The sequence below is a fragment of the Rhodopseudomonas palustris genome, from assembly GCF_003226555.1.
Taxonomy (GTDB): Bacteria; Pseudomonadota; Alphaproteobacteria; order Rhizobiales; family Xanthobacteraceae; genus Rhodopseudomonas; species Rhodopseudomonas palustris_I.
Window position 1 is genome coordinate 945,011 of sequence record NZ_QKQS01000023.1, and the last position, 113,911, is coordinate 1,058,921.

General features: G+C 65.5%; 99 protein-coding genes, 2 tRNA genes and 1 riboswitch (2 of these 102 cut by a window edge). Of the genes, 34 read left to right on the forward strand and 67 right to left on the reverse strand.

Annotated features, from left to right (window positions below; all coding sequences use genetic code 11):
- A protein-coding gene (locus tag DNX69_RS16920; protein ID WP_110787104.1) for a putative bifunctional diguanylate cyclase/phosphodiesterase crosses the window boundary here: on the forward strand, nt 1–1,994 show its 3' portion. 244 nt of this gene lie to the left of the window's left edge; 1,994 of the gene's 2,238 nt are visible here — the last part of the coding sequence; its start codon lies off the left edge, out of view; the stop codon is at nt 1,992–1,994.
- Between the two features lie 15 nt (nt 1,995–2,009).
- On the opposite strand, the gene DNX69_RS16925 is transcribed toward DNX69_RS16920, so the two are convergent.
- The 8 genes from DNX69_RS16925 to DNX69_RS16960 all read right to left on the reverse strand — a co-directional run bounded on the left by DNX69_RS16925 (nt 2,010) and on the right by DNX69_RS16960 (nt 10,219).
- Nucleotides 2,010–3,767: an alkaline phosphatase gene (locus DNX69_RS16925; RefSeq protein WP_110787105.1), complete on the reverse strand. Its 1,758-nt coding sequence runs from the start codon at nt 3,765–3,767 to the stop codon at nt 2,010–2,012.
- Between the two features lie 202 nt (nt 3,768–3,969).
- Nucleotides 3,970–5,307: an argininosuccinate synthase gene (gene argG / locus DNX69_RS16930; RefSeq protein ID WP_110787106.1), complete on the reverse strand. Its 1,338-nt coding sequence runs from the start codon at nt 5,305–5,307 to the stop codon at nt 3,970–3,972.
- A 96-nt stretch (nt 5,308–5,403) separates the two neighbouring features.
- Nucleotides 5,404–6,183, reverse strand: coding sequence for a phosphatase PAP2 family protein (locus tag DNX69_RS16935; RefSeq protein ID WP_110787107.1), 780 nt, complete (start codon nt 6,181–6,183; stop codon nt 5,404–5,406).
- Nucleotides 6,180–6,680 carry a hypothetical protein gene (locus DNX69_RS16940; RefSeq protein ID WP_110787108.1) on the reverse strand — a complete coding sequence of 167 codons (501 nt, stop codon included), beginning with the start codon at nt 6,678–6,680 and terminating at the stop codon, nt 6,180–6,182. Before DNX69_RS16940 ends, DNX69_RS16935 begins: the two co-directional genes overlap by 4 nt.
- The gene (locus DNX69_RS16945) at nt 6,680–7,273 is read right to left on the reverse strand and encodes an HD domain-containing protein (protein ID WP_110787109.1); all 594 of its coding nucleotides are present in this window, start codon (nt 7,271–7,273) and stop codon (nt 6,680–6,682) included. The genes DNX69_RS16940 and DNX69_RS16945 overlap by 1 nt, the downstream gene beginning before the upstream one ends.
- Nucleotides 7,274–7,277: 4 nt before the next feature.
- The gene (gene rlmN, locus DNX69_RS16950; RefSeq protein ID WP_110787110.1) at nt 7,278–8,477 is read right to left on the reverse strand and encodes a 23S rRNA (adenine(2503)-C(2))-methyltransferase RlmN; all 1,200 of its coding nucleotides are present in this window, start codon (nt 8,475–8,477) and stop codon (nt 7,278–7,280) included.
- A gap of 183 nt (nt 8,478–8,660) precedes the next feature.
- A complete protein-coding gene (locus DNX69_RS16955; RefSeq protein ID WP_110787111.1) occupies nt 8,661–9,230 on the reverse strand; it encodes an invasion associated locus B family protein in 570 nt (189 codons plus the stop codon).
- Between the two features lie 152 nt (nt 9,231–9,382).
- Nucleotides 9,383–10,219 carry an SDR family oxidoreductase gene (locus tag DNX69_RS16960; RefSeq protein ID WP_110787112.1) on the reverse strand — a complete coding sequence of 279 codons (837 nt, stop codon included), beginning with the start codon at nt 10,217–10,219 and terminating at the stop codon, nt 9,383–9,385.
- Between the two features lie 230 nt (nt 10,220–10,449).
- On the opposite strand from DNX69_RS16960, the gene DNX69_RS16965 reads away from it, so the two are divergent.
- Entirely contained in the window at nt 10,450–11,424 is a 975-nt protein-coding gene (locus tag DNX69_RS16965; RefSeq protein ID WP_110787113.1) for an NADPH:quinone oxidoreductase family protein, read from the forward strand.
- A 46-nt stretch (nt 11,425–11,470) separates the two neighbouring features.
- Here the strand turns inward: DNX69_RS16965 and DNX69_RS16970 are convergent, their stop codons facing one another.
- Nucleotides 11,471–13,606, reverse strand: a complete 2,136-nt coding sequence (locus DNX69_RS16970; RefSeq protein ID WP_110787114.1) for a phytoene desaturase family protein — start codon at nt 13,604–13,606, stop codon at nt 11,471–11,473.
- A 140-nt stretch (nt 13,607–13,746) separates the two neighbouring features.
- On the opposite strand from DNX69_RS16970, the gene DNX69_RS16975 reads away from it, so the two are divergent.
- The gene (locus DNX69_RS16975; protein WP_110787115.1) at nt 13,747–14,364 is read left to right on the forward strand and encodes a TetR/AcrR family transcriptional regulator; all 618 of its coding nucleotides are present in this window, start codon (nt 13,747–13,749) and stop codon (nt 14,362–14,364) included.
- A gap of 15 nt (nt 14,365–14,379) precedes the next feature.
- Here the strand turns inward: DNX69_RS16975 and DNX69_RS16980 are convergent, their stop codons facing one another.
- Complete coding sequence (locus DNX69_RS16980; protein WP_110787116.1) at nt 14,380–14,754, reverse strand: YkvA family protein; 375 nt, start codon at nt 14,752–14,754, stop codon at nt 14,380–14,382.
- Nucleotides 14,755–14,836: 82 nt separating this feature from the next.
- On the reverse strand, nt 14,837–15,163 hold the full coding sequence (locus tag DNX69_RS16985; RefSeq protein ID WP_283809352.1) for a 4a-hydroxytetrahydrobiopterin dehydratase: 327 nt from the start codon (nt 15,161–15,163) through the stop codon (nt 14,837–14,839).
- A 169-nt stretch (nt 15,164–15,332) separates the two neighbouring features.
- Between DNX69_RS16985 and DNX69_RS16990 the strand changes: the two genes are divergently transcribed.
- Nucleotides 15,333–16,709, forward strand: a complete 1,377-nt coding sequence (locus tag DNX69_RS16990) for a TAXI family TRAP transporter solute-binding subunit (protein ID WP_234826993.1) — start codon at nt 15,333–15,335, stop codon at nt 16,707–16,709.
- A gap of 3 nt (nt 16,710–16,712) precedes the next feature.
- Here the strand turns inward: DNX69_RS16990 and DNX69_RS16995 are convergent, their stop codons facing one another.
- Nucleotides 16,713–18,158: a PepSY domain-containing protein gene (locus DNX69_RS16995; protein ID WP_110787119.1), complete on the reverse strand. Its 1,446-nt coding sequence runs from the start codon at nt 18,156–18,158 to the stop codon at nt 16,713–16,715.
- Nucleotides 18,159–18,162: 4 nt separating this feature from the next.
- Nucleotides 18,163–20,442 carry a TonB-dependent receptor gene (locus DNX69_RS17000; protein ID WP_110787120.1) on the reverse strand — a complete coding sequence of 760 codons (2,280 nt, stop codon included), beginning with the start codon at nt 20,440–20,442 and terminating at the stop codon, nt 18,163–18,165.
- A gap of 108 nt (nt 20,443–20,550) precedes the next feature.
- Nucleotides 20,551–20,746: riboswitch (cobalamin riboswitch) on the reverse strand.
- A 404-nt stretch (nt 20,747–21,150) separates the two neighbouring features.
- Between DNX69_RS17000 and typA the strand changes: the two genes are divergently transcribed.
- From typA to DNX69_RS17025, 5 genes are all read left to right on the forward strand, one after another.
- Nucleotides 21,151–22,974, forward strand: coding sequence for a translational GTPase TypA (typA, locus tag DNX69_RS17005; protein ID WP_110787121.1), 1,824 nt, complete (start codon nt 21,151–21,153; stop codon nt 22,972–22,974).
- Nucleotides 22,975–23,084: 110 nt separating this feature from the next.
- The gene (locus tag DNX69_RS17010; protein WP_110787122.1) at nt 23,085–24,353 is read left to right on the forward strand and encodes a flavin monoamine oxidase family protein; all 1,269 of its coding nucleotides are present in this window, start codon (nt 23,085–23,087) and stop codon (nt 24,351–24,353) included.
- 174 nt (nt 24,354–24,527) lie between these two features.
- The gene (locus DNX69_RS17015) at nt 24,528–25,037 is read left to right on the forward strand and encodes a GNAT family N-acetyltransferase (protein ID WP_110787669.1); all 510 of its coding nucleotides are present in this window, start codon (nt 24,528–24,530) and stop codon (nt 25,035–25,037) included.
- Between the two features lie 78 nt (nt 25,038–25,115).
- Nucleotides 25,116–25,664: an inorganic diphosphatase gene (ppa, locus tag DNX69_RS17020; protein ID WP_110787123.1), complete on the forward strand. Its 549-nt coding sequence runs from the start codon at nt 25,116–25,118 to the stop codon at nt 25,662–25,664.
- Nucleotides 25,665–25,693: 29 nt separating this feature from the next.
- The gene (locus DNX69_RS17025) at nt 25,694–27,181 is read left to right on the forward strand and encodes a M20 family peptidase (protein ID WP_283809353.1); all 1,488 of its coding nucleotides are present in this window, start codon (nt 25,694–25,696) and stop codon (nt 27,179–27,181) included.
- A gap of 174 nt (nt 27,182–27,355) precedes the next feature.
- Here DNX69_RS17025 and folD read toward each other — a convergent pair whose 3' ends face one another.
- The 3 genes from folD to DNX69_RS17040 form a co-directional block, all read right to left on the reverse strand.
- On the reverse strand, nt 27,356–28,243 hold the full coding sequence (folD, locus tag DNX69_RS17030; protein WP_110787124.1) for a bifunctional methylenetetrahydrofolate dehydrogenase/methenyltetrahydrofolate cyclohydrolase FolD: 888 nt from the start codon (nt 28,241–28,243) through the stop codon (nt 27,356–27,358).
- A 106-nt stretch (nt 28,244–28,349) separates the two neighbouring features.
- On the reverse strand, nt 28,350–28,676 hold the full coding sequence (locus DNX69_RS17035) for a DUF167 domain-containing protein (protein ID WP_110787125.1): 327 nt from the start codon (nt 28,674–28,676) through the stop codon (nt 28,350–28,352).
- 27 nt (nt 28,677–28,703) lie between these two features.
- On the reverse strand, nt 28,704–28,994 hold the full coding sequence (locus DNX69_RS17040; protein ID WP_110787126.1) for a YggT family protein: 291 nt from the start codon (nt 28,992–28,994) through the stop codon (nt 28,704–28,706).
- A 201-nt stretch (nt 28,995–29,195) separates the two neighbouring features.
- On the opposite strand from DNX69_RS17040, the gene DNX69_RS17045 reads away from it, so the two are divergent.
- Nucleotides 29,196–29,271: transfer RNA gene (locus DNX69_RS17045), tRNA-Ala, on the forward strand.
- Nucleotides 29,272–29,466: 195 nt separating this feature from the next.
- Here DNX69_RS17045 and DNX69_RS17050 read toward each other — a convergent pair.
- From DNX69_RS17050 to DNX69_RS17080, 7 genes are all read right to left on the reverse strand, one after another.
- Entirely contained in the window at nt 29,467–30,279 is an 813-nt protein-coding gene (locus DNX69_RS17050) for an enoyl-CoA hydratase (protein ID WP_110787127.1), read from the reverse strand.
- An 82-nt stretch (nt 30,280–30,361) separates the two neighbouring features.
- Nucleotides 30,362–30,862, reverse strand: a complete 501-nt coding sequence (locus tag DNX69_RS17055) for a nuclear transport factor 2 family protein (protein WP_110787128.1) — start codon at nt 30,860–30,862, stop codon at nt 30,362–30,364.
- Nucleotides 30,863–30,967: 105 nt separating this feature from the next.
- Nucleotides 30,968–31,765, reverse strand: a complete 798-nt coding sequence (locus tag DNX69_RS17060; RefSeq protein WP_110787129.1) for a glutamine amidotransferase — start codon at nt 31,763–31,765, stop codon at nt 30,968–30,970.
- A gap of 120 nt (nt 31,766–31,885) precedes the next feature.
- A complete protein-coding gene (locus tag DNX69_RS17065) occupies nt 31,886–32,665 on the reverse strand; it encodes an SDR family NAD(P)-dependent oxidoreductase (protein ID WP_110787130.1) in 780 nt (259 codons plus the stop codon).
- Between the two features lie 172 nt (nt 32,666–32,837).
- Complete coding sequence (locus DNX69_RS17070) at nt 32,838–33,368, reverse strand: TerB family tellurite resistance protein (RefSeq protein WP_110787131.1); 531 nt, start codon at nt 33,366–33,368, stop codon at nt 32,838–32,840.
- Nucleotides 33,369–33,502: 134 nt separating this feature from the next.
- Nucleotides 33,503–34,888 (reverse strand): cytochrome P450, encoded by a 1,386-nt coding sequence (locus DNX69_RS17075; protein WP_110787132.1) that lies wholly within the window; start codon nt 34,886–34,888, stop codon nt 33,503–33,505.
- A gap of 120 nt (nt 34,889–35,008) precedes the next feature.
- Nucleotides 35,009–36,010, reverse strand: coding sequence for a 2-hydroxyacid dehydrogenase (locus DNX69_RS17080; protein WP_110787133.1), 1,002 nt, complete (start codon nt 36,008–36,010; stop codon nt 35,009–35,011).
- A gap of 235 nt (nt 36,011–36,245) precedes the next feature.
- Between DNX69_RS17080 and DNX69_RS17085 the strand changes: the two genes are divergently transcribed.
- On the forward strand, nt 36,246–36,770 hold the full coding sequence (locus DNX69_RS17085) for an SH3 domain-containing protein (RefSeq protein WP_110787134.1): 525 nt from the start codon (nt 36,246–36,248) through the stop codon (nt 36,768–36,770).
- Nucleotides 36,771–36,884: 114 nt separating this feature from the next.
- Here DNX69_RS17085 and irrA read toward each other — a convergent pair whose 3' ends face one another.
- A complete protein-coding gene (irrA, locus tag DNX69_RS17090) occupies nt 36,885–37,349 on the reverse strand; it encodes an iron response transcriptional regulator IrrA (RefSeq protein ID WP_425327314.1) in 465 nt (154 codons plus the stop codon).
- Between the two features lie 283 nt (nt 37,350–37,632).
- On the opposite strand from irrA, the gene fabA reads away from it, so the two are divergent.
- From fabA to fabI, 3 genes are all read left to right on the forward strand, one after another.
- Complete coding sequence (fabA, locus tag DNX69_RS17095; protein ID WP_110787136.1) at nt 37,633–38,160, forward strand: bifunctional 3-hydroxydecanoyl-ACP dehydratase/trans-2-decenoyl-ACP isomerase; 528 nt, start codon at nt 37,633–37,635, stop codon at nt 38,158–38,160.
- 68 nt (nt 38,161–38,228) lie between these two features.
- The gene (gene fabB / locus DNX69_RS17100; RefSeq protein WP_110787137.1) at nt 38,229–39,455 is read left to right on the forward strand and encodes a beta-ketoacyl-ACP synthase I; all 1,227 of its coding nucleotides are present in this window, start codon (nt 38,229–38,231) and stop codon (nt 39,453–39,455) included.
- A 174-nt stretch (nt 39,456–39,629) separates the two neighbouring features.
- Nucleotides 39,630–40,430: an enoyl-ACP reductase FabI gene (gene fabI, locus DNX69_RS17105; RefSeq protein ID WP_110787138.1), complete on the forward strand. Its 801-nt coding sequence runs from the start codon at nt 39,630–39,632 to the stop codon at nt 40,428–40,430.
- A 203-nt stretch (nt 40,431–40,633) separates the two neighbouring features.
- On the opposite strand, the gene katG is transcribed toward fabI, so the two are convergent.
- Complete coding sequence (katG, locus tag DNX69_RS17110) at nt 40,634–42,832, reverse strand: catalase/peroxidase HPI (protein ID WP_110787139.1); 2,199 nt, start codon at nt 42,830–42,832, stop codon at nt 40,634–40,636.
- Between the two features lie 269 nt (nt 42,833–43,101).
- Between katG and DNX69_RS17115 the strand changes: the two genes are divergently transcribed.
- Nucleotides 43,102–44,043, forward strand: coding sequence for a LysR substrate-binding domain-containing protein (locus DNX69_RS17115; protein ID WP_110787140.1), 942 nt, complete (start codon nt 43,102–43,104; stop codon nt 44,041–44,043).
- 13 nt (nt 44,044–44,056) lie between these two features.
- Here the strand turns inward: DNX69_RS17115 and DNX69_RS17120 are convergent, their stop codons facing one another.
- The 9 genes from DNX69_RS17120 to rimP all read right to left on the reverse strand — a co-directional run bounded on the left by DNX69_RS17120 (nt 44,057) and on the right by rimP (nt 56,517).
- A complete protein-coding gene (locus DNX69_RS17120) occupies nt 44,057–45,739 on the reverse strand; it encodes a methyl-accepting chemotaxis protein (protein WP_110787141.1) in 1,683 nt (560 codons plus the stop codon).
- 434 nt (nt 45,740–46,173) lie between these two features.
- Nucleotides 46,174–48,330: a polyribonucleotide nucleotidyltransferase gene (gene pnp, locus DNX69_RS17125; protein ID WP_110787142.1), complete on the reverse strand. Its 2,157-nt coding sequence runs from the start codon at nt 48,328–48,330 to the stop codon at nt 46,174–46,176.
- 370 nt (nt 48,331–48,700) lie between these two features.
- Nucleotides 48,701–48,970, reverse strand: coding sequence for a 30S ribosomal protein S15 (gene rpsO, locus DNX69_RS17130; protein WP_110787143.1), 270 nt, complete (start codon nt 48,968–48,970; stop codon nt 48,701–48,703).
- 2 nt (nt 48,971–48,972) lie between these two features.
- A complete protein-coding gene (gene truB / locus DNX69_RS17135) occupies nt 48,973–50,067 on the reverse strand; it encodes a tRNA pseudouridine(55) synthase TruB (RefSeq protein ID WP_110787144.1) in 1,095 nt (364 codons plus the stop codon).
- Nucleotides 50,067–50,480: a 30S ribosome-binding factor RbfA gene (gene rbfA, locus DNX69_RS17140; protein WP_110787145.1), complete on the reverse strand. Its 414-nt coding sequence runs from the start codon at nt 50,478–50,480 to the stop codon at nt 50,067–50,069. The genes truB and rbfA overlap by 1 nt, the downstream gene beginning before the upstream one ends.
- 173 nt (nt 50,481–50,653) lie before the next feature.
- Nucleotides 50,654–53,290 (reverse strand): translation initiation factor IF-2, encoded by a 2,637-nt coding sequence (infB, locus tag DNX69_RS17145; protein ID WP_110787146.1) that lies wholly within the window; start codon nt 53,288–53,290, stop codon nt 50,654–50,656.
- Nucleotides 53,283–54,062: an RNA-binding protein gene (locus DNX69_RS17150; protein WP_110787147.1), complete on the reverse strand. Its 780-nt coding sequence runs from the start codon at nt 54,060–54,062 to the stop codon at nt 53,283–53,285. Before DNX69_RS17150 ends, infB begins: the two co-directional genes overlap by 8 nt.
- Nucleotides 54,063–54,121: 59 nt before the next feature.
- Nucleotides 54,122–55,735 carry a transcription termination factor NusA gene (nusA, locus tag DNX69_RS17155; RefSeq protein ID WP_110787148.1) on the reverse strand — a complete coding sequence of 538 codons (1,614 nt, stop codon included), beginning with the start codon at nt 55,733–55,735 and terminating at the stop codon, nt 54,122–54,124.
- Between the two features lie 2 nt (nt 55,736–55,737).
- Nucleotides 55,738–56,517 (reverse strand): ribosome maturation factor RimP, encoded by a 780-nt coding sequence (rimP, locus tag DNX69_RS17160; protein ID WP_110787149.1) that lies wholly within the window; start codon nt 56,515–56,517, stop codon nt 55,738–55,740.
- A 327-nt stretch (nt 56,518–56,844) separates the two neighbouring features.
- Between rimP and DNX69_RS17165 the strand changes: the two genes are divergently transcribed.
- On the forward strand, nt 56,845–57,930 hold the full coding sequence (locus DNX69_RS17165) for a DUF2336 domain-containing protein (protein ID WP_110787150.1): 1,086 nt from the start codon (nt 56,845–56,847) through the stop codon (nt 57,928–57,930).
- Nucleotides 57,931–58,051: 121 nt separating this feature from the next.
- On the forward strand, nt 58,052–58,897 hold the full coding sequence (locus DNX69_RS17170; RefSeq protein ID WP_110787151.1) for a phytanoyl-CoA dioxygenase family protein: 846 nt from the start codon (nt 58,052–58,054) through the stop codon (nt 58,895–58,897).
- A gap of 12 nt (nt 58,898–58,909) precedes the next feature.
- On the opposite strand, the gene DNX69_RS17175 is transcribed toward DNX69_RS17170, so the two are convergent.
- The 15 genes from DNX69_RS17175 to murJ all read right to left on the reverse strand — a co-directional run bounded on the left by DNX69_RS17175 (nt 58,910) and on the right by murJ (nt 72,936).
- Nucleotides 58,910–59,590 carry a tRNA (guanine(46)-N(7))-methyltransferase TrmB gene (locus DNX69_RS17175; RefSeq protein ID WP_234826994.1) on the reverse strand — a complete coding sequence of 227 codons (681 nt, stop codon included), beginning with the start codon at nt 59,588–59,590 and terminating at the stop codon, nt 58,910–58,912.
- Between the two features lie 191 nt (nt 59,591–59,781).
- Nucleotides 59,782–60,201, reverse strand: a complete 420-nt coding sequence (locus DNX69_RS17180) for a helix-turn-helix domain-containing protein (protein WP_110787152.1) — start codon at nt 60,199–60,201, stop codon at nt 59,782–59,784.
- Between the two features lie 200 nt (nt 60,202–60,401).
- On the reverse strand, nt 60,402–62,012 hold the full coding sequence (gene lnt, locus DNX69_RS17185; RefSeq protein WP_110787153.1) for an apolipoprotein N-acyltransferase: 1,611 nt from the start codon (nt 62,010–62,012) through the stop codon (nt 60,402–60,404).
- Nucleotides 62,009–63,130, reverse strand: a complete 1,122-nt coding sequence (locus DNX69_RS17190) for a hemolysin family protein (protein ID WP_110787154.1) — start codon at nt 63,128–63,130, stop codon at nt 62,009–62,011. Before DNX69_RS17190 ends, lnt begins: the two co-directional genes overlap by 4 nt.
- Before the next feature lies 1 nt (nt 63,131).
- The gene (gene ybeY, locus DNX69_RS17195) at nt 63,132–63,635 is read right to left on the reverse strand and encodes an rRNA maturation RNase YbeY (protein ID WP_165825276.1); all 504 of its coding nucleotides are present in this window, start codon (nt 63,633–63,635) and stop codon (nt 63,132–63,134) included.
- 68 nt (nt 63,636–63,703) lie between these two features.
- Nucleotides 63,704–64,762 carry a PhoH family protein gene (locus DNX69_RS17200; protein WP_110787156.1) on the reverse strand — a complete coding sequence of 353 codons (1,059 nt, stop codon included), beginning with the start codon at nt 64,760–64,762 and terminating at the stop codon, nt 63,704–63,706.
- Nucleotides 64,763–64,768: 6 nt separating this feature from the next.
- Nucleotides 64,769–66,160, reverse strand: coding sequence for a tRNA (N6-isopentenyl adenosine(37)-C2)-methylthiotransferase MiaB (miaB, locus tag DNX69_RS17205; RefSeq protein ID WP_110787157.1), 1,392 nt, complete (start codon nt 66,158–66,160; stop codon nt 64,769–64,771).
- Between the two features lie 121 nt (nt 66,161–66,281).
- Nucleotides 66,282–66,941: an HAD family hydrolase gene (locus DNX69_RS17210; protein ID WP_110787672.1), complete on the reverse strand. Its 660-nt coding sequence runs from the start codon at nt 66,939–66,941 to the stop codon at nt 66,282–66,284.
- An 87-nt stretch (nt 66,942–67,028) separates the two neighbouring features.
- A complete protein-coding gene (locus DNX69_RS17215) occupies nt 67,029–67,460 on the reverse strand; it encodes a Fur family transcriptional regulator (RefSeq protein WP_110787158.1) in 432 nt (143 codons plus the stop codon).
- A gap of 62 nt (nt 67,461–67,522) precedes the next feature.
- Nucleotides 67,523–68,008, reverse strand: coding sequence for a ribosomal protein S18-alanine N-acetyltransferase (gene rimI / locus DNX69_RS17220; protein WP_110787159.1), 486 nt, complete (start codon nt 68,006–68,008; stop codon nt 67,523–67,525).
- A gap of 22 nt (nt 68,009–68,030) precedes the next feature.
- On the reverse strand, nt 68,031–68,726 hold the full coding sequence (gene tsaB / locus DNX69_RS17225) for a tRNA (adenosine(37)-N6)-threonylcarbamoyltransferase complex dimerization subunit type 1 TsaB (RefSeq protein ID WP_110787160.1): 696 nt from the start codon (nt 68,724–68,726) through the stop codon (nt 68,031–68,033).
- A 135-nt stretch (nt 68,727–68,861) separates the two neighbouring features.
- On the reverse strand, nt 68,862–69,428 hold the full coding sequence (locus DNX69_RS17230; RefSeq protein WP_110787161.1) for a NifU family protein: 567 nt from the start codon (nt 69,426–69,428) through the stop codon (nt 68,862–68,864).
- A 146-nt stretch (nt 69,429–69,574) separates the two neighbouring features.
- Complete coding sequence (locus DNX69_RS17235; protein WP_110787162.1) at nt 69,575–70,069, reverse strand: universal stress protein; 495 nt, start codon at nt 70,067–70,069, stop codon at nt 69,575–69,577.
- Nucleotides 70,070–70,278: 209 nt separating this feature from the next.
- Nucleotides 70,279–71,328, reverse strand: a complete 1,050-nt coding sequence (gene trpS / locus DNX69_RS17240) for a tryptophan--tRNA ligase (RefSeq protein WP_110787163.1) — start codon at nt 71,326–71,328, stop codon at nt 70,279–70,281.
- Nucleotides 71,329–71,379: 51 nt separating this feature from the next.
- Nucleotides 71,380–72,936: a murein biosynthesis integral membrane protein MurJ gene (gene murJ / locus DNX69_RS17245; RefSeq protein WP_110787164.1), complete on the reverse strand. Its 1,557-nt coding sequence runs from the start codon at nt 72,934–72,936 to the stop codon at nt 71,380–71,382.
- Between the two features lie 230 nt (nt 72,937–73,166).
- Here murJ and DNX69_RS17250 point away from each other — a divergent pair, with 230 nt between their 5' ends.
- A complete protein-coding gene (locus DNX69_RS17250; RefSeq protein ID WP_110787165.1) occupies nt 73,167–74,168 on the forward strand; it encodes an adenosine kinase in 1,002 nt (333 codons plus the stop codon).
- A 161-nt stretch (nt 74,169–74,329) separates the two neighbouring features.
- Here DNX69_RS17250 and DNX69_RS17255 read toward each other — a convergent pair whose 3' ends face one another.
- Nucleotides 74,330–76,024, reverse strand: a complete 1,695-nt coding sequence (locus tag DNX69_RS17255; protein ID WP_110787166.1) for an AMP-binding protein — start codon at nt 76,022–76,024, stop codon at nt 74,330–74,332.
- A 133-nt stretch (nt 76,025–76,157) separates the two neighbouring features.
- Complete coding sequence (locus DNX69_RS17260; RefSeq protein ID WP_110787673.1) at nt 76,158–77,345, reverse strand: serine hydrolase domain-containing protein; 1,188 nt, start codon at nt 77,343–77,345, stop codon at nt 76,158–76,160.
- Between the two features lie 245 nt (nt 77,346–77,590).
- Between DNX69_RS17260 and DNX69_RS17265 the strand changes: the two genes are divergently transcribed.
- The gene (locus DNX69_RS17265; RefSeq protein WP_110787167.1) at nt 77,591–77,920 is read left to right on the forward strand and encodes a hypothetical protein; all 330 of its coding nucleotides are present in this window, start codon (nt 77,591–77,593) and stop codon (nt 77,918–77,920) included.
- A gap of 163 nt (nt 77,921–78,083) precedes the next feature.
- A complete protein-coding gene (locus DNX69_RS17270; protein ID WP_110787168.1) occupies nt 78,084–79,577 on the forward strand; it encodes an NAD-dependent succinate-semialdehyde dehydrogenase in 1,494 nt (497 codons plus the stop codon).
- Between the two features lie 62 nt (nt 79,578–79,639).
- Here DNX69_RS17270 and DNX69_RS17275 read toward each other — a convergent pair whose 3' ends face one another.
- From DNX69_RS17275 to DNX69_RS17295, 5 genes are read right to left on the reverse strand one after another with little or no spacing between them, the layout of a single operon-like run.
- Nucleotides 79,640–80,323: a protease inhibitor Inh/omp19 family protein gene (locus tag DNX69_RS17275; protein WP_110787169.1), complete on the reverse strand. Its 684-nt coding sequence runs from the start codon at nt 80,321–80,323 to the stop codon at nt 79,640–79,642.
- Nucleotides 80,324–80,325: 2 nt separating this feature from the next.
- Complete coding sequence (locus DNX69_RS17280; RefSeq protein WP_110787170.1) at nt 80,326–81,312, reverse strand: 2-hydroxyacid dehydrogenase; 987 nt, start codon at nt 81,310–81,312, stop codon at nt 80,326–80,328.
- Nucleotides 81,312–82,136 (reverse strand): ABC transporter permease, encoded by an 825-nt coding sequence (locus tag DNX69_RS17285; protein ID WP_110787171.1) that lies wholly within the window; start codon nt 82,134–82,136, stop codon nt 81,312–81,314. Before DNX69_RS17285 ends, DNX69_RS17280 begins: the two co-directional genes overlap by 1 nt.
- Nucleotides 82,133–82,963: an ABC transporter ATP-binding protein gene (locus DNX69_RS17290; RefSeq protein ID WP_110787172.1), complete on the reverse strand. Its 831-nt coding sequence runs from the start codon at nt 82,961–82,963 to the stop codon at nt 82,133–82,135. Before DNX69_RS17290 ends, DNX69_RS17285 begins: the two co-directional genes overlap by 4 nt.
- Before the next feature lie 8 nt (nt 82,964–82,971).
- Nucleotides 82,972–84,117 (reverse strand): ABC transporter substrate-binding protein, encoded by a 1,146-nt coding sequence (locus tag DNX69_RS17295; RefSeq protein ID WP_110787173.1) that lies wholly within the window; start codon nt 84,115–84,117, stop codon nt 82,972–82,974.
- A 129-nt stretch (nt 84,118–84,246) separates the two neighbouring features.
- Between DNX69_RS17295 and DNX69_RS17300 the strand changes: the two genes are divergently transcribed.
- Both DNX69_RS17300 and DNX69_RS17305 read left to right on the forward strand, forming a co-directional pair.
- Nucleotides 84,247–85,059, forward strand: a complete 813-nt coding sequence (locus tag DNX69_RS17300; RefSeq protein WP_110787674.1) for a creatininase family protein — start codon at nt 84,247–84,249, stop codon at nt 85,057–85,059.
- Nucleotides 85,060–85,317: 258 nt separating this feature from the next.
- On the forward strand, nt 85,318–87,375 hold the full coding sequence (locus DNX69_RS17305) for a carbohydrate porin (RefSeq protein WP_110787174.1): 2,058 nt from the start codon (nt 85,318–85,320) through the stop codon (nt 87,373–87,375).
- Nucleotides 87,376–87,394: 19 nt separating this feature from the next.
- Here the strand turns inward: DNX69_RS17305 and DNX69_RS17310 are convergent, their stop codons facing one another.
- A complete protein-coding gene (locus DNX69_RS17310) occupies nt 87,395–89,026 on the reverse strand; it encodes an FMN-binding glutamate synthase family protein (protein WP_110787175.1) in 1,632 nt (543 codons plus the stop codon).
- 288 nt (nt 89,027–89,314) lie between these two features.
- Between DNX69_RS17310 and DNX69_RS17315 the strand changes: the two genes are divergently transcribed.
- Both DNX69_RS17315 and DNX69_RS17320 read left to right on the forward strand, forming a co-directional pair.
- Nucleotides 89,315–90,265 carry an ATP-grasp domain-containing protein gene (locus tag DNX69_RS17315; RefSeq protein ID WP_110787176.1) on the forward strand — a complete coding sequence of 317 codons (951 nt, stop codon included), beginning with the start codon at nt 89,315–89,317 and terminating at the stop codon, nt 90,263–90,265.
- A gap of 90 nt (nt 90,266–90,355) precedes the next feature.
- On the forward strand, nt 90,356–91,357 hold the full coding sequence (locus tag DNX69_RS17320; protein ID WP_110787177.1) for an NADP-dependent oxidoreductase: 1,002 nt from the start codon (nt 90,356–90,358) through the stop codon (nt 91,355–91,357).
- 69 nt (nt 91,358–91,426) lie between these two features.
- Here DNX69_RS17320 and DNX69_RS17325 read toward each other — a convergent pair.
- Nucleotides 91,427–91,503 (reverse strand) — tRNA-Arg (locus tag DNX69_RS17325).
- Nucleotides 91,504–91,719: 216 nt separating this feature from the next.
- On the opposite strand from DNX69_RS17325, the gene DNX69_RS17330 reads away from it, so the two are divergent.
- From DNX69_RS17330 to DNX69_RS17340, 3 genes are all read left to right on the forward strand, one after another.
- Nucleotides 91,720–93,051, forward strand: coding sequence for a TadE/TadG family type IV pilus assembly protein (locus DNX69_RS17330; protein WP_110787178.1), 1,332 nt, complete (start codon nt 91,720–91,722; stop codon nt 93,049–93,051).
- A 147-nt stretch (nt 93,052–93,198) separates the two neighbouring features.
- Nucleotides 93,199–93,759 (forward strand): YidB family protein, encoded by a 561-nt coding sequence (locus DNX69_RS17335; RefSeq protein ID WP_110787179.1) that lies wholly within the window; start codon nt 93,199–93,201, stop codon nt 93,757–93,759.
- A 72-nt stretch (nt 93,760–93,831) separates the two neighbouring features.
- Entirely contained in the window at nt 93,832–94,116 is a 285-nt protein-coding gene (locus tag DNX69_RS17340) for a GlsB/YeaQ/YmgE family stress response membrane protein (RefSeq protein ID WP_110787675.1), read from the forward strand.
- Nucleotides 94,117–94,179: 63 nt separating this feature from the next.
- On the opposite strand, the gene DNX69_RS17345 is transcribed toward DNX69_RS17340, so the two are convergent.
- On the reverse strand, nt 94,180–94,962 hold the full coding sequence (locus DNX69_RS17345; protein WP_110787676.1) for an SDR family NAD(P)-dependent oxidoreductase: 783 nt from the start codon (nt 94,960–94,962) through the stop codon (nt 94,180–94,182).
- 262 nt (nt 94,963–95,224) lie between these two features.
- Between DNX69_RS17345 and DNX69_RS17350 the strand changes: the two genes are divergently transcribed.
- Genes DNX69_RS17350 through DNX69_RS17360 form a run of 3 tightly spaced genes read left to right on the forward strand, consistent with a single transcriptional unit; the run spans nt 95,225 to nt 98,314 of the window.
- A complete protein-coding gene (locus tag DNX69_RS17350; RefSeq protein ID WP_110787677.1) occupies nt 95,225–96,289 on the forward strand; it encodes an acyl-CoA dehydrogenase family protein in 1,065 nt (354 codons plus the stop codon).
- A 24-nt stretch (nt 96,290–96,313) separates the two neighbouring features.
- Nucleotides 96,314–97,474, forward strand: coding sequence for an acyl-CoA dehydrogenase family protein (locus tag DNX69_RS17355; protein WP_110787180.1), 1,161 nt, complete (start codon nt 96,314–96,316; stop codon nt 97,472–97,474).
- A gap of 33 nt (nt 97,475–97,507) precedes the next feature.
- On the forward strand, nt 97,508–98,314 hold the full coding sequence (locus DNX69_RS17360; RefSeq protein WP_110787181.1) for an enoyl-CoA hydratase/isomerase family protein: 807 nt from the start codon (nt 97,508–97,510) through the stop codon (nt 98,312–98,314).
- Nucleotides 98,315–98,465: 151 nt separating this feature from the next.
- Here DNX69_RS17360 and DNX69_RS17365 read toward each other — a convergent pair whose 3' ends face one another.
- The 3 genes from DNX69_RS17365 to DNX69_RS17375 form a co-directional block, all read right to left on the reverse strand.
- Nucleotides 98,466–99,230, reverse strand: a complete 765-nt coding sequence (locus DNX69_RS17365) for a hypothetical protein (RefSeq protein WP_110787182.1) — start codon at nt 99,228–99,230, stop codon at nt 98,466–98,468.
- Between the two features lie 2 nt (nt 99,231–99,232).
- Nucleotides 99,233–100,021, reverse strand: coding sequence for an enoyl-CoA hydratase (locus DNX69_RS17370; protein ID WP_110787183.1), 789 nt, complete (start codon nt 100,019–100,021; stop codon nt 99,233–99,235).
- 166 nt (nt 100,022–100,187) lie between these two features.
- The gene (locus DNX69_RS17375) at nt 100,188–101,393 is read right to left on the reverse strand and encodes an ABC transporter substrate-binding protein (RefSeq protein WP_165825277.1); all 1,206 of its coding nucleotides are present in this window, start codon (nt 101,391–101,393) and stop codon (nt 100,188–100,190) included.
- Nucleotides 101,394–101,763: 370 nt separating this feature from the next.
- Between DNX69_RS17375 and DNX69_RS17380 the strand changes: the two genes are divergently transcribed.
- Together DNX69_RS17380 and DNX69_RS17385 are read left to right on the forward strand one after the other, a co-directional pair.
- Entirely contained in the window at nt 101,764–102,564 is an 801-nt protein-coding gene (locus tag DNX69_RS17380; RefSeq protein WP_234826995.1) for a thermonuclease family protein, read from the forward strand.
- A gap of 23 nt (nt 102,565–102,587) precedes the next feature.
- On the forward strand, nt 102,588–104,093 hold the full coding sequence (locus tag DNX69_RS17385) for a M48 family metalloprotease (RefSeq protein ID WP_110787185.1): 1,506 nt from the start codon (nt 102,588–102,590) through the stop codon (nt 104,091–104,093).
- 77 nt (nt 104,094–104,170) lie between these two features.
- On the opposite strand, the gene DNX69_RS17390 is transcribed toward DNX69_RS17385, so the two are convergent.
- The 5 genes from DNX69_RS17390 to DNX69_RS17415 form a co-directional block, all read right to left on the reverse strand.
- Nucleotides 104,171–105,265, reverse strand: coding sequence for a CarD family transcriptional regulator (locus tag DNX69_RS17390; protein ID WP_234826996.1), 1,095 nt, complete (start codon nt 105,263–105,265; stop codon nt 104,171–104,173).
- Between the two features lie 255 nt (nt 105,266–105,520).
- Entirely contained in the window at nt 105,521–105,859 is a 339-nt protein-coding gene (gene fdxA, locus DNX69_RS17400; protein ID WP_110787188.1) for a ferredoxin FdxA, read from the reverse strand.
- 74 nt (nt 105,860–105,933) lie between these two features.
- On the reverse strand, nt 105,934–106,203 hold the full coding sequence (locus DNX69_RS17405) for an RNA-binding S4 domain-containing protein (RefSeq protein ID WP_110787189.1): 270 nt from the start codon (nt 106,201–106,203) through the stop codon (nt 105,934–105,936).
- 30 nt (nt 106,204–106,233) lie between these two features.
- Entirely contained in the window at nt 106,234–109,539 is a 3,306-nt protein-coding gene (locus DNX69_RS17410; protein ID WP_110787190.1) for a helicase-related protein, read from the reverse strand.
- Nucleotides 109,540–109,843: 304 nt separating this feature from the next.
- Nucleotides 109,844–110,713 carry a DUF3108 domain-containing protein gene (locus tag DNX69_RS17415; RefSeq protein ID WP_110787191.1) on the reverse strand — a complete coding sequence of 290 codons (870 nt, stop codon included), beginning with the start codon at nt 110,711–110,713 and terminating at the stop codon, nt 109,844–109,846.
- Between the two features lie 300 nt (nt 110,714–111,013).
- Between DNX69_RS17415 and rpmB the strand changes: the two genes are divergently transcribed.
- Together rpmB and DNX69_RS17425 are read left to right on the forward strand one after the other, a co-directional pair.
- A complete protein-coding gene (gene rpmB / locus DNX69_RS17420; RefSeq protein WP_110787192.1) occupies nt 111,014–111,319 on the forward strand; it encodes a 50S ribosomal protein L28 in 306 nt (101 codons plus the stop codon).
- Between the two features lie 318 nt (nt 111,320–111,637).
- On the forward strand, nt 111,638–113,911 hold the 5' portion of the coding sequence (locus DNX69_RS17425) for a PAS domain S-box protein (RefSeq protein WP_110787679.1). Its footprint extends 951 nt past the window's final position; the window shows 2,274 of its 3,225 coding nt (coding positions 1–2,274); its start codon is at nt 111,638–111,640; the stop codon falls past the right edge of the window.

Genomic DNA, 113,911 nt, shown 5'->3' on the forward strand with positions numbered 1-113,911 from the left:
ATGCCGAGGGACGCTACATCCTGTGGAACAAGCGCTACGCCGAGATCTACAAGGCCAGCGCCGATCAGTTCGAGCCCGGGGCGCGAATTCAGGACACGATGCGGATCGGCATCGCGCGCGGCGACTATCCAGAGGCGATCGGCCACGAAGAGGAATGGATCGCCGAACGGCTGCAGCGGATGTTCAATCCGGGCCCGAGCCACGAGCAAGTGCTCGCCGACGGTCGCTGCATTCAGATCGAGGAACGCACCACCTCCGACGGCGGCATCATCGGCCTGCGTGTCGATATTACCGAACTGAAGCAGCGCGAGGCTTCGTTCCGGCTGATGTTCGACAGCAATCCGGTGCCGATGATCGTCTGCGCAGTGAACGACGAGCACATCCTCGCCGTTAACGACGCCGCAGTCGAACACTATGGCTACTCACCGGCCGAATTCGCCTCGCTCACGATCCGCCGGTTGCAGGCGTTCGACACCGAACTGCCGTGGGCCGGTGACCAGACCCACGAAGAGCGCACCGCGCGGACCTGGAAACACGTCAAAGCCGACGGGTCGTTGATCGATCTGGCGATCTACTCGCGTCAGCTCACCTATAATGGCGAGCCCGCGGTGCTGCTGGCGCTGATGGACATCACCGAGCGCAAGCGCGCCGAGATGCGGCTCACCTTCATGGCGCATCACGACGGGCTGACCGGGCTGCCGAACCGCAATTCGCTGCGCAAGCGGCTCGACGAACTGCTGATCCAGACCCGCCGCACCGGCGAGAAGATCGCGGTACTGTTCGTCGGCATCGATAATTTCAAGGCGGTCAACGACACCCTCGGCCACGCTATCGGCGACAAGCTGCTGCGCGGCGTCGCCCGCCGGCTGCGCTCGACGCTGCGCGAGGAAGATCCACTGGCGCGGCTCAACTCCGACGAATTCGCCGTGGTCCAGACCGGCATCAAACGGCCGGAGGACATCGTGCTGCTCGCCAAGCGGCTGCTGCACGCGATCGCCGAACCGTATCTGCTGCAGGGCCATCCGGTGGTGGTCGGCGCCAGCATCGGCATCGCGGTCGCGCCGGGCGACGGCGACGATTCCGAAAAGCTGCTGATGAACGCCGACATGGCGCTGTCGCGCGCCAAGAAGGACACCCGCGGCACCTTCAGTTTCTTCGAAGTCGGGATGGACGCGCGCGCCCAGGCACGCCGCAAGATCGAAACCGATCTGCGCGAAGCGTTGCAGCGCGAGGTGCTGCGCCCGTATTATCAGCCGCTGGTGCGGCTCGCCGACGGCCGCATCACCGGCACCGAGGCGCTGGTGCGCTGGCCGCATCCGGAACGCGGCATGATCTCGCCGGCCGAGTTCATTCCGGTTGCCGAGGACACCGGCCTGATCAATGCCATCGGCGCGCAGATCCTGCGCTCGGCCTGCATGGACGCCGCGAGGTGGCCCGACGACGTCCGCATCGCCGTCAATTTGTCGCCGCTGCAGTTCCGCGTCGGCAATCTGCTCTCGGTGGTGATGGATGCGCTGAAGCAGTCCGGGCTGCCGGCGCGCCGGCTGGAGCTTGAGATCACTGAGACGCTGCTGCTTGAAAAGAGCAGCCAGGTGCTGGCGACGCTGCATGCGCTGCGCGCGCTCGGGGTGCGGATCTCGATGGACGATTTCGGCACCGGCTATTCGTCGCTCAGTTACTTGCGCAGCTTCCCGTTCGACAAGATCAAGATCGATCAGTCGTTCGTGCGCGGGCTGTGCGACAACCGCGAATCCCAGGCGATCGTGCGCTCGATCATCAGTCTCGGCAACGGCCTCGGCGTCACCATCACGGCCGAGGGCGTCGAGAGCGAGGCGGAGCTGAGCTGGCTGCGCGCCGAAGGCTGCCAGGAGGCACAGGGCTTCCTGTTCAGTCAGGCCCGTCCGAACGCCGAAATCACTGGGCTTTTGGAGCTGCAGCAGAGCGGCGCGTCGGCCGGCGCGCAGTTCGCGATGGGGTCGGCGCGGGTAGCGTAAGCCCCGCGCCGCTGGCTACTTGGACGGGGCACCGAGCCCGAGCGCGTCGGCCATCACCCGGAACACGTCGGTGTTTTCCATCGAACCGTGGACGCGGTCGCTGCCCGGACCGGCGGCGGTCAGGATCACGTCCTCGCCGGAGTGCACGCTGGCGTTCATCATCGCCGGCAGGTTGCCGATACGCAGCACCGCGCCGGGCACGCCTTTGTACTTGTCGTTGGCCTTGAAGGTACCGGGCTTGTCGCCGGCCTCGGTCGGCTGGTTCGGGCCGTCGAGCTTCGGCCGCAGCGTCTCGTAGTGATCCGGCAGGCTGGCCGAGAAGATCGCCAGCCGCCGGCTGACATCGACGCGTTCCGGATAGCCGTCCGCATCGGGCGCCGGATAGTTCGGGAAGCCGGCGCGGTCGTAGACGCCGATCCGCTCGCGCAGCGGTACGTCGTCGCCCTCGGCCAGATCGTCGCGCACCGTGCCGACCAGGGCGTTGGGATGGTTGTGATCGGCCACCACCAGGATCAGCGTATCGTCGCCGCGCGCACGGGCCCAGTCGCGGGTCTGGCGCACCGCGTTGTCGAGCATGATGGTGTCGTAGACGGCGCGTTCCATGTCGAGCGCATGGGCGTATTTGTCGATCAGCCCAGACTCGACCATCAGGAAGAAGCCGGCGTCGCTCTTCGACAAGATATCGAGCGCAACCGCGACCTGCCGGGTAAGATCGGGTTGATCCGGATTCTTGGCGACGCCTCCGCCCTTCAGGAAGCGGCGGTCGAGCACGCCGTCCATATTGCCGGGCGCGAACAGGCCGAGCAGTTTTCGTGGGTTCTCCTTGCCTGCTGCGTCCAGCTCGGTCGCGGTGGTCGCGACCGCGTAGCCGGCCTCGCGGAACTTCGCCAAATAGTCGACATCGTCTTTGCGCCTGCCGCCAGCGCTCTTCGGCAAGAAGTAAGCGGCCCCGCCACCCATCAGCACGTCCGGCTGCGCCGCATAGAACTGCGTGACAATGGCGTCGTAAGCGGCACGGCGGCGGGTATGGGCGATCACGGCGGCCGGTGTGGCGTCTTCGACCTCAGTGTTGGTGACGATTCCGACCGACAGCCCGAGCTTGCGCTTGGCGAGCGAGGCCAGCGTTTCGACCTTGGGGTCGTCGAGCGGATCCGGAGTTCGGTCGGCATAGACCCCCATCGCGTTGACCGCGGCCTTGTGGCCGGTGGCGTAGGCGCTGGCGGCATTGGCGGAATCGGTGATGATCGAGTCGCTGCCGGCGGTCGATACCAGCGCCATCTGCGGCATGTCGTCGATCGCCAGCTTGCCGAGCGCCCGGCCTTGCTGGATGCCCTTCGACAGCAGCCGCGCCGCCACCCGATGCGCCGGCGACAGCCCGTCGCCGATGAACAGGATCACGTTCTTGGCCCGCCGCGGCCCGGTGTCGTACACGGTCCAGCTCACGCTGCGGCGCGCGGTGCCGTCGCCGGCCTCGATGGTGTAGCGGCCGGGCTTATTCAGCGTCACGTCGCGCAGCAGCAGCGCCGACCGCGGCTGACCGGCCTCGCGCGCGATCAGCTCCGGGGCCTTGCCGAACACGCTCGCGGCGTCGGCGCCATTGATGGTGAGGCTCGCTGTGTCGGCCGCGACTTCGCCCGCGAATTCGACCTTGAGATCGAACTTGGTGCCGGCCAGAATTTCGGCGCGGTCGATCGGATAAATGGTCTGAGCCGAAGCGGCCGAAATAACGACCAGCGACGCAAAGGCCGTCGCCACAACATGCCTGATCATCATCACGGTCCTGATTGATGCACAGGACCGTATGAGCGGCAAATGACGGTTGGATGACGGTCTCCGCAGCGCCGTCATTCCGGGGCGCGCGCAGCGCGAACCCGGAATCCCGAACTGTTCTGCGTCCGACCGCCGGGTGCCCTGAACCGCGGGATTCCGGGTTCGCTCACTTCCGTGAGCGCCCCGGAATGACCGTAACGAGCCCTCACCCCTTGTCGTTTTCCAGCTGCGGGATCGGGGTGCCTTCGCCGGACGACAGCAGGCCGGTCTTGGTGTAGAGGCCGAGCTTGGCGCGGGTGTCGGTGATGTCGAGGTTGCGCATGGTGAGCTGGCCGATGCGGTCGGCCGGCGTGAACGGCGCGTCCTCGACCTTTTCCATGCTCAGCCGCTCCGGCGCATAGGTCAGGTTCGGGCTCACCGTGTTCATGATCGAGTAGTCGTTGCCGCGGCGCAGCTCCAGCGTCACTTCGCCGGTGACGGCGCGGGCGACCCAGCGCTGCGCGGTCTCGCGCAGCATCAGGGCCTGCGAGTCGAACCAGCGGCCCTGATAGAGCAGCCGGCCGAGCTTCATGCCGTTGATGCGGTACTGCTCGATGGTGTCTTCGTTATGGATGCCGGTGACCAGCCGCTCATAGGCGATGTGCAGCAGCGCCATGCCGGGCGCCTCGTAGATGCCGCGGCTCTTGGCCTCGATGATGCGGTTTTCGATCTGGTCGCTCATGCCGAGGCCATGACGGCCGCCGATGGCGTTGGCTTCGTCAAACAGCGCGACCGGATCGGTGAAGGTCTGGCCATTGAGCGCGACCGGCTGGCCTTCCTCGAACCGCACCGTGACGGTCTCGGCCTTGACCGCGCAATCGTCGCGCCAGAACGGCACGCCCATGATCGGGTTGACGATCTTGATGCCCGAGTCGAGATGTTCGAGATCCTTGGCCTCGTGGGTGGCGCCCAGGAGATTGCTGTCGGTCGAATACGCCTTCTCGGCGCTCATCTTGTAGGCGAAGCCGTGGGCGGTCATGAACGCCGACATCTCAGCGCGGCCGCCGAGCTCGTCGATGAACTGCTGGTCGAGCCAGGGCTTGTAGATCCGCAAATTCGGATTGGTCAGCAGGCCGTAGCGGTAGAACCGCTCGATGTCGTTGCCCTTGTAGGTCGAGCCGTCGCCCCAGATGTTGACGCCGTCTTCCTTCATCGCCGACACCAGCATGGTTCCGGTGACGGCGCGGCCGAGTGGGGTGGTGTTGAAATACGCGATGCCGCCGGTCGAGACGTGGAAGGCGCCGGCCTGGATCGCCGCGATGCCTTCATGCACCAGCTGGGTGCGGCAATCGACCAGCCGGGCCTTCTCGGCGCCGAACTCCATCGCCTTGCGCGGGATCGCGTCGTAATCGGCCTCGTCGGGCTGGCCGAGATTGGCCGTATAGGCGAACACCTTGGCGCCCTTCTGCTTCATCCACAGCAGCGCCGCGCTGGTATCGAGACCCCCTGAGAAAGCGATGCCGACGTTTTCGCCCTTGGGCAGGCTTTTCAAGATCGTAGTCATGGAAATCCCAATCGGTTGAAGCGGTTCGGCTGGGCGAATAGCAAACTTCGCGCGCCCGGGCACGCGTTTAATCGCGGGTCGAAGCTCGATTGCCGGTCAGGTGGTGGCCGGTGCCGGGCCGACATCGCGGCCGCGCCATTTCGAGCGCCAGCGATACCCCGGCCAGAACGCCCGGGTCAGCGCGGCGTCGATTGCGGCGTCCGAAGTCCGGCTCCAGGCCCAGCGGTAGATCAGTGCGTAGAGTAGCCAGATCACCAGGAAGGTGACGAGGCCGGCAATCGCGACGTCGGTGAAGAAATGTCCGCCGAATGCCATTCTGAGGCCGCTGGTGACGGTGCCGAACACGAAGGCCGCCGCATAGGCGTAAGGCCGCACCGAAGGCGGGGTCAGCGCCGCCGGCGCGAAGGTCCAGTAGGCGGTGGCGCCCTCGCCGGAGAAAAACGAGCAGTTCTTCGGGCAGGCGCCGGAATTGTCCCACCACGCCTTGAACTGCCAAGGGCCGTTGAATTCGGCCACCGCGGCCGGCCGCGGCCGGCCCCAATGGCTCTTGAAGGTCATGTTGGTGAGGACGCCCGCCGACAGCGTGATGCTGATCAGCAGAAACGCCACCGTGCGGCCCGGCATCACCAGCGGCCGGTCGGGGCGGATCATCTTGTAGACCAGCGCAAAGATCGACGGCGCCGCGATCGCCCAGGCGATCCACATCGCCAGATCGCGGACGAATTCGAGGTCAGCCACCGTGCGCAGCGGGAAGGTCTTGGCGGCCGCGTCGTAGAACAGGCCCGCGAGCCAGAGATCGAGCCCCGGAAATACGCCGAATATCAGCCCGATGCCGGCGAACAGCGCCAGCGCGATGAGAAGTCCGTTACGGTTCATGGCGCGCGATTTACCGGAGGCGGTGCGGGTTGGGAAGGCGGCAAGGGCGCGCGCGGACGCGGCGGATCGCGCCAGGCGCCGGCGTTGCGGCCTGCGACCAGCCAATACACCATGCCGCCGACGATGCCGGCTCCGGTCATGATTTCGAGGTGGCGGCGAATGATGCCGTCGAACTGCAGTGTCGCGGGGTCGAACGGCACCAGGCCGAGATAGCAGGCGACCCCGACCAGAGCGCCGCCGATCGCATAGGCCAGCGCGCTGCGGATCGAAAACGCCTCGGTGATCAGCACCACCACCAGCGCCGGCAATAGCGCGAAGCCGGACACGAAGATGAAGCCGAAGCCCATCATGATGTTGAGCGCGTCGGGGTCGACCGGTCCATCCGCGATCTGGCTGAGCTCCGGAAACAGCAACATCCCCACCACCACCGAGCCGGCGGCGATCGAGGCGAACAGAAAGCCGATCGCGATCACGAACAGGCGGCCAAGCAGCGCCATCAGCGGGGTGCTCCGGAAGCCTGCTGCGCCGCCATCCGCGCGCGGGTGTCGTTGTCGAGTTCGGCGCGGATCGCGCTCACCAGCGGATGAACCGCGGTGTGCTTGGTGCCGTAATCGAGATTGAACGCGTAGTCGAACTCGGCCGGGTTAAGACCCTGCGTGTGCTGCAGGATGGTCTCGAGTTTATCGAGCCCCTTGGCGAGCCGCCCTTCCGGCGAGGCTCCGGTCTCGTAATCGTGCCACAAACCCAGAATCTCGGCGCGGCGCTTATCGTCGAGCGACTGCGTCAGAGTCTCGATATCGGCGCGCTCCCGTGCTGCTCTGTCGTCGCCCTCCACCTGGGCCACCGCGGGCACGTCGCCGTGCAGCGCTTCGCCGAGGTCGTGGACGATGCAGATCTTCAACAGGCGCGCGACATCGATGTTGCCGAGCCCGTCGGCGAGCAGCATCGCCATCAGGCACAGGCGCCAGGTGTGTTCGGCTGTGCTCTCGGGGCGGCCGGTGGACGTGTAGCCGCTGCGGATCACGCTCTTGAGTCGCTCGGCTTCCCGCAGGAAGGCGAGCACGCCCTTGATCTCGTCGGCGGGCAGCATTGGATCAATCTGTCATCGCCATCGCGCGCAGCGCATTGCGTTCGCGCACCGACAGCTTTTCGGTTTCGGATTTGAGCTGGCCGCAGGCGGCCAGAATGTCGCGGCCGCGCGGGGTGCGCACCGGCGACGAGTAGCCGGCATTGAAGATGTACTCGGAGAACTTCTCGATCTGGTCCCAGTCCGAGCACTCGTATTTCGAGCCCGGCCAGGGGTTGAACGGGATCAGATTGATCTTGGCCGGAATCCCCTTGAGCAGCTGCACCAGACGGCGCGCATCGTCGAGCGAATCGTTGACGCCCTTCAGCATTACGTATTCGAAAGTGATGCGGCGCGCATTCGACGCGCCCGGATAGTCGCGGCAGGCCTGCAGCAATTCTTTCAGCGGATATTTGCGATTCAGCGGCACCAGTTCGTCGCGCAATTCGTCGCGCACCGCGTGCAGCGAGATCGCCAGCATCACGCCGATCTCGTCGCCGGTGCGCTTGATGTTCGGCACCACACCGGAGGTCGACAGCGTCACCCGCCGCCGCGAGATGCCGATGCCCTCGTTGTCGGAGACGATCAGGAGCGCGTCGCGGACGGCGTCGAAATTGTACAGCGGCTCGCCCATCCCCATCATCACGATGTTGGTGATCAGGCGGTTGCCGTTCGGCGTCTCGCGGTCGATCCAGTCACCCAGCCGGTCGCGCGCCACCATCACTTGGCCGACGATCTCACCGGCGGTGAGGTTGCGCACCAGGCGCTGGGTGCCGGTATGGCAGAATGAACAATTGAGGGTGCAGCCGACCTGGCTGGAGACGCACAGCGTGCCGCGATCGGTTTCCGGAATGTAGACGCACTCGACCTCGTGCGCCTTCTGTCCGTCGTCCCCGCTCGGCAGCCGCAGCAACCATTTGCGGGTGCCGTCGGCGGAAATCTGCTCGGCCACCACTTCGGGCCGGTCGACCGTGAAATGCTCCGCCAGGATCGCCCGCATCTCCTTGGAGACGTTGGTCATTTCAGAAAAGTCGCGGGCGCCGCGGACATAGATCCAGTGCCACAGCTGCTGCGCCCGCATCTTGCGCTGGGGCGGCGCCACGCCGACGTCGCCGAGCCGGTCGCACAATTGTGCCCGCGACAGGCCGATCAGCGACGGCTTGGCCGGCGGCACATAGGTTTCCAGCGGGGTCTTCTCGACCAAAGCCGAGGCGGCAGAAGGCGTCATCGCATCACGTCAGGTTGGCGGCCGGCTTTTCAACGCCGGGCATGCAGGGCGGGCGAAAGTCGCCGGTCGCCGTGCATATAGGAAGCCGCCACCCGGTTGTCGCCGGTTGGCGGGTTGTCTCTGCCGGAATGCTTTACCGAACGGGGCGGCCGTCCTCAATAGCGGCGGCCCGTGGGGCGGCCCTCAGCCGCCGCAGGCCTGCGCCACCTTGTCGAGCGCCTGCGACAGGCCCTTCAGCGAAAAGACGTCGGTGCTGGCGGTTCCCCTGGAGGACACGCCTTTCACGGTGATCTCGGCACCCTTACGCATCGCTTCGACCAAGCGATCCTCCTCGGCGGCATTCTTGATCCAGATGCCGTCACCCTGAGTGTACATCGCGAACGAAGCACCGCCGACGTCGATCGTCGATTCCGAGCCCGGCTTGAGCGGATAGCCGACCATCACCGACACCTCATTGACGACTTTTTCGGCCGGTCGGGTCGAGATGAACGCGTAAGCGGGATCACGCGGCCGGTTCGGCGGCGTGGTCTTGGACGACGACGGCTTGGCGAGCGCGAAGCACACCTTCTTGCCGCCCGGCGAGGCGGTGTAGGCGCCCCAGCTGCCGAACTGGCCGATCAGCGTCGGCTCGGCGCCGCCGGACGTGGACGCCGCAGCCGATTTGCTCCGCGCATCGCGCGCATACGCCGCGTCGCCCGCAGCAACCATCAATGAACCCGCCAGTGCGGTAATCAGCATTCGCCTCAAGATCATGGGCAAGTCTGGTCCCTCATCATTGTGACTGCAACATGGCTCGCGAGGCTCGCCTGTTCACGCTGCCCGGAATAGCCGGGATGGCCGATTCTGTGAAGGCGCCAAAGCGCTGATCATCATCCTCCAAAAGACCGTATGTATATGGCGTACAATCAAGATTTGGCGCGCGTCGCGCGATGAGCGTTCCATTGCTGATCGCTCCACTGCAGCAGATCTTCGGCGCCGGACGAACGCAGATGCGCACCGCCGTCCTGCACCACCATCTCACCATTGATGTAGCCGGCCTGATCCGAAATCAGGAAGCTCGCGAGATTGGCCAGTTCGGCGTGCTTGCCGACGCGGCCGAGCGGCACGCGCGCGGCCGGGTCGGCGGCTCGGCCGTCCGGCTGCAACTGTGCGGTCGCTCCGGCCGTCGGGAAGGCGCCGGGCGCGATCGCCACCAGGCGGATCTGTTTCGGACCCCACTCGACCGCGAGGCTCTTGGTCATCGCCAGCACCGCCGACTTCGCCATCGCCGACGGGACTGTGAAGGCACGGCCGGTGATCGTCGAGGTCGACAGGATGCTGAGCACCACGCCGGGGCGTCCGCTATCGATCCAGCGACGCCCGGTGCCAAGCGTGCAGTACATCGTGCCGTGCAGCGTCGGCGCCAGGATCGCGTCGGCGGCGCGCGCGGACAGTCGCTCGGTCTGCGCGATGAAGGTCGCGGCGGCGTTGTTGACCAGGATGTCGAGCGGCGCCGCGCGCCAGATGTCGTCGAGCATGGCCTCGACCGCTTGCGGATCGCGGACGTCGCAAACGATGGAGTCGACTTCGCTGCCGCGTGACCGGAGTTGCTCCGCGGTCTGCTGCAGCACTTCCGCCCGCCGCCCGCACAGCACCAGCGACGCGCCGAGTTCGGCAAACCGCGCCGCCATCGCGGCACCCAATCCGGAACCGCCGCCGGTAATCAGGATCCGTTTGCCTGTGAGCAGACCGGCTTCGAACATCGCGCGACTCCTTGATTAACCGCCAAGCGGAATTGGTGTGCGCTTAGTCGCGCGCACCCCGTCATGCCCGGACTTGATCCGGGCATCCATCATCTTCGAGGTCGGATGGATTGCCGGGTCAAGCCCGGCAATGACGACGCAACTGAACGCTCGGCCCGAATCCGATTGTCCCGCGCGTGCAAATCCGGCAGAACGGCAGGCAATCACAAACCTCGTACCTGGGTGGATACATGAAGGCCATTCTCTGCCAGCAATATTGCGGTCCCGACGAACTCGTCTACGCCGATGTGCCAGATCCGGTCGCCGGCCCGGGCGAAGCGGTGATCGCCATCAAGGCGGCGGCGCTGAACTTCTTCGACATCCTGATGATCCAGGGCAAGTACCAGATCAAGCCGCCGTTCCCGTTCTCGCCGTGTGCGGAAGTCGCGGGCGTGATCGAGAGCGTCGGTGAAGGCGTCACCGACCTGAAGCCCGGCGACCGCGTCGCCGCGTCCTGCGGCCACAACGGCGCGCGCGAAAAGATCGCGCTGCCGGCCGCCTCGATCGTCAAGATCCCTGATAATCTCGATTACGACCGCGCTGCCGGCATCTTCATCATCTACGGCACCGCGCTGCATGCGCTGGAAGATCGCGCCAGCCCGAAGCCGGGCGAAACGCTGGCCGTGCTCGGCGCCGCCGGCGGCACCGGCCTCGCTGCGTGCGAGCTCGGCAAGCTGATGGGCCTCAAGGTGATCGCCTGCGCCTCGTCGGACGAGAAGCTCGAATTCGCCAAGCAGCACGGCGCCGAGCTGACGCTGAACTACGCGAAGGAAGATCTGAAAGAGGGGTTGAAGAAACTCACTGGCGGCAAGGGCGTCGACATCGTGTTCGATCCGGTCGGTGGGACCTACGCCGAAGCCGCGCTGCGTTCGATCGCCTGGGAAGGCCGCTTCCTGGTGATCGGTTTCGCGGCCGGCGACATCCCGAAGATGCCGCTCAACCTCGCGCTGCTGAAGGGCTGCGACATCCGCGGCGTGTTCTGGGGCGCGTGGACGCGGATCAATCCGGAGAAGAACCGCGCCAATCTCGAAAAGCTGGTCAATTGGGCGGCCGAGGGCAAGATCTCGTCGCACGTCGACCGCACCTTCCCGCTGGCGCAGACCGCCGACGCCCTGAAGGTCCTCGCCGGCCGCCAGGCGATGGGCAAGGTGATCCTGCATCCGTAAGTAACAGCAACCGAGGGGTGGGGACGCGCGCGGCCCCACCTTCGAACTAAGCAGGTGTCAGCTCCGGCATCGCCGCGGCGGCAGGCCTTGCTGTTGCGGCCGTCGCGTGGGCCAGCAGTCCGGGCAGCAGCGCCTCGGCGGCTTCGGCGCCGGAAATCACCACGGCCTCGATGCCGGCACCGATATTGCCGCCGCCGGCGATCACCAGATTGCGCAGCGGCGACTTCGAACCCTTGAGCTGGCCGGCGCGCGACATCCCGTAGATCGAACCGAAGCTGGCCCAATCGTAGCGGGCGTAGGTCACCGGGCTGGCGTCGGTGCGATACACGATGTGCTGTGACAGATTGGGGATCACGGTTTCGGCCGCCGCGATCATGCGGTCGCCGAGCTCCTGCTTGCGGCGCAGATAAGCCTCCGAACGCCGCCAGGATTTCCAATCGCGTTCGGGCTCGGGCGGAAACCAGCTCTTCGCCTCCGCGTGCGGCACCAGATGAATCAGCGACAGGATCGAGTGCCCGGCCGGCGCCGCCGCCGGATCGAGCTTCGACATCATCGCCAGCCCGACCTGCATCGGCGTGTGCAAATGCACCGACGGGCGGATCTCCGGCACGCAGTCGAGGCCGAGATGCACGCTGAAGCAGGAATTCGCCGGCACCGCCTCGCTGATCCAGCGGCGGGCGTCCCGTGGCAGTGCCGGGCTCGGGACGAGTTCGAGCAGCGTGTGCTTCAGGTCTGCGTTGGAGATCACGGCGCTCGCTCGCACCGTCGTCCCGTTGCCCAGTACGACGCCTGCGGCTGCGCCGTTCTCGACCAGAATCCGCGCCACCGGAGTTTTCAGCCGCACCTCGCCGCCGCGGGCTTCGATCGCCGCAACCAGCGCGTCCGAGATCACGCCCGAGCCGCCACGTGGATAGTAGCCGCCATGGAAGTAATAGCCGAAGATCGGCACCATCCGGGCGCAGCTCGGCGGCTCGCTGCCGTCGCCGATATAGCCGGCGAGGCCGTCGATGAAGGCGACCGCCGCGGGATCCTGGACGTGAGTCGCCACCAGTTCTGCGAACGGCTGGTTCATCCAGCGATAGGCGTGCGGGTGGTTGCGCGGAAACGCCAGTAGCTCGGCAATGCTCGACGGCATCCCGGGCACGCCGCCGCGGCCGGCTGCGGTCGCGAACATGTCGTCGAAAATCGCCTTGATCTCGTCGAACAGGGCGCTGATGCCGGCGGCGCTGGCGGGAAAGCGCTCGCCGAGCAGCCGGACGTAGTCGCGCCAGTTCGGCGGCACGTCGATCGCGCCGCTTGCGGTGTGGAAGCTGTGCGTCACCCGCTCCCAGCCGATGCGATCGGCGATGCCGAACCGCTGCAGCAGCGAGGCGAACGGCCCGCCCGGCTGCACGCCGGAGAAGTCGTGCGGTCCGGCGTCGAAGCGATACAGCACCGGCCGGCCCTGATGATGCGCCTTGCGCAAATAAGTGTGGCAATAGCCGCCGGCGACGACGTGCTGCTCGAAGACTTTCACGCGCAGTCCGGCATCGGCGAGCAGCGCCGCGGCGGTCAGACCGCCAATGCCCGAGCCAATGATCACCACGTCGCAGTCCTGCGTCTCGGGCCGCGTGAAGACCGGCGCCGGCCAGCGGTAGCTCTCCCGCGATGCCGCCATCCGGTTCATGACCAGGTGGATCGCCGCCTTCGGTCCGAAGATCGAGATCAGCGCGCCGATGCTGACGATCGCGGTGATCACCTCGCCGGGCGCGTCCGAAAAGCGGCAGGCCGCGATCGCGGCGAACAGCACCGCCCACAGGCCAGTGATCGCGGCGTTGACCACAAAGAACTGCGGCGTCTCGGCATTGTCCGGATGGGCGGCGCGCGAATAGTCCGAGGTCCATGGCCGTCGCGCTGCCAGGCTGACCGCACTGATCACTGCCAGGCCTGCGAACGACAGCCACAGCGCGTTGGCGGCGGCGATGGCCGGAGCGATCAGGTGCAGCGCTGCGAGAGCTGCGAACAGCACCAGCCCGCCGGCTTCGAGCACGAACAGTTCGCGCCGATACGCCCGCCAGGCATTGGCCGCGAGCGACAGGGTGAGGCCGAGCCAGATCGCCAGGGGCGGCTGATGCATCGCGAGCAAGGCCCAGAACACCGCAAATGGAACCAGGGCCAGCTTCACCGTCAGGAAGGTCGTCATGCTGCCTCCGAGGGTCGGTGTCCGCCAAACCACCTCTTTGACGTCGCGGCGGCTTGCGGTACCGTTCGGTACCAAACCATATCAGATCTGGTACTCATTGGTACCAGAATTTCCGCGCGTCTCGGAGCGACGTCTAAGTCATGGAAAAACAACAAGAACAGACCGATGGCCGGCGGGCCGCGATCCTGCAGGCGGCGTTCGACGTGTTCGTCGAGAAGGGGTTCGAGGCGGCGACCACCGCCGAGATCGTGCGCCGGGCGCGGACCTCGAAGCGGACGCTGTACGAATTCTTCGCCAGCAAGCAGGAGATCCTGACCGCGCTCGTCCGTTACGGCGCCACCAAGATGAAGCCCGCGCTCGAGCTGCCGGAGCCGCAGACTAAGACGCAATTCCTAGCGGTGCTGGAGCAGTTCGGGCGGCTCTTTCTCGGCGAGCTGCTGCATCCGGAGCGCACCGCGATGTATCGCCTCGCGATCGCCGAGGTGGCGCGCGGCGGTGGTTCGGTCGCCCGCGAGCTGGAAGCCAGCGGCCGGGCGCCGGTGACCCAGGCGATTACGCGCTTCTTCGAGCACGCCGCCGCACGCGGCATCATCCCCCGCGACAAGATCGCGACGCTGATGAGCGTGTTCTTTTCGGTGCTGATCGGAATGGCGCCGCTGCAGACCTTGCTCGGAGATCCGCCGATCAGCTCGGACGCGATGGCGCAGCGGGCGGCGCTGGCGACCGAGGTGCTGGCGCGCATGATGGCGCCGGCGTGAGCCGCCGAAGCGGGCTTACGCCTCCTCCGCCAACCCGCGCTGCATCGCGGCGCGCGCCGCCTCGCGGTGCTCGGGGGTGATGTTGCTGGCGACCATCCGCAGCGCGGTCGCGAGGATCGCAGCGTCGTCGGTGAAGCCGAGCACCGGCAGAATATCGGGCAGGAAATCGAACGGCAGGATGAAGTAAGCGATCGCGCCGAGCAACGCGATCTGGACGTGCCGCGGCGTCTTCCGATCGAACGCACAGTAATACGCCGCCAGAATGTCCTCGACGAACGGTAGCCGGACCGCGACGCTCTTGATCTTGCGCCAGAACCGCCGGCGCACCTGTTCCGGATCCTGCGCCAGCCGATCGGCAGGTTCGAATCCCACGCTGTGATCAGTCGTCATCGAAGCACTCCCGCGCAGGGCGGATTGATGGGTTGGTCGCTTCCGATTTGGTGATGTAAGGCTGTCCGCGCAAGCCCGCGCGTCACGCGGCGCCGCAGCGCTCCGCGATCGTGTCCATCGCCTTGGCGAGCAGCACGTCTCGATGCGTGAGCCCTCCCGCATCGTGGGTCGTCAGCACCACCTCGACTGTCCTGTAGACATTGCGCCATTCAGGGTGGTGATCGGCCTTTTCGGCGGCGAGCGCGACGCGGGTCATGAAGCCGAACGCCTCACTGAAATCCTTGAACTGAAAGCTGCGGCCGATTGCCTCGCGCCCCTCGAGCTCGCGCCAGCCTGGGAGTTCCCGCAGAGCCGCTTCTCGTTCCGTCGCCGATAATCGCGCCATGCTGCTCTCTCCGCTATCGTTCACCAGCCACCGTGAACATAATGCAGCCAAACGGCTCCGCTAGCGAGGCAGTTCAAACGGCGGAACCCGTGTCCGCCCAGGTGGAACTGCTAGTCGGGATGGATTCGGATCGCGAATGAGCAGCACGCAGCGATTGCCACGATGGGCGGCCGGTTCCAGTTCGATGGACACCATGTCTCCGCTTTCCCCATGGCGAAGAATGCTGCTGATCGTGCTGGCGACCGTTCTGGCTCTGATCGGCATCGCCAGCGCCGGCTATTACTTCGCGATGCGTCCGGTCACGCTGAAGATCGCGGTCGGGCCACAAGCCGGCGACGACTACAAGCTGATTCAGGCGCTGGCCCAGGTGTTCGCGCGCGAGCGCAATACTGTGCGGCTGCGTCTGGTGGTGACCGATGGGCCCGCGGCGAGCGCACTTGCATTAAAGTCCGGCACCGTTGACCTCGCGGTGATCCGCGGCGACCTGCCGGTGCCGAAGGTGGCACAGTCTGTCGCCGTGCTGCACAAGAACGTCGCGGTGCTGTGGGCGCCTGCCAGCGCCGAGCCGAAGGGTAAGCGCAAGACCGCCAAGAACGCCGGCATTGCCGGGATCACCGATCTGGCCGGCAAGCGCGTCGGCGTCGTCGGCCGCACCGAAGCCAATGCCGGGCTGCTCAATGTGATCCTGCAGCAATATGGCGTCGATCCTGCCAAGGTACAGACAGTTGCGCTGCCGGTAGCCGACGTGGCGGAGGCGGTTCGCACCGGCAAGGTCGACGCGCTGCTGGCCGCCGGCCCGCTCAACAGCAAGATCATCGGCGATGCGGTGGCGGCGACGGCGCATACCGGACGCGAGCCTGTGTTCCTGTCGATCGAATCCTCCGAAGCGCTCGCGGCCAATCACCCGTCCTACGAGGCGGCGACGATTCCGGCCGGGGTGTTCGGTGGCGGGCCGGCCCGCCCGGACAGCGAGATCAAGACCGTCAGCTTCTCGCACTACATCGTGGCGCGCGAAGGAGCGTCCGACACCACGATCGCGACCCTGACCGAGCAATTGTTCACCGCACGTCAGATCGTGATGGGCGAAGTGCCGCTGGCGGCCAAGATCGAAACGCCGGACACCGACAAGGATGCGGTGATTCCGGTGCAGCCGGGCGCCGCCGCCTATGTGGACGGCGAAGAAAAGAGTTTCCTCGATCGCTACAGCGACTTGATCTGGTTCTCGCTGATGGGCCTGTCGCTGATGGGCTCGGCCGGCGCCTGGTTCGCCAGCTTCCTGCGCAAGGACGAGCGCAACAGCACGGCGTCGCAGCGCGAGCGCCTGCTCGACATGCTGGCGACGGCGCGTCGCTGCAATTCCGCCGAAGAGCTCGACACCATGCAGACCGAGGCCGACGCCATCCTGCGCGATACGCTCAACGCCTACGAGAACGGCGCGATCGACAGCGCGGCGCTGACAGCCTTCAGCATCGCGCTGGAGCAGTTCCACAACGCCGTCGCCGACCGCAAGCTGCTGCTGGTCGAGGTGTCACCGCTGCCGGTGCGGGGCGCCCGGCCGCAGGCGGTGTAGTGCTCAGCGCACCAGCCGCCGCCAGCCGATCACCACGCCGCTGACCGAAATCACCAGCCCGGCGAGCGACAGCACGATCACCACCACGTCCCATGCCGGCCGGTGCGCCAGCAGCACCGGAAAATCGAAGCTGTGCAGCGCATTGAACAGCCAGCGATAGCTGCGGGCGCTTGTGTCGCTGCGTCCGACGAGTTCGCCGGTGGCGGGATCGATGTGCAGCCAGGTGCGTGCCGCATCGTCGAATCCGATCCTCAGCACCGGCAGCACGCGCTGGCGATGGTGCTGATACCAATACGCGTCGTAGTGATGGAGCCGCTGCTGCAGCACCATGTTGGCGCTGGGAATCAGCGTCGCAGCGGCCGCGACGATCGCTTCCTCGGGCAACCGCCTGGGTGTGCCGTCTTCCGGATCGGCGAGCGTCTGCCGTCCGTCGCGATGCGCCAGCAGCATCAGCGGTGTGCCACCGATCCAGACGAAGCGGGCTTCGACGACACCCGGCATCGCGTTCGCCGGCAGCCTGCCCGCGATCGTCGGGGCATCGTGGCCGGCATAGCGCTGCAGCATGTCGTGGCTCTCGCCGCGGCGGGCGAAGGTGCCGCCCGGATTGAGTGACAGCCAGCCGGAAAACATCCAGGTCAGCACCACCACGCCGCCGATCAGGCCAGTGATGTGGTGCCACGCCATCCAGCCGCGATACGGCGTGACCCGGCCCGACGCATAGCGTCGTCGCAGCCCGGCGCGGAGCAGCCCGATCCAGATGCCGCTCACGGCGACGATCATCAGTACGCCCGAGACCCACAGCACCACCTGTCGCCACAGCGGCCCGTCCTGGCGCAGCACCGTGAAGTAGATCCAATGCGGGATTGCGCCGAGCCAATTCCAGACCCGCTCGCCCCGCGTGGTGTCGAGCACGATCTCGCCGCCGCGCGACCCGACATAGAGTTCGGTCCCGGCGGCATCGCCGAGCCCGATCAGATACAGCGGCCGGAACGGATCGTAGCGCGATGTCACGCTCCATTGATCGCGATCGACCGTCTCGATCAGCTGCGGCACCGCTGCTGCCGGATGATGTCGCGCGATCCCGAGTGCCTGGTCGGCGCCGATCTCATCGATCGCACGGCCATCGACCGCCGAGATGGTGTGGCGCCGGTTGCTCCAGTCGAGCAGCCGGTACACCGGCTCGTCGTTCAGCATCACCAGCCGCAGCTCGCGCGGGTAGTGCGTCATTCCGGCCGCCTGCATCGCGTGGTCGGGCGGCAGCACGACGCGCTGCCAGGCGAGATCGGGCAACGCGGCCCAGCGCTCCTCTTTGTCGAGATGCGGAAACGCGACGTACATCATCACCACCCCGGAGATGAACCACATCGCGAACAACAGGCATCCGGCGATGCCGAGCCAGCGGTGGCCGAGATACAGCCACCGCTTGCCGCGCCTGACGACGCTTCGCATCGCCCTAGAACTTCACGTTGTAGGACAGTTCCGCGGTGCGCGGCATGCCGAGGATCCACTGCGACGTGCCGCCGGAGGTCGCGTAGATGGTGTCGAACACATTGTAGACGCGCAGCGCCAGGGTCTGCCGCGTATCCGGCTTCCACATCAGGCCGGCATTCACCACATTGTAGGCCGGCCGCACCAAGGTGTTGGCGTTGTCGGCCCAGGTATCGCCGACGAGCTGCACGCCGGCATTGGCCGACCAGCCCGGCGCGAACGCCCAGGTCGCCCAGATGTTGCTGACCACCTGCGGCACGTTGGCCGGGACATTGCCGGCGTAGTTCACCACCTGGCCGCCGACCACCTGGGTGAAGTCGTCGTATTTCGCCCGCAGCACCGCGACGTTGGCGTCGAGCCGGATGGTTTCGGTCACCTTCAGGCCGGCCGAGGCCTCGATGCCGCGCGACGACTGCTGGCCGATCTGCAGCGGGTTGGTGTTCGCGGGATTCTGCGGATCGCGCGCCAGCAGATTGTTCTTGACGATCTGATACGCCGACAGCGTCCATTCGGCGCGGCCACCGGCGAGCTGCTGCTTGATGCCGACCTCGACCTGCTTGCCGGTCGAGAGCGCGAAGTCGCGGTTGACGCCGGTCATGGTGATCAGGTTGCTGACCGGATCGACCGCCGTCGAATACTGGCCGTACAGCGAAAGATCCGGGATTGGATTGTACACCACGCCGACCCGCCAGCTCGGCGCCGAGTAGGTCTTCTCGAAGCTGTTCGCCGGGGTGAGGAAGTCGGTGCGCTCGACGGTCGGGTGATCGGAGCGGATGCCGCCGATCACCGACAGCTGATCGGTCAGGCTGAGGCGATTTTCGGCGAACAGGCCGTATTGCGTCGTCAGCGTGTGGAAGCTCGGCCGGGTCGAGCTGACCCACTGGAAGTAGCCGGGGTCGAAATTGTAGGGATTGACCGTCGAACTGCCGGAATAAGGCGAGTTGTTGGTGTGGGTGAAGGCGATCCGGTTGACGTCGAAGCCGGCGACGAACTGGTTGGCAAGACCGAACAGGTGGCCCTTGAAGGTGGCGTCGAAGCGGTTGCCGAGCTGCTCCTGGTCGTGGAAGATCTCGATATAGTCACGACGGTTGATGTTGCCGGTCGCCGGGCTGTAGGCGTAGCTCTCGACGTCCTTCCAGTGTCGATGGCTGCTGAGATAGTAGGTGACGTTCTTGACCGATACGCCTTCGGCGACGTCCCATTCGGTCTTCAGCTGAGTCCAGTTGTCGCGATAGCGGATGCTGGAGTCGCCCACATTATAGTTCTTGAAGCGCAGTGACTCGTCGATCCCGCCGTTGACCAGCGGCGTGCCGAAATAACGCGACGGGCTGCGGTCGGCGTAGTCCTCGCTCAGGGTGAAGGCGAGGTTGTCGGCCGCCTGTACCCGCACCGAGCCCGAGACTGCGACGTTCGACATCGTATCGCGATCGACCCAGCCGTCCGACATGTTGCCGATCGCGGCGAGCCGATAGCTGACGTTGGGATTGATCGGGCCGCCCGAGTCGACCGCAAGGCGCCGCAACAGATTGGTGTCGAGCGAGACCTCGGCCTCGTTGCGTTGCACGTCGAGCGGCTTCTTCGAGATCACGTTGACGGCGCCGCCGATCGCGCCTTCGCCGTACATCACCGAGGCCGGCCCGCGGAGAACTTCGATACGCTGCGCCGTCCAGGTGTCGAACGGGAACGTCATCGTGCCCGAGCCGACATACATTCGGGTGCCGTCGTACAGCGTCATCACCGTGCCATTGCCGCTGAAGCCGCGGGTGACGAAGGACAGGCCGCCATTGCCCGGCGCCGGGCTGGCCGTGAAGCCGGTGGCGTTCTGCGTCACCGCGTCGATCACGTTGTGCTGGCCGCGCTCGGCGATGGTCTCGGCGCGAATCACTTCGACGCTGGCCGGTGTCTGCAGCGGCGTCAGGCCGAGCCGGCTGCCGGTCGACGACGGCGTACCGAGGTTGAAGGTGGGCGCTGTCGCTGCGCGGGTTGTGGCGGCTTCGGCCGGTGCGGGAGCGGGCGCCGCAGCGGGACGTGCGGCGGCACGGCGCTGGCGCGACGATCCGGCATTGGCGGCCGCTCGCGGCTTGGCCGGACGCGCGGTCTGGCCCTCGACCACGATAGGGTCGAGGCCGCGTGGAGTGGTCGGGGCGGTTTGAGCCAGGCCGTCGACCGGCCAGAGCAGGGGAACGAGGGCAACGGAGGACAGCAGGCGACGATTGCGCCCGAAAGGCAGAACGGCGGGAGTCATTTTTTGGCTCGCGGCTAACGTGGCACGTCACCGCGAAACAGGTCTGCCGCAGCCGTTTTTCGGGCTACGGACCGACTCGCACCAGGACACCCCGCCCAATGTGTTCGCGTGTGACCACGACTGACGGCAGGTCTCCTGGCTCGCGGGTCGTTGCCATTCACCGCCTTCCCAGGACAGAAGCCCAGTGGCGTGTGGTGAATGGCTCGCCGCTTACAGTTGCGGGGGCAGCCCCGGAATAGGGCCAAGAAGCCCGCACCGTGTTCCCTATTGATCCCTTGCAGGAACCGTCGCTGGGGACGGTATTGGACATGCGGCAGCGCTGTCAACGAACCGAGCGGCGAAAATCCAGTCCGTTCAAGGGCTAGCGGCTGCACTATCAAATTACCTACCTGAGCGACGATAATTGTAATGTTATAACATTACACAATTAGGTCAACCCGTTATGCAGCGGTGCCCGAACGCCGACCGTCCCAAACGGATCTGTCCACCCGCAACCGTCATTGTTATTTCGCGAATTCAGCGTATATTGCGTCGCAACGCGTGCTGGTGCCCGGTCCTGTTCGGCCGGGCCTGTTTTTTGCGATTTCAGATTGCGATTGCCCGGCGCGTTTCAGACATAGGCTGGCTGCGGCGCGCCCTGAGGCGCATCCCGCTGTGTGCCTGTGATCTCGCTGATCAGGCAACGCCCGCAGGACCGACAGAGAGCCCATGAACCTCCGTAACATCGCCATTATCGCCCACGTCGACCACGGCAAGACCACTCTTGTCGACAAGCTGCTGCAGCAGTCCGGCACCTATCGCGACAACCAGCGCCAAGTCGAACGGGCGATGGACTCCAACGATCTCGAACGCGAGCGCGGCATCACCATTCTGGCGAAGTGTACTTCGGTGGTGTGGGGCGAAACCCACATCAACATCGTCGACACGCCCGGCCACGCCGACTTCGGCGGCGAAGTGGAGCGCATCCTGTCGATGGTCGACGGCGTGATCGTGCTGGTCGACGCCGCCGAGGGCCCGATGCCGCAGACCAAGTTCGTGGTCGGCAAGGCGCTCAAGCTCGGCCTCAAGCCGATCGTCGCCATCAACAAGGTCGACCGCTCCGACGCGCGCGTCACCGAAGTGGTCAACGAAGTGTTCGACCTGTTCGCCGCGCTCGACGCCACCGACGAGCAGCTCGACTTCCCGATCCTGTACGGCTCCGGCAAGAACGGCTGGATGTCGGACAAGCCGGACGGCGACCACAGCGAAGGCATGAAGCCGCTGTTCGAGCTGGTGCTCAAGCACGTTCATCCGCCGGTGGTGGAAGAAGGTCCGTTCCGGCTGCTCGGCACCATCCTCGAAGCCAATCCCTATCTCGGCCGCATCATCACCGGCCGCATCGCGTCGGGCTCGGTGAAGCCGAACCAGGCCGTCAAGGTGCTGTCGCGCGAAGGCAAGCTGGTCGAGCAGGGCCGTATCAGCAAGATCCTCGCGTTCCGCGGCCTCGAGCGCGTGCCGCTCGATATCGCCGAAGCCGGTGACATCGTCGCCATCGCCGGTCTGACCAAGGGCACCGTCGCCGACACCTTCTGCGATCCGACCGTCGAGGAGCCGCTGCAGGCGCAGCCGATCGATCCGCCGACGGTGTCGATGTCGTTCATCGTCAACAACTCGCCGCTCGCGGGCACCGAAGGCGACAAGGTGACGAGCCGCCTGATCCGCGACCGCCTGCTGCGCGAGGCCGAAGGCAACGTCGCGCTGCGCGTCGTCGAGTCCGCCGAGAAGGACGCGATGGAAGTGTCGGGCCGCGGCGAATTGCAGCTCGCGATCCTGATCGAAACCATGCGCCGCGAAGGCTTCGAGCTGTCGGTGTCGCGGCCGCGCGTGGTGCTGACCAAGGACGACGACGGTCAGCTCCTGGAGCCGGTCGAGGAAGTCGTGATCGACGTCGACGAGGAGTTCTCCGGCGTCGTCGTGCAGAAGATGAGCGAACGCAAGGCCGAGATGATCGAGATGCGGCCCTCGGGCGGCAACCGTCTGCGCCTGGTGTTCTACGCGCCGACCCGCGGCCTGATCGGTTACCAGGGCGAACTGATGACCGACACCAAGGGCACCGCGATCATGAACCGGCTGTTCCACGACTATCTGCCGTATCGCGGCGAGATTCAGGGGCGCCGCAACGGCGTGCTGATCTCCAACGATCAGGGCGAGGCGGTCGCCTATGCGATGTTCAAGCTGGAAGACCGCGGCCCGATGATGATCGAGCCGGGCTGGAAGGTCTACAAGGGCATGATCGTCGGCGAGCACACCCGCGACAACGACCTCGAGATCAACGTCCTCAAGGGCAAGCAGCTCACCAACATCCGCACCACCTCGAAGGACGAAGCGGTGCGGCTGACGCCGCCGATCCGGATGACGCTGGAAAAGGCGCTGTCCTATATTGAGGACGACGAGCTGGTCGAGATCACCCCGAAATCGATCCGGCTGCGCAAGCGCCTGCTCGACCCCAACGAGCGCAAGCGCGCCGAGAAGAGCAAGCAAGCGGTCGCCTGATCGCCCTCGCCACAGCTGCCCATTCCCGATGCCCGGCCCTCGTGCCGGGCATCGTCGTTTCGGGGGCCGGCTGACATCCAACCGCCGTCACCGCCATGGTAGAATTGCGCATGCCTCTTTCCAGCCTTCCGTCCTCGGTCGACATCGCGATCATCGGCGCCGGTGCAGCCGGCCTCGGCGCGGCGCGGGCGCTGGAGGGCTCGGGCCTGTCGGTGATCGTGCTGGAAGCGCGGAACCGGATCGGTGGCCGCGCCTGGACCCGGATGGTGACGCCGGAAATCGCATTCGACGTCGGCTGCGGCTGGCTGCATTCGGCCGACGAGAACTCCTTTGTCGGTATCTCCGATCAGCTCGGCATCGGCATCGACAAGACCCACCCGCCGTGGAGCGAGGCGAGCTTCGGCGACGTGTTCCCGAAGCGCGAACGCGCCGCCTTCAGCAAGGCGCTCGATGCGTTCTACGAGCGCGTCTGGCGCGCGGCCAAAAAGAAAACCGATGTCGCCGCTGCGACGTTGCTCGAGCCGGGCAACCGCTGGAACCCGATGATCGATGCGGTCTCGACCTACGTCAATGGCGCCGAGCTCGACCGCATCTCGGTGCACGATCTCGAATCCTATCGCGACACCGGTATCAATTGGCGGGTCCGCGAAGGCTACGGCACGCTGATCGCGGCTTACGGCGCGTCCTGCCCGGTGGTGCTGAGCTGCGCGGTCGAGCTGATCGATCACGCCGAACGGCAGATCAAAATCAACACCTCGCTCGGCACGCTCAGCGCCGGTCAGGTGATCGTCACGGTGCCGACCAATCTGATCGCCGACGAGGCGATCAGGTTTGCCCCGGCGTTGCCGGACAAGGTCGAGGCGGCGAGCCGCCTGCCGCTCGGCGCCGACGACAAAGTGATGCTGAAGCTGTCCGATCCGAACGGCTTCCCGGCTGACGGCAACTTACGCGCCGCCACCATGCGCAGCGCGATGGGCACGTATCACCTGCGCCCGTTCGGTCATGATTGTATCGAAGGCTTCTTCGGCGGGCGCTATGCGCGCCAGCTGGAGGAGGAGGGCGACGGCGCCTTTGCGGCGCAGGCGATCGATGAAATCGCCGACCTGCTCGGCAACGACATCCGTCGCAAGCTGTCGCCCTTGGCGGAATCGCGCTGGGGGCACGATCCGTTTGCCTGGGGCGCCTATTCGCACGCGCTGCCCGGCCACGCCGGTGCCCGCGCGGTGCTGGCCGCGCCGGTCGACGGCCGGCTGTTGTTTGCCGGCGAGGCGACCTCGCCGCAGTTCTTCTCGACGGCCCACGGCGCGCGTGATTCGGGAGAGCGGGCGGCGCGGCAGGCGATCGATTGTCGCAGCGGCCGCGGCTTCCCGGCGGACTAACTCGACCCAATGTGTCGCGACTGCCGCAAATCCGCGCGGAAAGACGTAGTCCTTCCCGTCAGTTGTCCGATTTCGGCACAACCCGTCGGCGGTCTGGTGCATAAAATCCACACGTTAACCGATAATTAACGTTGGCGCTTGAAGCCGGCCGCGCGACTTGCTTTGATCATGATCATGAGCACGACCCTGATCGAGGTACGAGCGGCAAAGGCGGCGGATGCATCCGCGGTCGCGGCCACCCATGACGAAGCCTGGCGTTCCGCTTATCAGGGCATCATCCCGGGGGCGGAGCTGGAAAAGCTGATCAATCGCCGCGGCCCGACCTGGTGGGACTCGGCGATCCGCAAGGGCAGCCGAATCAGCGTGCTGTGCTTCGGCGACAAGATCGCCGGCTATGCCAATTACGGCCGCAACCGCGCCCGCAGCCTGCAGTTCGAAGGCGAGATCTACGAATTGTATCTGCGGCCCGAGTTTCAGGGCCTGGGCTTCGGTCGCCGCCTGTTCACGGCTGCCCGCCGCGATCTGGTGCAGAGCGGGCTGAAAAGCATGGTGATCTGGGCGCTGTCGGACAACGAGCCGGCGACCGAGTTCTATCGCACCCTCGGCGGCCGGATGGTGGCGCGCTCGTCGGAGCGATTCGGGCCGAAGTCGCTCGACAAGGTTGCGTTTGCCTGGAGCAACTGAGCCTTTTTTGCGCTGGCGAACGACGCACGCGCAGGCTATTCGGTTGGCACCTGAAATCAAATCAATCTGGAGCTCTTGATGCGCATCGACGCAATCCCCGTCGGCGTGAACCCTCCGTATGACGTCAACGTCATCATCGAGGTGCCGGTCGGCGGTGAGCCGATCAAGTACGAAATGGACAAGGCCGCCGGTACCTTGGTGGTCGATCGGTTTCTCTATACCTCGATGCATTATCCGGGGAATTACGGCTTCATCCCTCACACCCTGTCGGACGATGGCGACCCTTGCGACGTGCTGGTCGCCAACACCCGCGGGATCGTGCCGGGTGCGGTGATGAGCGTGCGCCCGGTCGGCGTCTTGTACATGAGCGACGAAGCCGGTCATGACGAGAAGATCATCGCGGTGCCGTCGTCGAAGCTTACGCAGCGCTACGACCGCATCAAGACCTACTCGGACCTGCCGGAGATCACGCTGGCCCAGTTCCAGCACTTCTTCGAGCACTATAAGGATCTCGAGCCCGGCAAGTGGGTCAAGGTGGTGCGTTGGGGCGGCGCCGACGAAGCCCATAGACTGATCCTTGAAGGCCTCGATCGGGCCAACAAAGCCAAGGGGCAAGCCAAGGACTGAGCGGCCGGACGGAGCGCCGGCGAACAGGAGTGCTGATGCGCCGGCTGCTTCGATGGATTCGTAACCTGGTCGCGATCGCCGTCCTGGCGGTCGCGGTCCTGGCCGGCGTGCTGGCCTACAACACCTTCCGGCACGGCTCGCGGCAGATCGATGTCGCCGCAGTCGCGCCGATCACGATCGACGAGCAGGGCGCCGCGCAGCGGCTGTCGCAGTCGATCCGCTTCCAGACCATCTCCAATTTCCTCAATCCCGAGCAGGACGCCGAGGCGCTGCGGGACTTGCGCGCGCATATCCAGTCCAGCTTCCCGGCGTTCCACGCCGCGGCCAAGCAGGAGGTCGTGGGCGGTCACAGCCTGCTCTACACCTGGGAAGGCAGCGACCCGCAGGCCAAGCCGATCGGGCTCTTGGCGCATCAGGACGTGGTGCCGATCGCGCCGAAGACGGAAGCAGATTGGCAGCAGCCGCCGTTCAGCGGCGCGATCGAAGGCGGCTTCGTCTGGGGCCGCGGCTCGTGGGACGACAAGGGCAACCTGTACGCGATGCTCGAAGCCGCCGAGCTGTTGGCCAAGCAGGGCTTCCGGCCGAAGCGGACGATCTATTTCGCGTTCGGCCACGACGAGGAGGTCTCCGGCCTGCGCGGCGCCGCCAAGATCGCCGAGCTGCTCGCTTCGCGGAACGTCCGGCTGGATTTCGTGCTCGACGAGGGGCTGCTGATCACCGAAGGGGTGCTGAAGGGGCTCGACAAGCCGGCGGCGCTGATCGGCGTGTCCGAGAAGGGCTACGCCACCCTGGTGCTGACCGCCCGCGGCACCCCCGGCCATTCGTCGATGCCGCCGCGCGACACCGCGATCGGGATGCTGGCGGCGGCGCTGACCCATCTCGAAGACAATCGCCTGCCGATGCGGATCCGTGGCTCGGTGGCCGAGATGTTCGACACCCTGGCGCCGGAGATGAGCGGCTTCAGCCGGGTCGCGCTGTCCAACCTGTGGCTGTTCCGGCCGCTGCTGCTGCGCGAATTCGCCAAGAGCGGCACCACCGCCGCGATGGTGCAGACGACGACGGCGCTCACCGTGTTCAACGCCGGCGACAAGGACAACGTGCTGCCCGGCGTCGCCGAGGCCAGCGTCAATTTCCGCCTGCTGCCGGGCGACACTCAGGCCAGCGTCACCGATCACGTCCGCAGCGTGGTCGCCAACGACAAGATCGCCGTGCAGGGCTTCGAGGGCAATTTCGATCCGCCGCCGGTGACCGGCACCAGGAGCGCGTCCTATCTGGCGCTCAATCGCACCATCCGCGAGGTGTTTCCGGAGGTGATCGTGGCGCCGGGCCTGATGATCGCCGCGACCGATTCGCGCCACTACGCGCAGGTCGCCGACAACATCTTCCGGTTCTCGCCGGTCCGCGCCACGCCCGAAGATCTGAAGCGCTTCCACGGTACCAATGAGCGCATCAGCATCAAGAACTACGCCGACATGATCCGGTTCTATGTGCGGCTGATGCAGAGCACGGCGGGTTAGTGTGCGGTCGCGCGCCCTGGATCAGGCGCACCGCATGGCAGCACCAATAACTGTCGTCACCCGCGAAGGCGGGTGACCCAGTACGCCGAGACGTCTCGAAAACCATCTGCGCGCGGAATACTGGTTCGCCCGGTCAAGCCGGGCGATGACGGCTGGAGAATTAGACGCGCGACATCACACCGCCGGCTTCGGCAGGCCGTGGATCGCGCAGGCGGCGCGGACGGTGTTGACCAAAAGGCACGCCACCGTCATCAGGCCGACGCCGCCGGGGACCGGCGTAATCGCGCCGGCGACTTCCTTGGCCTCGTTGAACGCGACGTCGCCGAGCAGCTTGTCCTTGCCGCCGTCCTTGCCCGGCGTCCGGTTGATGCCGACGTCGATCACGGTGGCGCCCGGCTTGATCCAGTCGCCCTTCACCATCTCGGCCTTGCCGACCGCGGCGAACACCAGATCGGCCTGGCGGCACAGCGCCGGCAGATCGCGGGTGCGCGAGTGCGCGATCGTCACGGTGGCGTTCTCGTTCAGCAGCAATTGCACCAGCGGCTTGCCGACCAGATTGGAGCGGCCGATCACCAGCGCGTTCATGCCCTCGAGCGAGGCGTGCACGGTCTTGGCCATGATGATGCTGCCGAGCGGGGTGCACGGCGTCAGCGCGAACAGGCCGGAGGCGAGCCGGCCGGCGTTGGTCGGGTTGAGGCCGTCGACATCCTTGGCCGGATCGATGGCGTCGATCACCGCGTTGCTGTCGAGCCCCTTCGGCAGCGGCAATTGCACCAGGATGCCGTGCACGGCCGGGTCGGCATTGAGCTTTGCGATCAACGCCATCAGCTCGGCCTGCGGCACGTCGGCGGGCAGCCGGTGCTCGAACGAGGCCATGCCGGCTTCCTGGGTCTGCTTGTGCTTGGAGCGGACATAGACCTCGGAGGCCGGGTCGTTGCCGACCAGCACCACCGCCAGACCCGGCGTGATGCCGTGCTCGGCCTTCAGTCGCGACACCTCGGTGGCGACGCGGGCACGCAGCTCGGCCGAGATGATTTTTCCATCGATGATCCGGGCGGTCATGTCGTCCTCTTTGACTGGTCCAGCCGATGCGTCCGCATCGAAATAACAACGCCTCCCCGAACGGAGAGGCGAATGGTGGATCGCCCTCGCGGGCCTCCCTGCTTGTTCATTCGGCGGATTTGGCCGCAACCAAGCGGCGCAATGTTTCGCCGAGCTGTTTTGGATCGCCGTCGATCGCGATCTGCTTCTGCCGCGAGGTCGCGCCGGACAGCAGCCTGACATTGCGCTTTGGAACCCCGACCGCCTTGGCCAGCAGTTCCGTCACCGCCCGGTTGGCTTCGCCGCCGTCGGCGATCGCCCGAACCCGCACTTTCAGGACCGGCCGTCCGTCCGACAGCGTCTCCAGCCCGTCGATGTCGTCGCGTCCGCCGCGCGGGGTGACCCGAACCGCGACCGCGACGCCTTGAGCCGAATACCGCCAAGCCTCCGCCATGCCAGGCGCCCTGCCGTGCGTGCCCGGTTAGAACACCGCCGGGTAGATGTAATAGGTGATCACTCGCTGCAGGAACATGATCAGAAGGATCAGGATGATCGGCGAGATATCGAGGCCGCCGAGCGACGGCAGCATATTGCGGATCGGCGCCAGCAGCGGTTCGGTGATTCGGTACAGGAACTCGGACACTGCGCCGACGAACTGGTTGCGCGTGTTCACGACGTTGAAGGCGATCAGCCAGGACAGGATCGCCGAGGCGATCAGCAGCCAGATGTAGAGATCGAGGACGATGAGAACGATATCGAGAATGGCGCGCATGGCGGGGGAAAACTCGCGGTTTCGGTCGCGGAAGGCTCGAGCCGTAGATATCGGTTCACCCCCGCCCAAACAAGGGAACTCGGTGCCAATAAAGCCGCGGCCGGCTGTTTTCGATCCGGTCCGGTCGTCCTTGACTTGGCCGCGACCTGCACTGTAAATGGCGGCGTTCGCTGGCCGGGACAATTTGTCCTGACCGCGCAAGGGGCCATAGCTCAGCTGGGAGAGCGCATCGTTCGCAATGATGAGGTCGGCGGTTCGATCCCGCCTGGCTCCACCAACTTCCCGAGACCAAGACGGGAAGTTGGCGACCTTCGCGACACGGTCCCAGCAGGTTTTCCAAGATTTCGGACGAACACGCGGTCTTCGCGATGAGCGCTGCTGATTGTCTGCGCCCGAGCTTTGGCCGGATGCCCGCCGACATATGACGTCGGCTGCCGAGCGCCCCCTTGGGACGCCCGGCCTGCGCCTCCGGTCAAACGTTGCTGAAACGCGGCGGGCGCTTTTCGACGAAGCTGGCGACACCTTCCTTGAAGTCGTCGCTGGCGAGCGAGATCGCCATCTCGCGATTGGCCTCGATGGTCGCTTCCGCAAGGGTCTGGAACGGCACCTCGTAGAGCTGGCGCTTGATCACCTGCATCGACTTCGGCGCGACGTTATCGGCGAGGTCGCGGGCGTAGGCGTAGGTCTGCTCGCACAGCTGATCGGCCGGATACAGCCGGTTCACCATCCCCATCCGCAGCGCCTCGTCGGCCGAGACCCGGCGCGCCGACAGCAGCAGGTCGAGCGCATTGGCGTGGCCGACGATCCGCGGCAGCATCCACGAGATGCCGTGTTCGGCGATCAGTCCGCGGCGTGCGAAGGCGGTGGTGAATACCGCGCTATCGGCAGCGAAGCGGACGTCGCAATACAGCGCGTGCACGAGCCCGATGCCGGCGGTGGCACCGTTGAGCATGCCGATGATCGGCTTGTCGATCGACGGGTAGAACGCGTAGCGGGTCTGCCAGTCGGCGCGGCGATTCATGTCGAACGGCGGCAGATCGGCGGCGCGGCGAACGTCGGCCGGATCGATCGTCTGCAGCACCTGCATGTCGGCGCCGGCGCAGAATCCTCGGCCGGCACCGGTCAGCACGATGACGCGGACGTCGCCGTCCGTCGCCGCCTGCTGCATCGCGGTCCGCACCTCGCGCTCCATCACCGGCGTCCACGCATTCATACGGTCCGGCCGGTTCAGCGTAATGGTCGCGATCCGGTCCGCGACCTCATAGAGGATGTCTTGATAACTCAACGGCGTTTCTCCCTTTGTTGATTGTCGTTGGGCGCACCACCCAAGGGTCGTGCGCGGCTTCGCCCGCCGCGGGCGACAGGCCTCAGGCTCTGCGCGAGCCTTTGGGCCGGGCCAGGTAGTCCTGGGTTTCGGGGCGCTGCTGCAGCCAGCCGCTCCACTTGCGGAAGACTTTCGCCATCCGCTCCGGCGCGACGCCGAGCTGCGCCATCGCCACGCCGCCATTGACCGACTCGCGATACTCCGAGATCAGCGCGCCGCGCAGCACGAACCGGCTCATGCCGTCGATCACGACTCGCTGGCCTTTGAACTCGGGGATGGTCGAGGTGAAGCTCGACAGCGACCAGGCGTAGCCGAGGTCGCCGTTGCAGACCGGATCGAACATCTCCCAGCGATAATCGGCGGCGTCGCGATGAAACAGATCCTGCATCATCGTGGCGATCTCGGCGCGGCCGCTGTGCGGGCCGTAGATGTAATCGTGATAGATCGCGTCTTCGGTGAAATGGCCGGCGAACTGTGCGCCATCGCCGGCTTCCGCCGCGCGGGTCAAGCTCTCCAGCAGCCGCGCGAACTCCTCGCTGGTCATGCCCTCTCCCTTGCTGCTTCGGTCATGGTCGCCGAAGCTTGGCGGAGAGACTAGCAACCGCAGCGCCCGCGAGGGAAGCGCATTCGCGGAAGAAGGAGGCAGCCGCTATTCGGCAGCCTCGCTGAAGGTCCTTACCGGCTCTTCGAGCGGCGTGCGCGACAGCCAATGATCGAGGAAGTGCTCAAGCCAGATTCGTTCGGCGAGATCGTGCACAGCGCGTTCGGCAAAATGCTCGCGCCGCGGCCGCGCGCCGGGAAGCGAGAGGCGCTCGTGCCCCTTGGTGGTCCAGCGATGCATCATCGCCCAGGTGACATCGGGGTGAAACTGAAAGCCGTAGGCCGTATCGCTGCGGATCGCCTGCACCGGGAAGTCGCCGCCTTCCGCCAAAAGATCGGCGCCGGCCGGCAAGTCGAAGCCCTCGACGTGCCAGTGATACACTTGCCGCGGCCAGTGCGCGCACATGGCGCGGCCGGCGGCCGTGGGACGGATGTCGTAATAGCCGACCTCGGCGCGGCCGTGCGGATGCGGCGCGACCCGGCCACCGAGCTGCTTGGCCAGCATCTGCGCGCCCAGGCAGATACCGAGAAACGGCCGCCGCTCCTCGAGAGGCACCGCGATCCAATCGATCTCGCGGCGGATGTAATCGTCCGGATCGTTGGCGCTCATCGGGCCGCCGAAGATCACCGCGCCGGCATGGTCGTCGAGCGAGCTCGGAAGCGAATCGCCGAATCGCGGCCGGCGAATGTCGAGCGGATGGCCGAGCGCACGGAGCGCATTGCCGACCCGGCCGGGCGTCGATGTCTCCTGGTGCAGAACAATCAGCACCGGCCTCGAATCATGAGTCTTCGCAGGCTGCAGCGCGGGCGAATCCACCCGGCCGCAATCGGTCAGTCGAACAAGCATGGGAGGATCAGTCCAGAGCCGTGTCGAACAGAGTTGCCGTACCGTCGGTCAAGGATGTCCGGCGGAAGATGACAATTCCTTAAAGCAAGCCCTGGGCCAGATTGTGTCCCGGCGCCCGGGTCAGCGGCGGCGCAGTTGGAAGCCGCTGACGGCGGCCGCAATGAATCCGCGCGGGAAGAATCGCAGCAGGAACGGCACGATCTTCACGCCCAGCCCGGGCAAGACGATCCGCTTGTTGTCCATCAGTCCCTGATAGCCCTGACGTGCGACTTCCGCCGGAGTGACATTGAGCACGGCGCTGTCGAAGCCGGGCTCGAAGCCAGCCCGCTCCTGGAACTCGGTCTGCACCGGGCCGGGGCACAGCGCGGTGACGCGCACGCCCTTGGGGCCGAGCTCCTGATGCAGCGCTTCGCTGAACGACAACACATACGCCTTGGAGGCGTAGTACACGGCCATGCCGGGACCGGGCAGGAAGCCGGCGATCGAGGCGACGTTGAGGATGCCGCCGCGAAGCCGCGCGACGCTGTCGGTGAACCTCAGCGTCAGATCGGTGAGTGACCTGATATTGACGTCGATGATACCCAGCTGGCCGTCACGATCGAGCTCGGCGGCCCGGCCGAATAGTCCGTAGCCCGCATTATTGACCAGGTACTCGACCTCGACGCCGGCCGCATCGAGCGCCGCGGTGATCTGCTCGGCCGCTTCGGGCTTGCCGAGATCGCAAGCGATGACGATCGGTTCCGGTCTGCCCTTGCCGCGGATCTCTGCCGCCAGGGCTTCGAGCCGATCGCCCCGCCGCGCCACCAGGGCTACGCGATGAGCATTGTCTGCAAAAATTCGCGCCAGTTCGACACCGATTCCGGCCGATGCGCCTGTAATCAAAGTTACACGTTCAGTCACGACTGGAAACTCATGTTTCAAATGGGCCGGACGGCCTCTGGGAACAACTATGGCCTTATGCGGGAAGCAAGCAGCGTGCAAGACCCATCGCAGACGCTGCGGCCAGATGCGGGTTCAGGCCGCAGCCGCCGCGTCGCTATGCGGGTTCTCGTGAGATGAGGTCCGGATTCGGTTAGTTGGCCGGATTGACCTCTGGGACAATCCCCATTTCCGTACCGCTCCGGGAGTCAGCGGCGGCTGCGGCGGGACTTGCTGACGCTACTTTCTGGCGCAGCGTGACACGATCGCGAGTCGAGACCGCGAGAAGGTCGGCCGCCCGCCACACCACGTTCTCTTCGAACTCGGTGACGGTGCCATCGGCGTAGACCAGCTCCCACATCATTTCGACGATCCGCAGCCGGCCTTGCTCATTGACCGAACGCATGATCACGCTGGTGAAATGGTAAAGGTCGACGGCCTCGCCTTCCACCAGCGTCGCTGAGGCGATCAGTCGGGTCGCAGTGGCGGCATCGAGGCCGAACCGCTGTTCGAGCAGCGAATGCAGCTTTTGCTTCTCGACCTCCGACGGATCGCCGTCGATCGAAATGACATGAATCAGCAGCGCCGTCGCGGCGAGGCGATAGCCGCCTTCGTCGAGCGTCAGCTCATCCGGGGCGCTGGGGGCCACGACGTCGGTGATGAATTGGCGCAGTTTATCCAGCATCGTCTCTCGTCTTTCGATGGGGCGACGGCTCGTCGCGCTGTGGCTTGGAAAGGGAACGCTCGCAATCCTGCCCAGGTTCCGGCGAGTTCCATGACCGTTTGGCAATGTCGGCGTGACTTCTGGGCGGAGGATGCTCAGCGCGGCGTCAGCCGGAACTGCGGTGAACGGTCGGGCTGGGTGGTGACGACGCCGATCGGGATCACCGGCTCGGTGTCCATCAGCTCGATCCGGAACGAGCCGACGATCTTTGCCAATGCCAGGGTGGCCTCGACCAGGGCAAAGTGCGCGCCGATACAGACCCTCGGACCGACGCCGAACGGCAGATAGGCGAACCGATCCGGGGGCGGTGCGCCCGGCAGGAAGCGCGTCGGCACGAACGCGTTCGGTTCGCTCCAGAGCTTTTCGTGCCGGTGCAGCAGCCACGGCGCGATCAGCATCACGTCGTGCTTGCGAACGGCGAAGCCGGCAACCAGATCGGGTCCCGCCGCCTCCCGCACGATCAGGAATGCCGGCGGATACAGCCGCAATGTCTCATCGAGCACCGCGCGGGTGAACGGCAGCCGCTCGACCTCTGCGACATCGAGTCCGACCCGGCGCACTTCGCCCGCCAGCCGCTCCTGCGCATCGGGATCGAGGGCCAGCAGATACAGCGCCCAGAACAATGCGGTGGCGGTGGTCTCGTGTCCGGCCAGGATCATGGTGGCAACCTGATCGCCGAGCTGAGCGTCGGTGAACGCTTCCCCGGTTTCCGGGTCGCGCGCCGCCAGCATCAATTCGAACAGATCGCGCGGTGGAGCACCTTCGGCCTTGCCGGCTGCGCGCCGCGCGGCGATCAGTTCGCCGATGAACCGGGTCCAGCGCCGGCGAAACAGTGCGCGCGAAACATCCTGCGGCGTCGGCCAGCCGAGCGGCAGCAGCAGATCGAGAAACCGCGGGCTCGCGAGCCTCGTGCCGTAGTCGATCACGAAGCTGCGCAGCGCCTGGCCGTGCGTACCCATCTCGAACGAGAACATCGTCCGCCCGGCGATCTCCAGCGCCAGGTGCTGCATGGCTTCGCGCAAGTCGACCGGCGTTCCGCAATTTCGTCGCAGGCCGTCGACGACCTCGTCGGTGGCCGACGCCATGTGAGGCACCAGCGTCGCGACCGCACGCGGCGTGAACGCCGGCGCGAGCGTTCGCCGCTGATGTTTCCAGGCGCGGCCTTCGGCGAGCAGCAGTCCCTCGCCGAGCATCGGCCGCAGCACGCGAATGCCGGTCGCGGTGCGGTGATAGTTGTCGAAATTATCGACCAGCACATGCCGGATCGCATCCGGCGTGTTGAGAATGTAGCTGGCGTGAGTGAAGAATCGTCCCCGGACGATGTCGTCCTGATAGGCGCGGTCGCCCCAGCTCGCGATCGCGTTGTGGCGAATCGCGGCGAGCCGGCCGAAGGCCGACAGGTTCTCCGGCGCGCGCGGCGGCGTCGGCGGGATCAGCGGCGCACGGAATGCCGGCCGGTCGTCGATTGCGGCGATGCTCACCTCGAACCCACTCCCTCGTCGTTGTCCAACGAAGGTAGTGTGCGAAACGGGCAGGGAGAAGGCCGGCGGCGGAACCCGAACGCGAGGCGATCGGCCGCAGCAGCACCTCTTGAAGCGGGATCAGAGCATCCCGGGCAGGACGCGATCCGGCGGCTTGTGGTTGTCCAGGAAGGTGCGGATGTTGATGATCACCTTCTCGCCCATCTCGACCCGGCCTTCGATCGTCGCCGAGCCCATGTGCGGCAACAGCACGACCTTGCCCTGCTTGGCGAGCCGGACCAGCTTCGGATTGACAGCCGGTTCGTGCTCATAGACGTCGAGCCCGGCGCCGGCGATGTCGCCGGCTTCGATCAGCTTGGTCAGGGTTTCTTCGTCGATCACCTCGCCGCGCGCGGTGTTGACGATGAAGGCGTCTTTCCGGATCAGCTTCAGCCGACGTGCCGACAGCAGGTGGAATGTCGCCGGAGTGTGCGGGCAGTTGACCGAGATGATGTCCATCCGCGCCAGCATCTGGTCGAGCGAATCCCAATAGGTCGCCCCGAGTTCGTCGGCGATCCGCGGCGCCACCGGCTTGCGGTTGTGATAATGGATCTGCAGACCGAACGCGCGGGCCCGCCGCGCCACCGCCTGGCCGATCCGTCCCATGCCGATGATGCCGAGCCGCTTGCCGCCGAGTCTGCGGCCGAGCATCCAGGTCGGCGACCAACCGGGCCAATCGCCGCCGTCCGTCAGCAGCGCCGCGCCCTCGATCAAGCGGCGCGGCACCGCGAGGATCAGCGCCATGGTCATGTCGGCGGTGTCTTCGGTCAGCACCTTCGGCGTATTGGTGACGGTGATGCCGCGCGCATGTGCCGCAGCGACGTCGATGTTGTCGATGCCGTTGCCGAAATTGGCGATCAGCCGCAGCGAGCAATCGGGCTGGTTGAGCATCTGGGCGGTGACTTCGTCGGTCACCGTCGGTACCAGCACGTCGGCGGTGCGTGCCGCTTCGGCGAGCTGCTCGGCGGTCATCGGAACGTCGTCGAGATTCAGCCGGGCGTCGAACAGCTCGCGCATCCGGGTTTCAATCGAGTCCGGAAGCTTGCGGGTGACGACGACCAGAGGCTTTTTCTTAACAGACATTCCAACGCTCTCTGACGAGCTTAACGAGATCGTTTAGTCCCCGTTAACTCAGCTGTTCGACACTCCCGCAGCAGCGCGACCACAGGGGCCGGTCCCGACCGTGAGGTCCCTTCCCGTTCCTTGGGTTACCGGATGCCTTCCGGCCTTCTCTAGCAGAAGACCGCGCCAAGACAAGGACCCCTGGGTTTCGCCGGAGACGGCCGCGCCGCCAATCCTACGACAAAGAGGCGTGTCGATGACGATGAAATACCTGTTCGCTGCTATGGCGTTCGCAGGCGCAATGATTGGCGCTGCGACCTTCGCGCATGCTGGCAAGGAATCGCCATTGTCCGCGAGCGGGCTGCCGGTGCCGCGATACGTCAGTCTTAAGTCCGATCACGTCAACGTCCGGGTCGGACCGACCAAAGACAACGATGTCGCCTGGGTCTATACCCGCGCCGGCCTGCCGGTCGAAGTCACCGCCGAATTCGAGAATTGGCGCCGGGTGCGCGATTCCGAGGGCGCCGAAGGGTGGGTGTATCACTCCCTGCTGTCCGGGCGCCGGACCGCCGTCGTCATCATGAAGGATAAGGACGATCTGGCGACCTTGTACGAGAGCGCCAATGCGGGCAGCGCGGTCGTCGCGCGACTGCAGGCCGGTGTGGTGGCGCAGGTCAAGCGTTGCGACATGAAGTGGTGCCGCATCACCGGCAGCGGTTTCGACGGCTGGATCGAGAAGCCGCAATTGTGGGGGGTCTACGCCGACGAGCAGGTCAACTGATCGACGGCTCAAGGCCCGTAGCCGCTACCAACGGGCCCGCGGGGCATGATAAAGCCCGAGAGCGACACGCCCTCGGGCTCAATTCATCACCAAGAATAGCTCCAAGAAGGGGCGTCAGCCCTTCCTTCGCAGCCGCACGACGACATCGACGCGGGCAATCTCGTATCCGTCGGGCACGTCCGGAGTCGCTTTCAGCTCGACTTCGGCGTTGGGGATGTCGATCAGCTCGTGGTTGTTCTCGAGATAGAAATGCTGGTGCGCCGACACGTTGGTGTCGAAATAGGTCTTGGTGCCGTCCACGCTGACCTGTCGGAGCAGCCCGACTTCCGTGAGCTGATTCAAGGTGTTGTAGACGGTCGCCAGAGACACCGGCACTTTGGCCTGACTGGCCTCTTCGTACAGCATTTCAGCGGTGAGGTGGCGGTCGCCCTTGCCGAACAGCAGCCAGCCGAGCGCCATGCGTTGCCGGGTCGGCCGCAGGCCGACCGACTGCAGCATCTCGTTGACGTCATGCCAGGGGCAGCCATTCAGATGCGGCTCGATATGCGAATGAGCCTCCTGAACTGGTTCCTCTCGCAAAAAAGCTACGTGTTCACCGACATCCACGATTGTTACCCCTGCCGTACCACAACCTGCACTGCATCTGATGAGTATAGGAAGCATTCGTTGTTGGTGCAAGCGCTTCGCAACTAGCATAGCTCGGTCGTTTTGCTTAAGTAAGGTTACGGAGGTGCCGCTAGGCGGGGCAGTATGCCTATGTTACAGACCCGCGCGCTCACCGGGCGCGTCCAGCGCCCACTCCTGGATTTCGCCGCGTGGGTAGCCAAATCCTCTCGATCGAATTTGAAGAAGGCATCGTCGCATGCGGGACCGTCGTTCCAGCTACGAATATGAAGACCTGCTGGCCTGCGGCCGCGGAGAGCTGTTCGGTCCAGGCAACGCGCAGCTTCCGCTGCCGCCGATGCTGATGTTCGACCGTATCACCACCATCACCGAGGACGGTGGCGAGTTCGGCAAGGGCCACATCCGCGCCGAGCTCGACGTCAATCCGGACCTTTGGTTTTTCGCCTGCCACTTCAAGAACGATCCGGTGATGCCGGGCTGTCTCGGCCTCGATGCGATGTGGCAGATGGTCGGCTTCTTTCTCGGCTGGGTCGGCGGGGAAGGCCCCGGCCGCGCACTCGGCCTCGGGGAACTAAAGTTCACCGGCCAGGTGCTGCCGAACATCAGCAAGATCGTTTACAATGTCGACATCAAGCGGGTGATGCGCTCGAAGCTGTGGCTCGGCATTGCCGACGGCTGGCTTTCGGCCGACGACGAGATCATCTACCGCGCAAAGGACCTGAAAGTCGGTCTGTTCAAGCAGACGGCGCAGCCTGTTGGCGGTTAGCCGTTCGGCGAACCGCGATCGGGCGCGTTGCCGCCTGCCGACGACCATGGAATGAACGAGGCGATCACATGAGACGTGTTGTTGTCACCGGGATGGGCATCGTCTCGTCGATTGGAAACAACACCCAGGAAGTCCTGGCGAGCCTGCACGACGCCAAGTCGGGCATTTCCCGTGCCGAAAAGCATGCCGAGCTGGGATTCCGCTCGCAGGTGCAGGGTGCGCCGACGCTGAACCCGGCCGACGTCGTCGATCGCCGCGCGATGCGCTTCCTCGGAGAAGGCGCGGCCTGGAACCATGTCGCGATGGAGCAGGCGATCGCCGATTCCGGTCTGGAAGAGGCCGAGATTTCCAATCCGCGCACCGGCATCGTGATGGGCTCGGGCGGTCCGTCGGCCCGCACCATCGTCGAGGCCGCCGACATCACCCGCACCAAGGGCCCGAAGCGCGTCGGTCCGTTCGCAGTGCCGAAGGCGATGAGCTCGACCGCATCGGCGACGCTCGCCACCTGGTTCAAGATCAAGGGCGTCAACTACTCGATCTCCTCGGCTTGCGCGACCTCCAACCATTGCATCGGCAACGCCTATGAGCTGATCCAGTGGGGCAAACAGGACGTGATGTTCGCCGGCGGCTGTGAGGAGCTCGACTGGTCGCTGTCGGTGCTGTTCGACGCGATGGGCGCGATGAGCTCGAAGTACAACGACACCCCGGCCACCGCCTCGCGTCCCTACGACGTCAGCCGCGACGGCTTCGTGATCGCCGGCGGCGCCGGCGTGCTGGTGCTTGAAGAGCTGGAACACGCCAAGGCGCGCGGCGCCAAGATCTACGGCGAGATCATCGGCTACGGCGCGACCAGCGACGGCTACGACATGGTGGCGCCGTCGGGCGAGGGCGCCGAGCGCTGCATGCAGATGGCGCTCGCGACCACCGGCGGCATCAAGATCGACTACATCAATCCGCACGCGACCTCGACCCCGGCCGGCGACGCGCCGGAGATCGTCGCGATTCGCAACGTGTTCGGCACCGGCGACAAGTGCCCGCCGATCTCGGCCACCAAGGCGCTGACCGGCCACTCGCTCGGCGCCACCGGTGTGCAGGAGGCGATCTACTCGCTCTTGATGATGCAGAACGGCTTCATCTGCGAGAGCGCCCACATCACCGAACTCGACCCGGCCTTCGCCGACATGCCGATCGTCCGCAAGCGCATCGACAACGCCAAGCTCGGCGCCGTGCTGTCGAATTCCTTCGGCTTCGGCGGCACCAACGCGACGCTGGTTTTCAAGCGGCTGGAGGCGTGATTTCTGTGGCTCTCGCCGGCCCGGCGAGATGCCATAACCATATGCTACGCCCCTCATGGTGAGGAGGCGCCTGTTGGCGCCGTCTCGAACCATGAGTTGTTGACCGCTTCATCCTTCGAGACGCGCGCTGGCGCGCGCTCCTCAGGATGAGGTCCGAACCAGAGAGCGACGACAATGCAAGGACTGATGCAGGGTAAGCGCGGGCTGATCATGGGCGTCGCCAACGACCATTCGATCGCCTGGGGGATGGCGAAGACGCTGCACGCGCACGGCGCTGAGCTCGCCTTCACCTATCAGGGCGAGGCGCTGGCGCGGAGGGTCAAGCCGCTGGCGCAGTCGCTGAATTCCGATCTGGTCCTGCCTTGCGACGTCGAAGACATCGCCAGCGTCGATGCGGTGTTCGACACGCTGAAGGACAAGTGGGGCAAGCTCGACTTCGTCATCCACGCGATCGGCTTCTCCGACAAGAACGAGCTGCGCGGCGAGTACATCGACACCAGCCGCGCGAATTTCTCGCGCACCATGGTGATCTCCTGCTTCTCGTTTACCGAGGTGGCCAAGCGCGCTGCGGCGCTGATGCCGGACGGCGGCTCGATGATCACGCTGACCTTCGGCGCGTCTGAACGCGCGATGCCGAACTACAACGTGATGGGTCTTGCCAAGGCCGCGCTGGAAGCCAGCGTGCGCTATCTCGCTTGCGATCTGGGCCCGAAGGGAATCCGCGTCAACGCGGTGTCGGCCGGTCCGGTGCGGACCCTGGCCGGCGCCGGTATCGGTGATTCACGTGCGATGTTCGGCTTCATGGAAAAGCACTCGCCACTCGGCCGCGGCGTGACGCTGGAAGAACTCGGCGGCTCGGCGCTGTATCTGTTGTCGGATCTGTCCGGCGGCGTCACCGGCGAAACTCACTACGTCGATTCCGGCTACAACATCGTGTTGATGCCGAAGCCGAGCGCGCTCAAGGCCGACGAGTAGTTTCTCGTTCGATCTTTGCTGCCGTCATTCCGCGCAGGCGGGATCCGGTATTCCGCGGCCGGCGTATCGTTGCGCAGAGGCTCTGGAAGACGGGTTCGCTGCTCGAGCCGACGATGACGCATAGCTCGTTGCAGAAATCGTGCTGATACGAAAAGGGCGGCCCGGAGGAGGCCGCCCTTCGCGTAGCTCGATTGGTCGCCGGCTTACTTGCGGACGATGTCGAAGCGGTCCGCGTTCATCACCTTGGTCCAGGCGGCGACGAAGTCGCCGACGAACTTCTCCTGCGCATCCGAGCACGCATATACTTCGGCCAAGGCGCGGAGCTGCGAGTGCGAGCCGAAGATCAGATCGACGCGGGTGCCGGTCCAACGCAGCTCGTTGGTCTTGCGGTCCCGGCCTTCGTAGATCTCGATCTCGCCGTCCGTCTTGGTCCACTTGGTGCCCATGTCGAGCAGATTGACGAAGAAGTCGTTGGTCAGCTTCTCCGGCCGCTCGGTCAACACACCGTGGGTCGAGTGCTCGTAGTTGGCGCCGAGCACGCGCAGGCCGCCGACCAGCACCGTCAGCTCCGGACCGGTGAGGGTGAGGAGCTGGGCCTTGTCGACCAGCGCCTCTTCCGGATGCATAAACTGATGCCGCTTGGTGTTGATGTAGTTGCGGAAGCCGTCGGCGCGCGGCTCCAGCACCTTGAACGACTCGACGTCGGTCTGTTCGGCCGAAGCGTCCATCCGGCCCGGCGTGAACGGCACCTTGACGGTGGTGCCGGCGTCCTTCGCCGCCTTCTCGACCGCGGCAGCGCCGCCGAGCACGATCAGGTCGGCGAGCGAGACCTTCTTGCCGTCCTTCTGCGCGCCGTTGAACTCGCTCTGGATCGCTTCGAGCTTGCTCAGCACCTGCGCCAGCTCGGCCGGGTTGTTGACCTCCCAGTCCTTCTGCGGAGCCAGGCGGATGCGCGCACCGTTGGCACCGCCGCGCTTGTCCGAGCCGCGGAAAGTCGAAGCCGACGCCCACGCGGTGGAGACGAGCTGCGATACTGAAAGGCCGGAGGCGAGAATCTTCGCCTTCAGCGATTCGATATCGGCGTCGCTGACCAGTTCGTGGTCCACCGCCGGAATCGGATCCTGCCAGATCAGCTCTTCCTTCGGCACTTCCGGGCCAAGATAACGCACGCGCGGTCCCATGTCGCGATGGGTCAGCTTGAACCAAGCGCGGGCGAACGCATCCGCGAACTGATCAGGATGCTCCATGAAGCGGCGCGAGATCTTCTCGTAGATCGGGTCGAAGCGCAGCGACAGGTCGGTGGTGAGCATCTTCGGCACGTGCTTCTTCTCCGGATCGAACGGATCCGGAATGGTCGCGCCCGCGCCCTTGGCGCGCCACTGCTTGGCGCCGGCCGGGCTCTGTTCCAGCTCCCACTCGTAGCCGAACAGATTCCAGAAGAAGTTGTTGCTCCACTTGGTCGGGGTGGTGGTCCAGATCACTTCCGGACCGCCGGTGATGGCGTCCGCGCCGTACCCGGTGCCGTGCTTGCTGACCCAGCCGAGGCCCTGGTCTTCGAGCAGTCCGCCTTCCGGGGCCGGCCCGATCAGCGACGGATCACCGGCGCCGTGGGTCTTGCCGAAGGTGTGGCCGCCGGCGATCAGCGCCACGGTCTCTTCGTCGTTCATCGCCATGCGATAGAACGTTTCACGAATATCCTTGGCGGCGGCGACCGGATCGGGGTTGCCGTTCGGGCCTTCCGGATTCACGTAGATCAGGCCCATCTGCACGGCGCCGAGCGGCTCGGAGAGCTGGCGCTCACCCGAATAGCGCTCGTCGCCCAGCCAGGTGCCTTCCGGGCCCCAATACAGCTCTTCCGGCTCCCAGACGTCGGCGCGGCCACCGGCGAAGCCGAAAGTCTTGAAGCCCATCGATTCCAGAGCGACGTTGCCGGTCAGCACCATCAGGTCGGCCCAGGAGATCTTGCGGCCGTATTTCTGTTTGATCGGCCACAGTAGCCGGCGGGCCTTGTCGAGGTTGGCGTTGTCCGGCCAGGAATTCAGCGGCGCGAAGCGCTGCTGTCCGGCGCCGGCGCCGCCGCGGCCGTCGGTGATGCGATAGGTGCCGGCCGAATGCCAGGCCATGCGGATGAACAGACCGCCATAGTGGCCGAAGTCGGCCGGCCACCATTCCTGCGAATCCGTCATCAGCGCGTGAAGGTCCTTCTTCACGGCTTCCAGATCGAGCTTCTTGAATTCCTCGGCGTAGTCGAATGCCGCGCCCATCGGGTCGGACTTCTTCGAATTGTTGTGCAGCACCGAAATGTCGAGCTGATCCGGCCACCAGTCACGGTTGCGGTGGCCGTGGCTGCCGCCCGAGAACGGGCACTTGCCTGCGCCCTTGTCGTCCGTCTTTGCGTCCATGGTGTCTCTCCGATCTCGTGTTGCAGTTTCTTCCCGGCTCAGTGTGGTGGCGTCTTTGGAACGTTTCATGACGCCGGCCGGAGCCGCGATCGAGTTGAGCGCCGCGAGCGTGGGGGATCGCCCGCGGCGCTGCTTCCTGGGGTGAATGTGTTGTGTTGGCCGTTCACTCCCGGAAGTTGTGTTCCAGGCCCGGCTCAAGGACTTTGGATCAGTTCTATCATCAGGTCCAGTCGAATTGATTTTGTATCTCGATCAGATAAACTGATCATATGCTCACGCTGCGCCAGCTTCGCTATCTGTCGGCTTTGGCCCGGCACGGCCATTTCGGCCGCGCCGCCGATTCCTGCTCGGTAACCCAGCCGGCACTGTCGATGCAGATCGCCGAGCTGGAGCGAACGCTCGGGGTCAAAGTGGTGGAGCGTCGGCCGGGCGAGGTGTTCCTCACCGACATTGGCCGAGAAATCGCCCGCCGCGCCGAAGAGGTGCTGGCCGCGACCCGCGATCTGGTCGATTTCGCCCGCCACCGGGCCAAACCCCTCACCGGGAGGCTCAGCCTCGGGGTGATTCCATCGCTTGCGCCGTATCTGCTGCCGAAGGTGCTGCCGCTGTTGCAGCAGCGCTTCCCGGAGCTGCGGCTGGAGCTGCGCGAAAGCCAGACCCGGCCGCTGGTCTCCGACGTTGTCAGCGGCGTGCTCGACGCGGCGCTGCTGGCGCTTCCCGCCGGCCATTCCGATCTCGACGCCATCGCACTGTTCGACGATCCGTTCCTGCTCGCGGTGCCGGCCGCCGATCCGCGCTCGGAAGAGACGCCGATCGGCATCGAGGCGATCGACCAGTCGCGGCTGATCCTGCTGGAAGACGGCCACTGCCTGCGCGACCAAGCGCTGGCGTTCTGCGCGACCGCGCGCAATCGCGGCATTCAAATGGGGAGCGCCGGCACCGCCAGCTTCGGCGCCTCCAGCCTCACCACCGTGATCCAGATGGTCGCGGGCGGTTACGGCGTCACGCTGATTCCGCAGATCGCCGCAGAGGTCGAGCGCCGCGATTCGCGGGTGAAGTTTCTGCGGCTTCGCCGGCCGCAGCCGGGCCGCAGCGTCGGCCTCGTGTTCCGCAAGACCTCTCCACGCCGCAGTGATTTTGCAGCCTTCGGAGAGGTGGTGAAATCCGGCGTCGGAGGTGGTGTCTCGGCGGAGACTGCGGAAGTGGCCTGACGAGACGTCGTCGTCAGGCCGCGATGGCGGCCGCTTCCGCAGCGGCGCGCTGCATGCTCGACGACATCTCGCTGGTGACGGTGCTCTGCTCCTCGACGGCGGCGGCGGTCGAATTGACGTACTCGCTGACGTTCTGGATCGCACTCTTGATCTTGCCGAGCGCGCCGACAACGTCGCCGGAGATCCCAGTCAGATTGCCGATCTCGGTGCCGATCCTGTCGGTCGCCTGTTTGGCCTGCGTGGCGAGGTTCTTGACCTCGGCTGCGACCACCGCAAAGCCGCGGCCGGCTTCGCCCGCGCGGGCCGATTCGATGGTGGCATTAAGCGCCAGCAGGTTGATCTGGCCCGTGATGTGGTTGATCAGCTCGACGATACCGCTCATCGCCTGGGCGGCGTTGTTGAGCTGATTGGCCTGGCTGTCGGCGGCATCGACTTCGCCGACGGCATTCAGCGCAGTCTGCCGCGATTTGGTCATGGCCTCGGAGATTTCCCGCACCGACGCGTTCAGTTCCTCCGCGCCGGCGGCGACCGATTCCATCATGGTGCGGACTCGCTCATTGCCCAGCCGGGTCAGGACCTGCCGGGTGGTATCGGTGGCGTACTTCACCACCTTGAACGGGCGCCCATTGAGATCGAGGATCGGGTTGTAGGAAGCTTGAATCCAGACCTCCTTGCCGCCTTTGCCGATCCGCTTGTATTCGCCGGCCTGGTAATCGCCCCGGCGCAGCGCCGACCAGAACTCGCGATAGGCGGCCCCCTCGCGCTCGTCGGACGACATGAACATGCTGTGATGCCGGCCCTTGATCTCGGCCAGCGTATATCCGAGCGCGTGCAGGAAGTTGTCGTTGGCGTCGAGCACGGTGCCGTCGATCGAGAATTCGATCACCGCCTGCGACTTGCGGATCGCGTCGATCTGGCCGGAGAAGTCGGCGTTCTTCAGCTTCTGCTCAGTCACATCGGTGGCGTATTTCACGACCTTGAACGGCTTGCCGCGGCCGTCGAGGATCGGGTTGTAGGACGCCAGGATCCAGACCTCCTTGCCGCCTTTGCCGATCCGCTTGAATTCGCCGGGGAAGTATTCACCTCGGTTGAGCCGCGCCCAGAACTCGCGATAGTCGCTGCCGTCGCGCACCGAGGGCTCGATGAACATGCTGTGATTCTTGCCCTTGATCTCGCCGAGCGAGTAACCGAGCGTCGCCAGAAAGTTCTCGTTGGCGGTGAGGATCGTACCGTCCATCGCGAATTCGATCACCGCCTGGGCGCGGTCGATCGCTGCGAGCTTGCCGGTTTCCTCGAGAGACTGTGTTTTGGCCGCGGTGATGTCGGCGGCGAATTTGACGACCCCGCAAGGCTTGCCGCTCTTGTCGAAGATCGGATTGTAAGACGCCTGGATCCAGACGTCGCGACTGCCTTTGCCGATGCGGCGGAATTCGCCGGACTGGAATTGTCCGGAACGGAGCGCTGCCCAGAAGTCGCGATAGGCCGCGCTGTCATGCTCGGCCGGATCGACGAACATCCGGTGATGCTTGCCCTTGATCTCGGCCAGAGAGTAGCCAAGCGTCGACAGGAAGTTGTCGTTGGCGTCGATGACCTTGCCGTCGAGATCGAACTCAATCACAGCCTGGGACCGGTTGATCGCCGCGACCATAGCTTTGTCGGCATCGAACGCCGCGCCGCGCTTGGAAAACGGAAACATTCAAGGGACCTCATGCTGGTGCAGGGACGAAGACGCCGTCGAGCCGGTCATCGCAGTAAGCCATCTCGCTCGTCGCGCAACCAATGTCCCATCAGAGGTTTAACGTTCAACTAGCTTCGTTCTGATGATCGCTGCTCAGTTTGTGAACCGGCATTTTCTCGGTTTAAGTAATTGGAACCTCCGGCAGACGAGCGCGCTCGGCGAATTCAACCTTGAGCTGTCGCCAGCCTACAAACACATGAAATGATGCACGTCATAAGTGTACGTTCCTAGGAAAACTACGAGGAGAGTGTCTCGCGTTCCCCGAGCTTCGAATCATGTGGCAAACCGACGCGGTGCATCGCGAGCAGCTATCTTGTCGACCAGGCAAGACAAAAAAGGGGCGGCCTTTCGGCCGCCCCCCGACGATCTACTGATCGCTTTGTCGAACTGAACTACTCGCCGGCGGCCTGGGCCGGGGCTTCGCCCTCGGCCTTCTGCTTGGCCTCGAGGTCTTCGCCGGTGGTCTGATCGACCACCTTCATCGACAGCCGGGTCTTGCCGCGGTCGTCGAAGCCGAGCAGCTTGACCTTGACCTTGTCGCCTTCCTTGACGACGTCGGAGGTCTTCTGCACGCGGCCGGCGGCGAGCTGGCTGATGTGCACCAGGCCGTCCTTGGCGCCGAAGAAGTTCACGAAGGCGCCGAACTCCATCACCTTGACGACGGTGCCCTCGTAGATCTCGCCGATCTCCGGATCGGAGGCGATCGACTTGATCCACTTGATGGCGGCCTTGATCGACTCGCCGTCGGATGAGGCCACCTTGACGGTGCCGTCGTCCTCGATGTTGACCTTGGCGCCGGTCTTCTCGACGATCTCGCGGATCACCTTGCCGCCGGTGCCGATCACTTCGCGGATCTTGTCGGTCGGGATCTTGAAGGTCTCGATGCGCGGCGCGTGTTCGCCGAGCTCGGCGCGAGCGCGGTCGAGCGCCTTGGACATCTCACCCAGAATGTGGATGCGGCCGTCCTTGGCCTGGCCGAGCGCCACCTTCATGATCTCTTCGGTGATGCCGGCGATCTTGATGTCCATCTGCAGCGAGGTGATGCCCTGCTCGGTGCCGGCCACCTTGAAGTCCATGTCGCCGAGATGATCCTCGTCGCCGAGGATGTCGGACAGCACGGCGAAACGCTCGCCTTCCAGGATCAGACCCATCGCGATGCCCGCGGTCGGCCGCTTCAGCGGCACGCCGGCATCCATCAGCGCCAGCGAGGCGCCGCACACCGACGCCATCGAGGACGAGCCGTTCGACTCGGTGATCTCGGAGACGACGCGGATGGTGTAGGGGAACTCGTGATGCGGCGGCAGCACCGGATGGATCGCGCGCCACGCCAGCTTGCCGTGGCCGATCTCGCGGCGCTTGGTGCCGCCGAGGCGGCCGGTCTCGCCGACCGAGTAGGGCGGGAAGTTGTAGTGCAGCAGGAACGTCTCTTTGTACGTTCCGGACAGCGAGTCGACGTACTGCTCGTCTTCGCCGGTGCCGAGCGTGGTCACCACCAGCGCCTGGGTCTCACCGCGGGTGAACAGCGCCGAACCGTGGGTGCGCGGCAGAACGCCGACCTGCGCCAGGATGTTGCGCACGGTCTTGCTGTCACGGCCGTCGATGCGCTTGCCGGTGTCGAGGATGTTCCAGCGAACGATCTTCGCCTCGAGCTCCTTGAACACACCGGCGATGCGCAGCTTGTCGTATTTCGGCTCCTGGCCTTCGGGGAAGAAGTGCGCGATCGCCTTCTCCTTGACCTTGCCGACCGCCGCGTAGCGATCCTGCTTCACCGGGATGGCGTAGGCGGCGCGCAGCTCCTGCTCGACCAGGCCGAGCATTTCCTTTTCGATCTCGCTGTCGTCGACGACGGTGAGTTCGCGCGGCTCCTTGGCGGCCTTCTCGGCGAGCTCGATGATCGCGTCGATCACCGGCTGGAAGTGCCGGTGACCGAACATCACCGCGCCAAGCATGATCTCTTCCGACAGTTCCTTGGCTTCGGATTCGACCATCAGCACCGCGTCGGCGGTACCGGCCACCACCAGCTCGAGCTGGGTTTCAGCCATCTCGTCGAGCACCGGGTTGAGCACGTATTCGTCGTTGATGAAGCCGACGCGAGCGGCGCCGATCGGGCCCTTGAACGGCACGCCGGACAGCGTCAGCGCCGCGGAGGCGGCGACCATCGCCAGCACGTCCGGATCGTTCTCCATGTCGTGGCTGAGCACGGTGACGATGACCTGAGTCTCGTTGCGCCAGCCGTCGGCGAACAGCGGACGGATCGGGCGGTCGATCAGGCGGGAGACCAGCGTCTCCTTCTCGGTCGGACGACCTTCGCGCTTGAAATAGCCGCCGGGGATGCGGCCAGCCGCGTAGGTCTTTTCCTGATAGTCGACGGTCAGCGGCAGGAAGTCGACGCCTTCACGCGGCGACTTGGCGGCGACCACAGTGGCGAGCACGACGGTCTCACCGTAGGTGGCGAGGACGGCGCCGTCCGCCTGGCGGGCGATCTTGCCGGTTTCAAGCTTGATGGGACGTCCACCCCAATCGATTTCCACGGAATGCTGATTGAACATCGGATCCTTCTTTCATACGGATGCCGAGCAGACCGGGCGCCAGATACCAAAAGACCATGCCAAGATGGCCGGACGCTGGCAGCGAAGCGTGCACAGCGTCCGGCGATCCTGCCATGGTCTTGAGGTGGGAATGGCGCTCGGTCCTCCCGGGTGCGGGATCGCGACCACCCTTGGTCGCCGTCCCCGCGGAGCGGGCCTTGGGCCCGTTGACGGCCCAGCCGCCGGATGCGGCTGAGCGAAACACACTGAGCCAAACACACTCAGCGAAAACACACGGGCGAATTCGTTCACACCCGTGTGGTGGTTCGGCCGGCGCGGCGGATTGGAAGCGGCGCACCGCGTCCAGGCCGCAGCCGGCGGACGCGATCGATCAGCGACGAATGCCGTGCTTCTCGAGCAGCGCCTTGTAACGCGCCTCGTCCTTCTTCTTGACGTAGTCGAGAAGCGAACGGCGCGTCGACACCAGCTTCAACAGCCCGCGACGCGAGTGGTTGTCCTTGGTGTGGGTCTTGAAATGCGCGGTGAGGTTGGCGATGCGTTCCGACAGGATCGCGATCTGAACCTCGGGCGAACCGGTATCACCGGCCTTGACGGCATTGGTCTTGATGACTTCCGCTTTGCGTTCTGCGGCAATCGACATCGTCAGTTACTTTCCTTGGCGACGGGACTGGCGGTCAGTCCCGAGAGGTTGAACACACGCTTGGGGATGAGTTCGCCGTTGCCGAGCTCGGCGAGGGCCAGAAGCCGGCCTGCCACCGTGACATAGACTGTGCCGCTGCAATGAGGCGCATCCCGTCCGCGCAACAAAACGGCCTGACCCCGATGGAGCCTTGCCGCATCCGCCCGTGTGACGGCCAGTGCCGGGATGTCGTCCAGCGCGGTCTCAACGGGCAGTAGCGCGTCGGCGAGGCTACCCTCGCCGGACGCGGCTCTATCGCACAAAGCCTGCAATTCTTCCAGCGGAATCATGTCGGCCTCGTCGAACGGGCCGCACAGCGTCCGGCGCAGCGCGCAGATATGGCCGTAGCAGCCGAGCAAACGGCCCATGTCGCGCGCCAAAGCACGCACATAGGTCCCCTTTCCGCACTCCGCCTCGAACACCGACTGACCGTTATCTCCATGATCAACCAGGGTTAATTCGTGGATCTCGACCGGCCGCGGAACCAGCGGCACGACTTCGCCGTCGCGGGCCAGGTCGTAGGCGCGCTCGCCCTGGATCTTCACGGCCGAATATTGCGGCGGAATCTGTTCGATCACGCCGGTAAAGCGCGGCAACAGCGCCATCACCGCCTCGGCCGTGGGCCGGTCGGGGCTGGTCGCGACCGCGCGTCCCTCGGTGTCGTCGGTATCCCGTTCTTCGCCCCAGGCCACGGTGAACCGATAGCGCTTGCGGCCGTCCATCACGAACGGCACCGTCTTGGTCGCCTCACCCATGGCGATCGGAAGGCCGCCGGAGGCCAGCGGATCAAGGGTGCCGGCATGGCCGGCGCGTTTGGCCGAAAACAGGCGCTTCACCACAGCGACAGCCTGGGTCGAGGTCATGCCGATCGGCTTGTCGAGCACCACCCAGCCATGGACGTCGCGCTTGTCACGGCGCGGCTGTTTGCCGCCGCGGGATCCATTGCGCGGGTCGTTGTTGTCGCGCGGCTTGCGCTCCGGCAGTGCGGCGGGGGTGTCGGCGCCGGCGTGCTGCACGTCGTGCGGGGCGAGCAGGGCGTCGGGGGTGGTCACGGTCATCAATCCTGGTCCGAATTCGGTTCGAGGTCTTTCTGGACTGCCGGCGAACGCAGCAGTTTGTCGATCCGCTCCGCTTCGGCGAAACGCTCGTCGATGCGGAAGCGGAGTTCCGGGGCGAATTTCAAATTGACGCGGTGGGCGATCTCACCGCGCAGGAAGCGCTTGTGATGCTCGAGCGCGTCCAGAACGAGCTTCTCGTCGCGGCCGCCGAGCGGCATCACGTAGACGGTCGCGAGCTTGAGGTCCGGCGACATCCGGACTTCCGGCACGGTGACGAGGTGGCTTTCGAGCACGGGGTCGTGCACGCCGCCCTGGGAGAGGATTTCGGCCACGGCGTGGCGGATGAGCTCGCCGACGCGCAGCGAGCGAGTCGAACCGCCGGGCGGGGCACTCTTCTGATGATCGCGAGACATGACGTTCTTTCAAACACTGCCGTCATGCCCGCGACGGGTCGCGGGCATGCAGGTCTTCGATGGGGCAAAGCAAGACGTGGATGGCCGGGACCTATTCGCGAAGGCATGCTTCGCGCTTGAGCCCGGCCACGACGTCTCAGTTCAATCGAGCGTCTCGGCTGTAAGAATCGGACTTACAGCGAGCGCTGGATGGTCTCGACGCGGTAGCACTCGATGATGTCGCCTGACCGCATGTCGGTGTAGTTCTCGAACGCCATGCCGCATTCCTGGCCGGCGACGACTTCCTTCACTTCGTCCTTGAAGCGCTTCAAGGTCGACAGTTTGCCTTCGTGGACCACGACGTTGTCGCGGATCAGGCGGACATTGGCGCCGCGCTCGACGGTGCCGTCGGTGACGCGGCAGCCGGCGACCTTGCCAACCTTGGAGATGTTGAAGATCTCCAGGATCTCGGCGTTGCCGAGCATGGTCTCGCGCAGGGTCGGCGCGAGCAGGCCGCTCATCGCCTTCTTAATGTCGTCCACCAGGTCGTAGATGATGTTGTAGTAGCGGATCTCGATGCCGTTGCGCTTGGCGGCCGCAGCGGCTTCCTTGTTGGCTCGCACCGAGAAGCCGAGGATGACGGCGTTGAAGCCTTCGGCCAGAGTGACGTCGCTCTCGCTGATGCCGCCGACGCCGGCGTGCAGGATGCGCGCCGCGACTTCGTCGGTGCCAAGCTTCTCCAGCGAGCCGAGGATCGCTTCGAGCGAGCCCTGGACGTCCGCCTTGACGATCAGCGGGAAGTCCTTGCGGCCGGAGGTCTTGAGCTGGCTCATCATCTGCTCGAGCGAGCCGCGCATGCCGCTCGCCGTGGCGGCCGACTTTTCGCGCTTCTGATGGGCGCGATAATCGGTGATCTCGCGGGCACGGGCTTCGTTCTCGACCACTGCGAGGCGGTCACCGGCTTCCGGCGGGCCGTTGAAGCCGAGCACTTCGACCGGCACCGACGGGCCGGCTTCCTGCACGGTCTCGCCCTGATCGGAGATCAGCGCGCGGACGCGGCCCATCTCGGCGCCGGCCACGATGATGTCGCCGACCTTGAGGGTGCCGCGCTGGACCAGCACGGTGGCGACCGGACCGCGGCCGCGATCAAGCTTGGCTTCGATCACGGTGCCCTCGGCCGGGCGGGTGGTGTTGGTCTTCAGATCGAGGATTTCGGCCTGAAGCGCGATCATCTCGAGCAGCTTGTCGAGATTGACCTTGTTCTTGGCCGAAACTTCGACGTCGACGACGTCGCCGCCCATCGATTCGACCTGGACGTTGTGCTGCAGCAGGTCGGTCCGCACCCGGTCCGGCTTGGCGTCCGGCTTGTCGATCTTGTTGATCGCCACGATGATCGGAACACCGGCGGCCTTGGCGTGATTGATCGCCTCGATGGTCTGCGGCATCACGCCGTCGTCGGCGGCGACCACCAGCACCACGATGTCGGTGACCTTGGCGCCGCGGGCGCGCATCGCGGTGAACGCGGCGTGGCCGGGAGTGTCGATGAAGGTGATCTTGGTGCCGGTCTCCGGCGAGGTCACCTGATAGGCACCGATGTGCTGGGTGATGCCGCCGGCTTCGCCCGACACCACGTTGGCGTGGCGCAGCGCGTCGAGCAGCGAGGTCTTGCCGTGGTCGACGTGGCCCATCACGGTCACCACCGGCGAACGCGGTTCGGTGTCGGTGGTGTCGTCGACGACGTCGAACAGACCCTCTTCAACGTCAGACGCGGCGACGCGCTTGACGGTATGACCGAGTTCTTCGGCGATCAGCTGCGCGGTGTCGGCATCGATCACGTCGGTGATCTTGTGCATCGCGCCCTGCTTCATCAGCAGGCGGATCACGTCGACCGCACGTTCCGACATGCGGTTGGCGAGTTCCTGGATGGCGATCACTTCGGGAATGACGACTTCACGCACCAACTTTTCTTTCGGCTCGTTCGAGGCGTGGCCCTTCAGCCGCTGGGTGCGGCGACGGAACGAGGCGATCGAACGTTCGCGCACGTCGTCGGCATTGAGCGCCGTGACGACGGTGAGACGGCCGCGCTGCTTCGACGCGCCCGGCTTGGCGGCCGGCTGCTTCGGCGGCGGCGCCGGACGGGCGGGGCCGCCCGGACGGCGGATCATCCGCGGCGCTTCATCGTCGTCACCAGCCTCGGCTGCGACGGCCGGCGGGCGGCCAGCCGGCGTGGTCGGGGTGCGCGCGGTGGTCGTCGCAGGCCGTGCCGAAGACGCCGTGGTGGTCTCGGCGGGCTTCTTGGCCGGCTCGGCGTCGCCGAACCGCTTCTTGGCCTCGGTCTCGGCCTTGCGCTTGGCTTCGTCTTCCTGGCGGTGACGCTCTTCCTCGGCCTTGCGGCGGGCTTCGGCGGCTTCGCGCTCGGCCTTCTCGACCTTTTCCTGCTCGGCGCGGCGCACCGCTTCGATCTCGGCTTGCTTGCGCTCCTCGATCTCGCGCACGCGGGCGTCGGCCAGCGCAGTGGCGCGAGCGGAGCGCTCGTCCTCGGTCAAAGTACGTAGCACCATACCGCTGCGCGACTGCTGCGGCGCCGGGCGCGACTGCTGCTGCCGGCTCGGTGCCGGCGGCGCGGGCCTCTTCGCAACCTCGGGAGCCGCCGGCGCTGCCGGTTCGTCGCCGCCAACGCGACGCTTGCCGCGCTTTTCGACCACCACCTGCTTGCTACGGCCGTGGCTGAAGCTCTGGCGCACGACGCCCTGCTCGACGCGCGGCTTCAGCGTCAAGGTCTTGGTCGGCATCGTCAGAGTCTTGTCGCCAGGAGTTTTCGTATCAACCATTCAGTAGTCCCAATCTCTCAACGTTGTGCGCGTTCGCACGGACTTCATCAGCGGCGTCTAGGTCAGCAGCGTCTTTCGGCGTATCGATCGGCGTTCCTGCCGTGGCCGCATCGGCATTGCCGTCGCCCGCCAGCCGGTATCGGACCAGGATCTGGCAGCGCGACAGGAATGTTTGTCCGGCCGTGCCCGCAAGCAGGGCAGCATGTATCACATTTGACCGCCCCAATGCCAAATCCAATTCTGCAGAGCAGAGTGCAGCGATCCGAGGAAATTTGCGACCCGCGGTCGCAGCTTCGTCGATTTGCCGACAAAGCCCGTCCAGCTTGCGGATTCCGTCGGCAGCGCCGTCGGTGGCGTGGATCACGGCGACCGCTTCGCGGTTCTTCAACGCGGTTTCGACCTTGCCGAAACCGCAGACCACCTGGCCGGCCTTGGCGGCGATCGCCAGCGCGTCCTGCGCCGACCGCGCCAGCAGCCGTTCAATGATGTCGGCCAGATCCGCTGGCGCCTTGACGTCGCGCTTGAAACCTTTGGCGAAGACGCGGCGGCGAACCGCCTGCGTCACCATTTCCCGTGACGCCGTGACCCACAGACCGCGGCCGGGCAGCTTCCGCTTCAGGTCGGCCACCACCTCGCCGGTCGGGCCGACCACGAACCGGATCAGTTCTCCGGTCGGCCGAACCTGTCGCGTAACCGCGCACATACGCTCGGTCGCGGGCGCTTTGGCCCGCGGTCCGTCGTCGAGATCTGTGCCGGGTACGGCAGCAAGCATAGGGGCAGCAGGCCTTTCATCTCACGTGCTGCGCGGATTCGGGTCACGAGCCACAGCGGTTACTCCGCTTCGGCTTCGGACTCGTCGTCCGCGGGTTCTTCGCCGGAGGCGAGCTCCGACTCGTCGATCCAGCCGGCCTTGACGCGGGCCTGCATGATCAGGTGTTCGGCTTCCTCGCGCGACAGCTCCAAGCCGTCGAGAATGCCCGGATACTTCACCGGCTCGGCCCCGTCCTTGCGCTCGGTCCAGCCGACCAGCTCGTCGGTGGCGCAGCCGGCCAGATCCTCGACGGTCTTGACGTCGTTCTCGCCGAATTTCACCAGCATCTTGGAGGTGACGCCGGGAACGTCCTTGAGCGCGTCTTCGACGCCGAGTTCCAGCCGCCGTGCTTCGAGCTCCGACTCGACCCGGTCGAGATATTCCTGGGCGCGGGCCTGAAGTTCGCCGGCGGTTTCTTCGTCGAAGCCTTCGATCGAGGCGAGCTCGCGGGGGTCGACCAGCGCCAGCTCTTCGACCGAGGTGAAACCTTCCGAGGCGAGCAACTGACCGACGACTTCGTCGACGTTCAGGGCATCCATGAATGCCCGCGTGGTCTTCTCGAAGTCGGCCTGACGGCGCTCGGATTCTTCGCTTTCGGTCAGAATGTCGATGTCCCAGCCGGTGAGCTGGGAAGCGAGCCGCACGTTCTGGCCGCGACGACCGATCGCAAGAGATAATTGGTTATTGGTGTCCGGAACCACAACCTCGATCCGCTCGCGATCCTCGTCGATCACGACCTTGGAGACCTCGGCCGGCGCCAGAGCGTTGACCACGAACGTGGCGATGTCCGGCGACCACGGGATGATGTCGATCTTCTCGCCCTGCAGCTCGTTCACCACCGCCTGCACGCGCGAGCCGCGCATACCGACGCAGGCGCCGACCGGGTCGACCGAGGAATCGCGCGACACCACGCCGATCTTGGCGCGCGAACCCGGATCGCGGGCCACCGCCTTGATCTCGACGATGCCGTCGTAGATTTCCGGCACTTCCTGCGCGAACAGCTTCGCCATGAACTGCGGATGGGTGCGCGACAGAAAGATCTGCGGGCCGCGGGTCTCGCGGCGGACGTCGAACACATAGGCACGGACGCGGTCGCCGTTGCGGAACGACTCGCGCGGCAGCATCTCGTCGCGGCGGATGATCGCTTCGCCGCGGCCAAGGTCGACGATCACGCTGCCGTATTCGACGCGCTTGACGACGCCGTTGACGATGTCGCCGATGCGGTCCTTGAACTCGGCGTATTGGCGGTCGCGCTCGGCCTCGCGCACCTTCTGGACGATCACCTGCTTGGCGGACTGCGCGGCGATGCGGCCGTATTCCAGCGGCGGCAGGGTGTCGGCGATGGTGTCGCCGATCTGCGCACCCGGATTGGCGCGCTGCGCGTCCTTCAGCGAAATCTGGTTGGCGGGATTCTCGACCTGCTCGACCACCAGCATGTGGCGCGACAGCCGCAGCTCGCCCTTTTTCGGGTCGATCTCGGCGTGAACGTCGGTCTCCGAGCCGTAGCGGGCACGCGCGGCCTTCGCGATCGCGTCTTCCATCGCGGCGATCACGATGCCGCGGTCGATGGTTTTCTCGCGAGCCACCGCATCGGCGATCTGCAGCAGTTCCAGCCTATTGGCGCTGACGGCCATGGTCAGTCTCCCTCAGAGGTGTCGATCTCGCCGCGCCGCGCTTTGTCGGCGGCAAGGCGATGTTGCTTGGTGTTCTGCGGTTTCGGCTTGGCCGGGGTCTTGGCGGCCTTGGCGCCCCGTTTGGGCGCATAACTTTTGGTCGGATCGCTGCGCTTGGCATGCGGCGGCGGTTCCGGTGCCAACCCGAGGCTCTGCTTGAGGTCGCGCTCGGCCTGCTTGCCGCGCCGCATCGATTCGGCGATCAATTCGTCGGTCAGCACCAGCCGGGCATCGCCGATCTCGTGCATCGGCAGCAGCACCAGCGCGTCCTCGCCCTTGGGAGCCTCTTCGCGCTGAATCCGCACCGCATCGCCTTCGACACCGTCCAGGAGACCGCGGAATCGCTTGCGACCCTGGTACGGCACCGCCATCTCGATCTTCACCAAGTGCCCGGAATAGCGAGCGAAATCCGAGCGTCGCACGAGCGGACGGTCGATCCCCGGCGAGGAGATTTCCAGCCGATAGGCGCGGTCGATCGGGTCGGCGACGTCGAGCACCGGCGACAGCGCCCGCGACACCGCCTCGCAATCGTCGATCAGCATGGTGCCGTCCGGCCGCTCGGCCATGATCTGCACCGTACAGCCGGCTTCGCCCGACACTTTAATTCGGACGAGGCGGTATCCCATTGCCAAAAGCACAGGCTCTGCCACCGCCCCGAACCGCGCCGCAACGCCGGGCTCGATCACCAGGCGCGGTTCGGCCAGGGTATCGGTCTCCGGAGCGGCAGGGGTCGGCTCGGTCATATCCTGGGTCAAAGCGTTATAGCGTCTCGCCGATAAACGGTATCTTGGTGGTGAATGCATGGACTCGCGTCCGAGGGCGCGGCGGTCCAGATCCTACGATCCAGGTAATAAAAAAGAGCGGGTCCCGAAGGGCCCACTCTCGATACGGATCGTATGAGAATTTCGTAGTCAGGCGGATATAGCGCCTTTCGGTCTCAGCGACAAGAGCCGTCCGGCGAACGGGACGTCGCAAGGCCGGAACAATGCGACTGGGCGGCTCAACCCTTCGTTCACGCGAGGCCTCTAGGTTCCGGTCTGATCGATGCGGCCCGCCCGCGAGAACGATGGATGTCTGCCGCCAGCTCTCTTCTTCCCGAACTCGACGACATCGTCAGACAGGGTGATCCTGTCCGGCGCGCCGAAGCCGTGCGCCGGATTGCGGACCTGTATGTTCAGGGTGCCGAGAGCTTTCAGCCCGACCACATCGCGCTGTTCGACGGGATTTTGCTGACGCTCGTGCCGGAGATCGATGTCGAAGTCCGCAGCGAGCTGGCGAGACGTTTTTCCGCGATCACGAAGGCGCCGCCGCAGCTCGTCCGGCAGTTGGTGCACGACGAAGATATCGGCATCGCCGGTCCGCTGCTCCGACGCTCGATGATGCTCGACGATCCGACCCTGGTCGAACTCGCCAAGCAGCGCGGTCAGACGCATCTGCTCGCGATTTCCGAGCGGCCCAGTATCTCGCCTCCGGTCACCGACGTGATCGTTCGTCGCGGCGATCGCGATGTGGTGCGGAAGGTCGCCAGCAACGCCGGCGCGGAATTCTCCGCCACCGGCTTCAACGGCTTGATCCGCCGAGCGGCGCAGGACGGCATGCTGGCGATCACGGTCGGCGCCCGGGATGATCTGTCGCCGCCGCGGCTGAAGGATCTGCTGGCGTGCTCGACCGATTTGGTACGCAGGCGTCTGTTCGAAAGCGCGCGGCCGAGCGCCCGGATCGCGATCAACCGCGCGATGCGGGAGCTGGCAGGCGAGTCGCGGCAACCCTCGGTGCACCGGGATTTCGACGCCGCCCAACGCGCGGTGGTGGCGCTGCACAACAAGGGCGAACTCACCGAGGCCACCGTGCTCGGCTTTGCCCAAGCGCATCAATACGAGGAGACGGTGGCGGCGCTGTCGGCGATGACCGGCACGCGAATCTCGACCCTCGATCAGATGATGTCCGGCGAGCGGCATGATCCGGTCGTCATCCTCGGGAAGGCGCTCGGCTTCGGCTGGACGACGGTGCGGGCGCTGATCAGGCTGCGACTCGGACCGGACCGGGCGGTGGGCTGCCCCGATGTCGAAGAGGCGCAGCACAATTTCGAACGCTTGGCGCCGCCGACCGCGCAGCGGGTGCTCGGCTTCTGGAAGATGCGGCAGGCCGACGCCTGAGCCCGCCGCCCTGCGGACAGCCGGGTGTGTCGGCGTCACGCGAGGCACTGTCCTCCCGGCTCGGAAACGCCGTATGTTCGCCTCAACGGCGTGCCCACAGCGCCGGTCAGGGAGGACGATCATGCTCAGCGAGGCTGACATCACCGCGCATTCTCAGCGCATCCGCGACGACGGCTACACGGTGATCGAGGGGGCCGCAGATTCGGCGCTGGTTGCGGCGCTGATCAGCGCGGTCGAACGGATCGAGCGCGATCACCAACTCGATTGCGCCAAGACTTCCTTCGAAGGCTTCAAGACGCTGCGGATCAACAATTTGCTCACTTACGACGAGGTGTTCTGGGACGTGCCTCTGCACCGCAACGTGCTCCCGATCGTCGAAGCCGTGCTCGACAAGGAATGTCTGCTGTCGTCGTTCTGCTCGCTGGTGCTCGGGCCGGGCCAGGAAGCGCAGCCGATCCACGAAGATACCCAACTCATTCCGCTGCCGCGGCCGCATATTCCGATCACGCTGAATGCGATCTGGGCGCTGTCCGACTTCACCACCACCAACGGCGCGACCCGGGTCATTCCCGGGGGTCACAAGTACGCGACCTCGCCGGTCTACGGCCAGGACTACGACGCGGTCACCGCGACGATGCCGGCCGGCAGCGTGATGCTGTTCGACAGCGCATTGTGGCACGGCGGCGGCGCCAACACGACGCAAGGGCGCCGCTTCGCGTTCTCCTGCGCCTATTGCTGGGGATGGATGCGTCAGCAGGAAAATCTGCAGCTCGGGATTCCGAGAGAGATCGCGCAGCGCTTTCCGCGGAGGCTGCAGGAGCTGTGCGGCTACAGTGTCTACAAGGGCCAGTTCGGCCACATCGATAATCACGATCCGATCGAGTTGCTCGGTCGTGAACGCGGCAAGCGGATGGTGTGGGAGGCAACCGACGTACGAAGCGCCCGGCTGGCCGACCGAGCGAACTAATCGCCGAGCAGATCAGATCCGTTCAAAGCGCAGATAGTTGGCGCGCCGGCCCTCGCGCTCGGCTTTGCGGCCGTAGCGCGTCATCGTGTAGTTCGGCCACGGCTTGCGCCAGTCGTCGGCGCGCTGAGCGAGCCAGTCGAAGCTCGGTGCCCGCAGCAAGTGCGCCAGTGTCCAAGCGTTGTAGCCGTCGATGTCACTGACGAAGCGGAATTCGCCGTGGGGCGTCAGCGCGCGAGCCATCGCCGCGACGGTGGCGTCCTGCACGAAGCGCCGCTTCCAGTGTCGCCGCTTCGGCCACGGATCGGGATGGATCAGGTCGATCCGTGCGAGCGAACCAGCAGGCACCCAGGCCAGCAGTTCGGAGGCGTCGCCGGCGAACAGGCGGATGTTGCGGATGTTGTCGGCTTCGATCCGCGCCAGGATCTTGGCCATGCCGTTGACGTAAGGCTCGGCACCGATGAATCCCGTGTCCGGATGCGCCAAGGCTTCGGCGATCAGATGCTCACCGCCGCCGAATCCGATCTCGAGGCGGACATGCTCGACCGGCGGATCGAACAGAGTGGTGAGCGGCTCGGGCGCTGGCGCGTCGATCTGCAGCGACAGATGCGGCAGCAGATTTTCGATCAGGTCGGCTTGATGGGCGCGTAGCTTGTGGCCCTTACGGCGGCCGAAGAATGATCCCTGGCCATGCATCGCGACATCGTCGTCGCGATCTTGAGCGCCGGGTGTTGAGTCCGAGTGATCAATATTGAACATCAAGCTGTCGCACTCGCACTTCATCTGCGAGCGGTCCTGCACGCAGGGCCGCCGTGTCTTGGACCGTCAACGAAAAACCGGCCCCGCTTATATCACAGCGGAGGCCGGCGCCACGGTAGGTCGATCGATCAGTTCGTCTCGTCCACTTCGCGCGCGGCGATACGTTCGACGAGATCGACGATGCTGCGACGGAGCTTTGCATCGGTGATCTTGGTGAAGGCGCGGGTGAGCGCCAAACCCTCGGAAGTCGCGAGGAAATCCGACACGTAAGAGGGCGACGGCGCCTCACTGAAGCCGTTGCCGTTGGCGAGGCCGCCGCTCGGGCCGCCTTCGAACAAGAAGGACACCGGAACCTGCAAGACTTCAGCAATTTGCTGAATGCGGCTGGCGCCGACGCGGTTGGTCCCCTTCTCGTATTTCTGCACTTGCTGAAACGTCAGACCCAGCGCTTCGCCGAGCTTTTCCTGACTCATGCCCAGCATGATGCGTCGCATGCGCACACGGCTGCCGACGTATTTGTCAACAGGATTGGGCGCTTTAGTCGACATCTCACTTACTCCTCAGGCACGTGCACACGCCAACAGTTAGCGTATGCGGGTTGGAATACGCCTCAAATATTGGAGTCGTCAAATGTCTTTGGAATCCGAAGGGGATTCGGCGTTAATTTACGCCGAGCAAAACTCGCGGGCTACACAAGTGCGAATTTCCTCGAACTTAATCTCTGGTTGCGTCGTCTAGCTGCGTATTATCACGAAGCCGACGGGCGCTTTCGTAATAGTACAAGCATCATCACTAACGCAACCAGCACGGTCGCAGGAAGTTCGCCGAGCCGGGCATAGATGGTCGGCGAGATCGGGGCCGGCAGCCCCGAATCCAGCACCCCCTCGACGCCGAGCCCGAGCTCAGCGACGATCCGTCCAACCGGGTCGACGACTGCAGAAACGCCCGTGTTCGCAGCGCGAACGAGTGGCAGGCCCTGCTCGATCGCACGCATCCGCGCTTGCTGGAGATGCTGGTATGGACCGGTGGAAATGCCGAACCAGCCGTCATTTGTGAGGTTCAGAATCCAGCCCGGCCGCGCTCCGTCGATCTTGATTTCGTCCGGAAAGATCGCCTCGTAACAGATCAGCGGCAGCGCCGGAGGGGCGTTGGGCAGGTCCAGATTGTGGCGCGTGACACCGGACAAAAATCCGCCCTGCACCTTGGTGAGCTGGACGAAGCCGATCCTTTCCATCAGATTCTGGTACGGCAGAAATTCGCCGAATGGGACCAGATGCAGTTTGTCGTAAACCGACAGAATGCTGCCATCATGGTCGATCGCGTAGATCGAATTGTACGCGCGGGTAATCCGGCGCCCCGGCGGTAACTCGGGTGGGCGAACCGCCCCGGTCAGCAGCACGGTGCCTTTCGGCAGCAGATCGGCGATTTGCGCCATCGCGTCCGCTTCCCGCGACAGAAAGAACGGAAAAGCGGATTCCGGCCAGATCAGCAGCGACACGTCGCGCACGCCGGTCGATTTCGGTCCTGTCGAGCGGTCCGACAGCGACAGATATTTCTGCATCACGTCCGCTTTGGCAGAATAATTGAAGCGGGCGTCCTGCGGCAGGTCGGGCTGCATGATCCGCAGTCGGACGTTGTCGACGAGCCGAGTTGGCGACAATTTGAGCCGAATGCCGCCATACACCGCCATCGCGGCCAGCACGCCCAGCGCCATCACCGGCGCGGCCCAGCGCCGCTTCGCAGGAGTGTCGCCGTCGATCAGCACGGCTGGCGAGGCGAAGATCGCCACAGTCAGCAGCGTCAGGCCCCAGATCCCGATCAGCGAGATGCTCTGCGCCAGCGCCAGCGGCTCGGTCAGCGCGTAGCCGAATGCATTCCACGGAAAGCCGGTGAGCAGATGTCCGCGCAGCCACTCGCTGATCGTCAGACTGACGGCGAGCGACAGCACGCGCAGGCTGTCCGGTCGCCACAGCAGGCGCGCCAGCGCAAAGCCGAGCGCGGTGAACAGCGCCAGATAGGCCGGCAGCCCGCAGATCGCGAACGGCAGCAGCCAAGCGAAGGTGTTAGCATCGACCAGAAACGCGTAGCCGATCCAATACAGGCCGGGAATGAAATAACCGAAGCCGAACCACCAGCCCGCCATCGCCGCGGCCGGTACACCGCGCCGCTTTCCGGCCGCGGAGCCGTCGATCAGCCAGACCACGATCGGGAAGGTGATGAACAACACCGGCCAAGCGTTGAACGGCGCCATCGCCAGCGACGACAGCGCGCCGGCAAGGAACGCGATCGCGGCGCGTTTCCAGCCCCACGCCAGGATGATGCTCGAGGCGATCCGGCTCAGCAGGTTGCGATGCGTCACTGTGAACCGGTCCCGTCGCCGGTCGGTGGGGTCGAGGCGGAGGTGGCGCCATCGGTCGATGCTTCGCGGCGGCGGCCGTCGCGCGCACGGGCGACTGGCCGTTCTTTACGCGGGCCGATCCGAAGCCGTTTGACCCGTCGCGGGTCAGCGTCGAGCACTTCGAACTCGAAAGTGCCGGGGCCGGCGATCACTTCGCCGCGTACCGGCAGCCGGCCGACGTGATTGACGAGGTAACCGCCGAGCGTCTCGACGTCCTCGCCGGCTTCGCCGGTGACGAACTGATCGCCGATCATGGCGCGGACATCTTCGAGGCTGGCTTTGGCGTCGGCAATGAACGAGCCGTCGGCCTGGCGCACGATCGAGGGAGGCTCGGTCGAGTCGTGTTCGTCGTCGATCTCGCCGACGATCTGCTCGACGATGTCCTCGATCGATACCAAGCCGTCGGTGCCGCCATATTCGTCGACCACCAGCGCCAGATGGATGCGCGCCGCCTGCATCTGTGCCAGCAGGTCGATCGCCCGCATCGACGGCGGCACGTACAGCAGCTTGCGGATGATGCCGGTCTCGGTCAGCGGCATCTTCAGATCGATGGCGCGCAGGTCGAGGCCGGCGGGCAGCGCTTTCTTGCGCTTGGCGACCGTCGCCGGCGGCACCTTGGCCTTCGCCGTCATGAACGCGACGAGGTCGCGGATGTGGACGATCCCGACCGGATCATCGAGCGTCTCGTTGTACACCACGAGCCGCGAATGCGCCGCGTCCTGAAACAGGCTGAGCAGTTCGCCGAGCTGGATATCCTGCTTGATCGCCACGATGTCGGCGCGGTGAACCATGACGTCGGCGATGCGGCGATCGTGCAGCCCGAGGATGTTGCGCAGCATCGTGCGCTCGAGCGTCGAGAAGCCGGTGTCGTCGGGCGAACTGGTGTCGAGCACCACCTGCAGATCGTCGCGCACCGAGCCGGGCTTCCAGCCGAACAGCGAACGGATCGCACGGATCAGCCAATTGCTGCCGTGAGGTTGCAGCAGTTCGCCTTGATGCACCACCGCCGGTAACTGGGCCGATGGAGGCTCATCCTGTGTCGTCTGCGTCGTGGTCAGGGCTCTGTCGCCGTCGGGCATGTCAGCTCACCCGATCCTGGCCGGCATAGGGATCAGGAATCCCAAGCCGGGCGAGAATGGCGCGCTCGGCGTCTTCCATTTCATCGGCCTCTTGGTCGGTTTCATGATCGTAGCCGACGAGGTGCAGGAAGCCGTGCACGGCGAGGTGACTGAGATGATGGGTGAACGGCTTGCCCTCGTCGTCGGCCTCGCGGCGGACTGTCTGATACGCGATGGCGATGTCGCCGAGCATGCGCGGCGCACCGTCCGCCATCGCCTCCGGTTGCGTGGCCGGAAACGACAGCACGTTGGTCGGCTTGTCCTTGCCGCGAAACGACGTGTTCAATTGCCGGATGTGATCGTCGTCGGTGAGCATCACGGCTAGTTCCGCTTCGCCGGTATCAGCATCGATCGCTTCCGCCGCCGCTTCGATCGCGCGCAGCACGGTCACTTCGGCGGAGCCTTCGGCATCCCAGCAATCGGCTTCGATGACGACTTCGGTGAACGGGTGATTGGTACGGGTCATTGGAGCAAAATTAGTATCCGGGGGCGTCCCACCGCAATCGGGGCGGCGCCCAGGGCGCGGCTGCGACATCACAACTTACCATTCGCCGGGGGCGGCGGCGATCCTTCATAGGCGGCGACGATCCGCGCCACCAATTCGTGACGGATCACATCCTCGGCCCTGAATTGCACCTGTGCGATCCCTTCGACCCCGGACAATAGCCGGACCGCCTCGGACAGGCCGGAGGTCTGACCATTCGGCAGGTCGACCTGGCTCGGGTCGCCGGTGATGATCATCCGGCTGTTCTCACCAAGCCGAGTGAGAAACATTTTCATCTGCATCGACGTCGTATTCTGCGCCTCGTCGAGGATGATGGCCGCATTGGTCAAAGTGCGGCCGCGCATGAACGCCAGCGGCGCGATCTCGATCTCGCCGGATTGCAGCGCACGTTCGACGATCCGGGCATCCATCAGGTCGTACAGTGCGTCGTAGATGGGTCGCAAATAAGGATCGACCTTTTCGCGCAAATCTCCGGGCAGAAAGCCGAGCCGTTCACCCGCTTCGACCGCTGGCCGCGACAGGATGATCTTGTCGACTTCCTTGCGTTCGAACAGCTGCGCGGCGTGCGCCACCGCCAGCCAGGTTTTGCCGGTGCCGGCCGGGCCGACGCCGAATACCAATTCGTGTCGCTTGAGCGCACGGATGTAGGAATCCTGCGCTGCGGTGCGGGCGCGCACGGGACGCTTGCGCAGATTGATCGCTTCGAAAGCGGCGCCGGATGGCTGCTTGGTGTCGAACTCGAACAACGAGCCTTGGGCGATCACCGCGCGGATCGCGCCTTCGACATCGCCCTGAACCAGATCGTGCCCCGACATCGCTTGCGCGTAGAGCGTCTCCAGCACGCGTCTGGCGGCGTCGCAGCCCTCCCGCGAGCCGCCGATGGTGATGTGGTTGCCGCGTGAGTCCACCACCACGCTGAGCCTGCGCTCGATCTGAGCGAGGTTCTGGCCGTAGGGGCCGACCAGAGCGGAGGCGGCACGGTTGTCGTCGAAATCGATGACGACCTGGGTTTCAGGCGGGTTCAAGCTGTCGCGATCGGGTTTGCGGCGGGAAACGAACGAAAACGATTCCGGTGCGCTTTTGGCCAAGGGGGCTCAGGCTCCAATCGGTGCGAGGCTGTGCATGGGATGAGGCGGGGCGGCCGCCAGTTCGCCGAGCAGGCTGTAGCGTTCGAGGCTGTCGACGCGAACCGGCAGGACCTGCCCGATGATGTCGTCGGAGGCCATGACATGGGCGGGCTGCAGATAGGCGGTGCGGCCGACGATCTGGCCGGGCTTGCGGCCGGCGCGCTCGAACAGGACCTCCACGGTCCGGCCGATCGCGGCCTTGTTGAAGGCCGATTGCTGCTGGTCGATCAATTGCTGGAGCTGCTCCAACCGTTCGTCCATGACCGCTGCAGGCACCATCTCCGGCATGTCCGCCGCGGGCGTGCCGGGCCGCGGCGAGTATTTGAACGAATACGCCCCAGCGTAGCCGATTTGTGCGACAAGCGCGAGAGTTGCGGAAAAATCGCGATCGGTTTCACCGGGAAAGCCGACGATGAAGTCCGACGAGAATGCGATCGCCGCGGAGGCGGCGCGGAACCGGTCGATCACGCGGCGATAATCGTCGGCGGTGTGCTTGCGGTTCATCGCCGCCAGGATCCGGTCCGAGCCGGACTGCACCGGCAGATGCACGAACGGCATCACCGCCGGCAAATCGCGATGCGCGGCGAGCAGATCATCGTCCACATCGTTGGGATGGCTGGTCGAGTAGCGCAGCCGAACGATACCGGGGACCTCGGCGATGCGCCGCATCAGGCGGCCGAGCGGCCAGGCGCGCCCGTCCGGCCCGTCGCCGTGATAGGCGTTGACGTTCTGGCCGATCAGCGTCACCTCGCGGACCCCGTTGTCGGCGAGCCGTTTGACGTCCTCGATGATCGCCGCCACCGGACGCGACATCTCGGCGCCGCGGGTATAGGGAACGACGCAAAAGGTGCAGAACTTGTCGCAGCCTTCCTGGACAGTGACGAATGCCGAGATCCCGCGGGCGCGGATCGCGTCCGGCGCCGGTTGCGGCAGTACGCCGAATTTGTCCTGGATCGGGAACTCGGTCTCCAGCGCGCGGCCGTGATGGTCGGCCTTTGCCAGCAGTTGCGGCAGATTGTGATAGCTCTGCGGCCCGACCACGACGTCGACCACCGGCGCACGGCGGATGATTTCTTCGCCCTCGGCCTGCGCCACGCACCCCGCCACCGCGATCTGCATCCGCCGGCCGTGGTTCGCCGCTTCGTCGCGAGCGACGCGCAGCCGGCCAAGCTCGGAATAGACCTTCTCGGACGCCTTTTCGCGGATGTGGCAGGTGTTCAGGATCACCAGGTCGGCGTCATCCACGCTTCCAGTCTCGACAAAGCCTTCCGGCGCCAGCGCGTCCACCATGCGCTGGGCATCGTAGACATTCATCTGACAGCCGTATGACTTGATGTGCAGCTTGCGCGGCGGAGACATTGCGTGCGGGGGCCCGGAACAAAAAACGCGCATGTTCCAGCGCGTTGCCCGTCACTTATAGGCGAAACCGGGCGAAATCCAGCCGCGACCGCCGATTTGCTGCGCGTCGTCTTGCGACCAGCTAAATTTCGTCAATGATTTTCGACAGTTGACGCATGTCGGCGAAACAGCGATCGGCGCCGGCGGCAAGCAGCGCTGCGGCGGTGGCACCGGTGCAATGGCCGCCGCCGTGAAAGCCCAGCACGGTCATGCCGGCCGCTTTCGCCCCCAGCACCCCCGGCACGCTGTCTTCGATCACCATGCAGCGCTCTGGGGCGGCGCCCATCTGGGCCGCCGCGAACAGGAACAGGTCCGGCGCCGGTTTGCCGTGCGTGACCTGCTCGGCCGAGAACAGATGTGGGACGAACCGGCCGAGCAGACCCGCATGGGTCAGTGCGACCCGGATACGATCCAGCGTGCCGCTCGAAGCGACGCAGAACGGCCGCCCCAGCGTATCGAGCGCTTCGGTGACGAACGGGATCGGCTGCAGCGTTTCGGCGAAGGCGCGGAGCAGCGCGTCGAGCAGATTGGCCTCGATGTCATCGGCGAAGCGCCGGCCGGTCTCGGCTTCGATCTCACGCCGGGCTTCGCGGCCCGATCGGCCGAGGAAGCGCGCCGCGACCTGGTCCGGGGTGATCGGATAGCCGTAGCGGGTCAGCGTCTCGGCGTGAACCCGACAGGAAATCAGCTCACTGTCGACCAGAACGCCGTCGCAATCGAAGATGACAAGTTGGGGAGTCACATCTGCGGCCGGCTGCAATTCAAACTAACAACGCCGCGAGCCGGTCAGCTCGCGGCGGATCGGCAGATGCGCCGGTTACGCTGCGGCTCAGGACTTGTCGTCTTCGAGCGGCACGCAATAAAGTTCGAGCCGGTGATCGACCAGCTTGTAGCCGAGCTTACGGGCAATCTCGGCCTGCAGCTTCTCGATCTCTTCGTTGGTGAACTCGATCACCTTGCCGTCGCGCAGGTTGATCAGATGGTCGTGATGACTGTCGCGCATCTGTTCGTAGCGCGCACGTCCTTCGCGGAAATCGTGACGCTCGATGATGCCGGCGTCCTCGAACAGCTTCACCGTTCGATACACCGTGGAGATCGAAATCTTGTCGTCGATCGCGACGCAGCGGGTGTAGAGCTCCTCGACGTCGGGATGGTCTTCCGACTCCGCAAGGACGCGTGCGATGACGCGGCGCTGCTCCGTCATGCGCATGCCGGTCGCGGCACAGCGCGCTTCGATTTCGGTTGCCTTGGGTTCGGACATCGGCGTCAACGCATTTGATGGTGAATGATCATCTTAGGCAGTGTTCTGCCACCGCGGAGCGATCAGGACAAGTCGCGACGCATTATCAATGCGTTCAATTGTTCCCCGTTGGGCTGTCGGTAATAGCGCTCGCGTCGGCCGACCACCTGAAAACCGGTACGATTGTAGAGTCGTCGCGCCGGCTGATTGTTTTCCTCCACCTCGAGAAACACCGTAGCGACGCCGCGGCCCGCGAGATGACCGAGGTGAGTCAGCAGCATTTCGCGCGACAGGCCGCGGCCGCGATACGAGGCGGCGACCGCAATCGACAGGATTTCGGCTTCGTCCGCGCCGATCCGCGATGCCACAAAGCCGATGATTCGGCGTCCGACCCTCAGTCGGTGCACCAGCGTATTGCGCTCGCTCAAAAGGTCGGCGAATTCCTGCTCGTCCCAGCCGCGATGAAACGACGCCGCGTGCAGCTCTGCGAGCTTCGGCGCATCGCGTAGCGTCGCGGTTTCCACCACGGCGTCGGCATAACCCCAGAACTCGGCCAGCCAAGTCATCATCGATGGCACATATCGCGGCGCGTCATGCGGCGGGCTGTGCTGCTTGAGCGATCGGGTCGATCTTGGGCTTGGCGTCGGGTTGCCGCAGATAGAACGGCTTGGCGGGTGCGGCTTCCGGCGTTGCTGCCGCACCGAGCCAGGCGAGCCAGCCGATATCCGGCGCAGGGCGCTGATCGACCGCCAGCGGCGGCGGCGTCAGCGCCGGCCAGCGATCGGCGATGAGCTGTGCTGCGTTGCCGACCAGTCGCGGCGCGCCATAACGGGCGGCTTCCAACACTTCGGCGATCGGCGCCACACGCGGCCGGACGATCATCGTGCCGTTGCCGGCGACGAGCTGATAGTAGACGTGGTCGTGACGGGCATCGATCACCGACAGGATCGGGGTCTCGTCGGTCTCGCTCACCAGCGGCGCCGCGAAGGCCGACAGCGTCGTCAGCCCAACGACCGGCTTGGCGGCGGCGAGCGCGATGCCGCGCGCAGCCGATAGGCCGACGCGCAGCCCCGTAAAACTACCAGGACCGGTGGTCACCGCGATGCGGTCGATATCGAGAAAACCGATGCCGGACGCATCCATCACCCGGCCGAGCAGCGGCACCAGCGCTTCGGCATGGCCGCGCTGCATCGCCTGCGATTCGCCGGCGAGCAAACGATTGGCTTCGGTGTCCAGCACCGCGGCTGCGCAGGCGTCGAGAGCTGTGTCGATGGCGAGGATCAGCATCCGGCTAACATATCAGCAATGCGACGGCTGCGTCATGTCCCGGCCGGATCGATCGACAACTATTCGGCTGTACGGCATGGCGCGGTGCGTCATGCCTGTTTGGCGTGCTTGCCTAGCGCTACGGCAATGTCCCGGTCAGGTGACCGGGCGCACTTCCAGCACTTCGGGCACGAAGTGCTTCAGCAGATTCTGGATGCCGTGCTGCAACGTCGCGGTCGACGACGGGCAGCCGGCGCAGGCGCCGCGCATGTTGAGATAGACGATGCCGTCCTTGAAGCCGCGGAAAGTGATGTCGCCGCCGTCGTTGGCGACCGCCGGCCGCACCCGCGTTTCGATCAGATCCTTGATGATCTCGACCGTCTCGGCGTCGTCCTTGGCATAGAACTCGTCGTCGTCGCCGTCCTCACCATCCGATTGGCCGTCGGCCAGGATCGGCGCGCCCGACATGTAGTGCTCCATGATGGCGCCGAGGATCGCGGGCTTGAGGTGCTGCCACTCGCCCTTGTCCTTGGTGACGGTGACGAAGTCGGCGCCATAGAACACGCCGCTGACGCCATCGATGTCGAACAGCCGTGCCGCGAGCGGCGAGCGCGCCGCCTGGGTCGCGTCGGTGAATTCCAGTGTGCCGCTGTCGAGCACGGTGCGGCCGGGAATGAACTTGAGCGTGGCCGGATTGGGGGTCGGTTCGGTCTGAATGAACATCGAATGTCTCCGTCGTCGCCGGTTCAAGGCCGGTGCGTGGGTCTCTCCTAGCAAATAGCGCTCGGAAACGCACGATCAACCCGCCGTCTCTCCTGGAGGTTGCTGAAAGTCGCTGACGATGCTCACGTTTTCGAGCGGTCGCGGCCTCAGGCGAGGGCGTCGATGTCGTCGTCGGTGAGGCTGGAGGCGACCATCATCACCGGCACCGGGAACGTGCCGAGATGGCGCACCATCGATGTGACGATGGGGCCGGGGCCATCCGGCCCGTCGTCCGCCGCCAGCACCAGCATGACGATGTCGACGTCCTGCTCGATCACCTTGCGCACCTGGGCGATCGTGTCGCCCTCGCGGATCACGCGCTCCGGGGTGATGCCGGCGACGCCATTGGCGCGGCCGGAGGCGCGGTCGAGCGCGAGTTCGGCGGTTTCGATCGCTTCGGCGCGCATCACGTCGGCGACGCCGAGCCATTGCTGGTTCTTGTCGAGGATCTCGATCACCCGGAGCATCACGACGCTGCCGCCGACCCGCACCGCCCAGCGGCTGCCGTAATACACCGCGCGGTCCCATTCGGCGGTGTCGTCGACGATCACCAGGCACTTCGGCTTGTGGCCGGATTCATAGCTCCGTCGCTGGCTGCTCAATGGTGCCCCCGGGTTCCCACGCGCGCGCCCGCGCAAACGCGTCATGCTGCCATGGCGGCAGCGGGAAGGACAAGGGCAGGCCCTCCCAAGGGCAAGCCTCATGGTGAGGAGCGCAGCGAAGCTGCGCGTCTCGAACCATGGCGATACAAGCTCGTCGTTCGAGACGCCCGGCTGCGCTGGGCTCCTCACGACGAGGGCTGGGACCGATATCAGCCCTTCTTGCGCACCATGCCCATGATGTCCTTCACGGCCACCATGGTTTCGGCGGCGATCGCGCGGGCGCGGTCGCTGCCGTCGGCCAGCACCGAGTCGACATAGGCGTGGTCGGCGGACAGCCGCTTCATTTCGCCGGAGATCGGCGACAGCTTGGTGACGGCGAGGTCGACCAGGCTCGACTTGAACGCGGAGAACTGCGCGCCGCCGAACTCGGTCAGCACGTCGGGCTTCGGCTTGCCGGACAGCGCCGCGTAGATTCCGACCAGATTGTCGGCCTCGGGGCGGGTTTCCAGGCCCTTTTCCTCGCTCGGCAGCGGTTCCGGATCGGTCTTGGCCTTCTTGATCTTCTGCGCGATCGCGTCGGCGTCGTCGGTCAGGTTGATGCGCGAGTAGTCGGACGGGTCCGACTTCGACATCTTCTTGGTGCCGTCGCGCAGGCTCATCACCCGGGTCGCCGGGCCGGTGATCACCGGCTCGGGCAGCGGGAAGTAACCGTCGCCAAAGCCCTGCGCCGCAATCGATGCCGCGAAGTCGTTGTTGAACTTCTGGGCGATGTCGCGGGTGAGCTCGACATGCTGCTTCTGATCCTCGCCGACCGGAACATGGGTGGCGCGGTAGACCAGAATGTCGGCGGCCATCAGCACCGGGTAGTCGTAAAGACCGACCGAGACGTTCTCGCGATCCTTGCCGGCCTTCTCCTTGAACTGGGTCATGCGGTTCAGCCAGCCGAGCCGCGCGATGCAGTTCAGCACCCAGGCCAGCTCGGAATGTTCCGCCACCTGGCTCTGGTTGAAGATGATCTGCTTCTTGGGGTCGATACCCGCCGCGATGAACGCCGCGGTCACTTCGCGGATGTTCTTGCGCAGCTCGTCCGGACCGCCCCAGACCGTCACCGGAACTGTGATCGCGTGCAGATCGACGACGCAGTAAACGCAATTGTGCGTCTCCTGCATCTTTACGAAGTTCACGATCGCGCCGAGGTAATTGCCGAGATGCAGATTACCGGTCGGCTGGATGCCGGAGAATACCCGCTGAATGGTCATGATCAGGTCCTGGAGCGTGCGGATGAGGCGCCGTGAAGTGGCACAGCTCCGCTAGCCGCGCAAGCCACGCGGTCGCCGCAGCGCGCGGAGCGCCGCATTCGGCGGGATCACGCCGAACAGCATCAGGGCTGCCGCATCAACGATCAGGCCGCCGCCGATCAGCACCGCGAGTGCCGCGGCTTGGACCAAAGTGGAGGCCGCCGCCAACGTCGGCAGCACAAAGCCGGCCGCGAGCCACAGCACGGCGCCCATCACAACGGATGCAAGCACGATCAGCACCAGGCGGCGCCGCGCCGGCGCATCGATGGTGACGCCGAAGCGCTGCACGCCGCGTCCCAGCAGCAGGGCTGCGTTGCTCCAGGCGCCGAGGCTGATCGAAGCCGCCACCCCGGCGGCGCCGAACAATCGTCCCAGCAGCACGGCGGCGGCAAGCGCGACTGCGACCGAGACGAGGGTGGCCACGAGCGGCGTGCGGGTGTCTTCGCGGGCGAAGAACGCGGCCGACCAGTTTTTCGCCAGCACCTGGGCCGGCAGGCCGATTGCCAGCAACGCCAGCGCCTGGGCGGTCGCGGCCGAATCCGCGGCGTTGAACGCGCCGTGTTCGAACAGCAGCCGCACGATCGGCTCGGCGAGCACGATCAGTCCGAACGTTGCAGGCAGCGCCACGCCGATCGTCAGTTCCAGCCCGCGTGAAGCGGCCTCCGACCGCGCGGCGTTGTTGCCGCCGCGCACCGCGCGCGCCAATTCCGGCACCAGCACCGCGCCCATCGCCACGCCGACGATGCCGAGCGGCAGCTCGATCAGCCGGTTGGCGAAATACAGCCACGACACCGCCGCCGGCTGCGCCGATGCGATGATCGCGCCGGCGACGATCAGGAGTTGCGGCCCGGAATTGGCGATCATGCCCGGAATTGCCTTGGCGAAGAACGCCCGCATGGCGGTGTCGAAGCCGGCGCGCAGCGGCGTCGCCAGCCGTTCGCCGCGGCCGTTGAACGCTAGGACCGACAGCTGCAACAGCCCGGCGACGCCCACCGTGCCGGACAGGATCAGTGCCGCGGAGGTCGGGTCGTCGTGGCCGAGCAACAGTGCCGCCGTGACGATGATCAGCGAGACGTTGAACAACAGCGGCGAGAACGCCGTGAGGCCGACTTGGCCCCGGGCATTGAACAGCCCCATCATCACGGCGACCGGGCCGGCGAAAGCCAGATACGGCAGCATCAGCCGGGCGTCGCGCGTCGCCATGAGGAGCGCGGGTTGGCCGACGAAGCCGGGGGCCAGCACCCCGATCAGCAGCGGCATGAACACGCCGAGTAGGATCGCCAGCAGCAGCGTCGCCAGCGCGATGGTGCCCAGCAGCCGCCCGGCGAACGCGGCCGCCGCGGCCGCGCCGTTGTGTTCGCGGACTTTCAACCAGGCCGGCACCAGCGCGGCGTTGAGCGCGCCTTCGGTGAGCAACCGCCGCGTCACATTGACGAGCTGAAACGCCAGCAGGAACGCATCCGCCACCACCCCGGCGCCGAGCAGCGCCGCGACCAGTGCGTCGCGAACGAATCCCAACAAGCGTGACGACAGAGTCCCGGCGGAGACGGTGAGGAGCGGGCGAAGCATGAACCGCGTTATAGCCCGGTTGCGCGCTCAAGCGCCTGCGCCGATTAGCTTTTGATCCATTTGGTAAAGAGGTGCCTGAGCGGCGCGCCGCGGCTTCGGGCCGGTTCGCTTGCCGCTGCCGACCCGAACATGATAGGTCGGCCCGCCTTTCGCGCGGCCGGCGATGCACCGGTCCGACCCGCACAATTTGCGGGATTATCCTCATTTCTCCCCGCTATGGATCGAATTCGATGAGCTCAGCCCAATACGACGTTCTCGCCATCGGCAATGCGATCTTCGACGTGCTGGTCCGCACCGAAGAGGACTTTCTGGTCAGGCACGGCATGGCCAAGGGCGGCATGGCGCTGATCGACGAAGCCCGCGCCGCGGCGATCTACGCCGATATGGGTCAGGCCACCGAAATGTCCGGCGGCTCGGCCGCCAACACCATCGTCGGGCTGGCCTCGTTCGGCGCCCGCGCTGCCTATCTCGGCAAGGTCAAGGACGACCAGATCGGCAAGCTCTACAGCCACGACATCCGCGCCGCGGGCGTCACCTTCGACACCAAGCCGGCGACCGGCGGCCCGGCGACCGGCTGCTCCTACATCCTGGTGACGCCGGACGGTCAGCGCACCATGAACACTTATCTGGGTGCTGCGCAGGATCTGTCGCCGGCCGATATCGACGAGGCCAAGATCGCGGCGTCGGCGATCACCTATCTCGAAGGCTATCTGTGGGATCCGCCGCAGGCCAAGGAAGCGTTCCTGAAGGCCTCGAAAATTGCCCACGGCGCCGGCCGCAAGGTGGCGCTGACGCTGTCGGATGCGTTCTGCGTCGACCGCTACCGCGGCGAATTCCTCGAGCTGATGCGCTCCAAGACCGTCGACCTGATCTTCGCCAACGAGGCCGAGCTGCACTCGCTGTATCAAACCTCGGATTTCGACGCGGCGCTGACGCTGCTCGCCCAGGACGTCGCGCTCGGCGTCGTCACCCGCAGCGAAAAGGGCTGCGCGGTGGTGGACAAGGACGGCGTCACCTTGGTGCCGGCGACCGCGATCGATCAGCTCGTCGACACCACGGGCGCTGGCGATCTGTTCGCTGCCGGCTTCCTGTTCGGCCTGGTCCGCAACCTCGGTTATGAAAACGCCGGCCGCCTCGGCGCGCTGGCGGCCGCCGAAGTAATCCAGCACATCGGCGCAAGGCCGCAAGTGTCGCTGAAGGAACTGGCGCAGCAGCACGGGCTGCCGGTGTAAGACTCTCCCCGAGTCATTCCGGGGCGCGAACGAAGTTCGCGAACCCGGAATCTCCTGTTTGTCGTACTGCCGTCTTGCAGCACATAGCGGGATTCCGGGTCTGCGCGCTGTCGCGCGCATCCCGGAATGACGTCGCTCTTGTTGTTACTTGCAACGACAGCTCACGCCGTTTTCGCCGCCTTCAGGCCGAGTTTGGCCTCGACCTTCTCGCGCATGATGAACTTCTGGATCTTGCCGGTCACCGTCATCGGGAATTCGTCGACGAATTCGATGTAGCGCGGGATCTTGTTGTGGGCGATCTGGCCCTGGCAGAAGGCGCGGACCTCGTCGGCGGTCAGGGTTTCGCCGGGGCGCTGGCGGACCCAGGCGCAGAGCTCTTCGCCGTAGCGGTCGTCGGCGACGCCGAAGATCTGCACGTCCTGAATCTTCGGATGGCGATACAGGAATTCCTCGATCTCGCGCGGATACAGGTTCTCGCCGCCGCGGATCACCATGTCCTTGATCCGGCCGACGATGTTGCAGAAGCCTTCTTCGTCGATCACCGCGAGATCGCCGGTGTGCATCCAGCCGGCGTCGTCGAGCACGTCGGCGGTCTTTTCCGGCTCGTCCCAATAGCCGAGCATGACACTGTAGCCGCGGGTGCAGAGTTCGCCGCGGGTGCCGCGCGGCACGATCTTGCCGTCGAGATCGACCACTTTCACTTCGACATGCGGATGGATGCGGCCGACGGTCGATACCCGCCGCTCCTCCGGATCGTCGACTGCGCTTTGGAAGCTGACCGGACTGGTCTCGGTCATGCCGTAAGCGATCGTCACTTCGCGCATGTTCATCAGGTCGTTGACCCGGCGCATCACTTCGACCGGGCAGGGCGCGCCGGCCATGATGCCGGTGCGCAGCGACGACAGATCGAACGAGGCGAAGTCCGGATGATCGAGCTCGGCGATGAACATCGTCGGCACGCCGTACAGTGCAGTGCATTTCTCGCGCGATGCAGTCTGCAGCGTCACCAGCGGATCGAAGCCTTCGCCGGGATACACCATCGTGGCGCCGCAGGTGACCGAGGCGAGGTTACCCATCACCATGCCGAAACAATGATACAGCGGCACCGGAATGCAGATGCGATCCTGTTCGGTCAGCTTCATCGCGCGGCCGACGAAGTAACCGTTGTTGAGGATGTTGTGGTGGGTCAGCGTCACGCCTTTGGGCGAGCCGGTGGTGCCGCTGGTGAACTGGATGTTGACCGCATCGTCGAACTGCAGCTCGTCTGCGAACTTCGCGATTTGCTCGCGATGCCGCGCGCCGCCCATCGCCGACACCTCGTCGAACGCGACGGTGCCCGGCGCTTTCGGCCCGCCGACCTGGATCACCGTGCGCAGCTTCGGCAGCTTCGCCGACTGCAACGCGCCGGGATTCGACGTGGCGAGCTCGGGGATCAGCGTGTTCAGCATTTCCATATAGGCCGAGGTCTTGAACGCAGTGGCGGTGACCAGCGCGGCGCAGCCGACCTTGGCGAGCGCGAATTCCAGTTCGCTCAGCCGGTAAGCCGGATTGATCGTGACCAGGATCAGCCCGGCCTTGGCGGCGGCGAACTGCGTCAGCGTCCATTCCGGCCGGTTCATCGACCAGATGCCGATGCGGGCGCCGCGTTCCAGGCCGAGCGCGAGGAAGCCGGCCGCCAGCGCATCCACCCGTGCGGTGAAGTCACGCCAAGTCCAGCGGGTGTCGTGGCTGGGTGAGACCAAGGCCTCGCGATCTGGCCACAGCGTGGCGGCGCGATCGAGCGCCTGACCGATGGTGATGCCGAGAAGCGGCGCGTCGGAGACGCCGCAGACATAGCTGGGGGTCGCGTTGGTCACGTCCTTGGTCCTCGCCTTATCGCCCGGACAATTCTGAGTGTCGGGTCGCCGTCGTTGCGGGCTTATCGCCTCTTTTCACCAAGCATAGCGCCGCCGGCGGGGCTTTGCGACCCCGCCGGCGGCGCCAGAGATCTCAGGCGGCCTGCTGCTCGGCGCCGAGGCCGGCATAGACGCCGCGTTCGAACGCGGCGAACGCCTCCAGGCATCGAGCGTCGGCGAACGGCAGCACCTGCATCAGGATCACGCCGCTGACGTCACGGGCCGGATCGATCCAGAAATAGGTGTTGGCGAGGCCGGCCCAGGCGAGGCTGTCGGGGCTGCGGCCTTCCGGCGTGGTGTCGGTGTTGATCAGGAAGCTCATCCCCCACTTCTTGGTCATGCCGGGGTAGAGCTCGACGTCGTTGGTGGCGAACGGGATTGCCGAGTTCAGCTTGGTGACGTTGAGATCGCCGATGTGGTTCTGGCCCATCATCGCCACCGTCTCGGGCTTCAGCAACTGATTGCCGCCGGCGCGTCCCTTGTTGAGGATCATCTGGGTGAACTTGAGATAGTCCGCCGCGGTGCCGTAGAGGCCGCCGCCACCCATGTGGAATTCAGGTTCCTGCGCGACCTCGAACGGGATCGGCGACAGTGAACCGTCCTCGCCGCGGGCGTGCACTGCTACCAGCCGTTTGCGTTGGTCGTCGGTGATCTTGAAGCCGGTGTCGGTCATGCCGAGCGGCGCAAGGATGTTGTCGCGCAAGTAAGCATCGAGCTTGACGCCGCTGGCGGCTTCCACCGCCTTGCCGGCGAAGTCGATGTTGATGCCGTATTCCCAGCGCGTGCCCGGATCGGAAGCGAGCGGGGTCTTCAGCGCCGCTTCCTGACAGCCGATGATCCCGGGGATGCCGTGCCGCTCCATGTACTTCACCATGTCGGCGTTCCACATGTCGTAGCAGAAGCCGGCGGTGTGGGTGAGCAGGCGCCGCAGCGTGATCGGCGTCTTGGCGGGCCGCGTCTTGGGCGTGCCGTCGGCGTCGAAACCGTCGAGCACCAAGGGCTCGGCGAGGTCGGGCAGGACCTTGCCGATCGGCTCGTCGAGCGACAATTTGCCCTGCTCGACGAGCTGCATCGCGGCGGTGGCCGTAATCGCCTTGGTCATCGACGCAATCCAGAACACGCTGTCGGCCGTCATCGCCGGCGGTTTCGACAGATCGCGTTTGCCGAAGGCGCCCTGGTACAACACTTCCTGCGAATTGCCGGCGATCGCTACGACGCCTGGGATGGCGCCGCTCTCGCTCATCTGCTGCAGGCTCTGGTCGATCTGGCTGCTGCTCTGCATCATCATCCTCCCTTGTTGGTTGGCAGTCTTCTGAAAGCGGCCGGATTGTTCACCCGCGGACCTCGTCCGGCAAGCGGCACGGTGGACCGGCGACAAAGTCTCGCATCTGCGAGCGGCCCTGCCGCGGTCTCGCGCCGGGAACGAATGAGGATGCGTGGCGTTCACAAAGTCGCCGCAGTGTTGAACCTCGCGGCGTCCGTCATCGTCCAACTCAACATGACCAAGCCCCCGCCTGGAGCACCGAGATGATTCCGACCTGGAGTGACTGGAAGCGCTATCCGAAGCCCGGCCGCGGCGGGAACATCGAGGCGCCGATCAGTCCTGGGATCTATGAGGTGCGCTACGCGCAGACCGGCGCGCTGTACGGGTTCGAGGCGGTCGACAATCTCGCCGTCGCGCTGGCGCAGCTTTCGGTCAAATCGGGTCGAATCGGGTCGTGGTTCGGTCGGCGCGGAGTGCAGCCGTTCCCGGAACTCGAATATCGCGTGTGCGCCACCACCTCCCGCGCCCATGCTCGCACCGCCGCCGAACGCATGATCAATCTGCGCAGCACCTGGATCGCCGGCGCCGCCTGACGTCGTTGCCGCACGCCTGCATTCGCAGCTGCGAAGCCGCTTCACGTCGCAAAGCATGATGGCGGCCCGGCACTGTGCTCTGAGCGATCTCTGCCTATATTGACCGGCGACAGGGACCGTTCGCGGTCCCGCCTGCGATCCATAGCAACCGCCGGAGCATTCGATGTCCCCCACCGCCACCGCCCGCACCGCCGCTCAAGCCGCATCGCTGCGCGATCGTTTGAAGGACCCGTCGCTGCTGCGAGAGCAGTGCTACATCGACGGCGCCTGGACCGGGAGCGGATCGATTGCGGTGATCAATCCGGCGACCGGCGGCGCAATCGGCCGAATTCCGAGCCTCGGAGCCACCGAGGCGACTGCGGCAATCGAAGCCGCCGAACGGGCGTTTCCGGCCTGGGCCAAACTCACCGCCAAGCAGCGCTCCAACATCTTGCGCAAATGGTTCGAGCTGATCGTCGCCAATCGTGAGGATCTGGCGCTGATCCTCACCAGCGAACAGGGCAAGCCGCTCTCCGAAGCGCTCGGCGAAGTCGATATCGGCGCCGCCTATATCGAGTTCTTCGCCGAGGAGGCGCGGCGGGTCTATGGCGAAACCATTCCGACCCAGCGGCCCGACGCGCGGCTGATCGCGATCAAGCAGCCGATCGGCGTCTGCGCCGCGATCACGCCGTGGAATTTCCCGAACTCGATGATCACCCGCAAGGTGTCGCCGGCACTCGCGGCCGGCTGCACCGTGGTGCTGAAGCCCGCCGAAGAGACGCCGTTCTCGGCCCTGGCGCTGGCGGCGCTGGCCGAGAAGGCCGGCATCCCGAAGGGCGTGTTCAACATCGTCACCGGCGATGCGCCGCCGATCGGCAAAGTGTTCTGCGAGCATCCGGCGGTGCGGTTCGTCGGCTTCACCGGCTCCACCGAGGTCGGCAAGATTCTCTACAAACAGTCCGCCGCCGGGGTGAAGAAGCTCGGTCTCGAACTCGGCGGTAACGCGCCGTTCATCGTGTTCGACGATGCCGATATCGACGCCGCGGTCGACGGCGCGATGGTGTCGAAATATCGCAACATGGGCCAGACCTGCGTCTGCGCCAATCGGCTCTACGTCCAGGACGGCGTCTACGATGCCTTCGTCGAGAAGCTCGCCGCCAAGGTCAAGGCGATGACGGTCGGCGACGGCACCGAGCAGGGCGTGACCCAAGGGCCGCTGATCAACGATGCCGCGGTCGAGAAGACCGAGCGCCACATCGCCGACGCGGTCGAGCACGGCGCCAAGGTGATCACCGGCGGCAAGCGCCATGCGCTCGGCGGCACCTTCTTCGAGCCGACCGTGCTGGCCGATGTGCGGCCCGACGCGCGGGTGGCGCATGAAGAGACCTTCGGCCCGCTGGCGCCGGTGTTCCGCTTCAAGGACGAGGCCGAAGTGATCAAGCTCGCCAACGCCTCGCCGTTCGGTCTCGCCAGTTACTTCTACGCCCGCGACCTCGGCCGGGTCTGGCGGGTTGCCGAGGCGCTGGAGAGCGGCATGGTCGGCGTCAACACCGGCCTGATCACCACCGAAGTCGCTCCGTTCGGCGGCGTGAAGGAATCCGGCCTCGGCCGCGAAGGCTCGCATCACGGCATCGAGGAATATGTCGAGATCAAATACGTGATGATGGCGGGGATCTGAGTAGCGCGCCGCGAGCCGGCGATCCGTCTCGGAGATTGATTGCATCTCAACGGTGGCTGCGGCTACTGCCGCAGCATGATCAGCGGGTCAGTGGTTTCCGGCACCTTGCGCCATTGCGCATTGTCGTCGGCTTCGAACCGCCACGTATCGCCCCTCGGCGTGACCAGCATCATCGCGCCGTGCTCAAGGCGCCACATCGTCGGGCCGAAGCCGGTCACCTGTGGGTCGCAGTGCGGTTTCAAGAACACCTGGAAATTATCGCCGCTCGCTTCGGTATTGGTCAGCGTCAGGGCGCAGACTTGGCGGCCGTTGCCGCGCACCATGGCCCAGTCGCCGATCATCTGGTCCATCGATTTGGCGAGCGAGCGCGCCGCTACCAGATTCTGCAGGATGTAGATCCCTTCGCCGTCGCGATGTCCTTCGAAGATGCCGCTCTCGACCTCGGTGAAATCGATCACGGAGTTGCCGTCGGCGGTTTGCAGCCGAACGATGTCGAGGCCTTTCACGTCCCAGGCGACGATCGCCTCGGTGAACGGCAGGGTCTTGGCGCAGTCGGGCTCGAGCGCCAGCTTCAGTCCCTTGGCGGCCGGTTCGGACGACAGCGTGACGACGCAGGTCTTGCTGCGTTCGGTGGTCGACAGCTCCCACTGACCGACCATGTCCTTCTTCATCGTTGCCGCGTCCTGCGCCACCGCCGCGGACGCGAGCAGCGCCGTGAGGATCGCCGTGCCGAACGCGCGCCACATGGTCAGCGGCCTTTCACCGGCGTTTCGGCCACCGGCGTCAGCGGCGGACGGCCCGAGAACCAGGCTTTCAGATTGTCGACCACGAGCTGGTTCATGGCGTTGCGGGTCACCACCGAAGCCGAGCCGACATGCGGCAGCAGCACCACGTTGTCCATCGCGCGCAGCGCTTCGGGAACGTTCGGCTCCGCTGCAAACACGTCGAGGCCGGCGGCGAGGATCTTGCCGGATTGCAGCGCGGCGATCAGCGCTTCTTCGTCGATCACCGAGCCGCGCGCCACGTTGATCACCACGCCGCGCGGCCCCAGTGCATCGAGCACCTCGGCGTTGATCAGCTTGGCGGTGGTTGGGCCGCCCGGGGTGATCACCACCAGGGTATCGACCTCCCTGGCCATCTCGATCAGGTTTGGATAGTGCTTGTAGGCGACGCCGGCCGCCGGATTGCGCGAGTGATACACCACCGGCACCAGCGAGGCATCGAGCCGGCGGGCGATCGCCTGGCCGATCCGTCCCATCCCGATCATGCCGACCTTGCGGTCGCGCAGCGAGCCGGTGCTGAGCGGATAATCCTGCGTCTGCCACAGGCCGGCGCGGACGTATTTGTCGGCGCGGATGAATTCGCGCAAGGTGGCGATCAGCAGTCCGAGCGCGGTATCGGCGACTTCCTCGGTGAGCACGTCGGGCGTGTTGGTGACGACAACGTCATGCTGCGCCGCCCAGGCGGAATCGACATGGTCGTAGCCGACGCCGAAGCTCGATACGATTTCGAGTTTCGGAAACCGGGCCAGCATCGCCGCGCCGGTCGGCACCAGGCCGGTGACCGCGATACCGCGGATGCGACCGCGGGCCTCGTCGCTGAGTTTCTCGAGATCGTCGGTGCGCTCGCATCTGTGCAGCACGTAGCCGTCCGGGAAACCCTGATCGATCACCTCTTTGCGCGGGCCATAGATCAACAGATCGATCGGCTCCGACACGCCCGTTTCCCCCGGCATCAATTATCCTTTCCAAGCGCGCTTTCGTGCCAGCGCCGCAGCAATAGATGCGACACCAGCGCCAGCAGCAGATAGATCACAATGCCCGCCGTCGACAGCAACAGCAATGCCGCGAACATGCGCGGAATGTTGAGCCGGTATCCGGATTCGGCAATCCGGTAAGCCAGCCCCGAACCGGCGCCAGCCGAGCCCGCGGCGATCTCCGCCACCACCGCGCCGATCAGCGACAAGCCGCCGGCGATGCGCAGGCCGCCGAGAATGTAAGGCAGCGCCGCCGGCAGCTTCAGCCGGAGCAGCGTCTGCCAGCGCGAGGCGCCGTACAGCCGGAACAGCCCGGCGAGGTTGCGGTCGACCGAGTTGAGTCCCAGCGTGGTGTTGGACAGCACCGGGAAGAACGCGACGATCCAGGCGCAGACGATGACGGCGGTTTCCTGCGGCAGGTAGATCAAGAGCAGCGGCGCGATCGCGATCACAGGTGTCACCTGCAGCACCACGGCATAAGGAAACAGCGAGTATTCGAGCAGCCGCGACTGGTTGAACAAGAGCGCCAGCGCGATGCCGCCGATCGCGGCGGCGACAAAGCCTTCCAGCGTGGTCCATAGCGTGGTCAGCAGCGAGCCGAACAGCACCGGCCAGTCCTGGATCAGCGTCGAGGCGACCAGGAGCGGGCCAGGCAGCACATAAGGCGGGATCTGATTGAGCCTGACCACCAGGTCCCACGCCACAATCGCAGCGGCCAGTACGATGATCGGCAGCACGACGCGTAGCCCGGCGCGGGAGCCGAGCGGCGTCGCTTCGTCACGCGATGCGGGCTCGGCGGTCATGCGCGCGCCTCGTACGTCGCGGGGACTGTTTCGCTGGCTGACGCGAGGGCGCGCGAGACCTCCCGGCACTGCGCCGCATAACCAGCCGAGAGCCGGAATTCCTCGCCGCGGGACGTCGGCGCATCGATATCGAAGGAGGCTGCGATCCGGCCCGGGCGCGGCGTCATCATCACGACACGTTGCGACAGATAAACCGACTCGAACACCGAATGGGTGACGAACACCACCGTCATCTGCAGCTCGCGCCACAGCGCCAGCAGGTCGTCGTTGAGTCGGAACCGGGTGATTTCGTCGAGCGCGGCGAACGGCTCGTCCATCAGCAGGATGTCGGGTCTCGTCACCAGCGCGCGCGCCAGCGAGGCCCGCATCTTCATGCCGCCGGACAGTTCGCGCGGAAACGCATCGGCGAACTCGGACAGGTCGACCCGCGCCAGCACGTCGCCGACCCGCCGATCGATTTCCGCGCCTGCGACTCGCGCCAGCTTCAGCGGCAATGCGACGTTGTGGCGGATGCTCGCCCACGGCATCAGCGTCGGCTCCTGAAAGACGAAGCCGATCGGGTGTTCGCCGCGGCCGCGCGGCGACGCGGTGCCGACCTCGATCCGCCCCGAGGACGGCGCTGCCAATCCGGCGATCATCCGCAGCGCGGTCGACTTGCCGCATCCGGAGGGGCCGAGCAGCGACACGAACTCGCCGCGGCCGATGCTGAGATCGATCGGGCCGAGCGCCAGCGTGCCGGTGCGGTAGGTCTTGGTGACGCCGCGCAGTTCGATTGCCGGCCCGGTGGCTCCGGCATCCGCAGCGGACGGTCGCGGCGACGGGGCCATGTGGCCAGCTATTGCTGCACCGGACGCAGGTCGACGCCGACGCCCTTGTTGATGAACTGCAGCGTGTAGGCTTTGCGGAAATCGAGCCCGCGCGGCACCACGCCGGCACGCGCCATCTTGTCGAAGAACGAAGCATAGCGATCGTCGTTCATGGCGCCGATGCCGTTCTTGATCGAGTCACCGGAATCGACGATGCCGTATTGCTTCATCTTGTCGACTGAATAGGCCAGCATCTCGTCGGTCATTTCCGGGTTGAGCTTCTTGATCATGGCATTGCCGGCGGAATTGTCGCCGTACAGATAGGTGGACCAGCCGATGATCGAGGCATCGACGAAGCGTTGGATCATGTCGGGGTTCTTGTCGATCAGATCCCGACGGGTCTCGATCAGGGTCGAGTAGCCGTTCAGCCCATAGTCGGCCAGCAGCAGCACGTTCGGCTTGAACTTGGCCGCCTGCTCCACGGTGAAAGGCTCGGAGGTGACGTAGCCCTGCATCGCGCTGCGCCGGTCGATGATGAACGGCTGCGGATTGAAGGTGTAGGGCTTAACCTTGGCTTCGCTGAAGCCGTATTCGGACTTCAGCCACTGGAAGTAGCTAGCGATGCCCTCCTTCGAGACGAACAGCGTCAGCGGCTTCAGATCGTTCAACGTCTCGACCTTCGACTCCGGGTGCGACAGGAACACCTGCGGGTCTTTCTGGAAGATCGCGGCGATCGCCACCACCGGCACGTTGTTGGCCACCGCGTCGAAGGATTGCAGCGTATTGGCGGTCATGAAGAAGTCGAGCTTGCCGGCGATCAGCAGCGCCCGATTATTGACGTTCGGTCCGCCCGGCACGATGCTGACGTCGAGGCCGTAGGCCTTGTAGGTGCCGTCGGCGACCGCCTGAAAGAATCCGCCATGCTCGGCTTCGGCGACCCAATTGGTGCCGAACGACACCTTGTCGAAGCCGCCCTCCGGCACTTTGCGCACCGGCTGCACCTTCGGCGGCGGCGGCTTCTTGGGCATCGGCGGTCGCGGCGGCGGCTCCGGCGGCTTTTCGGCCGGCTTTTCGGCGCCATGGCCGTGACCGGAGGCATGAACGGGGGAGGCCAGCGTCACAGCCGCCGCCAACAGCACCCCGGTTAACGCTCGCAGCAGGAAAGCGGGGCTCATGGTTGGACTCCGTCGTTCATTTTGGCCCATGATGACGGCATCAGGGCGGCGCGGATTCGAGCGTTTCAGGATTGATAGCGAAATAATGCCGGCATTTGAACCACTTCTCCGTCAGCCCGCATGTCGCCGATGACCAAGCTGCCGCCCCGTGACTGGAGCGCGATTTACTGGCCCGAGATCGCTGGCGCTGAGCCGGCGCGCTGGATCGCGGTGCTGCCGCTCGCTGCGATCGAGCAGCACGGGCCGCATCTGCCGCTGTCGACCGACGTCACCATCGCGGAGGCCTATCTGGCGCGGGTGCGTGCGCGGCTGCCGGCCGACATCCCCGCCACCTTCCTGCCGGTGCAGGCGGTCGGCCTGTCGACCGAGCATCTGTCGTTTCCGGGCACGCTGACGGTGTCGACCGAGACCGCGCTGAAGCTCTGGACCGAAATCGGCGACAGCGTCGCCCGGGCGGGCGTGCGCAAGCTGGTGGTGGTGACCAGCCATGGCGGCAACAGCGCCGCGATGGGTCTGGTGGCGCAGGAGCTGCGGGTGCGGCACCGGATGCTGGTGGTGACCACCGGCTGGTCGCGGTTCGGCGTGCCCGACGGGCTGTTCGCCGCGGACGAACTGCGCCACGGCATCCATGGCGGTGCGACCGAAACCTCGATCATGCTGGCGCATGCGCCGGAGCTGGTCCGTGCCGATCGGATTGCCGACTTCCAGCCCGCCAGCGTGGCGATGGAGCAGAGCTACCGCTGGTTGTCGGCGCAGCGGCCGGCACCGCTCGCGTGGGCGGCCGAAGACCTGCATCCGAGCGGCGCAATTGGCGATGCCTCTGCGGCCACGGCCGAGAAGGGGCGGCAGCTGCTCGATCACGGGGCCCAGGCGTTCTGCGAGCTGCTGGACGACGTTCACCGCTTCGATCTTGCCGCGCTGGCGACCAGGCCTTCCGCGTGAGCGCGCTTGCCGCGTGCCCGTCGCCAGGCGAGCGGCATTAGGCTGCCGGAAAGGCAGGCCTTTGAGAGATTCTAAACTGGCGCTTTCCTGCCGCGGAAGCATTCAGTATCCGTGCGGCAAGCGCTTTTGAGGGGCGTCCGCCCCCTTTAACTGACGCTGCTTCCGACTTTTGTTCGGTTGCGAGCGACATTCAGATGCCGTCGGGGTGGCGGGGCGCGACCGAACGTCGCATGACCTGTTGTCCTCGAGGTGAGCTTGATGATTGTCCGTCGCCGTCCCGCCAGCCCGATCTCGGCCCGTCGCGACCGCGCGATGCGCGAGACCCGGATGCCGATCTTGCGAGGCCGGTCAGCCTCGGCCCTGATCGCCGGCGCGGCGGCTGGCGCGCTGCTGCTGCCGCCGGCCGCCTCCGCCGGAGGCATCGGCCCGTCACGGATGGATCCGGCCCACAATTGGAGCGGGTTCTATGTCGGCGCTCACGCGGGTTACGTCCGCGGCCATGCCGGCGCGACTCTGCAGGATCCGACATCGACTGCGCAAAACAGCAACGGTGCTGGCGGCGTCACCGCGGGCGCGCAGGCGGGCTACAATGTCGTCACCGGATCGAATTTGCTGCTCGGGGTCGAGGCAGATATCTCGTTTCCAAGCTATCTGCCGCAGAACGCGGTGCTGTCCGAATTCAACAATGGCACTGCGGATGCGCTGCAACACCTCGATTATTACGGCACGGTCCGCGCCCGGCTCGGCGTCATCGCCGGCCGCTGGCTCGGTTATGTCACCGGCGGCCTCGCCTTCGAGCACGAGCGCTATCTCACCGATCCTGACGTCGGCAGCGTGATGAACGCCCGGCTCGGCTGGGCCGCGGGCGCCGGCGTCGAATACGGCTTCACGCCGAATTGGAGCGCGCGGGTCGAATATCTCTACAGCCAGTATCAGAACGCGACCGTGGCCCTGCCGACCGGGGCGAGCTACGCGACGTCGCTGAACCTGCATACCGTTCGGGTCGGTGTGAACCGCAAGATCGACTGGTTCGGCACCGGCAGCACCGACGCCCTTCCCTCGCTCGCCGCAGTTGCCGATCCCGAATCTGATCGCTGGGAGATCCACGGCCAGACGACGATCATCGGGCAGGGCTATCCGTCGTTCCGGGCGCCCTATAGCGGGCCGAACAGCCTGTTTCCCGGCGCGCAGTTCAAGAGCACCTGGAGCACCAGCCTGTTCGCCAATGTCCGACTGTGGGACGGCGGTGAGCTCTACCTCAACCCGGAGTTCTTGCAGGGCTACGGGCTCAGCGACACAGCCGGCGTCGCCGGCTTCCCGAATGGCGAAGGCCAGAAGTCCGGTTTCGCCTATCCGCATTTCAGCCCGTCGCGGTTCTATCTGCGCCAGACCTTCGGGCTCGGCGGCGAACAGGAGCAGCTTTCTTCCAGCGCCTCGCAGCTGTCCAGGAAAGCCGACATCTCGCGGCTGACCTTTCAGGTCGGCCGATTTTCCGTCGTCGACGTGTTCGACGGCAACAGCTACGCGCACGATCCGCGCCGCGACTTCATGAACTGGTCGATTTGGGCGTCCGGCGCGTTCGATTACTCCGCCGACAAGCTCGGCCTCAGCTACGGAGCGACCGCCGAGCTGAACCAGAAGCAATGGGCGATCCGCGCCGGTTACTTCCTGATGGATGCCGAGTCGAACTCCAACGATTTTGACATGCGCGTCCCGCGCCGCGGCGAATATGTGACCGAACTCGAAACCCGCTACGCGTTGTTCGGCCGGCCCGGCAAGCTGCGCACGCTCGGGTTCATCAACAGCGTGTACTCGGGCAGTTACCGCGAAACCCTCGACAATCCGCAGCTCAATCTCGACATCAGCCAGACCCGCAAAGGCCGGATCAAATTCGGCTACGCGTTCAACCTCGAACAGGCGGTGACCGACGATGTCGGCGTGTTCGGCCGCTGGAGTTGGAACGACGGCAAGAACGAGATCATGGCGTTCACGGACATTGACGACAGTCTTTCCGGCGGCGTCTCGATCCGCGGGATGCGTTGGGGGCGGCCCGACGACGTGATCGGGATCGCGGGTGCCAGCAACGGCCTGTCGCGCGATCACCGCGACTTCCTCGCCGCCGGAGGGCTCGGGCCGCTGATCGGCGACGGTCGGTTGAACTATCGCCGGGAGAGCGTGATGGAGGCTTATTACGCCTATGCCGTCACCCAAGCCTGGACCGCGACGGCCGATTACCAGTTCATCGCCAACCCTGCCTTCAACGCCGACCGCGGTCCGGTGTCGGTGTTTTCAGGACGGTTGCACGGAGAGTTCTGAGTCGCCCCGATGACGGGCGTCAAGCGACCGGCGCGAAGCTCTCGGCGCGGGCCATCGCCCAGGCCTGTTTGAAGCGCGGATCCTCGGTGCCCTCCAGCAGTTCGCCGGAACGGAGCTCCGGATAGAGCTGCGCCAGCGACACCACGTCCGATGACGAGGTTCGCTGCGAGAAGTGATAGGAGCGGATGTCGCGGGGATGATCGAGGCCAGCGGCGGCGACCAGTTCGGCCAGCGCCTGGAGCGTCGCGTGGTGATAGTTGTAAACCCGTTCCTGCTTGTGCGGCACCACCAGGGCGCGGTAGCGCGTCGGCTCCTGCGTGGTCACCCCGGTCGGGCAGCGGTCGGTGTGGCAGCTCAGCGACTGGATGCAGCCGAGCGCGAACATGAAGCCGCGCGCCGAGTTGCACCAATCCGCACCGAGCGCAATCGCGCGGGCGACGTCGAATCCGGTCGCGATCTTGCCGGAAGCGCCGAGCTTGATGCGATCGCGGGCGCCGATCCCGATCAGCGCGTTGTGCACGAAACTGATGCCGTCGCGCATCGGCATGCCGAGGTGGTCCATGAATTCCAGCGGGGCGGCGCCGGTGCCGCCTTCCTTGCCGTCGACCACGATGAAATCCGGATAGATCCCGGTGGCGAGCATCGCCTTGCAGATCGCCAGAAATTCCCAGGGATGGCCGATGCAGAGCTTGAAGCCGGCCGGCTTGCCGCCGGAAAGGCGGCGCATCTCGGCGATGAACCGCATCATCTCGATCGGGGTCGAGAACGCCTTGTGATAAGGCGGCGACACGCAATCCTCGTCCATGCCGACGCCGCGGATCTGCGCGATCTCTTCGGAGATCTTGGCCATCGGCAGCACGCCGCCATGGCCCGGCTTGGCGCCCTGGCTGACCTTGAGCTCGACCATCTTGATCTGGTCCTCGGCCGCGACGCGGGCGAACGCCTCGGGATCGAATCTCCCGTCGCGGCTGCGGCAGCCGAAGTATCCGGAGCCGATTTCCCAGATCAGGTCGCCGCCGTGCTCGCGGTGATACGGGCTGACGCCGCCTTCGCCGGTGTCGTGCGCGAAGCCGCCCTTCTTGGCGCCGGCATTGAGGGCGCGGATCGCGTTCGGACTCAGCGCCCCGTAGCTCATCGCCGAGATGTTGAAGACCGAGGCGGAGTACGGCTTGGTGCAATCCGGTCCGCCGATCGTGATCCGGAACGGCTCCTCGGCGTGCGGCCGCGGCGCCACCGAATGATGCATCCACTCGTAGCCGCCATCATAGACGTCCTTCTGGGTGCCGAACGGGCGCTTATCGAGCTCCATCTTGGCGCGCTGATAGATCAGCGCGCGGGTGTCGCGGCTGAACGGCTTGCCGTCCTTTTCGCTCTCGAAGAAATACTGCCGCATTTCCGGGCGGATCTCTTCGAGCAGGAACCGCAGATGCGCCGAGATCGGATAGTTGCGCAGCACCGCGTGGCTCGTCTGCAACAGATCGTAGATGCCAAGCAGAGTGAGGGCGCCGAACACGAGTAGCGGCACCAGCACCAAGCCGAACAGCGGCGTGTGGGTGTCGAGCGCTGCGATGGTGGCGAGCAGCGCGGTGATCACGGCACAGACGGTGAGGGCGATGTAGCGCGGCGAGAGCGGAAGTAGCAGCGTTTCCATGAAATCCACGCGGGAGCGGTTGGATGGATATCGGATCAGCCGCTGCAGCGGGGAGCCCCGTGCGCCTGAGGGCGGTGACCGGCCGCGGTATAGCACGACCGGCCCGGCTCGATAACCTCGGGGATTCCGTGATCATTCCGTCACGGCGTCGTCGCAATCCGATCCGGCCGGCTCGCCGAGTGGCCCGCGGCTGGGTTCGGCTTGACATTTCGCCGCCCCAAAGCGATCCCACCGCGCCCGCCGGCCGACGATGGTCATGCCGGTCACGACCTGTTGACGAGACCCTTGATGCAATATGCCGACCGCGTGATCGTCCGGATCGTCAAAGACTATTGCGGCGCGCGCGGCGTCGACGTCACGCTCGGGCTCGATGGCTGGCTGATCGTGCTGAGCAAGGGCGAGGCCCGTCACTTCATCTACGGCTATGATTTCGGCCTGAACAGCTCGGTCACGCACCGCCTCGCCAACGACAAGGCTGCGACCGCCGACATCCTCGTGGCCGCCGGCGTTGCCTGCGTGCCGCACCGGCTGTTGATGAATCACGAGCATTTCAAGTATGTGCCGAGCAGCGGACACTGGTCGGCGATGCTGGAGATGCTGCGTGCCAATCCCGCGGGGCTGGTGCTGAAGCCGAACGAAGGCACCTGCGGCCATCTGGTATTCAAAGCCGCGACCGAGCTCGAGCTGGAACGCGCCGCCACCGCAATCTTCGCTGCCAGCCAGAATCTGGCGATTGCGCCGTATGTCGAGATCGCCAGCGAGGTCCGCGTCATTCTGCTCGATCGCGAGCCGCTTGTTGTCTACGAAAAGCAGCGGCCGGCGATTACCGGCGACGGCGTGCGGAGCGCGTTTCAGCTTCTTCTCGATGCGGTGCCGGCGGATCGGCTCGGCGCCGTGCTGGCCAATCTGCCGGCAGATCACGCCGCGCTCGATGCGGTGGTGCCGGCAGGGGCGCAATTTCGGCTCGACTGGCGGCACAATCTCGAATTCGGCGCTGTGCCCGAACTGATCGAGAATGGAGACCTGCGCGATGCCAGCGTGACGATTGCCGCCGAGGCGGCCCGCGCGATCGGACTCAGCTTCGGCGCCGTCGATGTGGTGTGGACCGCGCAAGGGCCGCGCGTGCTCGAGATCAATTCGGGCGTGATGATCGAATCGCTCAGTCGCCGGTTTCCGGGCATCGCCGAGCAGGTCTACACCCGCGCGCTCGATCGGGTGATGCAGGCGCTGCCGGTTTGACGCGCCGGCCGGGCGGCGGCGATTTCCTTTCGCTGCGGATCAACTAAGATCGCGTCGCGTCCGCATTTTCATCAGAACCGAAGGAAACTCATGACCGCGACCATCAACCGCCAGATCCTGCTGATCGAGAAGCCGAAGGAGAAACTCGGCCCGGAGCATTTCCGTCTGGCGGAATCACAGGTCCCCGAGCCGAAGGACGGCGAAGCGCTGGTCAAGGTCCGCTATATCTCGCTCGATGCCGCCAACCGCGCCTGGATGCAGGGCGCGACCTATCGGGCCGCAGTCGAAACCGACAGCGTGATGCCCGGCGGCAGCGTCGCCGAAGTGGTGAGTTCGAAGGCGCCGGGGCTTTCGACTGGCGATCTGGTATTCGCCGACACCGGCTGGCAGGACTATGCGGTGCTCCCGGCCAAGCATCTGGCGAAGCTGCCCAAGGTCGAGCCGATGACGCATCTGCTCAGCGTCTACGGCATTGCCGGCCTGACCGCGTATTTCGGCCTGCTCGACATCGGCAAGCCGAAGGCGGGTGAGACCGTGGTGGTGTCGGCCGCGGCCGGCTCGGTCGGCTCGATCGTCGGTCAGATCGCCAAGATCAAGGGCTGCCGCGTCGTCGGCATCGCCGGCGGCAAACAGAAGTGCGACTGGCTGGTGAACGAGCTCGGGTTCGATGCGGCCGTCGACTATAAGGACGGCGCGCTGTTCAAGGCGCTGCGCGCGGCGGCGCCGAACGGCATCGACGTGTATTTCGACAATGTCGGTGGCGACATCCTCGAAGCCTGCCTGCCGCAGATGAACCTGAAGGGCCGGATCGCCTGCTGCGGGGCGGTCTCGCAATACGACCGCACCCCATCGGCCACCGGCCCGCGCGGCATCCCCGGACTGATCGTGGTGAAGCGGCTGATCATGCAGGGCTTCATCGTGATGGACTACATGGATCAGCGCGACGAAGCGATCGCCAAGCTGCAGGAATGGGTCGCGAGCGGTAAGCTCAAGGTCCAGGAAGACGTCATCGACGGCCTGGAAAACACCCCCGCCGCACTGATCGGCCTGCTGGCCGGCGAGAACCGCGGCAAGCGGATGGTGCGGGTGTGAGCTGAGGGGCAGACCCCGTCGAAGTGACGGCCGGCCGTTGTGCCGGCCAGCCGCTCCGGCGAGCGGAGCTGGCGATCCCGGGATGACTCGAACATCCGACCTACGGTTTAGGAAACCGCCGCTCTATCCGGCTGAGCTACGGGACCGTCCGGCTTGCGGACCAGGCCGCACGCTCGCGTCTCCCATAGCAGAGCGCCCGTCCGATCGCCACCCGGAAGTCGGCGTCGTCGGTGTCGGATCACGTCGCCGGGCGCTCTGGAGCTCGAGGCGGGAGCTGCGGCGGAGTTCTGTTGCCGACTTTAAATCTTACTTAGGCGGCTCCCGCTAGGCTCCCCGTCCGGCAATGTCAGTCGGGCATTCTCATGGCAGTCTTGGGCGCGATAGCTCGCTTTCGTCGTGACCGGCGCGGCAATATCGCCGTGATCTTCGCGATTGCGCTGGTCCCGTTGATTTCGGCGGTCGGTTGTGCGGTCGATTACAGCCGCGCCAATGCGTTGCGCAGCAAGCTTCAGGCAGCGGCGGATGCCGCCTCGGTCGGTTCGGTATCGCGGACGGCACCGGCCTATGTGGCGGCCGGATCGATGTCGGCCGACGGGGCGATCTCGTCGGGCTCCGACGACGCGCTGCGGATCTTCAACGGCAATCTGAGCGGCGAGAGCGGATTTACGCTCGGCAATGTGTCGGCCACGGTGAGCAAGGTCGCCGACGTCGTCACCTCCAAGGTCACGTTCTCGGCGCAGATCTCCACAATGTTCATGAAGGTGGTCGGCATCTCCAGCATGACCGTCGGCGGTACCTCGACGGCCAGCGCAACCATGCCGAAATACATCGACTTCTATCTGTTGCTCGACAATTCCCCGTCGATGGGCGTCGGCGCCACGCCGACGGATGTTTCCGCGATGGTCACGGCGACTGCCAACAGATCCTCGGATGATCATTGTGCTTTCGCCTGTCACGACGTCAACAACAAGAACAACTACTACAATCTGGCGAAGTCGCTCGGCATTACCACGCGCATCGATGTGCTGCGCAGCGCCACCCAACAGCTGATGGACACGGCTTCGGCGACCGCCGTCTATTCGAACCAGTTCCGGATGGCGATCTACGATTTCGGCGCCTCGGCGCAGACCGCCGGACTGCGCAATCTGTTCTCGCTGTCGGCAAGCCTGTCGAGCGCCAAGACCGCGGCCGGCGACATCGATCTGATGTCGGTGAAGGGCCAGAACGACAACAACGATCAGGATACACAATACACCACCATCTTGCCGGCGATCGACAAGATGATCAGTACGCCGGGCCCGGGCACCGTCGATGCGCCGCAGAAATATCTGTTCTTCGTCTCCGACGGCGTCGCCGACGAGTACAATCCCAGCTGCCTGAAGCCGAAGACCGGCAACCGCTGCCAGTCGCCGATCAATCCGGCGCTGTGCCAGACGCTGAAGGACCGCGGGGTCAAGATCGCGGTGCTCTACACCACCTATCTCGATCTGCCGAGCAACGACTGGTACAAACAATGGATCGCGCCGTTCAATGCCGGCCCCTACGGGCCGTCGCCGAACAGCCAGATCGCGCAGAACATGCAAGCCTGCGCGTCGCCGGGCTTCTACTTCGAGGTCAGCCCGACGGACGGCATCGCTGACGCGATGAACGCGCTGTTCAAGAAAGCGGTCGCCGACGCGCGCATCACCAGCTGAGTGGCTGGTGCGCTTTTCGGGCGCTGCGCGACTGCTGGGCCGCCTTGGAAACTCTGTCGCCCCTTCCTACGTTGTGATGCCGGCCAGACGCTGCGCCGGATGGCGGCGTGCCGGACCACATTGGCCGGCACCACATAGGAGGTTTCGATGGGCTTGCTCGACATCCTCAACGGCATGCAGAACGGGCCGCGGGGGCCAGCCGATCCGCAGGACAAAAGCGGCGGCATGTCCAAGTTCACCATGGCGATTCTCGCGCTGCTGGCGTGGAAGGCCTACAAACACATGACCAGCGGTCAGCCGCAGACTGCGCCTGCCAATCAGCCGCGCCAAATGCCGGCGCCCCCACCGGAAAACACCGGCGGTGGCTGGGGTGACTTCCTCAAGGGCGGCCTTGGCGGACTGGTGCTCGGCGGTGCGGCCGGCAGCGTGCTGTCCGGCGGGCTCGGTGATTTGCTGCGGCAGCTTCAGCACAACGGGCTCGGCGATGCCGCCAACTCCTGGGTGGGCCACGGTCCGAACCGGCAGATCGGCCCGAACGATCTCGCCAACGCGCTCGGAGCCGACCAGATCGACGCCATGACGCACCAGACCGGGATGTCGCGCGACGAGCTGCTCGACGGTCTGAGCCGCTATTTGCCGGACGTGGTCGACCGGCTCACGCCGGACGGCCGGCTGCCGACCGACGACGAAGCCTCGCGCTGGATCTGATCGGCTGCGGCGGGGTTGTTGTTGCTTTGGTTCCGAGCGGTCCGGAGCGGACCCTGAGAAAGGATGCTGAAGATGGGTGGGATACTCTGGATTGTGCTGGTCGGCTTCGTGGCCGGAATCATCGCGCGGGTGCTGTCGCCGGGCCCGAACAATCCGCAAGGTTTCGTGCTCACCACGGTGCTCGGCATCGCCGGTGCGTTCCTCGCCACCGCGGTTGGGCAGATGATCGGGCACTACGGCCCGAATCAAGGTGCCGGCTTCATCACCGCGACGGTCGGTGCAGTGGCGGTGCTGTTCATCTGGAACAGGCTGGTGGCGCGGCGGGTGATCTCCGATCCCGGTAACCGCTACCCTTAAGATCCGCGCAGACGCAGCGCGGCCCGGCTCGCCGGGCCACGCTCGTTTCGTTTCGGCGCGGGATCAGCTGGCCAGATGCATGCCGGCGTCCATTCGCACCAGCTCGCCTGTCATGCTGCTCGACTTCGGTGTCGCCAGGAAGCACACCAACTCGGCGATGTCCTCAGCCGTGGAGGCGATCTTCAGCGGCACGCGCGACACCACCATGTCGCGCACCTGCTTGGCTTCCTCCGCGCCGCGGCCCTTGGTGAACCACGGCGTGTCGATGTAACCGGGGCAGATCGCGTTGACCCGGATGTTCGGCGCCAGCGCGCGCGACAAAGACAGCGTCATGGTGTTTAGCGCGCCCTTGCTGGCCGCATAGGCTATCGACGAACCGATGCCGCTGATGCCGGCGACCGACGAGACGTTCACCACCGCCGAAGCGCGGCCGGCCGCCTTGGCGCCGGCGACCAAGATTTCGCGCGCCGCGCGGACCATCTGGTACGGCCCGATCGTATTGATCGCGTAGATGCGCTGGAAATCGTCGGCCGACAATTGATCGAGCAGATGATGCGCGACGTGCTTGGTGGTGCCGGCATTGTTCACCAGCGCGTCGAGCTTACCCCAGGGGGCCGCGGCCGCGACGATTCGCTTGCAGTCGTCGTCCTTGGCGACGTCGCCCTGCACCACGATCACTTCGGCGGCGCCGAGCCTGCGGCACTCTTCGGCGGTCTTTTCCGCGTCGTCCTTGCTCGATGCGTAGTTGATCACCAGCCGCGCGCCGTCCTTCGCCAGGATCTTGGCGGTGGCAGCGCCGAGGCCGGAAGCCGACCCGGTGACGATCACGTTCAGTCCGTCTGACATCTTCACTCCCTCTGCATCGAAGCGGCTTCACGCCGAATTGCCGTCACCATATCGGTTGCGACATCGAGGGCAAGCCGGCAAAGCCCGCGATGTGGAATAAGCCTGCGACTTCAGCGGTTTCGACCATGCCCGCTGCGCAGTCCGCCCCGTGCCGGCCGCGCTTGTGTTCGTTTTCACTTTTCCGCATCATGCCGCGCAACAACAAGACCAGCACGCATGCTTGGCGATCCGCCGGGCGCTGAGTGCGCAACCGGGAAACGCCGTGACGGAGACTGACAACATCGTCGTCGAGACCGCGGAGAAGATCTTCGCCGACCTCGCTGATGCGCAAACTATCAACGCCGATAAAGCCGAGACTTGGAAGGCGCCGCTGTGGCAAGCGCTGAGCGAGTCCGGGCTGCCGCTGTCCTGGGTGCCGGGAGAGTTCGGCGGGGCGGGCGCGAGCCTTGCCGAAGGCTTCGGCGTCCTCAACGCTGCCGGCCGCGCCGGCCTCGCTGTGCCGCTCGCCGAAACCATGCTGGCCGGCTGGCTGTTGGCGCAGGGCAAGATTGCCGTCCCAGACGGGGCGATGACCATCGCGCCGGCTCATCCAAAAGATCGCATCGCGCTGGATGCGGACGGCAAGCTGTCGGGGCGCGCGCGCAGCGTGCCGTTCGCGCAAAGCGTGCAGCATATCGCGGTGCTGGCGCAAAGCGCCGCCGGTACCACGATCGCGCTGGTGGCGGCATCGGCCTGCCGGATCGACAAAGGTCTCGGCGTTGGCGGCGATGCGTCGGATGTCGTTACCTTCGACAAGGTCGCGCCGATCACGACGGCGCCGGCGCCGCAGGGGCTCGACCAGACCGCGGTGATGCTGATGGGCGCCGTGGTCCGCAGCCTGCAGATCGCCGGTGCGCTGGAAACGTTGCTCGACCGCAGCGTCACTTACGCCAACGAGCGCGTCGCGTTCGAAAAGAAGATCGGCAAGTTCCAGGCGGTGCAGCATAATCTGGCAAAGCTCGCCGGCGAGACCTCCGCGGCGCTTGCCGCGGCGACGTCCGCAGCTGACGCGATCAGCAACGCTGAAGGTTTCGACGACGCCGTCTTCCTCGAAGCCACCGCGGCGAAGATCCGCTGCGCCGAGGCTGCCGAGAAGGGCGCGGCGATCGCCCATCAGGTGCACGGCGCGATCGGCTTCACCGCCGAACACGTCCTGCACCGCTACTCGCTGCGCGCGCTCGCTTGGCGCGACGATTTCGGCAATGAGAGCCATTGGGCGGTCGAGCTCGGCCGCAAGGTCGCGGCGCGCGGCGCCGATGATTTGTGGCCCCTGGTCGCTTCGCGCTGACCGCATCAACCTGAGTAGCCCCTGATGACCGCCGCCCTCCGTTTCGATCCGATTCGTCTGCCGCCCGTCTGCGAAGAACTGCGCAAGGAGGTCCGCGCATTCCTCGCCGAAGAGATCGCCGCCGGCACCTTCGACCCGCACAAGCCGCAGCGCGAAGATTCCGATGCGCCTGAATTCTCCCGCCGCGTCGGGGAACGCGGCTGGCTGGGAATGACCTGGCCCAAGCAATATGGCGGCCATGAGCGCACCTTCCTGGAGCGCTACGTCGTCACCGAAGAAATGCGCATCGCCAACGCGCCGACCCGGCGGTTCTTCGTCGCCGACCGGCAAAGCGGTCCGGTGCTGCTGAAATACGCGCCCGAGCACATCAAGATGGACATCCTGCCGCGGATCTGCCGCGGCGAATTGTGCTTCGCGATCGGCATGAGCGAGCCGAACTCGGGCTCCGACCTGTTCGCCGCCAAGACCAAGGCGACCAAGACCGACGGCGGCTATCTGATCAACGGCTCGAAGATCTGGACCACCTCGGCGCACATCGCCGACTACATGATCGCGATCTTCCGCACCTCGCCGCCGACCAAGGAAAACCGCCGCCACGGCTTGACCCAGTTCCTGGTCGACATGAAGTCGCCGGGCATCAAGGTGAACCCGATCGCCCAGATCACCGGGCAATACGAATTCAACGAGGTGGTGTTCACCGACGCCTTCGTGCCGGACGATCATCTGCTCGGCGAGGTCGACGGCGCCTGGAAACAGGCGACCTCCGAACTGGCTTACGAACGCTCCGGGCCGGAGCGCTTTCTCGAGACTTACTACGTGCTCACCGAACTGGTGCGAGCGCTCGGCCCCGATCCGGATACGCGCGGCGCCGAGGGCATCGGCCGGCTGGTGGCGCAGCTCCACACCATGCGGCGGATGTCGGTGTCGGTCGCCGGCATGCTGCAGGCCGGTAAGGAGCCGGTGGTGGAGGCCTCGATCGTCAAGGACATCGGCACCATCTGGGAGCAGCAACTGCCGCACCGGGTGCGTGAGCTCGCCGCCTTCGTCGACGGCGAAGCATCGAATCATGCCACGCTCGACGAGCTGACGGCGTTCGCCACCAAACTGGCGCCGAAACTCACTATCCAGGGTGGCACCACCGAGGTGCTGCGCGGCATCATCGCCCGCGGGCTCGGCCTGCGCTGACGCCGGCGCGTATCGAACGATCGAGGATCAATCATGAGCAGCTACACCGATATCGCGGTCGAAAAGACCGGCCACGTCGCCACCATCGAAATCCAGCGGCCGCCGTTGAACTTCTTCGACATCTCGCTGATCCGGCAGATCGCCAACGCGCTGGACGAGATCGACGCCGATCCGCAAGTGCGCGCCACCGTGCTGGCGGCGCAGGGCAAGGCGTTCTGCGCCGGCGCCAATTTCGGCGATCCGGCCCGGCAGGAATCCGACCCGGCGACCGCGAAGGGCGATCCGGCCGACAGCCTCGGCGAGATCGGCCATCTGTATTACGAGGCGGTGCGGATCTTCCGCGCCAAGAAGCCGATCGTCGCCGCCGTACATGGCGCCGCGATCGGCGGCGGATTGGGCCTCGCGGTGTCGGCGGATTTCCGCGTCACCTGCGCGGAGGCGCGGTTCTCGGCCAACTTCACCAAGCTCGGCTTTCATCCCGGCTTCGGCCTCACCGTGACGCTGCCGGAGCTGATCGGCAAGAACAACGCCGAGTTGATGTTCTACACCTCGCGCCGGGTCACAGGCGAAGAGGCGGTGCAGATGGGCCTCGCCAACGTGCTGGTGCCGATCAACGAAGTGCGCAGCGGCGCGCTGAAGCTCGCGCGAGAGATCGCCGAATGCTCACCGCTCGGCCTGCTCTCGACCCGCGCTACGATGCGCGCGGACCTCGCCGACCGGGTGATGCAGGCGACCAAGCACGAACTCGCCGAACAGACCCGCCTGCGCGCCACCGAGGACTTCAAGGAAGGCGTCAAAGCCACCGAAGAACGCCGCGTTGCGCATTTCAAGGGACGCTGAGCCACAACTCATCACCTCTCCGTTCGTCATTCCGGGGCACGCACGCAGCGCGTGAACCCGGAATCCCGAAGCGTTCTGCGACTCATCGTTTCCACAACTGCGAGATTCCGGGTTCGCTCCGCTTCGCGGAGCGCCCTGGAATGACTAGTTGTTAGGTAGTCAGTCGAAACTCGACGCCGGCGAGGCTGAACCCGTCGGCAGTGCAGCTCACACCCTGCGCCTTCGCCGCCTCGCGGACCTTCTCCGCGTCGCTCACCTTGAACGTCAGCGCGGTCATCGCTTCGCTGGCACCCTGCACGAATCGGAAGCTCGCGTTCGGCAGCTTCAGCTCCGACGCACCGTCTGCAGCCGAGATCACCGGTAGTTCGAGAATCCGGCCCCAATGCGCGGCGAGGTCGGCGGGGGTGGGGCTCTGCATCTCGACCGCCATCAGCGCCTGCGTGGTGTCGGTGCGAATCGCCTTGTCCCAGTCGCTCCCTGCGGGTGGGTACGGCCCGCGGATGTTGTCGCTGCCCGCGGTGTGGTTGAGCTCGATGAAGGCGGCGCGGCAGTCGCGCGGGTGCAGCTGCACGCCGTGATACGGCGCGTGGTCGATGACATTGGCGGTGCGGACGCCGAGGCTGGCGGCGTGGCGGCCGCGCGCGTCGGGATCGTCGCAACAGAAGATCGCCATATAGCCGCCGCGGCCTTGGGTCTTCTCCAGGAAGCGGCCCGCCGCGGTGCCGGGCTGGATCGGCGCGACGATTTCCAGCAGCGTCGTGTCGACCGGCAACAGCACGTTCTCGAGGCCGTATTTTCCGACCTCCGGATCACGGTAGCAGATGTTCAGGCCCATGATCGCTGCGAGACGCGATGCGGCGGGTTCGATCGCGTCAGCGACGAGGCAAATCTGGCGCAGGCGGAGGAACGGAGCCATCGTCAGCGGCCCTTAAACGATGGCGCGCGCTTCTCGACGAAAGCCGCGGCAGCTTCCTTGTGGTCGGCGGTTTCCGCGCAGCGCGAGTGATGCAGCGCTTCGGCGTCGAAGCAGGCTTCGAGCGACAGGCTCTCGGCGTTGTTGATGTTGGTCTTGATGTAGCCGAGCGTCACGGTCGGGCCCTGCGCCAGTGACAGGGCGAGTTCTCGCGTTGCGGCTTCCACCTCGGCGTCGGGCACCACGCGGCTAACGATACCGAGCGCCTGCGCCTCCTGAGCACTCAGCACCGGTGAGGTCAGATACAGGTCGCGCGCCTTCGCGGCGCCGATCAGATGCGTCAGGAAGTAGGTGCCGCCGAAATCGCCGGAGAGGCCGACCTTGGCAAACGCGGTGGTGATCTTGGCGGACGTGCCCGCCACCCGCAGATCGCAGGCGAGCGCCATCGACAGCCCGGCGCCGGCCGCGGCCCCGTCGATCTGCGCCACCACGGGCTTCGGCATCTGATGCAGCAGGCGCGACACTTCCATGCCGCGGCGCAGATTGGCGACCTTCTGCTCCAGCGGCGGCGGATCGCCCGCGGCCGCCATCGACTTGACGTCACCCCCGACGCAGAACGTGCCGCCGGCGCCCTTCAGCAGCACCGCACGGACGTCCGGATCGTCCTTGGCGCGATGCGCCGCCTCGACCAGCCCGCGGATCATGTCCTGATTGAGCGCATTGCGCCGCTCGGGGCGGTTCATCGTGATGGTGAGCAGGCCGCGGTCGAGATGCTGCAGGACGATGTCGGTCATGGCGGGTCCTTGTTGTTATTTGTTTGGCTTCGGGCGCGGCCCTCATCGTGAGGAGGCGCCTAGCGCCGTCTCGAACCATGAGGATGAACATCCCTCGCCCTTCGAGACGCCCGGCTGCGCCCTTCGGGCTACGCCGGGCTCCTCAGGGTGAGGGTGCTGTCGTGTGTTACTTTTTCACCAGCGGGCAGCGGGATTCCGACAGCGGCTGGAACGCCTCGTCGCCCGGGACGGTGGCGAGCAGCTTGTAGTCGTCCCAGCGGCCCTTCGATTCCGACGGCTTCTTGACCTCGAACAAATACATGTCGTGGACCATGCGGCCGTCTTCGCGGATTCGGCCGTTCTTGGCGAAGAAGTCGTTGATCGGGGTTTCCTTCATCTTCTTCATCACGGCGGCGGCGTCGGTGGTACCGGCAGCCTTGACGGCCTGCAGGTAATGCATCGTCTCCGAATAGAGGCCGGCTTGCGCCGAGGTCGGCACCCGCTTGGTGCGTTCCATGAAGCGCTTGCTGAAGGCGCGGGTCTCGTCGTTGAGGTCCCAATAGAATGCTTCGGTCAGGATCAGGCCCTGCGCAGTCTCCAGTCCGACGCTGTCGATGTCGGAGATGAACGCCAGCAACGGCGACACCTTCTGGCCGCTCTTGGTGATGCCGAACTCGGCCGCCTGCTTGATGGCGTTGATGGTGTCGCCGCCGGCGTTGGCGAGACCGATCACCTTGGCCTTCGAGCTCTGCGCCTGCAGCAGGAAGGACGAGAAGTCCGAGGTGTTGAGCGGATGCTTGACGCTGCCAAGCACTTTGCCGCCCGCTTCCTTGATGACATTGGTGGTGTCTCGCTCGAGGTCCTGACCGAACGCATAATCGGCGGACAGGAAGAACCAGGTGTCGAGCCCCTGCTTCACCGCAGCGAGGCCCGTGGTGTGGGCCTGCGCGTAGGTATCGAACACATAGTGCACGGTGTAGGGGCCGCAGGCCTCGTTGGAGAGGCGGATCGAGCCCGGCCCCGAGAACATGATGATCTTACCACGAGCCTTGGCGATCTCGGCGGCGGCGAGCGCGGTCGCCGATGCGGCGACGTCGATGATCGCCTCGACGCCCTGATTGTCCAGCATGTCGCGCGCAATGTTGGCGGCGTTGTCGGCCTTGTTGAGATGGTCGGCGGCGATGATCTCGATCTTGCGGCCCAGCACGGTGCCACCGAAGTCCTCCGCCGCCATTTTGGCCGCGGTCTCGCTGCCCGTCCCGGTGATGTCGGCGTAGAGGCCCGACATGTCGAGAATCGCGCCGAGCTTCAACGGCGGCTGCGACTGTGCGTTAGCAACGGTGATCGCGGCGATCGACAGACATGCGACAAGAGTAGTGCGGAATAGCCTCAAGATTCCCTCCCTGACGAGCGCCATTTCTGATCGTGACGCTTCTGATGATTGCGCGCGATCATGCCGTATCGCCTGTTGCGCGGCAAGCGATGAGGTTTTCCGAGTCGTGGAATGAGTTAGGGTGGCGTGTAGCGACGGATTGCTACACGCCGTGCCATCGAACCGTTCGATGCTTAGTTGGCGATTGGGATGTGAGCGTCGACCTTGCATCGCGACGCTGGAATGTGGCGACATGCGATGTCGGTCATGCGGCGCGGGTCGCTCGATCATCCAGATCTGGCCCATGGGGTGGCGACGACCTTGCGACATTTCACTTCGCCAGGGTCTGTGCGACCGCTAGTCTTGCCCGGTGGCGGCGACCCGAATCGACATGGCGGGCTCGATGGCATTCCGACGAAATCGCGCCCGGTGGGTCGCTGCGATCTGCGGCGGAGCCGCGCTGCTGACGCGGCTGGATTGCGCGACTGCGGCGGGCTGCGCGGAACTGCCTGTCCAGGGCGAAGGTGTGGTGGCGGCGGTGATCGATCCGCGAACGTTGCGGCTCGCAGACGGCGCCGAGGTCCGCCTCGCTGGTATTGAACCGGCCGGCGAACGATCGGATGCCGGTGTTGCGTTGCTCGTGGCGCTGACGGTCGGGCGCCGAGTCGTGCTGCATGGTGTCGACGACGTGCCGGATCGTTACGGCCGGCAGTCGGCGTTCGTTGTCATCGAACCTGAAGCCGCGCTGGTGCAGCGCCGTCTGCTGACCGAAGGCCGTGCTCTGGTCGGCATCGATCGCGTCCCGGCGGATTGCCGGAAGGAGTTATTGGCGGTCGAAGCCGCCGCGCGGGCAGCGGCCTCTGGTATCTGGGTGGAGTGGGGCGTCATAAAAAACGCCGCAAATTCCGGCGATATGGTGTCTCGGATAGGGCGCTTTACCCTCGTCGAGGGCAGGGTCGTCTCGGTGCGGGAGGTCGGTTCGACGGTGTATCTGAACTTTTCCGGTCGCTGGACTCGTGGCTTCGCGGTGACTATTTCAAGGCGCGTCGCGGCAGCGATCGAGACCGCCGGGCTTTCACTCAAGTCTCTGACAGGACAACGAATTCGGGTGCGCGGCTGGGTCGAGAACAGAGCCGGGCCGGGGATCGTCTTGCGCGATGTGGCGCAGGTTGAACGGGCGGGCGGGGACTGAAGGGCTCAGAAGAGAGCAATCGCGTGAATTGGCGTGCAGCACGGCGCAACTTCCGAAAGGGCCGCCGCCCGGTCGCGGCGTGGCTGCTGCTGGGCGCTGCGCTGGTGCTGTCGGGTTGCGGCGACCCGAGCCGGTTCGAAACGGGGCCGGTGGCGGCGGTTCCGGCTGCCAAACCCGCGCGTCCGGCGGCGCAATCGCCGGTGGCGGAACGCGAGCACGAGCGAATCCTGGCGACCTATGGCGGCGCTTATGACGATCCCAAGCTGGAAGCGTTGATCTCCGGCATCGTCGACCGGTTGGTTGCTGCCTCCGATCGTCCGGATCTCGCCTACAAGGTGACCATCCTCAATTCCGGCGCCGTCAATGCCTTCGCGCTGCCGACCGGGCAGCTCTACGTCACCCGTGGGCTGATCGCGCTCGCGACCGACACGGCCGAATTGTCGTCGGTGCTGTCGCACGAAATGGCCCATGTGCTGGCCAAGCACGCCGCGATCCGCGAGGACCAGGCCCGGCAGGCGGCGCTGGTCGCGCGCGTGGTCACCGACATGGGCAACGATCCCGGCATGACCGCGCTGGCGCTAGCCAAGACCAAATTGTCGATGGCGAGCTTCTCCCGGCAGCAGGAGCTCGAAGCCGACGGCATCGGCATCGGCATCTCGGCGCGGGCGCAGTTCGATCCTTACGGCGCGGCGCGGTTCTTGACCGCGATGGAGCGCAACGCGGCGCTGAAGTCCAATCGCGGCGCCAGCGATGGCCGCACCGACTTTCTGTCGTCCCATCCGGCGACCCCGGAGCGGGTGGTCAACGCGCAGAACAACGCCCGTCAGTACACCGCGCCGCAGGGCGGCTGGCGCGGCGACCGCGGCGAGCGCGATCGCGAAGCCTACCTCAACGCGATCGACAACCTGGTTTACGGCGAGGACCCCAGCGAAGGCTTCGTGCGCGGCCGTCGCTTCCTGCATCCCAAGCTCGGTTTCACCTTCCAGGTGCCGGACTCGTTCACGCTCGAAAACACCGCGCAGGCGGTGATCGGTCTGCGCGAGGGCGGCAATCAGGCGATGCGGTTCGACGTGGTCCGGGTGCCGGCGGAGCAGTCGCTTGCCGATTATCTGAATTCCGGCTGGATGGAGAACGTCGACAAGAGCTCGACCGAAACCCTGACCGTCAACGGCTTCCCTGCCGCGTCGGTGACGGCGCGGGGCGAGCAGTGGCAATTCAGGGTATATGCGCTGCGATTCGGCAGCGACGTCTACCGCTTCATCTTCGCCACCCGGCAACGCAACGCCGAGAGCGACCGCAACGCCCGAGACACGGTGAACTCGTTCCGCCGGCTATCGCTGGACGAAATTCAGGCGGCGCGGCCCCTGCGCATCAAAGTGATTACCGTGCAACCCGGCGACACCGTGGAATCGCTGTCGCACCGGATGTCCGGCGTCGACCGTCCGCTCGAGCGGTTCCGGGTGCTGAACGGTTTCGACGCCCAGACCCAGGTGAAGCCGCGCGAGCTGGTGAAGATCGTCGTCGACTGAGCACGAGGCGGCGTCGTGCCACGAAAAAGGCCCGGCTGGTCGGCCGGGCCTCAATCTGTTGGATCGAACCTGCTCGCTTACGCGGCCTCGTCGGTCACCGTCTCGTCGTCAGAATCGCCATCGAGATCCGAGTCGGACCCGGCATCGGCTTCCGCCTCGGCCTTGGCGCCGCGGCGCGGGCTCTTGGCGAGCTGGCTCTCGACTTCCTTGACGGCTTCGGTCTCGGTGATGTGCTGCACCACCGCGATCTCGCGCGACAGGCGGTCGAGCGCCGCTTCATACAGCTGCCGTTCGCTGTACGACTGCTCCGGCTGCGACTCCGAGCGGTACAGGTCCCGGACCACCTCGGCGATCGCGACGATGTCGCCCGAGTTGATCTTGGCTTCGTATTCCTGCGCCCGGCGCGACCACATCGTCCGCTTGACACGGGCACGGCCCTTCAGGGTCTCCAGCGCCTTCTTTACCAGCGCCGGGTCGGACAGCTTGCGCATGCCGACATTACCGACCTTCGCGGTGGGCACGCGCAGGGTCATCTTGTCCTTGATGAAGTTGATCACGAACAGTTCGAGCTTGGCGCCCGCGATCTCCTGCTCTTCGATCGCCAGAATCTGGCCGACACCGTGGGCCGGATAGACCACGAATTCGTTGGCCTTGAAGCCCTGACGCTGGGTGACGGCCTTCTTCGGTTCCTCGACACGCGCAGGCGCCGCAGCCACCGGCTGTTTCACCTCCGGCTTGGCCGCTGCCTTCGCGACGGGCGCCTTCACCTCGGTCTTCACCTCCGCCTTCGGAGCCACAGCAGCCTTGGCAGGCTTCGCCGCCGGCTTGGTTTCTGCGGCGGGCTTGGAGGTCGCCGGCTTGGCGGGAGTTTTTGCAGACTTGGTTGGCATTGCACTTCTTTTGGTTTTCGAGGACTTGAAGGCCGGAGCTTTGGAGGCCGAAGCCTTCGCTGCAGACGCCTTTGCGGTAGCGTGTTTGGTGGCGCTCGCCTTGCTGGCGCCCGCCTTGGTCTGGGTCCTGGAAGCAGGGGCCTTTGCGGCGCTCGCTTTGGCGGCTGTCCGGGTGTCCTTGACAGAAGCCTTCGAACGGCTCTTTGTGGCTCCGCGGCTGGCCGCAGATGCCGGCTTGGCACCCTTTGAAGAAACACTCGTTTTACGCGTTTTCTGTGACACAGCCTGCGCGTGGAACCGCCACGCCCCTGTTCGTTGCTTTTGACGGGGAACCCTTCCCGGCCGCAAAAACGGCATGCCGGAGTTGACGAATGTGCTAAATATAGCACATTCCCCGCAAAAATCAATGATTTATGACGATTCCAGCCCATGCAGGGCGGAGCCCCGGGGCGCAACTCGTCAACAGGGTTAAGGTCAGCAGGGTTAAGCTGGTCGGCCGGCTAGGCCGGCCTTGCAAGACCTTCGGCTGAGTTCGGCTTAGTCGCCCGAACCCGGCTCCGCAGAGAAGTACTTATCGAACTTGCCGGCCTGACCGTCGAACTCCTTGGCGTCCGCGGGCGCGTCCTTCTTCTGGGTCAGGTTCGGCCAGGTCTTGGCGTATTCCGAGTTCAGCGCCAGCCACTTCTCGAGGCCCGGCTCGGTGTCCGGCTTGATCGCTTCGGCCGGGCATTCCGGTTCGCACACGCCGCAGTCGATGCATTCGTCCGGATGGATGACCAGCATGTTGTCACCCTCGTAGAAACAATCCACGGGGCAGACTTCAACGCAGTCGGTGTATTTGCACTTGATGCAGTTTTCAGTGACGACGTAAGTCATCCCAACGCTCCGGAACGGTTCTAATTTTGAGTGTTTGCGTACCGCAGGAGCTCCGCAGCCGCAAGTGAAGATGCCTATTCCCGTGGCATTCCGAGATCGGCATAAAGTCCAGTAACCGACTCGGCGTCGCCGCGGCGCTCCGCAAATCCAACCACCTTCAGCACACGCACGCCACGATCCAACGCAATGGTCAGCACGTCGCCGGCCTTGATGCCGTGTCCCGGTGAGGTCTCGCGCACGCCGTTGATGCGGACGTGTCCGCGTTCGACAAGAGCGGCAGCGCTGGTGCGCGCGCGCACCACACGCGCGTGCCACAGCCACTTATCGAGACGTTGACGCTCCAAGCCCGAACCATCGGCAGTGCCGGCGCCGCGTTAGTCCTTGCGGCCGGCGGTGAGTTGCTCCTTCAGCGCGGCGAGCTTGGCGAAGGGGGAATTCGGATCCATTGGCCGGTCGCGCTCGCGCGGCGCGCTGGAATGCACCTGCCGGTGCGAGCCGCCGCCCTTGTTGTCGCGGCCGCCCTTCGGGCCGCCTTGATACTTGTCCTGGAATTTGTCACGGCCCTTGAAGCGCTCGCGCGGCGGGCGGCCTTCACCGGAGGCCTCGCGACGTCCACCGTCGCCGCCCTGATCATTGCGGTCACGACGGAAATCGCCCTTGCCGCGCCGGCCGCCGCGGTCACCCTTGGCGTCGGCGGACTCGCCTTCGCTGGCGCCGGCGTTCGCGCCGTTCTGCGGACGGTTGCGATGGCGGTTGCGATCGTGACGCGGCCGATGCTCGTCGGAGCGCCCACCCGGACGCCAGACTTCGATCAGCTCCGGCTCCGCTTTGGCGGCCGGCGCAGCTTCTGCGCTGGCGGCTTTGGACGGGGCCTCGTCGGTCGTCGCTGCAGCCGCGGTGGCTTCGCCGGCGGGCTGCTCGGCGGTCTCGGCCGCGGAGGTCTCCGCTGCCGGTTCGGCTGCGGCTGGCAAGGGTTGGTCGAGCACAGGTTGGTCGAGCACGGGCTGGTCGACAACCGGCTCGTTCGCAGCAGGCTGTTCGTCGACGCTCGGCGCGCCACCGGCCACGGCGCCGCCCTCGTCCGTCGGCGACGGTTCGAACGCGATCGCGCCGGCCAAAATGGCCTGGTCTTCGGCCGACATCTCGGTCGCAGCAGAGACCTCGGCCTGAGCAGCGGGAGTCGCGGCTTCGGCAGCCTTCGGGGCCGGCGGCGGCGCCGGGCGCCGCTCCATGCGGTAGCCGAGCGCTTTCAGGATCGACGCGAAGTCTTCGCCGGCCGAACCGGTCAGCGATGTCATGGCCTGGGTGACCACGAAGCTGCGGCCGTCGAAAGCGCCGGCCGGCTTCTCGCCAGGCGCACCTTCGCGCCAAGCCAGCGCAGGCCGGATCAGGTCGGCGAGACGTTCGAGAATGTCGACGCGAACCGCGCGCTCTCCGCACAGACGGTAGCCAAGGGTGCGGTAGGCGTCGCGATCCAGCGCCTTGTCGGCCGGAAACGATGTGCGGCCGCTGCTCGCCAGATGCTGCGCGCTGGAGAGCGCCGCGAGATCGACATTGTCCCGCTTCTGCGCCCACAGCAGCGAGGCGAGCGCCCGCGCCGCCGGCTTCAGCAGCGATGGGAAGTAGATATGGTAGGCGCCGAACCGCACGCCGTATTTGCGCAACGTGGCGCGCGACGGCTGGTCCAGGTCCTTCATTTCGGCCGCGATCTTGGCGCGTTCCAGCACGCCCAGCGATTCGATCAGCTGAAACGCGATGCCACGGGCAATCCCGCTGACATCCTCCGCCTTGCCGAGTTCGAACAGCGGTCCGAGGATCTTCTCGACATGCGTCTTGAGCCACAGATCGAGACGGGTCTGCACCGCCTCGCGCGGCGCCCCGGCGAGCCGGTCGTCCGCGATGATCCGCAGCCGCGGCCGTAGCACGTCGTCGGAGCCCACGAGCCGGGCGACAGCGTCGCCAGTCCAGCGGATGGTCCCGTCGGAGGTCAGGATGAACTGATCGTCCGGCGCGTTCGATAGCTTCTCGGCGCGCGCGTCGATTTCGCCGGCCAGCGCCTTCTGCGCCGTCGCCTGCAACGCCTTCGCATCCGAGCCGGCCTCGGCCGCGTCGGGCGCAAAGGTGAAGCCGTCGAGCCGGCCGATCACGTGGCCCTCGACGATCACCTCACCAGTCTTGCCAATTTCCGTATTCAACATCGTGTTTTCCCGCAGGCGGCGCATCAATACACTGGTCCGACGATCGACGAAACGTTCCGTAAGCCGTTCGTGCAACGCATCTGACAATTTATTTTCGACTTCCCGCGATAATCCCTGCCAATGCTCGGGGTCGGTGAGCCAGTCGGGGCGGTTGGCCACGAAGGTCCAGGTGCGGATTTGTGCAATCCGAGCCGACAGCGTGTCGATTCCGCCGTCGGTCCGATCGGCCTGATCGACCTGGGCAGCGAACCAGCTATCCGGAATCCGCCCCTTTTGCATCAAGAACCGGTACAGCGTGATCACCAGTTCGGCATGGGCCGCCGGTGCGATCTTACGGTAGTCCGGGACCTGACAGACTTCCCATAGCCGCTCCACGGCCGCTTTGCCCTGCGCGATTTCGCGCACCTCGGGGTCGCGGGCCACGTGATCGAGCACGCGGAGGTCCTCGGCGACCGGCGCCCGGGTCAGGGCCTCGTGCCGCGGCGCCTCCGCCAGCGACACTTGCAGCGCGCCGAGCGAGGCGAAATCCAGCTCCGCGTTGCGCCATTGCAGCATCTTCACTGGCTCGAAGCTGTGATTCTGCACGGCGTTGACCAGTTCGGGCTCGAACGGCGCGCAGCGTCCGGTGGTGCCGAAGGTGCCGTCCCGGGTGGCGCGTCCGGCGCGTCCGGCGATCTGGGCGAATTCCGCCGGGGTGAGGCGACGAAACTGATAGCCGTCGAATTTGCGATCGGATGCGAACGCGACGTGGTCGACATCGAGGTTGAGTCCCATGCCGATCGCGTCGGTGGCGATCAGGTAATCGACGTCGCCGGACTGAAACAACGCTACCTGGGCGTTGCGGGTGCGGGGGCTGAGCGAGCCGAGTACCACGGCAGCACCGCCGTGCTGCCGCTTGATCAGCTCGGCGATCGCGTAGACCTCGTCGGCCGAGAACGCCACGATCGCGGTCCGGCGCGGCTGCCGGGTGAGCTTGCGGTCACCGGCATATTCGAGCTGCGACAGCCGCGGCCGGGTCACGATGCTGGCGCCGGGCAGCAGCCGTTCGATCATCGGCCGCATCGTCGCGGCGCCGAGCAGCAGCGTCTCGTCGCGGCCGCGCCGGCGCAGGATGCGATCGGTGAAGACGTGACCGCGCTCGAGATCGGCGGCGATCTGAATTTCGTCGACAGCCAGAAACGACACGTCGAGGTCGCGCGGCATCGCCTCGACGGTCGAGACCCAGTAGCGCGGTTTGGACGGTTTGATCTTCTCCTCGCCGGTCACCAGCGCCACCGCGTGGGCGCCGACCTTGTCGACGATCTTGTTGTAGACCTCGCGCGCGAGCAGCCTCAGCGGCAGGCCGATCAATCCGGACGGATGAGCGACCATCCGTTCGATCGCCAAATGGGTCTTGCCGGTGTTGGTCGGCCCCAGCACTGCGGTGACGCCAGCGCCGGGGACGCGGTCATGGGTAAACGCTTCGGAGTACAGATTGGGCATTTCGACTGAATTTCTGCGTCGTCGCGGTCAGATGTGTGTCACATTGCGACGCCGCAGCAATCGCCGATTAAGGGCTGGAACGAGTCCGGAACGAAACGCGGCCGAATCGCTGACTCGCTGAGGCCGAGGGGCAGGATGCCCAATATCTCGTACCACGGGTTGCTGCACTCTCAAGATCAGGTGAAAAGACAGGCCAAGGTCCTCCTGCGCGAGGCGTCACTGCCGCAGCTCATGCGTTCCGCTAATCCAGCAGGAGTCAACATGATTCAGGTCCGCCGATCGGCGGAAAGCGAGGCGTCACGCGTTATTGCGCCCGGGAAGCCGATTTCGGCGGCGTCGCCTGGGTGATGAATTGCGTCGCTTCCAGCACCGCGTTGCCGAGCGGCGTCGGGATTTTCAGCTTGTAGGGCGCCAGCACCCGCGTGCCGGCGATCGGTGCCAGCCAGACTTCCATGTCGCGCTGCTTGATGAGGTATTTGATCGCCGCCCGATCCGGGATGTAGCCGGACAGTGGCTTGAAATACACCGCGCAGACCAGCGCCGGTCCGCGATAGCCTTTTTCGGCCTTCACCGTTTCGGTGCGCTTGTATTCCATCCGCAGATCGTAGCGCATCCGGCCGTCGAAGATCGGCGTCGACACCCGGCAGGAGTCGGGGCTGAGCACATCCCCGGTGCCGGGCACGCGCAGGAACGACGCGGTCATCGGATCGATCACGCCGCGGCGGTGCGCATCGGTAACTGGGATGCGATCGTCGTCCGGCGGCGGCTCGGGCTCGATGCTTGATTCCTTGACGTTTCCGTTGGCGAGCGTGATCCGGATGGTTTCGGTTTTCTTACCGCCCGTGATGCTCGCCGTGTAATTGCCGGGCACGAGCTGGCCGTTGATCACCCGGCCCTGAGATTCGCCGCGGCCATGGCCGCTGGAAAACGCCTGCATTACGCCGGATGTGGCTCCGGTGGCGGAGGCCGAATAGAAATCGTCGTCGACTTGGATCACCCAGGCGCCCTTGCCGACCTCGATTCCGGCGAGCGATGCTTCGTAGCGGGCGTCGAGCTTGCCCTGCGCAGTCGCAGGCTCTGCCGTCATCACCACGGCCATGGCACCAGCCAGCAGGCCGGCGTGCCGGATCAGCGCGGAAGTGGCCTTGGGCGAGTAGCGGATGCTGGTGCTCACGAACGATGTCCTGCCTGGCGCCGGCGCGCCGTCGATGGGTCAACTCGCACCGGACCGTTCAGTTTGGTGTCGGAACCGAATACGTCCTTTATATGGTGCCAGATGCTTGATGGCGCGGACAATTCCGCGTCGGCAGGTGCCGCGGGTTAGTTCCCGATTCGCCAATTTCGGGTTCCAGCGCAGCCGTCGCTTGACGCTGCGCGCCAGCCCTTTTATAGGTCCGCGGTTCCTGAAAACGGACGAATGATGAAGCCCCGCGCCTGCTGGTGGGCCGGCGGGGGATGACAGAGGATTTTCGCCATGTCTCGGCGCTGCGAACTGACCGCCAAGGGTGCCCAGGTCGGCCACAAGGTCAGCCATTCGAACATCAAGACCAAGCGGCGGTTCCTGCCCAACCTGGTCAACGTCACTTTCCTGTCCGACGCGCTCGGCCGCGCGGTGCGGCTGCGCGTTTCGACCAGCGCGCTGAAGAGCGTCGACCACCGCGGTGGTCTCGATGCCTACCTGCTCAAGGCTCGCGACGCCGAGCTGTCGCCGAAGGCGGTGGAGCTGAAGCGTGCGATCGCCAAGAAGGCGGCAGGCGCGCCGGTTGCTGCTGCGAGCTGATCGTAGCTCCGCGCACTTGATCTCATTTAAATTTTGGCGGCCGGGTCGTTCGACCCGGCCGTTTTGTCGTGCGTGCCGTCCGGGGGATGTGCGTCTGCGACAAGTGCGACCGATTGTCATATACTGACGTGTAACGACCTCGTATCACTACCAAGAATATGCCTTTGTTCGAATCAAGTACTTTCCCGAGGTGACGAAGCGAGCGGCCGATCGCACAACTTTTCGATTATGGTCGATCGCCGGGGCATCGTTTACCGCAGCAAACGCCGTCGCTGGGCCACGGTGAGTGCCGGTGCGGTCACCATCGCAGGGGCCTTCATGAAACTGTCGACCCGGCTGACCCTTGCCATGGTGGCGCTGGTTTTGGTGACTAGCGCGGTCCTCGGTTTTCTGAACTACCGGAACGTCGTCGATCTGGTGATGCCGCGGGCGATGATGCGGCTTCAAACCCACGCGCAGCTCAATGCGCTGCTGATCGAAACCTCGCTCAAGAGCACCCACGCAGACGTGGTCGGCGCACAATCGTCGGCGGCCTTGCGCGATCTTCTGACAGCCCGGGATGACAGCGTCCGAACCACGGGTACCGAGCCCGAGGGATGGCGCAAGCGGATCGAGGATCGCTTCTTCGCTGAGATGGTCGCTAAGCCGAGTTGCGCGATCCTGCGAATCATCGGTTCGGAGGACGGCGGTCGCGAATTGGTGCGGGTCGATCGGAGCGGCCCTGGCGGCAGCATTCGCGCCGTGCCGCCGTCCGAACTGACCCGCCGCGGAGACCGCGCTTACTTCAAGCAGGGCATGGCGCTTCCACCCACCCGGGTGGCGATGTCGAAGGTCGAACTCAACAAGACCGCGACCGGATTGGAAATGCCTTATGTCCCGACGGTGCGCACGATGGCGCCGATCGACGGCGCCGACGGCACCCGGCTCGGGATCCTTGTCATCAATACCGATCTGCGGAGATTGTTCGAAAGGGTTCGCGAGAGCTCCGACGGCAGCAGTGCGATCTATGTGGTCGACTCGGACGGCAATTACCTGCTGCATCCAGACCGGTCGCACGAGTTCGGTTTCGATCTCGGCCAGCCCAGCCGTATTCAGGATGATTTTCCGCGTCTTACCGAACTTCTATTGGCGGGCAATAGCGGCGCTACCCCAAGGCTGCTTGCGGATCGATCCGGTGCTCGTTTCGGGGTGGGGTGGGACTGGGCCAAACTGCCCGATGGCCCGCGCCTCGCGGTGGTCGAGACGCGGCCGTATGACTCGCTGACATCCGTGCAAGCGGCCGTGCGAAATTCCACCGTCCTCGGCGGCGCGGTGGCGATCCTGGTGGCGATGCTGATGGCGTTTCCGCTGGCGCGCTCGCTGACCCGCCCCTTGGTGCGAATAACCAATTCGATCGTGGCGTTCTCCTCCAGCGGGGTGCCGGTGCAAGTGAAAACCGGCGGCGGCCACGAGATCAACATGCTGGCCGATGCCTTCACGCGGATGGCCTCGGAATCCCAACGCAAGGCGGTCGCGCTCGCTTCCGAAGTCGAGCAACGTTCGCGGATCGCCGAAGTGCTGCAGAATACCATCGATAACATGGTCGACCCCGTGCTGGTCGCTGACGCCAGCGGCATGGTGATCCTGACCAACCCAGCAGCACGAGAGACCTTTGGCCAGCTGTCTGGCGTCGGCGTGCTGAACACGACCCTTTCGTTCGACCGGTTCGATGTCGAGGGCAATCCGATGGCGCAGGATCAGTCGCCATTGCTGCGTGCCTATCGCGGAGAGACCATCATCAACTTCGAGTTCGCCGTCCAGCCGCTCGGCTCGGATCGCCGCTTCTATCTGGTCGCCAACGGCCGCCCGTTGCGGAACGAAGCCGGCGAGCTCCAAGGCGCCGTGATGGTGTATCACGACATCACCAAGACCAAGAAAGCGGAGGATGCGCTTCGCCGTAGCGAGCAGATGTCGCGCGCCATCATCGACACCGCGCTCGACGCCTTCGTGCAACTCGATGCCCAGGGACGGATCACCGATTGGAGTCCGCACGCCGAATCGATGCTCGGGTGGAGCCGCGAAGAGGCGGTCGGGCAGGATTTCGGCGAACTGGCGCTCGCGCCGGATCACAGCAGGGATATCAAGACCGGCTATCGACGCTTCATCGAGGCGATCGAGCACGACATGAGCGTGATCCAGGGGCATCGGATCGAGGTCGAGGCGGTGCGGCGCGACGGCTCGCCGATTGCGCTGGAAGTATCGATGACGGCGCTGCCGGTCGAGGGGCGGTTTGTCGTCAACGCGTTCATGCGCGACCTGACCGAGAAGATCGCGTTCGAGGAGCAACTGCGGCAGTCGCAGAAGATGGAATCGATCGGCCAGCTGACCGGCGGCATCGCTCACGACTTCAACAACATGCTGACGGTGATCACCGGCACCATCGACATCATCAGCGACGGCGTCGCCGACCAGCCGCATCTGGCGGCGATCGCCAAGCTGATCAGCGAGGCCGCCGATCGCGGCTCCGAGCTGACCCGGCTGCTGCTGGCCTTCGCCCGCAAACAGCCGTTGCGGCCGGACGAGACCGAGGTCAATGCGCTGCTCGCCGGACTG

What these genes read in the sequence shown, in the direction of transcription:
- DNX69_RS17060 (WP_110787129.1), bottom strand. Translation starts at nt 31,765, where the DNA reads ATGCTTGTTCGACTGACCGATTGCGGCCGGGTGGATTCGCCCGCGCTG.
- DNX69_RS17330 (WP_110787178.1), top strand. Translation starts at nt 91,720, where the DNA reads ATGGCAGTCTTGGGCGCGATAGCTCGCTTTCGTCGTGACCGGCGCGGC.
- DNX69_RS17055 (WP_110787128.1), bottom strand. Translation starts at nt 30,862, where the DNA reads ATGACCAGCGAGGAGTTCGCGCGGCTGCTGGAGAGCTTGACCCGCGCG.
- DNX69_RS16970 (WP_110787114.1), bottom strand. Translation starts at nt 13,606, where the DNA reads ATGACGACCTTCCTGACGGTGAAGCTGGCCCTGGTTCCATTTGCGGTG.
- typA (WP_110787121.1), top strand. Translation starts at nt 21,151, where the DNA reads ATGAACCTCCGTAACATCGCCATTATCGCCCACGTCGACCACGGCAAG.
- DNX69_RS17300 (WP_110787674.1), top strand. Translation starts at nt 84,247, where the DNA reads ATGACCAAGCTGCCGCCCCGTGACTGGAGCGCGATTTACTGGCCCGAG.
- DNX69_RS17365 (WP_110787182.1), bottom strand. Translation starts at nt 99,230, where the DNA reads ATGGCTCCGTTCCTCCGCCTGCGCCAGATTTGCCTCGTCGCTGACGCG.
- DNX69_RS17190 (WP_110787154.1), bottom strand. Translation starts at nt 63,130, where the DNA reads ATGCCCGACGGCGACAGAGCCCTGACCACGACGCAGACGACACAGGAT.
- infB (WP_110787146.1), bottom strand. Translation starts at nt 53,290, where the DNA reads ATGGTTGATACGAAAACTCCTGGCGACAAGACTCTGACGATGCCGACC.
- DNX69_RS17115 (WP_110787140.1), top strand. Translation starts at nt 43,102, where the DNA reads ATGCTCACGCTGCGCCAGCTTCGCTATCTGTCGGCTTTGGCCCGGCAC.
- ppa (WP_110787123.1), top strand. Translation starts at nt 25,116, where the DNA reads ATGCGCATCGACGCAATCCCCGTCGGCGTGAACCCTCCGTATGACGTC.
- DNX69_RS17355 (WP_110787180.1), top strand. Translation starts at nt 96,314, where the DNA reads ATGACCGCCGCCCTCCGTTTCGATCCGATTCGTCTGCCGCCCGTCTGC.
- DNX69_RS17085 (WP_110787134.1), top strand. Translation starts at nt 36,246, where the DNA reads ATGACGATGAAATACCTGTTCGCTGCTATGGCGTTCGCAGGCGCAATG.
- DNX69_RS16955 (WP_110787111.1), bottom strand. Translation starts at nt 9,230, where the DNA reads ATGATCTTGAGGCGAATGCTGATTACCGCACTGGCGGGTTCATTGATG.
- DNX69_RS17000 (WP_110787120.1), bottom strand. Translation starts at nt 20,442, where the DNA reads ATGACTCCCGCCGTTCTGCCTTTCGGGCGCAATCGTCGCCTGCTGTCC.
- trpS (WP_110787163.1), bottom strand. Translation starts at nt 71,328, where the DNA reads ATGACCATTCAGCGGGTATTCTCCGGCATCCAGCCGACCGGTAATCTG.
- DNX69_RS17290 (WP_110787172.1), bottom strand. Translation starts at nt 82,963, where the DNA reads ATGGCCCCGTCGCCGCGACCGTCCGCTGCGGATGCCGGAGCCACCGGG.
- DNX69_RS16945 (WP_110787109.1), bottom strand. Translation starts at nt 7,273, where the DNA reads ATGCTGCCCGCCGACGAGATCAAGGGCGTGCTCGCCTTCCTGCGGGAA.
- rpmB (WP_110787192.1), top strand. Translation starts at nt 111,014, where the DNA reads ATGTCTCGGCGCTGCGAACTGACCGCCAAGGGTGCCCAGGTCGGCCAC.
- DNX69_RS17180 (WP_110787152.1), bottom strand. Translation starts at nt 60,201, where the DNA reads ATGTCGACTAAAGCGCCCAATCCTGTTGACAAATACGTCGGCAGCCGT.
- DNX69_RS17070 (WP_110787131.1), bottom strand. Translation starts at nt 33,368, where the DNA reads ATGCTGGATAAACTGCGCCAATTCATCACCGACGTCGTGGCCCCCAGC.
- DNX69_RS17280 (WP_110787170.1), bottom strand. Translation starts at nt 81,312, where the DNA reads ATGCCGGGGGAAACGGGCGTGTCGGAGCCGATCGATCTGTTGATCTAT.
- DNX69_RS17285 (WP_110787171.1), bottom strand. Translation starts at nt 82,136, where the DNA reads ATGACCGCCGAGCCCGCATCGCGTGACGAAGCGACGCCGCTCGGCTCC.
- DNX69_RS17340 (WP_110787675.1), top strand. Translation starts at nt 93,832, where the DNA reads ATGGGTGGGATACTCTGGATTGTGCTGGTCGGCTTCGTGGCCGGAATC.
- DNX69_RS17120 (WP_110787141.1), bottom strand. Translation starts at nt 45,739, where the DNA reads ATGTTTCCGTTTTCCAAGCGCGGCGCGGCGTTCGATGCCGACAAAGCT.
- fabI (WP_110787138.1), top strand. Translation starts at nt 39,630, where the DNA reads ATGCAAGGACTGATGCAGGGTAAGCGCGGGCTGATCATGGGCGTCGCC.
- DNX69_RS17295 (WP_110787173.1), bottom strand. Translation starts at nt 84,117, where the DNA reads ATGAGCCCCGCTTTCCTGCTGCGAGCGTTAACCGGGGTGCTGTTGGCG.
- DNX69_RS17165 (WP_110787150.1), top strand. Translation starts at nt 56,845, where the DNA reads ATGTCTGCCGCCAGCTCTCTTCTTCCCGAACTCGACGACATCGTCAGA.
- DNX69_RS17230 (WP_110787161.1), bottom strand. Translation starts at nt 69,428, where the DNA reads ATGTTCATTCAGACCGAACCGACCCCCAATCCGGCCACGCTCAAGTTC.
- DNX69_RS17250 (WP_110787165.1), top strand. Translation starts at nt 73,167, where the DNA reads ATGAGCTCAGCCCAATACGACGTTCTCGCCATCGGCAATGCGATCTTC.
- DNX69_RS17150 (WP_110787147.1), bottom strand. Translation starts at nt 54,062, where the DNA reads ATGCTTGCTGCCGTACCCGGCACAGATCTCGACGACGGACCGCGGGCC.
- DNX69_RS17370 (WP_110787183.1), bottom strand. Translation starts at nt 100,021, where the DNA reads ATGACCGACATCGTCCTGCAGCATCTCGACCGCGGCCTGCTCACCATC.
- rimP (WP_110787149.1), bottom strand. Translation starts at nt 56,517, where the DNA reads ATGACCGAGCCGACCCCTGCCGCTCCGGAGACCGATACCCTGGCCGAA.
- DNX69_RS17345 (WP_110787676.1), bottom strand. Translation starts at nt 94,962, where the DNA reads ATGTCAGACGGACTGAACGTGATCGTCACCGGGTCGGCTTCCGGCCTC.
- DNX69_RS17080 (WP_110787133.1), bottom strand. Translation starts at nt 36,010, where the DNA reads ATGTCTGTTAAGAAAAAGCCTCTGGTCGTCGTCACCCGCAAGCTTCCG.
- DNX69_RS16980 (WP_110787116.1), bottom strand. Translation starts at nt 14,754, where the DNA reads ATGACGACTGATCACAGCGTGGGATTCGAACCTGCCGATCGGCTGGCG.
- DNX69_RS16940 (WP_110787108.1), bottom strand. Translation starts at nt 6,680, where the DNA reads ATGGCGCTGCTTGGCCGCCTGTTCGTGATCGCGATCGGCTTTCTGTTC.
- DNX69_RS16990 (WP_234826993.1), top strand. Translation starts at nt 15,333, where the DNA reads ATGTCTCCGCTTTCCCCATGGCGAAGAATGCTGCTGATCGTGCTGGCG.
- fabB (WP_110787137.1), top strand. Translation starts at nt 38,229, where the DNA reads ATGAGACGTGTTGTTGTCACCGGGATGGGCATCGTCTCGTCGATTGGA.
- DNX69_RS17315 (WP_110787176.1), top strand. Translation starts at nt 89,315, where the DNA reads ATGCAATATGCCGACCGCGTGATCGTCCGGATCGTCAAAGACTATTGC.
- rpsO (WP_110787143.1), bottom strand. Translation starts at nt 48,970, where the DNA reads ATGTCGATTGCCGCAGAACGCAAAGCGGAAGTCATCAAGACCAATGCC.
- DNX69_RS17310 (WP_110787175.1), bottom strand. Translation starts at nt 89,026, where the DNA reads ATGGAAACGCTGCTACTTCCGCTCTCGCCGCGCTACATCGCCCTCACC.
- DNX69_RS17360 (WP_110787181.1), top strand. Translation starts at nt 97,508, where the DNA reads ATGAGCAGCTACACCGATATCGCGGTCGAAAAGACCGGCCACGTCGCC.
- nusA (WP_110787148.1), bottom strand. Translation starts at nt 55,735, where the DNA reads ATGGCCGTCAGCGCCAATAGGCTGGAACTGCTGCAGATCGCCGATGCG.
- DNX69_RS17320 (WP_110787177.1), top strand. Translation starts at nt 90,356, where the DNA reads ATGACCGCGACCATCAACCGCCAGATCCTGCTGATCGAGAAGCCGAAG.
- DNX69_RS17335 (WP_110787179.1), top strand. Translation starts at nt 93,199, where the DNA reads ATGGGCTTGCTCGACATCCTCAACGGCATGCAGAACGGGCCGCGGGGG.
- DNX69_RS16965 (WP_110787113.1), top strand. Translation starts at nt 10,450, where the DNA reads ATGAAGGCCATTCTCTGCCAGCAATATTGCGGTCCCGACGAACTCGTC.
- argG (WP_110787106.1), bottom strand. Translation starts at nt 5,307, where the DNA reads ATGACTACGATCTTGAAAAGCCTGCCCAAGGGCGAAAACGTCGGCATC.
- DNX69_RS17380 (WP_234826995.1), top strand. Translation starts at nt 101,764, where the DNA reads ATGGCGGGCTCGATGGCATTCCGACGAAATCGCGCCCGGTGGGTCGCT.
- DNX69_RS17270 (WP_110787168.1), top strand. Translation starts at nt 78,084, where the DNA reads ATGTCCCCCACCGCCACCGCCCGCACCGCCGCTCAAGCCGCATCGCTG.
- tsaB (WP_110787160.1), bottom strand. Translation starts at nt 68,726, where the DNA reads ATGCTGATCCTCGCCATCGACACAGCTCTCGACGCCTGCGCAGCCGCG.
- pnp (WP_110787142.1), bottom strand. Translation starts at nt 48,330, where the DNA reads ATGTTCAATCAGCATTCCGTGGAAATCGATTGGGGTGGACGTCCCATC.
- katG (WP_110787139.1), bottom strand. Translation starts at nt 42,832, where the DNA reads ATGGACGCAAAGACGGACGACAAGGGCGCAGGCAAGTGCCCGTTCTCG.
- DNX69_RS17040 (WP_110787126.1), bottom strand. Translation starts at nt 28,994, where the DNA reads ATGCGCGCCATTCTCGATATCGTTCTCATCGTCCTCGATCTCTACATC.
- DNX69_RS16995 (WP_110787119.1), bottom strand. Translation starts at nt 18,158, where the DNA reads ATGCGAAGCGTCGTCAGGCGCGGCAAGCGGTGGCTGTATCTCGGCCAC.
- DNX69_RS17260 (WP_110787673.1), bottom strand. Translation starts at nt 77,345, where the DNA reads ATGCAGAGCAGCAGCCAGATCGACCAGAGCCTGCAGCAGATGAGCGAG.
- DNX69_RS17265 (WP_110787167.1), top strand. Translation starts at nt 77,591, where the DNA reads ATGATTCCGACCTGGAGTGACTGGAAGCGCTATCCGAAGCCCGGCCGC.
- DNX69_RS17410 (WP_110787190.1), bottom strand. Translation starts at nt 109,539, where the DNA reads ATGCCCAATCTGTACTCCGAAGCGTTTACCCATGACCGCGTCCCCGGC.
- murJ (WP_110787164.1), bottom strand. Translation starts at nt 72,936, where the DNA reads ATGCTTCGCCCGCTCCTCACCGTCTCCGCCGGGACTCTGTCGTCACGC.
- DNX69_RS17035 (WP_110787125.1), bottom strand. Translation starts at nt 28,676, where the DNA reads ATGGCGGAGGCTTGGCGGTATTCGGCTCAAGGCGTCGCGGTCGCGGTT.
- DNX69_RS17305 (WP_110787174.1), top strand. Translation starts at nt 85,318, where the DNA reads ATGATTGTCCGTCGCCGTCCCGCCAGCCCGATCTCGGCCCGTCGCGAC.
- rlmN (WP_110787110.1), bottom strand. Translation starts at nt 8,477, where the DNA reads ATGACGCCTTCTGCCGCCTCGGCTTTGGTCGAGAAGACCCCGCTGGAA.
- folD (WP_110787124.1), bottom strand. Translation starts at nt 28,243, where the DNA reads ATGACCGCCCGGATCATCGATGGAAAAATCATCTCGGCCGAGCTGCGT.
- DNX69_RS16975 (WP_110787115.1), top strand. Translation starts at nt 13,747, where the DNA reads ATGGAAAAACAACAAGAACAGACCGATGGCCGGCGGGCCGCGATCCTG.
- ybeY (WP_165825276.1), bottom strand. Translation starts at nt 63,635, where the DNA reads ATGACCCGTACCAATCACCCGTTCACCGAAGTCGTCATCGAAGCCGAT.
- fabA (WP_110787136.1), top strand. Translation starts at nt 37,633, where the DNA reads ATGCGGGACCGTCGTTCCAGCTACGAATATGAAGACCTGCTGGCCTGC.
- DNX69_RS17215 (WP_110787158.1), bottom strand. Translation starts at nt 67,460, where the DNA reads ATGTCCGAACCCAAGGCAACCGAAATCGAAGCGCGCTGTGCCGCGACC.
- truB (WP_110787144.1), bottom strand. Translation starts at nt 50,067, where the DNA reads ATGACCGTGACCACCCCCGACGCCCTGCTCGCCCCGCACGACGTGCAG.
- DNX69_RS17170 (WP_110787151.1), top strand. Translation starts at nt 58,052, where the DNA reads ATGCTCAGCGAGGCTGACATCACCGCGCATTCTCAGCGCATCCGCGAC.
- DNX69_RS16925 (WP_110787105.1), bottom strand. Translation starts at nt 3,767, where the DNA reads ATGATGATCAGGCATGTTGTGGCGACGGCCTTTGCGTCGCTGGTCGTT.
- DNX69_RS17015 (WP_110787669.1), top strand. Translation starts at nt 24,528, where the DNA reads ATGAGCACGACCCTGATCGAGGTACGAGCGGCAAAGGCGGCGGATGCA.
- fdxA (WP_110787188.1), bottom strand. Translation starts at nt 105,859, where the DNA reads ATGACTTACGTCGTCACTGAAAACTGCATCAAGTGCAAATACACCGAC.
- DNX69_RS16960 (WP_110787112.1), bottom strand. Translation starts at nt 10,219, where the DNA reads ATGTTCGAAGCCGGTCTGCTCACAGGCAAACGGATCCTGATTACCGGC.
- DNX69_RS17175 (WP_234826994.1), bottom strand. Translation starts at nt 59,590, where the DNA reads ATGCATGGCCAGGGATCATTCTTCGGCCGCCGTAAGGGCCACAAGCTA.
- miaB (WP_110787157.1), bottom strand. Translation starts at nt 66,160, where the DNA reads ATGTCTCCGCCGCGCAAGCTGCACATCAAGTCATACGGCTGTCAGATG.
- rimI (WP_110787159.1), bottom strand. Translation starts at nt 68,008, where the DNA reads ATGATGACTTGGCTGGCCGAGTTCTGGGGTTATGCCGACGCCGTGGTG.
- rbfA (WP_110787145.1), bottom strand. Translation starts at nt 50,480, where the DNA reads ATGTCTCGCGATCATCAGAAGAGTGCCCCGCCCGGCGGTTCGACTCGC.
- DNX69_RS16935 (WP_110787107.1), bottom strand. Translation starts at nt 6,183, where the DNA reads ATGAACCGTAACGGACTTCTCATCGCGCTGGCGCTGTTCGCCGGCATC.
- DNX69_RS17010 (WP_110787122.1), top strand. Translation starts at nt 23,085, where the DNA reads ATGCCTCTTTCCAGCCTTCCGTCCTCGGTCGACATCGCGATCATCGGC.
- DNX69_RS17275 (WP_110787169.1), bottom strand. Translation starts at nt 80,323, where the DNA reads ATGTGGCGCGCGTTCGGCACGGCGATCCTCACGGCGCTGCTCGCGTCC.